At 51.9% G+C, this 115,343-nt stretch carries 112 protein-coding genes, 1 tRNA gene, 3 pseudogenes and 1 riboswitch; of the genes and pseudogenes, 22 read left to right on the top strand and 94 right to left on the bottom strand.

Features of this window, described 5'->3' with window-relative positions:
- Positions 1-8 precede the first annotated feature (8 nt).
- The 7 genes from mnmA to EKM91_RS04525 all read right to left on the bottom strand — a co-directional run bounded on the left by mnmA (position 9) and on the right by EKM91_RS04525 (position 5,970).
- A complete protein-coding gene (mnmA, locus tag EKM91_RS04555; protein WP_125750414.1) occupies positions 9-1,139 on the bottom strand; it encodes a tRNA 2-thiouridine(34) synthase MnmA in 1,131 nt (376 codons plus the stop codon).
- Between the two features lie 142 nt (positions 1,140-1,281).
- Positions 1,282-1,623: a DUF1831 domain-containing protein gene (locus tag EKM91_RS04550; protein WP_125750411.1), complete on the bottom strand. Its 342-nt coding sequence runs from the start codon at positions 1,621-1,623 to the stop codon at positions 1,282-1,284.
- A 43-nt stretch (positions 1,624-1,666) separates the two neighbouring features.
- On the bottom strand, positions 1,667-2,824 hold the full coding sequence (locus EKM91_RS04545) for a cysteine desulfurase family protein (protein ID WP_125750408.1): 1,158 nt from the start codon (positions 2,822-2,824) through the stop codon (positions 1,667-1,669).
- Positions 2,825-2,984: 160 nt separating this feature from the next.
- Positions 2,985-4,169 carry an RNA-guided endonuclease InsQ/TnpB family protein gene (locus EKM91_RS04540; protein WP_125750405.1) on the bottom strand — a complete coding sequence of 395 codons (1,185 nt, stop codon included), beginning with the start codon at positions 4,167-4,169 and terminating at the stop codon, positions 2,985-2,987.
- Positions 4,170-4,398: 229 nt separating this feature from the next.
- A complete protein-coding gene (locus EKM91_RS04535; protein ID WP_191987983.1) occupies positions 4,399-5,094 on the bottom strand; it encodes a 5'-methylthioadenosine/adenosylhomocysteine nucleosidase in 696 nt (231 codons plus the stop codon).
- Positions 5,095-5,171: 77 nt separating this feature from the next.
- Positions 5,172-5,435 carry a hypothetical protein gene (locus tag EKM91_RS04530; protein ID WP_125750398.1) on the bottom strand — a complete coding sequence of 88 codons (264 nt, stop codon included), beginning with the start codon at positions 5,433-5,435 and terminating at the stop codon, positions 5,172-5,174.
- Complete coding sequence (locus EKM91_RS04525) at positions 5,428-5,970, bottom strand: NUDIX domain-containing protein (protein ID WP_125750395.1); 543 nt, start codon at positions 5,968-5,970, stop codon at positions 5,428-5,430. Before EKM91_RS04525 ends, EKM91_RS04530 begins: the two co-directional genes overlap by 8 nt.
- Before the next feature lie 156 nt (positions 5,971-6,126).
- On the opposite strand from EKM91_RS04525, the gene EKM91_RS04520 reads away from it, so the two are divergent.
- Together EKM91_RS04520 and EKM91_RS04515 are read left to right on the top strand one after the other, a co-directional pair.
- Complete coding sequence (locus tag EKM91_RS04520; protein WP_225419447.1) at positions 6,127-6,837, top strand: 5-bromo-4-chloroindolyl phosphate hydrolysis family protein; 711 nt, start codon at positions 6,127-6,129, stop codon at positions 6,835-6,837.
- A complete protein-coding gene (locus EKM91_RS04515) occupies positions 6,834-8,021 on the top strand; it encodes a toxic anion resistance protein (RefSeq protein ID WP_125750392.1) in 1,188 nt (395 codons plus the stop codon). The genes EKM91_RS04520 and EKM91_RS04515 overlap by 4 nt, the downstream gene beginning before the upstream one ends.
- 41 nt (positions 8,022-8,062) lie before the next feature.
- Here the strand turns inward: EKM91_RS04515 and EKM91_RS04510 are convergent, their stop codons facing one another.
- A complete protein-coding gene (locus EKM91_RS04510; RefSeq protein ID WP_379895805.1) occupies positions 8,063-9,511 on the bottom strand; it encodes an MFS transporter in 1,449 nt (482 codons plus the stop codon).
- A 141-nt stretch (positions 9,512-9,652) separates the two neighbouring features.
- Here EKM91_RS04510 and EKM91_RS04505 point away from each other — a divergent pair, with 141 nt between their 5' ends.
- Positions 9,653-10,510 carry a substrate-binding domain-containing protein gene (locus EKM91_RS04505; RefSeq protein WP_164508451.1) on the top strand — a complete coding sequence of 286 codons (858 nt, stop codon included), beginning with the start codon at positions 9,653-9,655 and terminating at the stop codon, positions 10,508-10,510.
- Positions 10,511-10,548: 38 nt separating this feature from the next.
- Here EKM91_RS04505 and EKM91_RS04500 read toward each other — a convergent pair whose 3' ends face one another.
- The 19 genes and pseudogenes from EKM91_RS04500 to EKM91_RS04415 all read right to left on the bottom strand — a co-directional run bounded on the left by EKM91_RS04500 (position 10,549) and on the right by EKM91_RS04415 (position 29,235).
- Entirely contained in the window at positions 10,549-12,114 is a 1,566-nt protein-coding gene (locus EKM91_RS04500; protein ID WP_420795946.1) for a putative polysaccharide biosynthesis protein, read from the bottom strand.
- 191 nt (positions 12,115-12,305) lie between these two features.
- A complete protein-coding gene (locus tag EKM91_RS04495) occupies positions 12,306-12,506 on the bottom strand; it encodes a cold-shock protein (RefSeq protein ID WP_125750380.1) in 201 nt (66 codons plus the stop codon).
- Positions 12,507-12,508: 2 nt separating this feature from the next.
- On the bottom strand, positions 12,509-15,298 hold the full coding sequence (gene ileS, locus EKM91_RS04490; protein ID WP_125750376.1) for an isoleucine--tRNA ligase: 2,790 nt from the start codon (positions 15,296-15,298) through the stop codon (positions 12,509-12,511).
- Between the two features lie 267 nt (positions 15,299-15,565).
- Complete coding sequence (locus tag EKM91_RS04485) at positions 15,566-16,249, bottom strand: DivIVA domain-containing protein (RefSeq protein ID WP_125750372.1); 684 nt, start codon at positions 16,247-16,249, stop codon at positions 15,566-15,568.
- 38 nt (positions 16,250-16,287) lie between these two features.
- Positions 16,288-17,067 (bottom strand): YlmH family RNA-binding protein, encoded by a 780-nt coding sequence (locus EKM91_RS04480; RefSeq protein WP_125750369.1) that lies wholly within the window; start codon positions 17,065-17,067, stop codon positions 16,288-16,290.
- A gap of 9 nt (positions 17,068-17,076) precedes the next feature.
- Positions 17,077-17,352 (bottom strand): YggT family protein, encoded by a 276-nt coding sequence (locus EKM91_RS04475; RefSeq protein WP_125750446.1) that lies wholly within the window; start codon positions 17,350-17,352, stop codon positions 17,077-17,079.
- Between the two features lie 22 nt (positions 17,353-17,374).
- On the bottom strand, positions 17,375-17,818 hold the full coding sequence (locus tag EKM91_RS04470; protein ID WP_125750366.1) for a cell division protein SepF: 444 nt from the start codon (positions 17,816-17,818) through the stop codon (positions 17,375-17,377).
- 21 nt (positions 17,819-17,839) lie between these two features.
- Positions 17,840-18,034: pseudogene (locus EKM91_RS14250) on the bottom strand (cell division protein FtsZ); the annotation flags it as partial.
- 84 nt (positions 18,035-18,118) lie between these two features.
- A pseudogene (ftsZ, locus tag EKM91_RS04465) lies at positions 18,119-19,069 on the bottom strand (cell division protein FtsZ); the annotation flags it as partial.
- A 23-nt stretch (positions 19,070-19,092) separates the two neighbouring features.
- Positions 19,093-20,382 carry a cell division protein FtsA gene (gene ftsA / locus EKM91_RS04460; protein ID WP_125750360.1) on the bottom strand — a complete coding sequence of 430 codons (1,290 nt, stop codon included), beginning with the start codon at positions 20,380-20,382 and terminating at the stop codon, positions 19,093-19,095.
- Positions 20,383-20,507: 125 nt separating this feature from the next.
- Positions 20,508-21,314 carry a cell division protein FtsQ/DivIB gene (locus EKM91_RS04455; protein ID WP_125750357.1) on the bottom strand — a complete coding sequence of 269 codons (807 nt, stop codon included), beginning with the start codon at positions 21,312-21,314 and terminating at the stop codon, positions 20,508-20,510.
- Between the two features lie 32 nt (positions 21,315-21,346).
- Positions 21,347-22,435 (bottom strand): undecaprenyldiphospho-muramoylpentapeptide beta-N-acetylglucosaminyltransferase, encoded by a 1,089-nt coding sequence (gene murG / locus EKM91_RS04450; RefSeq protein WP_125750354.1) that lies wholly within the window; start codon positions 22,433-22,435, stop codon positions 21,347-21,349.
- Between the two features lies 1 nt (position 22,436).
- Positions 22,437-23,804 (bottom strand): UDP-N-acetylmuramoyl-L-alanine--D-glutamate ligase, encoded by a 1,368-nt coding sequence (murD, locus tag EKM91_RS04445; RefSeq protein ID WP_125750351.1) that lies wholly within the window; start codon positions 23,802-23,804, stop codon positions 22,437-22,439.
- Positions 23,805-23,819: 15 nt separating this feature from the next.
- Complete coding sequence (gene mraY, locus EKM91_RS04440; protein WP_125750348.1) at positions 23,820-24,785, bottom strand: phospho-N-acetylmuramoyl-pentapeptide-transferase; 966 nt, start codon at positions 24,783-24,785, stop codon at positions 23,820-23,822.
- Between the two features lie 17 nt (positions 24,786-24,802).
- Positions 24,803-26,965, bottom strand: coding sequence for a penicillin-binding protein (locus EKM91_RS04435; protein WP_125750345.1), 2,163 nt, complete (start codon positions 26,963-26,965; stop codon positions 24,803-24,805).
- Positions 26,965-27,348, bottom strand: a complete 384-nt coding sequence (gene ftsL2, locus EKM91_RS13805; protein ID WP_164508449.1) for a cell division protein FtsL — start codon at positions 27,346-27,348, stop codon at positions 26,965-26,967. The genes EKM91_RS04435 and ftsL2 overlap by 1 nt, the downstream gene beginning before the upstream one ends.
- Positions 27,341-28,300 (bottom strand): 16S rRNA (cytosine(1402)-N(4))-methyltransferase RsmH, encoded by a 960-nt coding sequence (gene rsmH, locus EKM91_RS04425; RefSeq protein WP_125750342.1) that lies wholly within the window; start codon positions 28,298-28,300, stop codon positions 27,341-27,343. Before rsmH ends, ftsL2 begins: the two co-directional genes overlap by 8 nt.
- Before the next feature lie 3 nt (positions 28,301-28,303).
- The gene (gene mraZ / locus EKM91_RS04420; RefSeq protein ID WP_125750339.1) at positions 28,304-28,735 is read right to left on the bottom strand and encodes a division/cell wall cluster transcriptional repressor MraZ; all 432 of its coding nucleotides are present in this window, start codon (positions 28,733-28,735) and stop codon (positions 28,304-28,306) included.
- Between the two features lie 170 nt (positions 28,736-28,905).
- The gene (locus tag EKM91_RS04415) at positions 28,906-29,235 is read right to left on the bottom strand and encodes a hypothetical protein (protein ID WP_125750336.1); all 330 of its coding nucleotides are present in this window, start codon (positions 29,233-29,235) and stop codon (positions 28,906-28,908) included.
- Between the two features lie 126 nt (positions 29,236-29,361).
- On the opposite strand from EKM91_RS04415, the gene EKM91_RS04410 reads away from it, so the two are divergent.
- Positions 29,362-29,472, top strand: a complete 111-nt coding sequence (locus EKM91_RS04410; RefSeq protein WP_125750332.1) for a DUF4044 domain-containing protein — start codon at positions 29,362-29,364, stop codon at positions 29,470-29,472.
- Between the two features lie 82 nt (positions 29,473-29,554).
- On the opposite strand, the gene thiT is transcribed toward EKM91_RS04410, so the two are convergent.
- The 17 genes from thiT to EKM91_RS04325 form a co-directional block, all read right to left on the bottom strand.
- On the bottom strand, positions 29,555-30,157 hold the full coding sequence (thiT, locus tag EKM91_RS04405; protein WP_125750329.1) for an energy-coupled thiamine transporter ThiT: 603 nt from the start codon (positions 30,155-30,157) through the stop codon (positions 29,555-29,557).
- 42 nt (positions 30,158-30,199) lie between these two features.
- Positions 30,200-30,296: riboswitch (TPP riboswitch) on the bottom strand.
- Positions 30,297-30,350: 54 nt separating this feature from the next.
- Complete coding sequence (gene cls / locus EKM91_RS04400; protein ID WP_125750326.1) at positions 30,351-31,781, bottom strand: cardiolipin synthase; 1,431 nt, start codon at positions 31,779-31,781, stop codon at positions 30,351-30,353.
- Between the two features lie 101 nt (positions 31,782-31,882).
- Complete coding sequence (locus EKM91_RS04395) at positions 31,883-32,698, bottom strand: amino acid ABC transporter substrate-binding protein (RefSeq protein WP_125750323.1); 816 nt, start codon at positions 32,696-32,698, stop codon at positions 31,883-31,885.
- Positions 32,695-33,336: an amino acid ABC transporter ATP-binding protein gene (locus EKM91_RS04390; RefSeq protein ID WP_125750320.1), complete on the bottom strand. Its 642-nt coding sequence runs from the start codon at positions 33,334-33,336 to the stop codon at positions 32,695-32,697. The genes EKM91_RS04395 and EKM91_RS04390 overlap by 4 nt, the downstream gene beginning before the upstream one ends.
- Positions 33,337-33,346: 10 nt before the next feature.
- Positions 33,347-34,003: an amino acid ABC transporter permease gene (locus tag EKM91_RS04385; protein ID WP_125750317.1), complete on the bottom strand. Its 657-nt coding sequence runs from the start codon at positions 34,001-34,003 to the stop codon at positions 33,347-33,349.
- A 451-nt stretch (positions 34,004-34,454) separates the two neighbouring features.
- The gene (minD, locus tag EKM91_RS04380; RefSeq protein ID WP_125750314.1) at positions 34,455-35,249 is read right to left on the bottom strand and encodes a septum site-determining protein MinD; all 795 of its coding nucleotides are present in this window, start codon (positions 35,247-35,249) and stop codon (positions 34,455-34,457) included.
- Between the two features lies 1 nt (position 35,250).
- Positions 35,251-35,907 (bottom strand): septum site-determining protein MinC, encoded by a 657-nt coding sequence (locus EKM91_RS04375; RefSeq protein WP_125750311.1) that lies wholly within the window; start codon positions 35,905-35,907, stop codon positions 35,251-35,253.
- A 75-nt stretch (positions 35,908-35,982) separates the two neighbouring features.
- Complete coding sequence (gene mreD, locus EKM91_RS04370) at positions 35,983-36,513, bottom strand: rod shape-determining protein MreD (RefSeq protein WP_125750308.1); 531 nt, start codon at positions 36,511-36,513, stop codon at positions 35,983-35,985.
- A gap of 84 nt (positions 36,514-36,597) precedes the next feature.
- A complete protein-coding gene (gene mreC / locus EKM91_RS04365; RefSeq protein ID WP_125750305.1) occupies positions 36,598-37,458 on the bottom strand; it encodes a rod shape-determining protein MreC in 861 nt (286 codons plus the stop codon).
- Positions 37,459-37,536: 78 nt separating this feature from the next.
- Positions 37,537-38,541 carry a rod shape-determining protein gene (locus EKM91_RS04360; protein WP_125750302.1) on the bottom strand — a complete coding sequence of 335 codons (1,005 nt, stop codon included), beginning with the start codon at positions 38,539-38,541 and terminating at the stop codon, positions 37,537-37,539.
- A gap of 106 nt (positions 38,542-38,647) precedes the next feature.
- A complete protein-coding gene (gene radC, locus EKM91_RS04355) occupies positions 38,648-39,313 on the bottom strand; it encodes a RadC family protein (protein ID WP_125750299.1) in 666 nt (221 codons plus the stop codon).
- Between the two features lie 30 nt (positions 39,314-39,343).
- Entirely contained in the window at positions 39,344-39,976 is a 633-nt protein-coding gene (locus tag EKM91_RS04350; RefSeq protein ID WP_125750297.1) for an HAD family hydrolase, read from the bottom strand.
- Positions 39,966-41,261, bottom strand: coding sequence for a bifunctional folylpolyglutamate synthase/dihydrofolate synthase (locus EKM91_RS04345; RefSeq protein WP_125750295.1), 1,296 nt, complete (start codon positions 41,259-41,261; stop codon positions 39,966-39,968). The genes EKM91_RS04350 and EKM91_RS04345 overlap by 11 nt, the downstream gene beginning before the upstream one ends.
- Before the next feature lie 178 nt (positions 41,262-41,439).
- Positions 41,440-42,804, bottom strand: coding sequence for a L,D-transpeptidase family protein (locus EKM91_RS04340; RefSeq protein WP_125750292.1), 1,365 nt, complete (start codon positions 42,802-42,804; stop codon positions 41,440-41,442).
- A 211-nt stretch (positions 42,805-43,015) separates the two neighbouring features.
- On the bottom strand, positions 43,016-44,266 hold the full coding sequence (locus EKM91_RS04335; protein ID WP_125750289.1) for a hypothetical protein: 1,251 nt from the start codon (positions 44,264-44,266) through the stop codon (positions 43,016-43,018).
- A 233-nt stretch (positions 44,267-44,499) separates the two neighbouring features.
- Positions 44,500-45,300, bottom strand: coding sequence for a type I methionyl aminopeptidase (gene map / locus EKM91_RS04330; RefSeq protein ID WP_125750286.1), 801 nt, complete (start codon positions 45,298-45,300; stop codon positions 44,500-44,502).
- Between the two features lie 90 nt (positions 45,301-45,390).
- A complete protein-coding gene (locus EKM91_RS04325) occupies positions 45,391-46,323 on the bottom strand; it encodes an NAD-dependent epimerase/dehydratase family protein (protein ID WP_125750282.1) in 933 nt (310 codons plus the stop codon).
- Between the two features lie 252 nt (positions 46,324-46,575).
- On the opposite strand from EKM91_RS04325, the gene EKM91_RS04320 reads away from it, so the two are divergent.
- Both EKM91_RS04320 and EKM91_RS04315 read left to right on the top strand, forming a co-directional pair.
- Positions 46,576-47,034 carry a flavodoxin gene (locus EKM91_RS04320; RefSeq protein ID WP_125750279.1) on the top strand — a complete coding sequence of 153 codons (459 nt, stop codon included), beginning with the start codon at positions 46,576-46,578 and terminating at the stop codon, positions 47,032-47,034.
- Between the two features lie 128 nt (positions 47,035-47,162).
- A complete protein-coding gene (locus EKM91_RS04315; protein ID WP_125750276.1) occupies positions 47,163-47,633 on the top strand; it encodes a glutathione peroxidase in 471 nt (156 codons plus the stop codon).
- Between the two features lie 151 nt (positions 47,634-47,784).
- On the opposite strand, the gene EKM91_RS04310 is transcribed toward EKM91_RS04315, so the two are convergent.
- The 6 genes and pseudogenes from EKM91_RS04310 to EKM91_RS04285 all read right to left on the bottom strand — a co-directional run.
- A complete protein-coding gene (locus EKM91_RS04310) occupies positions 47,785-48,948 on the bottom strand; it encodes a hydroxymethylglutaryl-CoA synthase (RefSeq protein ID WP_164508448.1) in 1,164 nt (387 codons plus the stop codon).
- 6 nt (positions 48,949-48,954) lie between these two features.
- Positions 48,955-50,196: a hydroxymethylglutaryl-CoA reductase, degradative gene (locus tag EKM91_RS04305; protein ID WP_125750270.1), complete on the bottom strand. Its 1,242-nt coding sequence runs from the start codon at positions 50,194-50,196 to the stop codon at positions 48,955-48,957.
- Positions 50,193-51,374: a thiolase family protein gene (locus tag EKM91_RS04300; RefSeq protein ID WP_125750267.1), complete on the bottom strand. Its 1,182-nt coding sequence runs from the start codon at positions 51,372-51,374 to the stop codon at positions 50,193-50,195. Before EKM91_RS04300 ends, EKM91_RS04305 begins: the two co-directional genes overlap by 4 nt.
- 170 nt (positions 51,375-51,544) lie before the next feature.
- On the bottom strand, positions 51,545-52,474 hold the full coding sequence (locus EKM91_RS04295; RefSeq protein ID WP_125750264.1) for an FAD:protein FMN transferase: 930 nt from the start codon (positions 52,472-52,474) through the stop codon (positions 51,545-51,547).
- Entirely contained in the window at positions 52,474-53,592 is a 1,119-nt protein-coding gene (locus EKM91_RS04290; protein WP_125750260.1) for an NAD(P)H-dependent oxidoreductase, read from the bottom strand. Before EKM91_RS04290 ends, EKM91_RS04295 begins: the two co-directional genes overlap by 1 nt.
- A gap of 38 nt (positions 53,593-53,630) precedes the next feature.
- Positions 53,631-54,152: pseudogene (locus EKM91_RS04285) on the bottom strand (NADPH-dependent FMN reductase); the annotation flags it as partial.
- 251 nt (positions 54,153-54,403) lie between these two features.
- On the opposite strand from EKM91_RS04285, the gene pyk reads away from it, so the two are divergent.
- Entirely contained in the window at positions 54,404-55,834 is a 1,431-nt protein-coding gene (pyk, locus tag EKM91_RS04280) for a pyruvate kinase (RefSeq protein WP_125750254.1), read from the top strand.
- Between the two features lie 37 nt (positions 55,835-55,871).
- Here the strand turns inward: pyk and EKM91_RS04275 are convergent, their stop codons facing one another.
- The 6 genes from EKM91_RS04275 to EKM91_RS04250 all read right to left on the bottom strand — a co-directional run bounded on the left by EKM91_RS04275 (position 55,872) and on the right by EKM91_RS04250 (position 64,239).
- Positions 55,872-56,885 carry a YihY/virulence factor BrkB family protein gene (locus EKM91_RS04275; protein ID WP_379895786.1) on the bottom strand — a complete coding sequence of 338 codons (1,014 nt, stop codon included), beginning with the start codon at positions 56,883-56,885 and terminating at the stop codon, positions 55,872-55,874.
- Between the two features lie 59 nt (positions 56,886-56,944).
- Positions 56,945-57,697: a hypothetical protein gene (locus EKM91_RS04270; RefSeq protein ID WP_125750251.1), complete on the bottom strand. Its 753-nt coding sequence runs from the start codon at positions 57,695-57,697 to the stop codon at positions 56,945-56,947.
- Between the two features lie 97 nt (positions 57,698-57,794).
- Positions 57,795-58,865, bottom strand: a complete 1,071-nt coding sequence (locus EKM91_RS04265; protein ID WP_125750249.1) for a phosphomevalonate kinase — start codon at positions 58,863-58,865, stop codon at positions 57,795-57,797.
- A 177-nt stretch (positions 58,866-59,042) separates the two neighbouring features.
- Entirely contained in the window at positions 59,043-59,936 is an 894-nt protein-coding gene (locus tag EKM91_RS04260) for an ROK family protein (RefSeq protein ID WP_164508447.1), read from the bottom strand.
- 134 nt (positions 59,937-60,070) lie between these two features.
- A complete protein-coding gene (locus tag EKM91_RS04255; RefSeq protein ID WP_125750243.1) occupies positions 60,071-60,670 on the bottom strand; it encodes a TetR/AcrR family transcriptional regulator in 600 nt (199 codons plus the stop codon).
- 1,238 nt (positions 60,671-61,908) lie between these two features.
- Positions 61,909-64,239 carry an ABC transporter ATP-binding protein/permease gene (locus EKM91_RS04250; RefSeq protein ID WP_125750240.1) on the bottom strand — a complete coding sequence of 777 codons (2,331 nt, stop codon included), beginning with the start codon at positions 64,237-64,239 and terminating at the stop codon, positions 61,909-61,911.
- Between the two features lie 113 nt (positions 64,240-64,352).
- Between EKM91_RS04250 and EKM91_RS04245 the strand changes: the two genes are divergently transcribed.
- Positions 64,353-64,820 carry a MarR family winged helix-turn-helix transcriptional regulator gene (locus tag EKM91_RS04245; RefSeq protein ID WP_125750237.1) on the top strand — a complete coding sequence of 156 codons (468 nt, stop codon included), beginning with the start codon at positions 64,353-64,355 and terminating at the stop codon, positions 64,818-64,820.
- A gap of 19 nt (positions 64,821-64,839) precedes the next feature.
- Here EKM91_RS04245 and rbsK read toward each other — a convergent pair whose 3' ends face one another.
- A complete protein-coding gene (gene rbsK / locus EKM91_RS04240) occupies positions 64,840-65,763 on the bottom strand; it encodes a ribokinase (protein ID WP_125750234.1) in 924 nt (307 codons plus the stop codon).
- Between the two features lie 88 nt (positions 65,764-65,851).
- Here rbsK and EKM91_RS04235 point away from each other — a divergent pair, with 88 nt between their 5' ends.
- Entirely contained in the window at positions 65,852-67,030 is a 1,179-nt protein-coding gene (locus tag EKM91_RS04235) for an MFS transporter (RefSeq protein WP_125750231.1), read from the top strand.
- A 50-nt stretch (positions 67,031-67,080) separates the two neighbouring features.
- On the opposite strand, the gene EKM91_RS04230 is transcribed toward EKM91_RS04235, so the two are convergent.
- Together EKM91_RS04230 and EKM91_RS04225 are read right to left on the bottom strand one after the other, a co-directional pair.
- Positions 67,081-67,338, bottom strand: a complete 258-nt coding sequence (locus tag EKM91_RS04230) for a GlsB/YeaQ/YmgE family stress response membrane protein (RefSeq protein ID WP_164508446.1) — start codon at positions 67,336-67,338, stop codon at positions 67,081-67,083.
- Between the two features lie 75 nt (positions 67,339-67,413).
- Positions 67,414-68,103, bottom strand: coding sequence for a hypothetical protein (locus EKM91_RS04225; RefSeq protein WP_125750228.1), 690 nt, complete (start codon positions 68,101-68,103; stop codon positions 67,414-67,416).
- A 119-nt stretch (positions 68,104-68,222) separates the two neighbouring features.
- Here EKM91_RS04225 and EKM91_RS04220 point away from each other — a divergent pair, with 119 nt between their 5' ends.
- Positions 68,223-68,552 (top strand): DsrE family protein, encoded by a 330-nt coding sequence (locus tag EKM91_RS04220; RefSeq protein ID WP_125750225.1) that lies wholly within the window; start codon positions 68,223-68,225, stop codon positions 68,550-68,552.
- 220 nt (positions 68,553-68,772) lie between these two features.
- Here the strand turns inward: EKM91_RS04220 and EKM91_RS04215 are convergent.
- The 4 genes from EKM91_RS04215 to EKM91_RS04200 all read right to left on the bottom strand — a co-directional run bounded on the left by EKM91_RS04215 (position 68,773) and on the right by EKM91_RS04200 (position 71,618).
- A tRNA-Arg gene (locus tag EKM91_RS04215) sits at positions 68,773-68,846 on the bottom strand.
- A gap of 43 nt (positions 68,847-68,889) precedes the next feature.
- Entirely contained in the window at positions 68,890-69,315 is a 426-nt protein-coding gene (locus tag EKM91_RS04210) for a DUF3284 domain-containing protein (protein WP_125750222.1), read from the bottom strand.
- A 21-nt stretch (positions 69,316-69,336) separates the two neighbouring features.
- Positions 69,337-70,623, bottom strand: a complete 1,287-nt coding sequence (locus tag EKM91_RS04205; protein WP_379895812.1) for a DEAD/DEAH box helicase — start codon at positions 70,621-70,623, stop codon at positions 69,337-69,339.
- 14 nt (positions 70,624-70,637) lie between these two features.
- Positions 70,638-71,618, bottom strand: a complete 981-nt coding sequence (locus EKM91_RS04200) for a Gfo/Idh/MocA family protein (protein ID WP_125750217.1) — start codon at positions 71,616-71,618, stop codon at positions 70,638-70,640.
- A 136-nt stretch (positions 71,619-71,754) separates the two neighbouring features.
- Here EKM91_RS04200 and EKM91_RS04195 point away from each other — a divergent pair, with 136 nt between their 5' ends.
- Entirely contained in the window at positions 71,755-72,135 is a 381-nt protein-coding gene (locus tag EKM91_RS04195) for a DUF4828 domain-containing protein (protein ID WP_125750214.1), read from the top strand.
- A 60-nt stretch (positions 72,136-72,195) separates the two neighbouring features.
- Here the strand turns inward: EKM91_RS04195 and EKM91_RS04190 are convergent, their stop codons facing one another.
- Both EKM91_RS04190 and EKM91_RS04185 read right to left on the bottom strand, forming a co-directional pair.
- A complete protein-coding gene (locus tag EKM91_RS04190; protein ID WP_125750211.1) occupies positions 72,196-72,561 on the bottom strand; it encodes a YxeA family protein in 366 nt (121 codons plus the stop codon).
- A gap of 22 nt (positions 72,562-72,583) precedes the next feature.
- Positions 72,584-73,309: a GH25 family lysozyme gene (locus tag EKM91_RS04185; protein WP_125750208.1), complete on the bottom strand. Its 726-nt coding sequence runs from the start codon at positions 73,307-73,309 to the stop codon at positions 72,584-72,586.
- 195 nt (positions 73,310-73,504) lie between these two features.
- Here EKM91_RS04185 and EKM91_RS04180 point away from each other — a divergent pair, with 195 nt between their 5' ends.
- The 3 genes from EKM91_RS04180 (at position 73,505) to EKM91_RS04170 (ending at position 76,100) form a co-directional block, all read left to right on the top strand.
- Positions 73,505-73,696, top strand: a complete 192-nt coding sequence (locus EKM91_RS04180) for a hypothetical protein (protein WP_125750205.1) — start codon at positions 73,505-73,507, stop codon at positions 73,694-73,696.
- A gap of 31 nt (positions 73,697-73,727) precedes the next feature.
- Entirely contained in the window at positions 73,728-74,663 is a 936-nt protein-coding gene (locus tag EKM91_RS04175) for an SPFH domain-containing protein (RefSeq protein ID WP_125750202.1), read from the top strand.
- A gap of 207 nt (positions 74,664-74,870) precedes the next feature.
- Positions 74,871-76,100, top strand: coding sequence for an MFS transporter (locus EKM91_RS04170; RefSeq protein WP_125750199.1), 1,230 nt, complete (start codon positions 74,871-74,873; stop codon positions 76,098-76,100).
- Between the two features lie 141 nt (positions 76,101-76,241).
- Here the strand turns inward: EKM91_RS04170 and EKM91_RS04165 are convergent, their stop codons facing one another.
- Positions 76,242-76,775 carry a phenolic acid decarboxylase gene (locus EKM91_RS04165; protein ID WP_125750433.1) on the bottom strand — a complete coding sequence of 178 codons (534 nt, stop codon included), beginning with the start codon at positions 76,773-76,775 and terminating at the stop codon, positions 76,242-76,244.
- A gap of 117 nt (positions 76,776-76,892) precedes the next feature.
- Between EKM91_RS04165 and EKM91_RS04160 the strand changes: the two genes are divergently transcribed.
- The gene (locus EKM91_RS04160) at positions 76,893-77,447 is read left to right on the top strand and encodes a PadR family transcriptional regulator (RefSeq protein WP_125750194.1); all 555 of its coding nucleotides are present in this window, start codon (positions 76,893-76,895) and stop codon (positions 77,445-77,447) included.
- A 23-nt stretch (positions 77,448-77,470) separates the two neighbouring features.
- Positions 77,471-78,064 carry a sugar O-acetyltransferase gene (locus tag EKM91_RS04155; RefSeq protein WP_125750431.1) on the top strand — a complete coding sequence of 198 codons (594 nt, stop codon included), beginning with the start codon at positions 77,471-77,473 and terminating at the stop codon, positions 78,062-78,064.
- 73 nt (positions 78,065-78,137) lie between these two features.
- Here EKM91_RS04155 and EKM91_RS04150 read toward each other — a convergent pair whose 3' ends face one another.
- Genes EKM91_RS04150 through EKM91_RS04135 form a run of 4 tightly spaced genes read right to left on the bottom strand, consistent with a single transcriptional unit; the run spans position 78,138 to position 80,879 of the window.
- Positions 78,138-78,482 (bottom strand): MoaF-related domain-containing protein, encoded by a 345-nt coding sequence (locus EKM91_RS04150; RefSeq protein WP_125750191.1) that lies wholly within the window; start codon positions 78,480-78,482, stop codon positions 78,138-78,140.
- Between the two features lie 17 nt (positions 78,483-78,499).
- Positions 78,500-79,021 (bottom strand): NAD(P)H-dependent oxidoreductase, encoded by a 522-nt coding sequence (locus EKM91_RS04145; protein ID WP_125750188.1) that lies wholly within the window; start codon positions 79,019-79,021, stop codon positions 78,500-78,502.
- Entirely contained in the window at positions 79,018-79,755 is a 738-nt protein-coding gene (pnuC, locus tag EKM91_RS04140) for a nicotinamide riboside transporter PnuC (RefSeq protein ID WP_125750185.1), read from the bottom strand. Before pnuC ends, EKM91_RS04145 begins: the two co-directional genes overlap by 4 nt.
- Entirely contained in the window at positions 79,749-80,879 is a 1,131-nt protein-coding gene (locus EKM91_RS04135) for an AAA family ATPase (RefSeq protein ID WP_125750182.1), read from the bottom strand. The genes pnuC and EKM91_RS04135 overlap by 7 nt, the downstream gene beginning before the upstream one ends.
- 187 nt (positions 80,880-81,066) lie before the next feature.
- Between EKM91_RS04135 and EKM91_RS04130 the strand changes: the two genes are divergently transcribed.
- The gene (locus tag EKM91_RS04130; protein ID WP_125750179.1) at positions 81,067-81,813 is read left to right on the top strand and encodes an NUDIX domain-containing protein; all 747 of its coding nucleotides are present in this window, start codon (positions 81,067-81,069) and stop codon (positions 81,811-81,813) included.
- An 836-nt stretch (positions 81,814-82,649) separates the two neighbouring features.
- Here the strand turns inward: EKM91_RS04130 and EKM91_RS04125 are convergent.
- The 14 genes from EKM91_RS04125 to EKM91_RS04060 form a co-directional block, all read right to left on the bottom strand.
- Positions 82,650-83,414 carry an ABC transporter ATP-binding protein gene (locus tag EKM91_RS04125; protein WP_125750176.1) on the bottom strand — a complete coding sequence of 255 codons (765 nt, stop codon included), beginning with the start codon at positions 83,412-83,414 and terminating at the stop codon, positions 82,650-82,652.
- Entirely contained in the window at positions 83,404-84,366 is a 963-nt protein-coding gene (locus EKM91_RS04120; RefSeq protein ID WP_125750173.1) for an iron ABC transporter permease, read from the bottom strand. The genes EKM91_RS04125 and EKM91_RS04120 overlap by 11 nt, the downstream gene beginning before the upstream one ends.
- Before the next feature lie 14 nt (positions 84,367-84,380).
- On the bottom strand, positions 84,381-85,259 hold the full coding sequence (gene isdE / locus EKM91_RS04115; RefSeq protein WP_125750170.1) for a heme ABC transporter substrate-binding protein IsdE: 879 nt from the start codon (positions 85,257-85,259) through the stop codon (positions 84,381-84,383).
- A 10-nt stretch (positions 85,260-85,269) separates the two neighbouring features.
- Positions 85,270-86,034: an NEAT domain-containing protein gene (locus EKM91_RS04110; RefSeq protein ID WP_125750167.1), complete on the bottom strand. Its 765-nt coding sequence runs from the start codon at positions 86,032-86,034 to the stop codon at positions 85,270-85,272.
- Positions 86,035-86,060: 26 nt separating this feature from the next.
- Positions 86,061-89,294 (bottom strand): NEAT domain-containing protein, encoded by a 3,234-nt coding sequence (locus tag EKM91_RS04105; protein ID WP_125750163.1) that lies wholly within the window; start codon positions 89,292-89,294, stop codon positions 86,061-86,063.
- A gap of 359 nt (positions 89,295-89,653) precedes the next feature.
- Positions 89,654-91,012, bottom strand: coding sequence for a 23S rRNA (uracil(1939)-C(5))-methyltransferase RlmD (gene rlmD, locus EKM91_RS04100; RefSeq protein WP_125750160.1), 1,359 nt, complete (start codon positions 91,010-91,012; stop codon positions 89,654-89,656).
- A 141-nt stretch (positions 91,013-91,153) separates the two neighbouring features.
- Positions 91,154-92,167: a diacylglycerol kinase gene (locus tag EKM91_RS04095; protein WP_125750428.1), complete on the bottom strand. Its 1,014-nt coding sequence runs from the start codon at positions 92,165-92,167 to the stop codon at positions 91,154-91,156.
- A gap of 83 nt (positions 92,168-92,250) precedes the next feature.
- On the bottom strand, positions 92,251-93,681 hold the full coding sequence (gene gatB, locus EKM91_RS04090; protein WP_125750157.1) for an Asp-tRNA(Asn)/Glu-tRNA(Gln) amidotransferase subunit GatB: 1,431 nt from the start codon (positions 93,679-93,681) through the stop codon (positions 92,251-92,253).
- Positions 93,681-95,135, bottom strand: coding sequence for an Asp-tRNA(Asn)/Glu-tRNA(Gln) amidotransferase subunit GatA (gene gatA, locus EKM91_RS04085; protein ID WP_125750154.1), 1,455 nt, complete (start codon positions 95,133-95,135; stop codon positions 93,681-93,683). The genes gatB and gatA overlap by 1 nt, the downstream gene beginning before the upstream one ends.
- A 1-nt stretch (position 95,136) precedes the next feature.
- On the bottom strand, positions 95,137-95,433 hold the full coding sequence (gatC, locus tag EKM91_RS04080; protein WP_125750151.1) for an Asp-tRNA(Asn)/Glu-tRNA(Gln) amidotransferase subunit GatC: 297 nt from the start codon (positions 95,431-95,433) through the stop codon (positions 95,137-95,139).
- Positions 95,434-95,477: 44 nt separating this feature from the next.
- Positions 95,478-96,632, bottom strand: a complete 1,155-nt coding sequence (locus EKM91_RS04075; RefSeq protein WP_125750148.1) for a CamS family sex pheromone protein — start codon at positions 96,630-96,632, stop codon at positions 95,478-95,480.
- Between the two features lies 1 nt (position 96,633).
- On the bottom strand, positions 96,634-98,664 hold the full coding sequence (ligA, locus tag EKM91_RS04070; RefSeq protein WP_125750145.1) for an NAD-dependent DNA ligase LigA: 2,031 nt from the start codon (positions 98,662-98,664) through the stop codon (positions 96,634-96,636).
- 22 nt (positions 98,665-98,686) lie between these two features.
- The gene (gene pcrA / locus EKM91_RS04065; protein ID WP_125750142.1) at positions 98,687-100,939 is read right to left on the bottom strand and encodes a DNA helicase PcrA; all 2,253 of its coding nucleotides are present in this window, start codon (positions 100,937-100,939) and stop codon (positions 98,687-98,689) included.
- Between the two features lie 240 nt (positions 100,940-101,179).
- On the bottom strand, positions 101,180-101,497 hold the full coding sequence (locus EKM91_RS04060; protein WP_125750139.1) for a hypothetical protein: 318 nt from the start codon (positions 101,495-101,497) through the stop codon (positions 101,180-101,182).
- Between the two features lie 167 nt (positions 101,498-101,664).
- Between EKM91_RS04060 and EKM91_RS04055 the strand changes: the two genes are divergently transcribed.
- Both EKM91_RS04055 and EKM91_RS04050 read left to right on the top strand, forming a co-directional pair.
- Positions 101,665-101,895: a DUF1858 domain-containing protein gene (locus EKM91_RS04055; protein WP_125750136.1), complete on the top strand. Its 231-nt coding sequence runs from the start codon at positions 101,665-101,667 to the stop codon at positions 101,893-101,895.
- Positions 101,888-103,414 carry a DUF438 domain-containing protein gene (locus EKM91_RS04050; protein ID WP_125750133.1) on the top strand — a complete coding sequence of 509 codons (1,527 nt, stop codon included), beginning with the start codon at positions 101,888-101,890 and terminating at the stop codon, positions 103,412-103,414. The genes EKM91_RS04055 and EKM91_RS04050 overlap by 8 nt, the downstream gene beginning before the upstream one ends.
- A 90-nt stretch (positions 103,415-103,504) precedes the next feature.
- On the opposite strand, the gene EKM91_RS04045 is transcribed toward EKM91_RS04050, so the two are convergent.
- The 7 genes from EKM91_RS04045 to EKM91_RS04015 form a co-directional block, all read right to left on the bottom strand.
- A complete protein-coding gene (locus EKM91_RS04045) occupies positions 103,505-104,806 on the bottom strand; it encodes a 3'-5' exonuclease (protein ID WP_164508445.1) in 1,302 nt (433 codons plus the stop codon).
- A gap of 95 nt (positions 104,807-104,901) precedes the next feature.
- Complete coding sequence (gene purB / locus EKM91_RS04040) at positions 104,902-106,194, bottom strand: adenylosuccinate lyase (protein ID WP_125750128.1); 1,293 nt, start codon at positions 106,192-106,194, stop codon at positions 104,902-104,904.
- A gap of 91 nt (positions 106,195-106,285) precedes the next feature.
- On the bottom strand, positions 106,286-107,392 hold the full coding sequence (locus EKM91_RS04035; protein ID WP_125750125.1) for an ATP-grasp domain-containing protein: 1,107 nt from the start codon (positions 107,390-107,392) through the stop codon (positions 106,286-106,288).
- 24 nt (positions 107,393-107,416) lie between these two features.
- A complete protein-coding gene (locus tag EKM91_RS04030; RefSeq protein WP_125750122.1) occupies positions 107,417-108,736 on the bottom strand; it encodes a nucleobase:cation symporter-2 family protein in 1,320 nt (439 codons plus the stop codon).
- Positions 108,736-109,314 (bottom strand): xanthine phosphoribosyltransferase, encoded by a 579-nt coding sequence (locus EKM91_RS04025; protein WP_125750119.1) that lies wholly within the window; start codon positions 109,312-109,314, stop codon positions 108,736-108,738. The genes EKM91_RS04030 and EKM91_RS04025 overlap by 1 nt, the downstream gene beginning before the upstream one ends.
- A gap of 343 nt (positions 109,315-109,657) precedes the next feature.
- Positions 109,658-110,266, bottom strand: a complete 609-nt coding sequence (locus EKM91_RS04020; protein ID WP_125750116.1) for a glycoside hydrolase family 73 protein — start codon at positions 110,264-110,266, stop codon at positions 109,658-109,660.
- 10 nt (positions 110,267-110,276) lie between these two features.
- Entirely contained in the window at positions 110,277-110,771 is a 495-nt protein-coding gene (locus tag EKM91_RS04015; protein ID WP_125750113.1) for a hypothetical protein, read from the bottom strand.
- A 96-nt stretch (positions 110,772-110,867) separates the two neighbouring features.
- Here EKM91_RS04015 and EKM91_RS04010 point away from each other — a divergent pair, with 96 nt between their 5' ends.
- Entirely contained in the window at positions 110,868-111,845 is a 978-nt protein-coding gene (locus tag EKM91_RS04010; protein WP_125750110.1) for a Gfo/Idh/MocA family protein, read from the top strand.
- A 76-nt stretch (positions 111,846-111,921) separates the two neighbouring features.
- The gene (locus tag EKM91_RS13800) at positions 111,922-112,077 is read left to right on the top strand and encodes a hypothetical protein (protein WP_164508444.1); all 156 of its coding nucleotides are present in this window, start codon (positions 111,922-111,924) and stop codon (positions 112,075-112,077) included.
- 2 nt (positions 112,078-112,079) lie between these two features.
- On the opposite strand, the gene EKM91_RS04005 is transcribed toward EKM91_RS13800, so the two are convergent.
- The gene (locus EKM91_RS04005) at positions 112,080-112,280 is read right to left on the bottom strand and encodes a cold-shock protein (protein WP_125750106.1); all 201 of its coding nucleotides are present in this window, start codon (positions 112,278-112,280) and stop codon (positions 112,080-112,082) included.
- Between the two features lie 268 nt (positions 112,281-112,548).
- Between EKM91_RS04005 and EKM91_RS04000 the strand changes: the two genes are divergently transcribed.
- Complete coding sequence (locus tag EKM91_RS04000) at positions 112,549-113,184, top strand: hypothetical protein (RefSeq protein WP_125750103.1); 636 nt, start codon at positions 112,549-112,551, stop codon at positions 113,182-113,184.
- 59 nt (positions 113,185-113,243) lie between these two features.
- Here the strand turns inward: EKM91_RS04000 and EKM91_RS03995 are convergent, their stop codons facing one another.
- On the bottom strand, positions 113,244-113,747 hold the full coding sequence (locus tag EKM91_RS03995; protein ID WP_125750100.1) for an alcohol dehydrogenase: 504 nt from the start codon (positions 113,745-113,747) through the stop codon (positions 113,244-113,246).
- 139 nt (positions 113,748-113,886) lie between these two features.
- Positions 113,887-115,248: a helix-turn-helix domain-containing protein gene (locus EKM91_RS03990; protein WP_164508443.1), complete on the bottom strand. Its 1,362-nt coding sequence runs from the start codon at positions 115,246-115,248 to the stop codon at positions 113,887-113,889.
- Positions 115,249-115,343 lie beyond the last annotated feature (95 nt).

Genomic DNA, 115,343 nt, shown 5'->3' with positions numbered 1-115,343 from the left:
GCTCTTGATTAAACGTATTGCAGCACTTTGGCGTCGTTATACGCCGCTTCGATCGTGCCGCCACCGTAACACTCATTCCCATTGTATAACACAACAGCTTGGCCTGGGGTGATTGCACGCACTGGCTCATCAAAAACGATTTTGGCGGCATCGCCATTCATCTTGACGGTCACGCCAACATCTTTTTGGCGATAACGGAACTTCGCGGTGCAGTGAAATTCAGCTGCAGGCGCTTGGCCAGTAAAGAAATTCATCCCCGAAGCATCCAAACTAGTCGCCATCAAATGCGGATTATTGAAGCCTTGCCCAACATACAATACATTCTTCGCCAGGTCTTTGCCGACAACAAACCATGGCTCGGAGTTCTCCGAGTTGCCGCCGATCCCTAAACCAGAGCGCTGGCCAATGGTGTAGTACATCAAGCCGTCATGATGGCCCATCACTGTCCCATCAGTCGTCATCATCTGCCCTGGTTGTGCTGGTAAGTAGGTGGACAAGAACTGCTTGAAGTTGCGCTCGCCGATGAAGCAGATCCCAGTCGAATCCTTCTTGGCAGCCGTTGCTAAGCCATACTCTGCGGCGATCGCGCGCACTTGCGGCTTTTGCAAATGCCCGATCGGAAACATGGCCTTCTTCAATTGGTCTTGTGACAACTGGCTCAAGAAATAAGTCTGATCCTTGTTGCCATCCGCTCCCCGCAACATGTGGACGATCCCATTTTCATCGGTCGTGGTTTGGGCATAATGCCCCATGGCGATATAATCAGCATCCAGTTCTTCGGCATAATCTAAAAATGCCTTGAACTTCACTTCTTTGTTGCACATCACATCAGGATTTGGGGTGCGCCCGGCTTTGTACTCTTTAAGGAAGTATTGGAAAACGCGATCCCAGTACTCTTTTTCAAAATTGATCGAGTAATACGGGATCCCGATCTCGCTGGCGACTTTGGCGACATCTTCATAATCTTCTGTCGCGGTACAGACCCCATATTCATCGGTGTCGTCCCAATTCTTCATAAAGACGCCCACGACATCATAGCCTTGTTGCTTCAGCAACAAGGCAGTGACGCTCGAATCGACGCCTCCTGACATCCCGACGACAACTCGTGTGTTGCTGTTGTCCATTTGTTTCACCATCATTTCATCAGATTCTGGAGTTCTCTGATTTGAAGGTCATGAATTCCAGTAACTTTCATTATACCAATCTCCGTTGCCGTTGCAACACTCGCAAAAAGTAAGCGGACGCAACTAAATTCGCTGCGTCCGCTTACTTGAAACCGTTCTAAACTGCGGCTAAAACTTGCCGCTCGATCAACTCTGCAATGATGTAGTTGTATTGCACGACATTATCCGCATTTTGCGGGTTTTTGAAGATGTTGAGCGCCTTTAAGCCATTACCAGTGGTGACATCCATTTGGAATGCCGATAGATCGGCTTTGAAGGTCACCTTGAGCTTGTTAGCGGCAGTGAATGGTGAATTTGGATCTAATGACCGTTCCAATTGGAAATTGCCATTTTTGGTTTTGATGAAGCCTAGATCCATCAAAGTATACCGCTTGACTTGCGGGCTGACTTGATACGTTTTTGGATCGCCTAGTGCCGACCCGGTTTTTGCGAGTGCCATATGATCCCCTCCACAGTGATTTAACCCTATTTTACCATGAAAATCACTTACTATGGGCATGTAAGCGCTGGGCGATCTTCACCAATGCTTGCGCAAACGCCGCGACATCATCGGCAGTGGTAAACGCACCAAAACTGATGCGGATGGACTCGCTAATGCGCGGGCTGGCTTGACCAAACATCGCGATCAGCACATGCGATGGTTCCAGCGACCCGGCGGTACAAGCAGAGCCGCCGGACACGGCAAACCCATCCAGATCAAGGTTGGTTTGCAGTGCATACGTCGATAACCCAGCCAGCCACAAATTGAAAACGTGATTCAAATTATCGGCTTGCACGCTGCCATTGACGGCATAATCAACGCCTGCGTCAGCCAACGCGGTCATAATCTGGTGTTTGAAGCCAAGATAGTCGCTTTGGTGCTGGGCCTTGACGGCTGGGGTCAACAATGAAACGGCCTTGGCAAAACCCACGATCCCGGCAATATTTTCGGTGCCGGCGCGGCGCTTTTTTTCTTGTTCGCCGCCGCGCAAAAATGGCTTGAGCATCAGCTGGTTGCGCCGGTACAAAAACCCCACGCCTTTGGGACCGTTGATTTTATGTGCAGAAGTCGACAAGAGATCCACATGCAATGCCTGCACATCAATATCCAATAACCCATATGCTTGCGTGGCGTCGGTATGAAAAATCGCCTGATGCTGGCTTAGCCGCTCACCAATGGCTTGGATCGGCATCCGGCTGCCAACTTCATTGTTGCCCATCATGATCGACACTAAAATAGTCTCGTCATCTAAAGCCGCATCAAAATCGGCGAGACTGATCTCGCCTTTTTCATCAACTGGCAGATAAGTGACGTCAAAACCTTCTTTTTCCAGCTGCTTAAGCGGCTGTAACACACTGGGGTGTTCGATCGCGGTGGTAATAATGTGCTTGCCTCGCGCCGCAAATTCATGGGCAACTTGGTTGATCGCCGTGTTGTTGCTTTCAGTCGCGCCGCTGGTAAAGATGATCTCGTCAGGCTGGGCGTTGATCGATTGGGCGATCACTTGCCGGCTCGCGTCTAATTGCATATGCGCTTGCCGCCCAAACCAATGCGTCGAGCTGGCATTGCCAAAATCTGCCTGCATCTGCTGCGTCATCGCCGCGATCACTGCTGGGGCCATCGGGGTGGTAGCGGCATTATCTAAATATACGTGTTGCATGCTATGCTGCTATATAAAATGTGGAAGAATGTCTAATGACACTAGTAAAGGATTATATTTTTCCTTTCATAGTTGTACATTCATTATTTTATTTGGTCCCGTTAACACCAGTATGCTTACGTCGGTAGTCACCTTGCAACATTGACTGGCTCTTGAACCTTTAGGGCATAGCCTGCCCTTGAGCGTATTGAATCAAATTCTGTACGGCATTCTCGTCACGCTCAAGTTGAGCACCACAGCCGTAACAATGAAACTCGTGATGTTCCGTGCCGTGAAGGACATTACCGGCTAAGGTCAGTTTATCGTCACCGGTTTTCACTAACCCACAACGACTGCATCGCTGTGTGCTAGGGTAGAACCGATCAACTATAATCAGCTGGCGGCCATACCATTGCGCCTTGTCCTTCATCAGCACTTTGAAACGTCCAAACAACGAGCGATGTAAATTCTTCGCCAGTCGCTGGTTCATCTTCATGTGCTTAACGTCCAAGTCCTCGATGGCAAGCATGCCGTTGGTTTTCACCAACATCGTCGTAAATTTCTGCAAGAGGTCGTTTTGAATCCGTGTCACTTTCTGATAGGTCCGCTGCAACTTGGTTTTCGTTGCGCAGTAGTTGTTAGAACGAAAGTGCTTAGGATTCGCTAGACGTTTGCGAGCGAGCCGCCGCTGGTACAAGGACACGCGGTGATACAAACTGACTAATTGCTCGGTCAATACGCGGACTGAAGCCATTGCCTCACCATCGTTATAGACGAATTTGCCAATGTTGGCATCAACGCCACATATTTGCTGGCTTGCCGGTAACGGCTCAGGCTGACTGACATCGATGCTTAGGCAAACATAATAGCCATCAGCTTCTTTGACGATAGCAGCGAGTTTAATAGTCCCTTGCCAACGCGGCGTTTCGGCCAATCGGATATCATACCAACGGTCAAGATAGCCCTGCGGTTTATCCAACCGCAACTTACCATTAACGATGGTTGCTCTGTCAGTCTTGAAGCTGCAGCGACTACGCTTTTTCGACTTGAACCGCGGCTTGCGATGTTCTGGCATTTCCGGGTTAAAGAAATTTGCCCAAGCCTGGGCTAAATCATGCACTGCTAATTGCAAGATCCGCGCTGAACGACTGTATTGCCAGTCTGCTTTGTTGTTTACTAACTCATTGCGGACTTGACGTTCGTTCGGTCGCACCGTCTTATCTGCCAAAACGACTGACGCGTCATACAGCTCATTCCACGTGGCAAGGGCTTGATTGTAACAATAGCGGCGATAATCGCATGCTTGAGCCAATACGCGGCGCATCGTCGCGTTCGGGTAGCACCGGATCTTGTGCGTTCTCAACATGTTTTCACCTCCAACTTGCTTATGGATATCATAACAAATTAAGATAAGGAGGCCCTGTCAAGACATGATGAAAACCGTCATCATCTGTCCATGCATCAGTCAGCGATTTTTCACGAGTTTATCATTTCGCAGCACTTGGTCATTCTGCCTTCCACTTGATTACCGCAGAACGACTAATTACTACAAATTAACACAGTATTCTACGTTATTGATTACTGTTAATAACCTCCTATTTCAAACCGTGAATGTACGCCAATAACATCTGGGCACTGCGTTTACCGGCATCGATGATAAATTCATCAAACGATTGGCCGGCGTTTTCGTCACCGACATCACTCATCGCCCGGATCACGACAAATGGCGTCTTAAATTGCGTGGCCACTTGACCGATCGCGGCACCTTCCATTTCTGCAGCTAAAGCCTTGGGGTAAATCGACAGGATCCGTTCAGTAGCGGCTTGGCTGGCGATAAATTGATCACCGCTGACGATCAAGCCTACTTGCGTTTGTAAATTGACCGCTTGCGCCGCTGCCGCAATTTGTTCAACAAGCGTTGGATCCGCCACAAATTCTTGCGGCTGCTGCGGTAATTGCCCTAATGCATACCCAAAAGCCGTCGCATCCGCATCGTGATACGCCACGGCACTGGATAACACGACATCGCCGATATGCAAGCCTTGCCCGATCCCACCAGCAGAACCAGTATTGATCACCACGTCTGGTTGAAATTTCTCCAACAAGATCGCTGCTGTCATGCCCATTTGGACTTTGCCGATCCCAGATTCGACTAAGATCACTGCGGTGCCGTCAATGGTGCCTTGATAATAAGTTTGGTTGGCCACCACGGTTTCATGTTGATTCTTAAGCTGCCCCACCAAAGTCCGCAACTCTTCTTCCATCGCACAGATCACGCCGATCGTCATCACATGTCACTCCTCAAAAAAAATTTCGTGCCTTAAGCACAGTCATTATCTAGTGTACCCTTACATATCGTAAGTCGCAATCATACCAAGAATAAAACTAATGCGACAATGATCAACAAGCCGATGACGATCCCAATGGCCCAGTTGAGCTTTTTCTTCAAGCTGTTGACCTTTTTATAGGTCACGTCATCAAACCGGCCGATCGGCGCTTTGGACTTTTTTTGCTTGCGGGCATACTCCCGCTCAACGGTTTGCCGCTTTTGATCGCGCGCTTTGTTTTGATCTTGTTGCTGGCGCCTTGCTTCGCGATACGCTTTGCGCGTCGTGGGTTGTTTATCAGCCATGCGCTGCCTCCATCAATTGCCAATGCAAGATGCCAATCATAGTTTTGGCATCACAAATCGTCCCTGCCGCTTGAGCGGCCAAAGCTTCCGGCAGCGTCAGCCACACTTTTGCCACCGCCTCGTCGGCATCTAAAGGCCGCTTGTGGTCTAACGGCGCCAAGTTGGTGGCAATAAATAATTGACAACGCGCATCGCTGAACCCTGCCGCCTGATAAAAACTGGTCAATGGCCGCCAGGTTTGCGCTGCCAAGCCGGCTTCTTCATTCAACTCGCGCTTGGCAGTGACCAATCCGGCTTCGCCAGGTTCGATCCGCCCAGCGATCAACTCTAAGGTCGCTTGTTGTAATGGGGCTCGCCATTGACGCACAAACAATGCCCGGTTTTTTTGGCGTGCCAACACCCCGGCGGAACCGCTGGTATGCACCACTTCTCTTTGCGCGGTTTGGCCAGTTGGCAACGCCACCGTTTGCTTGGCCAAGGTCACGACCCGGCCAGCAAAAAGGGTCTCTTCTGCTAGTAATCGCTCTTCACACACGCCGCTCACGTCCTTTCATGCCTCCCCATCATACCAACCTCACCGAGCCATGCAAAGGACTTAAGGATTTCTTTGAGAATCTCCACCCCAAGGCGGATATTGGGGTGCCACTTATATGGTAAACTGATGGCATACACCAAATAGGAAGTGAATTAGGTGAAAAAAACTCCAAAACGTATCCGTTGGTGGCGCATCGGCGTTTGGGCGTTAGCCGGGTTGGCGCTTGGCATGGCCACGCATCAGCTGGGCATCGCGATTTTCGTCGGGATCGTGTTCGCGTTTGCGCGCTTTATCGGCGAGCTGTCACGCCCTAAGCCTGCCCAAGACACCACGACGCCGCCATTAACGTCTAAAATGGCCATGCACTATCAAGCATCTGGCTTGGATGACAGTGAAATTTCATTGTTTCGCGAAACGATGGATGAAGTCGCTGATCAGATCCAGTCTTTTGAAGACATTACCAACCGGGTCCCGCAATTGAAGCGCATCGCCTTGAACACCGACATTGTCGACGTTTTGCACGCTTATTTTAAAGCGATCGTCGAAAATCCAAAGCAAATGGGAGCCGCCGGACATTTCATCTATGAACAACTCCCTAACTTAGTCCGCATCGCCAACAAGTATGAAGCCATTAGCCATCACGAAGTCAAAACTGCAGATACCTATGCGGTGTTGACCACTGCGGCTAACACGACCGCCGATTTAGCTAATGCGATCCGCGATGACTATGCCCATTTTGTGGAAACTGATATCGATGATCTTGAAGCGGATATCAACTTAGCTAAAAAACAACTCCCAGAATCGACCGTTGCCCCTGGGCAGCACGTGGATCTATCTGGGTTGAAGGAAAAGGAGCACGTCCAATGAGTGAACAACCTACCGAGCAAAACACCCCTGATCAGGCTTTGGTCAACGATCTTCTCGCCAACCCTTTTGATGCCAGTACCGCTTCCGTACCAAAAGCGGCAGATAGCGTCCAGGCAGCGCCGGCATCCGGCTTGACCCCGGAACAAACCGCGCAAGCCCAGCAACTCGCCGATCAAATCGACGTGAAAAGCCAAGATGCCGTCATGAGCTATGGTGCCAATGCCCAAAAGCAGTTGGGGCAATTTTCCCAAACCATGCTCAACAAAGTCCAAAGCCAAGATACTGGCGCAGTCGGCGATGCTTTGACCAGCTTAATGGCCCGCTTGAATGAAGCCAACCCCGACGAATTGCGGGCTGAAGACAGTAACATTTTCAAGAAACTCTTTGGTAAAGTCCGCCGCTCGATTTTTGAGATCACTGCCAAATATCAAAAAATCGGCGCCCAAATCGATGGCATCGCGGCGCGCTTGGAAAAAGAACAGCAAGGCTTGTTGACTGACAATAAGATGCTGGAAGAACTTTACGGTCAAAACAAGGCTTATTTTGACGCGTTGAATATCTATATCGCCGCGGCAAAGTTGAAGCTGCAAGAACTGGACACCACCATGATCCCTGAAGCAATGGCTAAAGCCCAAGCATCCGGTGATCAAATGCAGGTCCAAGAAGTCAACGACTTGAAACAATTCCAAGCCCGCTTAGAAAAGCGCGCTTATGACCTGCAATTAGCGCGCCAGATCACCTTGCAACAAGCCCCACAGATCCGCTTGATCCAAAACACCAACCAAGCCTTAGCCGAAAAGATCCAAGCGTCTGTTAATACTGCGATCCCGTTGTGGAAAAATCAAGTGGCGATCGCCTTGACCTTGTTGCGGCAAAAAGAAGCGGTCACCGCGCAGCGACAAGTGTCTGAAACCACCAACGATCTCTTGAAGAAGAATTCTGAGATGCTCAAGATCTCTGCGGTGGAAACCGCCAAGGAAAACGAGCGCGGCGTAGTCGATATCGAAACGCTGACCCAAACGCAAAACGATCTCGTCGAAACCTTGCAGCAAACCTTACAGATCCAACAAGAAGGCCGCACCAAGCGCCAAGCCGCCGAACAAGAGCTTTCCAATATGGAAAACGAATTGAAAAATCATTTGTTGGACTACACCAAAGGCAACATGGGCAAAGGCCAAGTCTAACCCCTGCTTTATAAGTGCCAAAGTGACGCTGTTTGCGCAGCTCACTTTGGCACTTTTTGTGTCCCGGAGCGGTTTTGTCCCACCAGCCGATAGCCGCTTATCCCTAATGCCACTAGGCACAATCCGCTGGCCACCACAAAAGCGCCATGCATCCCGACAATAAACCAGCCATTATGCCCCAGCGGATAAGTAGTCATCGGTTGGTGGGCCAGCTGGCTCATCGTCGCAAATAAAGTCGTCGTCGCCGCACTGATGCCCACGACCATCCCGAAGTTGCGCGCCAAGGCGTTTAACCCCCCGGCGATTCCTAAGTCGCTGGCGGCCACAGCGGACATGATCATCGTATTGTTCGGCGACTGAAAAATGCCATTGCCCAACCCGTTGATGGCGATCACCAAAGCCAGTCCCCACATCGGCGTGGCTTGTTGCCAAAGCACATACCCGATTTGGGCGATCAAAATCAGACTCAACCCGACCACTGTCAGTAAATACGGCCCGATCTTATCTGCTAATGCCCCAGCCATCGGGGCGATCACCACTTGCACAACAGGAAATACCATCAGCAAGTTTCCGGCCACTGTCGGTGCAAACCCACGCGCATTTTCCAAATAAAACGGGGTGATCACCACCGAAAAGAAATTGACGACAAAGATCAAAAAGCCGCTCAACAAGCTAAGCGTAAATTCACCATTGGCAAACAGCCGCAAAGGCACCAATGGCTGGAGGCGGTGGCGTTCAATCGTGCCAAACCCCCAAAAGCCCACTATCCCGACACCAAACAGTGCTAAGATCTGCGGTTGCAAAAAGCCTTGCTCTTGGCCAAAAGCCACGCCTAAAAATAAGGGCACGATCATCAGCACATAACTGCCAAAACCAGCCCAATCAATGTCCTGCTTAGGTGCCACCAGCTCTTTGGGCAATACCGCATGCCCGACGATCATGGTCGCGATCCCAATCGGCACATTGATCCAAAAAATATACCCCCAAGGCAGCACCCCTAAGATCAAGCCGCCGATCCCAGGGCCGGCGATCGAGCCGACCGCCACAAAAGAACCGATCAGCCCTAACGCCTGCCCGCGTTCTTGGGGCGGAAAAATCGCGGTGATGATCCCATTATTATTGGCCATCGTCATGGCTGCGCCAATCGCTTGAATGAATCGCGCACACAACAATAACGCCAAGCTGTGATTAAACCCGGCCAAAAATGACCCTAACACGAATAACCCTGTACCAAAGCGAAACACGCGGATCTTGCCGACAAGATCGCCTAGCCGCCCCATCAGCAGCAACAGCGCGCAAATCACGATCAAATACAGCAACACGACCCATTCCGCTTGATTCATGGGGATGTGTAAGGCCTTGGCCATCACTGGCAAGGCAATGTTGACGATCGAGCCGTCTAATGTGGACATGATCGTAAACATCCCCACCGCCAAAAGGATCCACCAGCGATGCTTTTGAACCGTTGGATCGCTACTATAATCGCTCACAACCAGGTCCTCACTTTCTGACATATGGCATCACGTTACCAAAAAATCACCAAAATTACGGCTTGCTTACTGGACCGTTACACAAAATCCCCAGAGACTTTACACTTGCTTGGTATGCTAAAGGCGTTAAGGAGGCGCGATATGTCGAAAAAAAAGTTATGGACCACAGGATTGATCGCCGGGTTTGTGGGGTTGGGGTTGGCGCTGAGTCGCTTGACTTTCGCTGCCCCGCCGCCGCGCATCACGATTGCCGGCTCAACGGCGATGCAGCCTTTGCTCAAAGCAGCCGCCAAAGCCGACCCCCACTTGGCAGTCTCTTTACATGGCCAAAGCAGTACCTCAGGCTTGCGGCAAGTCGCCGCTCAAAAAGTCACGCTGGCAGCCAGTGATGTTTTCGCTCAGCAAGTCAATGGCGTGCCGGCCAACAAGCTGGTCGATCACCCCATCGCCGTGGTCGGGATCGCGGTGATCACCAGCGGCGACACCGGCGTCACGAACGTGACTACCGCGCAATTGCAAGGACTTTTTAGCGGCCAGTTGACCAATTGGCGCCAAGTCGGCGGGCATGATCTGCCCGTAACGCTGATCAATCGCACGCGTGCTTCTGGGACCCGTACCGCGTTTGACCAGCTGGTGTTAGGGCCTAAAGCCCCACTGGCAGGCATTACGGTGTCTTCTGCGGCAGCACTCCGCCAACAAGTGCGCCAAACCCCTGGTGCGATCGGCTATGTCGCGTTTTCTGCCCGACAAAAAAGCGATCGACAGCTGACGCTTAACGGCCAAGCCCCGACTGCCAAAAATGTGACCAGCAATCAATGGCCGCTATGGACCTACGAACACCTGTATAGTTTAGGCGCGCCCAACGCCGCAACGGTTGCCTTGATCCAATCATTGCAATCTGCCAACCAACAAGCGGCGCTTTCATCATTGGGTTATGTGCCGCTGGCGCAAATGCAAGTGGCGCGCACCGCTGATGGGCAAATCGAAGATACACATTGAGTATAAAAAAAGTTGGCGCAAGCGCCAACTTTTTTGCTTTAACGGATCCGCAATCGTTTTCTGATCCCCGCGATGCGGCTACCTAACAGATCATCCGCCAAGCGCCAATGCAAGACCAAATAGCTGTATACGCCGGCCCCGATACCCGCGCCGATCAGCAATACCGGCACTGCCGTCAGCTTGCGCATCCCGCCTAACCATGCGGCTAAGCCCGCAACCACCAAAGCGGTGACAGCATACATCACCAAACTGGCCAAGAGCAATTGGGTCACTTCTTTGCCTATGCGCGACCAATCCAGATCATATTGCCGATCCAACGCGCCTAACATCAATCCGACAGTCACCGCCATGCCAATCATCGTAGCGATCAAGGGGCCAAACCCCACGGTCCAATACACCAACGGAAACTGCAAGCAGATCTTCACCCCAAAGCCGATCAAAAAGTACTTGATCGCTTGGCGGTTTTGATACAACCCTTGCATGACGGCGGCTAACACCGTGAACAACCCCATTAAAATCGCCACATAAGCGTTAAACCTCAACATGGACTCGCCTAAGGGATCATCCACATAAAACAGCGTATATAACGGCCGTGCCACCGCCGCCATTCCTAACGCACTGGGCCACATCACCAAGAAGAATAACCGCAAGATGTTTTCGATTTGCGCCGCGACCCCTTGGCGATCATGGCGCGTGTAGGCGGCTGCCAACAAGGGTATGGCTGTGACGGCCATGGCCGAAGCCAAAGACACCACGATCATCACCAACTTATTCGTGTTAAACGCAAACAGACCATATAAGTATTCTTGTTGCGGTTGAGACACGATAAAGAAGTGCTGCAAAAATTCCGGAAAGCTGTATTGATCAAAAAACTGGTACAAGACGGTCCCGGCATCCAAAATAATAAACGGCAATGATTGCTGCAACACTTCTTTGAGCAGGGTTTTGGTGGGCGCAGCTGGCGCCGTGGCCAACTCGACAAACTCGTCATGCCGGTGCCAATACACCACAATGAGATAAATCAACGCCATCACGGCGCCAACAAAGGCCCCAAACGTGGAATGCGCCACAGCTTGCACATAATCGCCGCTGCCGACGCGCATGATCAAATAAGTTGACCCGAGCATATAAACCACTCGGGCTAACTGTTCCAGCAGCTGCGAGATCGCACTCGGGGCCATTTCCGCAAACCCTTGGAAATACCCGCGAAAGATGCTCATCGGCGGGATCAATAACAATGGCCAAACCAACGCGTGCAGCACCGGGATCATGCGGCCATCGACATGGCCGTTTTGCATCGCCAATAATGGCGTCAACCCCCATAAAGCCGCGGCACTGATCACGCCTAAGCCGATCATCAACGCTAAGCTGCGCCGGAACAACTTTTTAGCAGACGCATAGTCATCTCCAGCCAGATAATGGGCGACTTGCTTGGACACCGCACTCGGGATGCCGGCAGTCGAAATGATCAAAAATAAACTATAAATGTTATACCCACGGGCAAACAACGCATTCCCAGCGGCGGCAGCATGCCCCATCCACAAATACCATGGGATCACGTAAATCGCCCCAAGGACGCGAGAAAAGATGCTCCCAGCCGTCATCCAAGCCGAACCAGTCACGAGCGCCTTTTGCGCTTGGTTATCTGCGATTACCACCACCCCCAATCATAGCTATCATTATACGACCTCAAGCACCTGCATGGACACAGACACTTAAACTTAGCGCTTTTTTAATGCCCCAGCGCCAAACAAGCCCAACGCGACGGTATCGCGTTGGGCTTGTTTGGCGTCATTTAGTCGAGCACTGTCACATTGGCCGCTTGTGGCCCCCGAGGGCCTTCAACGATCACAAACTTAACGGTTTGCCCAGGCGTGAGGCTTTTGTAGCCGCCGCCTTGGATCGCCGAGAAGTGGACGAAGACATCCGGCTGGTCTGGCGTTTCGATGAAACCAAAGCCTTTTTCTCCGTTAAATGTTTTAACTTTTCCTTCCATGATCAACCCTCGAATTCAAAGTCAGCCGCAGCAGTTTCTGGGAAGTTGGCCGCGACGATCGCCGCACAGCGGGCACAAAAATGCGGGTAGCGGCTGTCGGCACCGACGTCAGTGGTCGTCATCCGGCAACGGTCACAAACGTCCCCTTCAGCGCGGGCCACGACGAGCTTCACGCCATCGATGACTTGGGCATCCGCCGGCGCATCGGCTAACTTCGCAACGGTAAACCCAGAGGTGATCAACAACTGCATCACATTGGCATCCAAGCCGGTCAACAACTGTTCCAGCTGGTCATCGGCATAAACCGTAACATGCGCTTCTAAGGATTTCCCGATGACTTTCGCATCCCGAGCGACTTCTAAGGCTTTTTGGACCTTTTCTCTAAACGCCATGAAGGCCGGCCATTCTGCCAGCAGCTCATCTTGGTTGGTAAACCCAGTGGCTTCAGGAAAATCAGCCAAAGCCGCAAACTCGCGCTTTTGATGCAATAACGGCCAGATCTCTTCTGCCGTAAACGACAAGATCGGCGTCAACAATTCCACCACTGCCACTAAGGTTTTGTACATCACGGTTTGCATTTGCCGCCGTGCGAGACTCTTTTCGCCTTCGATATAAACCACATCTTTGGCAAAATCCAGGTAAAAGGCCGACATTTCTGTGGTCAAAAAGGCGGTGATCGTCTTGATGACAGTGGCAAAATCATAAGCGTCATAAGCAGCCCGTACCGTTTTGATCACTTGGCTCAAGCGCACGAGCATGTATTGATCGACCGAACCAAGCTGGGCATAAGAAACCGCTTGGGTGGCTTCGTCATAATCACTGGTGTTGGCCAACATGAAGCGCAGGGTATTGCGGATCTTACGGTAAGTTTCAGAGGTATGCGCAAAGTTGTCCATGGAGACTTTCATATCCGAGCTGGAATCGACGGATGCGACCCACAAGCGGATGATCTCGGCCCCAAACTGCTTTTCAACCGTATCAGGCACGATGGTGTTGCCCAACGACTTGGACATCTTGCGGCCTTCGCCATCTAACGTAAAGCCTTGTGACAAGATCTGCTTATAAGGCGCGACCCCGTTAGCCGCTACCGAGGTGATCAAACTGGAGTTGAACCAGCCGCGGTATTGATCAGACCCTTCCATGTACATATCAGTCGGATAAGTGAGATCTTCGCGCGCTTGGGCACACCCTGCCCAGCTGGAGCCGGAATCAAACCACACATCCATGATGTCGGTTTCTTTGGTGAACTTGCCATGTGGGGAATGTTCGTTGGTGTAACCGGCTGGCAAGAGGTCTTTGGCTTCTCGATCAAACCATACTGACGAGCCAAATTCACCGAATAGATCAGCCACATGGTCAATCGTGGCTTTTTCGATGATCGGGGTGCCATCTTCGGCATAGAAAATCGGCAGCGGCACGCCCCATGCCCGCTGACGGGAGATCACCCAATCGCCGCGGTCACGGATCATGTTGTGCAGCCGGGTCTTGCCCCAATCCGGGTAGAATTTGACTTGATCGATCGCATCTAAGATCTCTTGGCGGAATGACTGCACAGAAGCAAACCACTGCGTCGTTGCGCGATAGATCACTGGCTTTTTAGTCCGCCAATCATGCGGATAACTATGGGTGAAGAAATCCAGCTTCAACAAGGCCTTTTTTTCCGTTAAGGCTTTGGTGACCAGCTTATTGGCGTCATCGTAAAAGACCCCTTCAAAACCGGGTGCGTCTTTGGTCATGAAGCCTTTTTCATCTACGACTGAATAAACCGGCAAGCCATATTTCACGCCGACTTTGTAATCATCTTCCCCATGTCCAGGCGCGGTATGCACTAAACCAGTCCCGGCATCTAAGGTGACGTGATCGGCATTCATCAACAAGCTGGTGCGATCATACAGCGGATGTTGGGCGGTCATTTTGTCCAACGCCGTCCCTGGGAAGGTCTTCAGCACAGTATAATCTGCCCAGTCCAATTCCTTAGCCACTGTTGGCAGCATCTCCGCTGCCACCACATACTTCTTGTCGCCAACGGCCACTTGCGCGTATTCAAACCGCGGGTTCACTGCGATCCCAAGGTTAGCTGGGATCGTCCAAGGCGTCGTGGTCCAAATGATGAAGTAAGTGTCATCATCAAGCAAGTCTTTGCCATCAACGACTTTAAACGCCACATAAATCGATGGCGATTTAACGTCATGATACTCGACTTCAGCTTCTGCCAAGGTCGATTCAGAGCTCCATGACCAGTAAACCGGCTTCAAGCCATGATAGATGTAGCCTTTTTCGGCCATCTTGCCAAAAACACGGATCTCTTGGGCTTCAAATTCCGGCAGTAAGGTGATGTATGGATGGTCCCAATCGCCAAGCACCCCAAGCCGTTTGAAATCGGTGCGTTGTTTGTCGATTTCTTTCATGGCAAACTGCCGGCACATTTCGCGGTAGTCGACCATGGACATTTCCTTGCGCTTAACGCCTTTTTTGGCCAATTGTTGTTCGATCGGCAACCCATGGGTATCCCAGCCAGGGACATAAGGCGCCCGAAAGCCGCTCATGGACTTGGAGCGTACGATGATGTCTTTGGTCACTTTGTTCAACGCGTGGCCCATGTGAATGTTCCCATTGGCAAACGGAGGGCCATCGTGTAAAACGAAGGTCGGCTTGCCGGCGTTGAGCTTTTGACGGGCTTCGTAAACATGGTTTTCATACCAAGCTGCTTGCAGCTTGGGTTCTTTGTTTGGGAGCCCGGCGCGCATTTTGAATGGCGTCTTCCCTAAATTCAATGTTTCTTTGACTTTCATAGTTCCCCTTCTTCCACGTTGAACACGCTGGTGCGTTAGTTTCTGCGGCACAAAAAAATCCCGCCCTGTTAGGACGAGATCATCGTGGTACCACCTAAGTTCGAGTGTCTAAAACACTCCTCAAGAACTCATAACGGGGATCACCCGGCTGAAACTACTTCTCGCTTCAGCAACTAACGGACTGATATCAAAACCCGAACCGTCCCAGACTTGCACCACTTTCTGGGTCGCTTAAACGGCTGACGCATTTCGACGCGTGTCCATACGTTATTCTTCAGTATCATCACTAGATGCCGCCGGCGCCGCTTCATCATCTTCTTGTGGGAAGATGATCTCGGTATAACCGCTTTGGTCATCAGCAACTGCTGTTTGCTCTGATTCTACTGGCTGAACCGGCTGCTTGTCAAGGTCAGTTTGCATATTTGCCGGGTCCAAAACATCTGGCGCCGCATCGGAGCTGGACAGGAGCTCTTTCCATTCAGGGCTCTTGACCACTTCCAGTTGCGATTCCAGCATCACTTGCAAACGCTGGCGGAAGACGCGGGTCTGACGCTTGAGGTCTTCGGTTTCCACCGTGATCTTTTTGGCTTTTTCGCTTGCATCGCCAACGATCCGATTGGCTTTTTCAGTCGAAGAAGTCAACAAGTCTTGGGCATTTTTTTCCGCTTGCTGCTGGATCAAATCCGCCTCTTGTTCAGCGTTGGTCTTCACCTTGTCCGCCGCTTCTTGGGCCACGATGATGCTTTGGTTGAGGGCATCTTTGAGATCGTTAAAGTATTTGACCTTTTCTTGCGCATCGGCCAATTGTTTTTGCATCTCTTCATTGCTCTTCAATAACGCGCTGTAGTCTTTGATGATCTGGCTGAGAAAATCATTGACTTGATCTTGATCATATCCGCGCATGCGGACGTTGAATTCTTTATTATGAATATCCAGTGGGCTCAATGCCATTATGTCTGCCTCCTAAATTACCGTGTCTCGTGCCACCGCTATTTATGTATGACGTCAACGGTGACTTTGAGTTTGTCCTTTTTGGTCTTGCCCAAAAGCGATTGCAGCCGCAAACGGCCAAACCCGCGTACCGAGACGATGTCATGCGCCGCGACTTCCACATCTGGACGAGTGGTCGCGGCAAAATTCAGCCGTACTTTACCGCCTTCAACCAAGCCCTTGGCGCGCTGGCGCGACATGGTAAAGACATGCGCCACAACTGCATCCAACCGCAGAGACGGCAAGGTCGTGGCCAAAGGCTCCCAGTCATTTTGCGGGCTTAAAATGTCATCCAAAGCAACGGGCACCAGCCGCACGCCGATCTTGCCTAAGCGCGTCACGTTGGCTTGCACCCATTGACTCATACTGGCAGCGACGACCACCTGCCACGCATGCCCGTTGGTGATGATATCGCCAAAGAGATCACGCTGGATGCCGGCGTTGGCTAAAGTCCCTAAAATACTGCTGTGATGCAGCGTCGCAAATTTTTCCGGATAGTTGATTGCCAACACGCTCAGCTCATAATCTTGCGGCTGCGGCGTAAAATAATCTGGCGCTAAAATGACGCGGCAACGTTCGGCATGGGGATAACCGCCGAATGCAAAGACCTTGACGCCGTCGACACTGCCGGCTAAAACGCGCGTGATATATTGCTGACGCGGATCCAAAAAGTCGGTCAAAAGCGGGCGGTATTCCGCCGCGGCTTGCGCGATCAAGGATTGCGCCTGGTCGATAAATGCTGCTTCATCTTTACGGAAGTGTTGATAGACGTTATCCATGAGCCACGCCTAGAGCAGCTGTGCTAATAGGTTGTAGACGATCCCAGCGAATTTCTCAAACAACTCTAACACCAAAAATGCGGCGATCGGTGAGAAATCCAACCCAAACAGCGGCGGGATAAACTGCTGGAACCACCCTAAAAAAGGCTGGACCAAGCGTGCCAAAAGCCGCCCGAGTTTGCTGTCTTGTGCTCCTGGAAACCAGGATAACAAGACATATACCACTAACATTGCGCTATATAGCGACAATGCCCAAGTGACAATGCGCCAAAGCCAAAATAACATCAACTGCACTAACGGCCTCCCCCTATTCTGTCATTTGAATATCCGCATCGACGCCGAGGCTTTGGGCCAGCGACCCATCGATTTGGAAATTTGCTGGTGTCACCAAGAAGATCTGTTCGCCGATGCGTTTGATCTCGCCATGGATGGCAAAAACCAACCCGGTCAAAAAGTCGACGATCCGCGTTGCTGCATCGCCATCGATGCGGTCAAAATTGACCACGACTGCTTTGTTGTTCAACAAGTGGCTGCCGATCTCTTTGGCATCTGAATAGATCCGCGGTTCATAAACCACGATCTTCGCAGTTTTTTCAGTCGGTTGACTCATGGCGACCACCTTATTTCCTCGAAAAGCTGCCGGTTTTGGCGCTTGCGGCGCAGTTGTGCTTTCAACTGGCGCGTCTGGCTCCTCATCTGCATCCATGGCGAAAAATGAATTAAACTTGCTGCCGAGTTTTTCGAATGCCATCACGCATCCCTCCTTCAGTCATTACTGCCGGCGGCGCTTGAAAAATGGTGGCTGATCATCACCAGCGCCATCTTGATCTGCGTTGGGCTGACTCTCAAAAATATCAAACTCGGTTTTCTTCACGTTGTCAAAATTCGCCTTTTGCTCAGGCGCATGTTCGGATTGACTCGGCTCGCGGCGCAGATCCCAATCCACAAACGGATCATCATTGGCCGCTGGGGCTTTTTGACTGGTGCTTGGGTTGATCGTTGTCGCTTGCGGCTGGGTGCGGCTGGCACCGCGCTTTTGGGCTTCAGTCGCGTCAATACCAGTGGCCACCACCGTCACGACCACGGTATCGCCAAGATCTTCGTTGATCGACGTCCCAAAGATGATGTTGACATCGTTAGAAGCCGCTTGCGCCACGATCTCACTGGCATCTTGGGCTTCAAATAAACTCAAATCAGGACCGCCGGTGATGTTCAACAGCACCTGCTTGGCCCCGGCGATCGAAACTTCCAGCAATGGCGAGGAAATCGCCTTTTTGGTGGCTTCGATGGTCCGATTTTCCCCATTGGCACTGCCGATACCCATTAATGCGGAACCTTGATTGGCCATCACGGTCTTAACATCCGCGAAGTCCAAGTTCACAAATCCAGGGCTGGTGATCAAATCAGAGATCCCTTGGACCCCTTGGCGCAACACGTTATCGGCAGCATGGAAGGCTTCCATCATCGGCGTCTTCTTGTCAACGATTTCCAACAAACGGTTATTCGCGATGATCACCAAGGTATCCACATGCTCTTTAAGATTAGCGATGCCTTCAGCGGCGTTTTTTGCCCGTCTTGGGCCTTCAAAGGTAAATGGCCGGGTAACGACCCCAACGGTCAACGCCCCCATATCTTTGGCGATCTTAGCGACTACTGGCGCCGCACCAGTACCAGTGCCGCCGCCCATGCCGCAGGTGACAAAGATCATGTCCGCGCCTTTTAAGGCGGCTTGGATCTGCTCTTCGCTTTCTTCTGCGGCTTTTTGGCCGATTTCAGGCGTGGCCCCGGCGCCTAAGCCGCGGGTCAATTTGGTACCTAATTGGATCTTAGTTTCAGCGTTTGAATTAGATAAAGCTTGCACATCCGTGTTGGCCGCGATGAATTCGACGCCTTTGACGTCTTCTGCGATCATCCGGTTGACGGCATTGCCGCCAGCGCCGCCTACACCGATCACTTTGATCGCTGCGCCGGTATCATTTTGTGCATCAAGTGAGAATTCCATTGTCGTTCCTCCTAGAGAGTGATTTATTCGAAGAAGTTGCCGAAGAAGCGACGCAGTGCTGACGGCTTCTTAGGTTCTGGTTCACTTTCGGGCGCGGTGGGATCAGGTTCCGGCTCATGAGCCGCCGCTGCGGGTTTAGGCGCAATCGTCGGCGTCGTGGTGACGCTGCCGACTAACAGATCGATGTCTGTCAAGTTCGCAGCGTATTGGATCAGCCCCAACGCTTGCGTAAACGCCGGATGCCGCAGGCCCATTTCATCTGGGATGAAACGTTTGACATCGCGGCCAAAAATATCCTGCGCCAGCTCAACGATCCCAGGAATCGCCGTCGTACCGCCAGTGATCACGATCCCACCAGGCAGCTGCAGCGCATTTGCTTGCTGCAATGCCCCGTTCAAGCGCTTGAAGATCTGGCCTAAGCGCGCCTCGATGATCTCAGACAAATACTTTTCCGATACCATCACCGGCTCTGTTTTGCCGACCACGGTGACTGGGAAAGTCTCATCTTCACGAGTGGCTAAGCTGTCAGCATTGCCATAGTCGCGTTTGAGTTTTTCAGCATCTTTGAACCCGGTGTTTAACACCACTGAGATATCTTTGGTGACAAATTCGCCGCCTTCTTGATCGACAGACGTGAATTTGAGCTTGTGGTCATGGATCACAGCAGCGGTGCTTTGCCCGCCGCCAATATCGATCAACACCGTTCCAAAGTCTTGTTCACCATCGCTTAAGGCCACTTGCGCGGTCGCTAACGGTGACACCACGACGGCACGAATCGCTAAACCGGCTTTGGTCAAGGCTTTTTTTGTGTTGTGCAATACGGTCTTGGGAACGGTGAACAAGATGCCGTGCATCTCTAAGCGCACCCCGATCATGCCACGCGGATCTTTGATATCATCAAAGCCATCGACGATAAATTCGGTCGGCGTCAGCGTCAAACTTTCGCGCTCTGGCGGCAGATTGCGCACCAAAGCGGCACTGGCGACTGCTTGCACATCCGCATCTGTGATCTCTTTGCTGGCATCCCCCACCGCGATCATCCCGGTGACTTGTTCGATCTGCAACATATTCGCCGGAATTCCCACGACGACATTATCAATTTTGATACTTGCTTTTTCTTCTGCTTGACTGACGGCTTGGCGTATTGCCGAAACTGCCTTGTCGATATCGACGATCACACCACGACTGAGTCCGGCCGATCGCTGACTCCCCACACCAATAATGTTCATTTGACCTTGAATAAACTCGGCAACAATGACTTTTATTGAGGTGGTCCCGATATCAAGTCCAACATAGATGTCTTGATTACCCATGACGACGGAACCTCCTGGACTGGAATTGATCACTTATGAAAACGTAATACTGGTTTGATTTTACCACATATCTATGATGCGACTCACCTAAACAAACCAAAGATTACCGATTTTGCTGTTTTTACTCAATATGGCGTAAAAAAGGCCCCAACTTCTAGGTCGATCGTGCCTTTTTTAGTCACTTTTGCCAACAGTTTCGGGTAATACTTGATCTTTTTGGCCACCGTGCGCGAATCAGCCACTACCAAATTGCCATCGGTCATGCTGATGGTGATCTGATAAGGGTTGGCATCACCGCGGGTGGCTTTGACTTCAGAGACGGCATGCCGCACCGCCGTCGGAAAGCGCTGCACCGCTTGGGCCAGCTTGAAGACTTCAGCGCGCTTAAAACCGGTGAAGATCGGATACGTGCTTTTAGGCGTCGTGGTGGCTTGCGGCACCACTTTGCCGCTGGCTAACAAGACATGATACCCATCAGCTTGTTGCCAATAGCCTAAAGGCGCGTATTCTTTGACGTTTAAGGTCACTTGATTGAACCCATGGACCTGCACTTGCAGCGTGTGCACTTGCGGCAGGCGCTTTTTGACGCGGGTGGCGACTCTTTGCTGATGCCACAACAAGTCTAAGATCACTTGTGAACGCGTCAGTTTGCTGGCATCGATCACACTTTGGGCGGCCACCGTTTTTTCCCCAGCCACGCTGATCGTATCTACTTTGGCCAATGGGGACAACATATAACCAAAAAAAAGCGCCAAGATCACGAGCGGCGTTAAGATCAACGCTAAATTGCGCCTGCGCCGGGTTTGGCGCGTCGAGCTGAGGTGAGGTAAAGGCAAAGGTTTGCGCTTGGTGCCAGCCGCCTTTTGTTTGGCTTGGTAAGCCTCCCATGGCGTCAGTGGATCTTGTGTTTTTGACTTTTTGAACCAAGCCATCTTGTCACCTCTAATCTATCATCATGATCGCCTTAATGGGCGTTAATCGCCGCTTGCATCAATGCGATCAAGCGGTCGCTGGCGTCTGGGACCCCGAGGCTTTTGGCCGCGCGGGTCATTTCGATCAAGCGCGCGTCGTCTTGCATCAAAGCGATCACGGTATCGGCAAATGAGGCATCCAAGTCTGGTTCTGGGATCACCAAGGCAGCGCCGGCTTTGCCCAAACTTTGCGCATTGATCATTTGATGGTTATGGGTCACATTCGGGCTGGGGATCAAGATACTTGGGATCCCCAAAGCCGTCAGCTCAGCGATACTGGTCGCGCCGCTGCGTCCGATCACCAACGCAATATCCGGTAAGATCGCCGGCATGTCATCAATATAAGGGACGACTTTAACCGTCGCCGGTAAAGTCGGCAATTGCGCTTTTATGGTTTCAAAATGCCGGCGGCCGGTGACAAATAAGGTTTGAAACCCAGCTTGGCTAAATGCCGGCAAGGCGTCAACGGCGGCTTGATTGATCTTCGGCGCCCCGCGAGAGCCGCCAAAGATCAATAATGTCCGCTGTTTTGGCGCTAAGCCAAAATCTGCCAACCGGTCATTGGGCTTGAGCTGGGCCACTTGTTGCGCCCGAGGATTGCCCACCGTCGCGATTTTTTTGGCGGGAAACGCTGCGGCCACTTCAGGAAACACGATCCCGATCTTGTCCACAAACCGCGATAAGAACTTATTGGTCACGCCGGCCACTGAATTTTGTTCATGGATCACCGTGGGAATATGCATCCGGGCCGCTTCAAACAAAATCGCGCCAGAAACATATCCGCCAGTGCCTACCACGACATCCGGCTGGAATTCTTTCAAGATCTTTTTGGCTTTGCTTAAGCCGGCTAAAAAGACGGTGACCGTTTTCACATTATCCAAGCTTAATTTGCGTTTGAAGCCTTGCAGCTCAATGGTCTCAAAAGGGATCCCCGCTTTTGGCACGATACGGCTTTCTAACCCGCGCTTGGTGCCAATATATAAGACCTCATCCAAGAGCTGTCGCGCTTTAAGTTGTTCTAACAGCGCCAAAGCAGGATAAATGTGGCCGCCTGTGCCGCCGCCGCTGACGATCACGCGCATGTCACGCTTCCTCGCTTTCTGCTAAGGCTTTGACCGCATCGATGAAGACATCGCCGCGGACTTCAAAGTTCGGAAATTGATCCCAACTGGCCGCTGCTGGCGATAACAAAATCACATCGCCAGGCTTGCTGGCAGCGTATGCCAGCGGTACGGCAGTTTTGACATTGGCGGTTTGTTGATACGGGATCCCCGCTTTTTGGGCCACAGCATTCATAAGCGGCGCCGTTTCGCCAAAGGTGATCATGGCCCGCACATGCGCTTGGACCAGCGGGATCAAGTCATCCATGGATAAATGCCGATCCAATCCTCCTGCTAACAGCACTAATGGCTGTTTAAAGGCCTGGATCGCCACGCTGGCGGCTTCGACATTGGTGGCTTTGGAATCGTTATAAAACTTGCGATCATTCAGGGTTTGCACATATTGGATGCGATGCTTGACGCCGCTAAAACGGCTCAAAACTGCTTGGATCGCGGCTTTGTCGACGCCAGCCAATTTGGCTGCGGCAATCGCCGCTAAGGCATTTTCAATGTTGTGCGTGCCTGGGATCTGCAAGTCAGCGGCTAAAAAGAGCTTTTCGTCATCAAAGCACAACCACCCATCTTGCAACTGCGCACGCGCCCCTGCTGCGCCTTGACGCGAAAACGGAACGATTTGGGCGCGGCTTTGCTTGGCCAACGTGTGCATTTCCGGCAAGTCCCAGTTCATGACGAAATAATCGTCTGGCGTTTGATTCATGGTGATGCGCATCTTAGCAGCCACATAATGGCTGCGATCGCCATGCCAATCGAGGTGGGCTTCATAAATATTGGTCAACACCGCGATGTGCGGATGCAAGGTTTGGATCCCGCAAAGTTGAAAGCTGGATAATTCCGCCACGATCGTTTCGTTGGCTTTGGCCTTTTGGGCCACTTGGCTCGCTGGGATCCCGATGTTGCCGGCATCATAAGCCGTGTGGCCGGCTTCATTGAGCATCAAGCCGATCAAGGTCGTGGTCGTGGTTTTCCCATTAGAACCCGTCACGGCGATCCAGTCGCTTTCACTGACTTGATAAGCCAATTCTGGTTCTGTGATGATCGGGATCTGCAATTCTTGTGCCCGTTTGACCATGGGGTTGGAATAAGGGATCCCGGGATTTTTCACCATCAATTCAAAATGTTCATCGAGCAATTCGATGGGATGGCTGCCGGTGATCACTTTGATGCCATCGGCTAACAGCGCCTGTGCGGCTTTATTATCATCAAATTTTTGTTTATCATTGACCGTCACCAACGCGCCCAACTGATTTAACAGCCGCGCTGCGTTGACCCCGCTCATGCCTAACCCTAAAACCAAGACTTTTTTGTTTTGATACGTTTTGATATCCAACATAACCCTAACTTCTTTCTACAGAAAAATCAGCAAATAGACGACGCTGGCCAGCAAGCCTACCAGCCAAAAGGTGATGTCAACGCGCCATTCAGACCACCCTAACATCTCGAAATGATGATGGATCGGACTCATCTTAAACACCCGATGCCCAGTCGTCTTAAACACGGCCACTTGGATCATCACACTGGCGGTTTCGCCAACAAACACCAAGCCGATTAACAAAAGCGACCATTCGCGGTTCAACAAGATCGACACCGTTGCCAACATGCCGCCTAAAGCTAACGACCCAACATCGCCCATGAAGATCTGCGCAGGCTTGTGGTTGAACAGCAAAAAGCCGAGCATCGCCCCGATCGTGACCAAGCAAATCACCAACACATCGATGCGGCCATCATGCGCGGCGATCACCGCATATGTGCCAAAAGCGATCGTGCTTAACCCGCCGACCAGCCCGTCTAGACCATCAGATAAGTTCACCGCATTGGAAAACCCGACCAGCCACACAATGGCAAAAACCACAAAAAACCACACCGCGGTCACGGTGCCGATGAATGGGACAAACAACCCATGGCTGAACCCATCGTGTAAATAAGCAACGACGACCACGATTGCCCCAATGATCTGGCCGAGTAATTTTTGCCACGCTTTCAGCCCTTGGTTTTGATGATGGAACAGCTTCACGAAGTCATCGATGAATCCTAATACGCCATACAATAATAAAATGAATAAAGCGACATAAACGCTCGTATCCAAGCGGTGCTGCCAAAGCGCACTGCCGATACCGGCGATGACAATGGCGGCGATGAACACCACCCCGCCCATGGTTGGGGTCCCGCTTTTTTTCGCGTGCCATTTTGGTCCCTCTTCACGGATCATTTGACCTTCTTTTTTGAATCGCATGTAGCCGATAAATAACGGCAAGGCCATCACCGTGATCGCGAATGCCGCGACCATCGGGATCAACATTTGTGCTAACTGCATGATATGCCCCTTTATTTCTATTTTTGTTGAAACTGGATCACGACTGGGTCATCGCCAAGCAGCGCGCCTGCTTTAAGGCTTTGTTGCGTGGCGTAGCCGGATCCTTTGAGACTGAATTTTTTGCCAGTCAATTGTGCCAATTTTAACACATCACTCTTAGACCAACCAGACACGTCAGGCATGGTCATGGCGCCATTAGTCAAGATCAACACCCGTGAGCCTTTCAAAGCACTGCCGCCACTAGTTGGCAATTGCTGCACGATTTGGCTGCCGGTGCCGATCGTGGCCACGCTAAAGCCGGCGGTTTGCAATTTCTGCTGACCGGTCGCCATCGCCGTGTTCATCACGTTAGGGACACTGGCAACTTCCGCTTGATCACTAGTCGTATCACCATTGCCTTCAAGTGCCAACGCCCGGGCCATCATCGGCTTGAAGATCTCCGCCATGATCGATTCAGCCGGCGCGGTCATTTTCTGCGGCTGCTTCATGGAGATGTAAAGCACATATTTAGGGTTGCTGGCTGGTGCCATCCCCATCACACTGAAAATATAATTGCTGTCACCGGTCAAATAACCGCCGCTGCTGCCGGCAATTTGCGCCGTCCCGGTTTTGACCGCTAAATCAACGCCGTTCATCTTATAAGCCGCCCCCGTGCCATAACTCGCCGATACGACGGCGCGCATGGCATCAGTAACTTGGGTGGCGGTGCTTTTGCTGATCGGCTTGGCCACCACTTGGCGTCCGTAAGTGGTGGTTTTGCCTTTTTTATCGGTGATCTTTTCGACGAGCCGGGGTTTGACCATCGGGCCTTTATTGGCCACTGCCGAAACGGCTTGCATCAGCTGCATCGTATTCACATCGATACTTTGGCCAAAGCTGGCCATGGCCGAATCCAAGTAAGCGCCAAAATCAAACTTGCCGCTGGTTTCGCCAGGCAAAGCGATCCCGGTTTGCTGACCAAAACCAAACTTTCTTAAATATTCGCTAAATACGGTGGCTCCCATCGTTTGTTCGATCTTGACCATCCCAACGTTGCTTGAACGCGGGAAGGCTTGATTCAACGGGATCGTGCCCCAGCCGGTAGTATTCCAATCTTTGATCGTGGTATCGGCCACTTTGACCGTCCCTGAGCGATAATAGGAATTTGGATAGTATTTGCCGCTTTGGATCGCTGCGGCCAAGGTGAAGATCTTCATCACCGAACCAGGTTCATAGTTGTCTTCAACTAAAATGTCGCGCCACATATCCCCTAGCCCGTCGCCGGTGCTGGGGTCAAAAGTCGGGCGTTGGGAAGCGGCCAAGATCTCGCCGGTTTTGGGATCTTCAAGCACCGCCGACAGCGACTTCGGCTGGTATTTTGTCGCGACGCTGGTCATCAAAGTTTCCAAATAGCTTTGCAAACTCGAGTCGATCGTGGTGGTCACAGAGCCGCCATTGACTGCGGCTTGCGTTTTCACTTGCGAATCAGGCAACTGATAGCCGTAAGCATCGGTTTGCGAAGTCCGATAGCCGTTGGTGCCTTTCAAAGTCTGGTTAAATTGCTTTTCTAAGCCCATGACGCCGACAAGCTGATCTGTGCTTTTGGCATGGTCTTTCGGTTGCGCCAAGCCCACCACATGACTGGCAAAAACGCCATTGGGATACAGCCGCGAAGGCGAATCTGAAAATTTGATCCCCGAAAGATGCTCGGCTTGGATCTCTTGTTTCGTTGCCAAACTCAAACCAGTACCTGCCGTGCCAAATTCCACCTGAAAGGTATTTTTGGCTTTTGGGTGCAAGATCGCATTGATCTTGGCTTCGCTTAAAGGCAAATATTTGGCTAGCACTTTGGCGGTTTTGGCTTTATCAGTCACATACAGCTTCTTTTTGCCATCAACATAGTTTTGATCCAATACGGCGTAGATGGTATAGGTATTCGAATCTTCTGCGATCACATTGCCGCTGCGATCATAGATCGTGCCTCGCTTGGCTTTTAAAACGCTGTTGCGGGCGACGACTTTTTGGCGGTACTGGCTCAAATTAGCCGAATCGACTTTGCCGCCTAAGGCCACATAGGCAAAACGACAGGCGAACGCGACCAACCCCACCGCTGCTATGAACATCAAGATGATGCCGAAGCCTTTGCGGTTACGGGTTGGATGGGTCGCGTTCGCCTGTCTTTGTGGGGATTTTCTCTTCATTACTTCGTCACACGCTTAATATTGCCTTCGATCACCGTTAGGCCATGGGCCTTGGCGTAGTTACTGAGTCGATTGGAATTGGAAAGCTCACCAATGGTTTGCTTCAAATCGGTCACGCTTTGATTTTGCGTGGCGATTTGGGCTTGCACATCTTGGTAGGTCCGATTCGTATTTGCCAGCTGCGTCTGCCCACTGAGATACAATAAGCACACGCCGACTGCGGCGATGCCGCACACCGCGCTCAACACCCGTTCAAACGGACTGAATGCCTTAGGATTAACGGCGGGTTTTGCAGGGGCTTGCGGCTTTTTTTGCAGCTCTGGTGCCGACTGCGGCGCAGCGGGCATGGGATCTTGTAATTGTCGTGCAGTGTTATCAAGCATCTGCCGTTCCTCCTTTATCAAGTCGTTCTAATACGCGCAGTTTGGCACTATGCGCACGGTGATTTTGGGCCAGTTCTGCTGCCGTTGGTAAAATCGGCTTGCGGCCAACCAAGCGAAAATCCGGTTGGGCTTCTGGCGGCAATACCGGCAGATCCCGCGGCACATCTTTGATCGACGTCAACTCGCGAAACATGGTTTTGACCAGCCGGTCTTCTAATGATTGAAAGGTGATCACACTAATGCGCCCGCCAGGATTCAACAACTTGACGGCTTGCGTCAGGGAGTCTTCTAACGCCCCTAGTTCATCATTCACGGCGATGCGCACCGCTTGAAAGACCCGCTTAGCCGGATGGCCGCCAGTTCGTCGCGCTTTTGCCGGGATCCCGGCTTTGATCAAGTCAACTAACTCAAAGGTGGTCACGATTTCATGGTCGGCACGGGCGCGTTCGATTTGGCGGGCAATTTGCTTGGCAAAGCGCTCTTCGCCATAACGGCTGAAGATCCGCACCAAGTCATTGAATGACCACTCGTTGATCACGATCTTGGCCGTTAAGGTTTGGCTTTGATCCATGCGCATATCCAAAGGCGCATCAAAGCGATAGCTGAACCCGCGCTGAGAATCGTCAAACTGCGGGGAACTGACGCCAAGATCATAAAGCACACCATCAACACCAAACACGCCAGCTTCAGCCAGCGCCGTTTGCAAATGGCGAAAATTCGTATGTATGAGGTGCAAATTAGCCGGCAAAGGCGCCAGCGCCTTTTTAACTGCGGTGATCGCGGCTTGATCTTGATCAAAAGCGTATAACTGCCCGCTGGTCAGCTGGTGCAAAATGCGCTTGGTATGCCCGGCGCGGCCAAGCGTGGCATCGACATAAATGCCGGTAGGCGCGATGGCTAAGTTGTCAGCCGCTTCGGCTAACAATACGGTTTCGTGTTTAAATTCAGTCATAATTTACAGTCCAAAGTCGATTAGATTTTCGGAAATATCGTCAAAATCATCCTCTGCTTGTTCAGAATATGCCAACCAACGGTCGGCACTCCAAATCTCGATGCGGCTGGAAACGCCGATCAAGACACATGCTTTGTCCAACGCAGCATGTGCGATCAGATTCTTAGGGAGATTGATCCGGCCTTGCTTATCAAGTTCGCATTCCGCCGCCCCAGATAACAGCAGCCGCGAAAAAGTCCGCGCACTTTTTTTGGCTAAAGGCAAACTGGCTAACTTTTCTTGCAGTTTTTGCCATTCCGCTTGCGGATAGCCAAATAGGCAACCGTCCATGCCCCGGGTCAATACAAAGGCAGGCGCAAGCGTCTCGCGAAATTTCGCTGGCACGATCAGCCGTCCTTTGGTATCAATGCTGTGATGAAACTCGCCCATAAGCATGGGATCACCTCCCAACGTTGATTTTAGTCTACCACAATCCCCCACGTCCCACCACAACAACCCCCTAATTCCGCTTGACAAAATTCAAAACTTAACAATTGTAACAAAAAAGCCCTTGTAACCGCGTGGTTACAAGGGCTGACTAGGTGGCAAAAGGTGGGGCCTGGGCCCTAACGAGTGAGGAAAATGGCGGCTAACCACCACCAAGTGGTTGCCAACACCAACACGCGGGCCAGCCAGTGCCAATAATGCGCCATGATCAAGTCGTGCTCATTGCTGATCAATAAGCCGGCCACCAATGCCGCCACGATGACGGCACAAAAAAGCACTTCCCATAAGAAGTTGGTCGCTTGGCTTTGCGTCAACTGCCAGATCCCCAACAAGAGGCTGGCGCTGACCAAGAAGAAGTATAAATTTTTCCGATAATGACGCTTCGCGACTAAAACCAGCAAGGCCAGCCACAACAAGCATGGCAACCCGATCGCAAGTATTCGGCTCATCGTGACACCTCCATATCCATCATACCGGTTTTGAATTTTATGTGAAACCCCTGCGAAAAACGATTTGCCGCACACTACAGAAACGGGTAAACTATACAAAGATAAACGCACGAAAGGGGTGATCGAATGAAAAAAGAGCGGACTAAATTTTGGTGGATCACACATATCGCTGCTTGGGCCATGCTCGTAGTCACCATCTTGGGTGCGATCTTAGGCGCCGTTGCAGCCTTTTCATAAACCAAACGAATACGCACAAAAGGGTCAGCCGAAAACTTTCGGCTGACCCTTTTTTCAATCCAGTCTCAGGTGTCCCAAGCGCTCAATCATGCGCCAATCTGGCAGTGGTTTTGGCGAGGAATAAATGCTTGGCGATCGAGACTAATGCCGTCACCACCACAAGCGCCAACACCCCGGTAAACACCGCCGACAAGCCGTTGATCACTAGCGAATAAAGCCATGCGGGCATGCCTTTAGGGGCATACGCGCCCCAAAAGATCCAACCGGCGTAAAAGTGGCACAAATACTTGGCCAACACGCCTAAGAGCACTGCCCCCCAAGCATACGCCCAGCTGGTCAGCCGCTGATCTTTTTGTAATGCCTTTTGGAATGGTTTGAAAAAGACGCCGCCTAAGCCAGCAACCGTAAACGCCACTGGATATTCGATAAAACCTTGGGTGACATTCAAAACACTGCCTTCACCGATCCCGATCAGCAACAGATCTAAGATCCCCCAAGTAAACCCGGCAGCCATGGCTGGCCCGGCACCGCGCCTCAGCGCCAAGACACTGATCGGGATCACCCCATAACTCATTTCGACAGAACTGATCCCGGTTTTATGCGGGACATATTCCAAGGCCATGGCAAACGCGGCAATGATCGCGACTTCCAGCAAGACTTGTAACTTTTGGTGACTTTGTTGCATCAAAAAGACCTCCTCTGGTCCACCCTGACACAAAGAAGGTCGCAAAACGACGTTCACAATCCCTACGCTCGTGTTAACGAACAGGTTCTAAGGGTCTGGGTCTCCCCACTCTCAGCCAATGGCTCCCCTTTGTGACGGGCTCTTTAGTTTAAATAACAGCGATATCATACCATAAGCCAAAGGCCTTGCCAAGTTAGAGGATCGGCGCCAATAACCGCGACCACTCTTCTGCCACGCGCTTACGCCGAGGCTTTTGGGCGGCCATTTGCGCTGTATAGCGCGTGGCATGACACCGGTCTTGACGAAACTGGTCGGCGGCTTGTTGCGCCAATTGGGGATCATATAAAAACGCCGCCAATTCAAAATTCAACCGAAAACTGCGAATATCAAAGTTCGCCGTGCCAGTCGCGACGATCCGCTCATCGACGATAACCGCCTTGGCATGCAAAAACCCTTGATCATATAAATACACATGCCCGCCGCCAGCGACGATCCGGTCTAAGTAAAACATGGTCGCTTTGGCCATCAACGGCTGATTGGTCGCTTTCGGGACCATGATGCGCACGTCGATGCCGGCGTTGGCAGCGATGAGCAGCGCATCTAACAAACTATCATCAGGGACAAAATACGGCGTTTGGATCCAAATGCTGTGTTTGGCCATGGTGATCAGCCGAAAATACCCTAGTTTCAGCGTTTCTTGCGCTTGTTCAGGACCGCTGGAAACGATTTGCATGGTGGTGTGCCCAATATCTGGGGCATCTGGGAAATAGGCGCTTTGAAAATGCACCTTCTTGATCTTCGCCATCGTGTTCCAATCCATGAAAAACCGCGCCTGCAACACCGCCACGGCTTGCCCGCACAGGCGCAGTTGGGTATCGCGGTGAATGGTCAAATGCTTAGGGGAATCGCCAATATCAAAGCCGCCCATATAGCCGATCTGCCCATCGATCACCGTTAATTTGCGGTGATCGCGGAAGTTGATCCGCGGATTGGCCCGCGCCATTTTCGTCGCAAAAAACGGCTCGACTTGCCCGCCTGCTTGCCTCAGAGGCCGCCACCAGCGGGCACTTAAGCGATGCGACCCAAAGGCATCATACAACACGCGCACCCGCACCCCAGCGGCGGCTTTGGCCACTAACAGCCGGCGCAATTGCCGGCCGGTCGCATCCGGTTGGATCGTGTAGGCTTCGATGTGGATATGCTCGCTGGCTGCGGCAATGTCAGCAAACAAGGCATTGGTATAGTCATCTCGCTGGGAGATCAATTTGACGGCATTCATCGTCGTCACTAAGGCCCCGTCGCTTTGCAACAGGGTCCGTACCAGCTCAGGCACACCGGCGCCTTGCTGGTTGCCGATCAAGTCATGCCCCACGCTGATCGCTTCGCGCTGGGCAGCCACCATTTGATCGATGCCCAGCCGCTGCTGCGTCGCCAACGCGGTTAATTTGTCACTGGATAATTTGCGCCCGAAGATCCAAAACAACACCGCACCTAAGACGGGTAAGACTAATAGGACCAATAGCCACGCCCAAGTCGACGCAATATCGCGTGATTGATAAAACACCGTGATCATCGCCAATATGGCGTTGATCACAATGATCAAAGCAATCAAGCCGATCACCATCAAACCCGCCTCCTTTCTTTGCTGCGCATTGATCCGGCTTTGACACAAATAAGCGAGCGGGGCTATTGCCTCACTCGCTTTTAGTTTAGCATAATGTCGGCTTATTCTGCGCCGGTGCCAAACCACTTGTGCTTCAATTTGGCCATCGTGCCGTTTTGCTCGAGGGTTTTAAACCCTTGATTGATCTTCGCTTGTAATTGCGTATCCGACTTGCGCATCCCCACGGCAAAGGCTTCAGATTCAAAGCCTTTAGACGTCAGGATCTGATAGCTTTGCGGATCTTTTTGATGGGCGACATAATATCTGGCATACACTTCATCCATAAAGATGCCTTGGATCCGACCGGCATTCAAGTCCAAAAAGGCGTTGGTGAATGTGTCATACAAAACCGGGTCTTGGCCTTTGATATATTGCTTCAACAACTTGGGTTCGCTATCCAAAGCCGCCGCCCCGCTAGAACCGGTTTGGACCCCTAAGGTTTTGCCGCGCATATCTGCGTAAGTGTGGATGTTGTCTTTGGTCTTAGTCACCAACAGCTGATGGTTGACCAGATAATCATCGGAAAACGCCACTTGCTTTTCGCGTTCCGGGGTTTTCGAATAACCGTTCCAGATCAGATCGATCGTTTGATTTTTCAGCTCGGTTTCTTTCATCGACCATTCGATCGATTGAAAATCCGGCTTGACGCCATATAATTTGAACACCGCCTTGGCTAAGTCGATATCAAAGCCTTTCAGGTTCCCATTTTTTTCCCGAAAACCCATCGGGACAAATGAATCATCTAAGCCGATAACGACTTTTTGGGTTTGCTTGATCCGCGGCCAGGAATTTTTTTCAGCCCGGCGCGCACAGCCGCTGGCACTCACGGCGACTAAGGCAAGCAAGGCGATCAACGCCCAGCGCAACCATTTCTTCATTGCGCGTCACCACCCAGCTTGGAAACGGTGAAGGTGGTATCGGCCACTTCTTGGGCAAAGTCCATGTCATGGGTGACCACGACTTGGGTCATCCCGTCGGCTTTGAAGCGGTTGACCAGCTTGGCTACTGAGTGCCGCAAATTCGGATCCAGCGCTGACGTTGGTTCATCGTATAACAAGATCTGCGGATTCAACGCCAATGCCCTAGCAATGGCGATGCGCTGTTTTTGCCCGCCTGACAAGGAAAACGGATAAGCCTCTGCTTGATCCGGCAAGTCTAATTGGACCAGCAGATCCTGCGCGCGCTTTTGCGCTTCAGCTTCGGGCACCCCTTGCAAAGTCGGTGCTAACGTGATGTTTTTCAATACGGTCATATTCGGGAATAATTCAAACCCTTGAAACACGACGCCGATGACGCCGTCTTTGCGTAATCGCTGCGGAGTCGTCGGCTGGCCTTGCCAAATGAATTCACCACCGTCTGCAGGCGTCAGCCCGGCAATGATCCGCAACAAGGTCGTCTTCCCTGCCCCAGAAGGCCCAACGATCGCCAAAGTCTGGTGATCGGCGATGGTCACATTGATATCTTGTAAAACCGGTTGGTGATTGAATGCTTTACTAATGTTTTTCAGTTCTAACATAGCGGTCCTCCTAACGGTAATAAGAGAAGGACTTTTCGACCTTCTTTTGCGCCCAAGTCAATACGGCAGTCATCAACAAGTAAATAACCCCAACCAACACCAATGGGATCAGCGTCACGTCGCGAGAAGTGGCCACGTTGCCGGCCCGCAGCAGATCGCCTAAGCCGATGACATAAACCAAACTGGAGTCTTTGACCAAATTGATCACTTCATTGCCCATTGATGGCAAAACGATCTTCAATACCTGTGGGATCACCACATAGCGCAAGGTTTGCCAACGCGTCAAGTTCAACACCGTCGCTGCTTCAAATTGACCGACTTCAACCGCCCCAAACCCGCCGCGGAAGATCTCGGCAAAATAAGCCGCATAATTCAAGATGAATGCGAAAATCGCGGCATTGAAACGATCAAATACGATCCCGATCAATGGCAAGCCATAGAAGACAAAAATCAGCTGCAACAGCAGCGGCGTGCCGCGGAATAACCACACATAAGCGGTCAACAGCCAATTGCCTAACTTGCCCAGCCAAGACTTGGCTTGATGCATCAACCCGACTGATAACAACATGCCTAACGGAATCGAGCCGATCAAGGTCAAAAAGAAGACACTCAAGGTCATTTTCAACCCTGCCAATAATGCCGGTAAAATCTGTAATACATAATTCATGAATACTGCCTCCTTTTAGGCTGCGCTGCAATCAAAAAAGCGTCCACTCATACCTTAATGGTACGAGAGGACGCTTTTGCGTGGTGCCACCTCACTTCGCCGATGCATCACCACATCGGCCTCAGGTGGTTGAAAAACCTTAGGCCATAAAAAAAGCCTCAAACAGCTGTGCTGTTTGAGGACGGCGACTTGCCGCGGTACCACCTCATGTTCGCCATCGTGTCACCACGACAGCCTCATTGTGTTTTTCAACCACGGCGATAACGAGCCAACCGACACGACCTACTGGATTCAGTCGTGCACTCGTGGATGTGAGGGATAAAGGGGACCATCTGGCTTGCACCATTCCAGACTCGCTTCACGCCTTGCCTTTAACCAGTTCCACTCAACGCATTGCTTTATTAGTGCCTACTTTAATCAGTTTTTAATGAATTGTCAAGCGCTTTTTATTTTAGCCGCGGTGAAACAGCCGCGCCCAAAAACCCGGCTGCTTTTGTTCCAGCTTGATCAGCGGCACGGATTCACCCAGCAAGCGCCGGGCAATATTGCGATAGCCGCGGCTGGCCAAATTATCTGGATCCATCACGATCGTCTCCCCTTTGTTGGAGGTGGCGATGACATCATCATCATCAATGATGATCCCTAACAAGTCGATCCCTAAATGTTGGGTGATCTCATCGACATCCATCGACCGGCCGTCATCCATCATATGTTGACGAATGCGATTGATCACCAAACGCGGCGGATAAACCATATCCCGCTGTTCCAACAAGCCCACGACGCGATCGGCATCAGAAACCGCACTGATTTCAGGCGTGGTGACAACGATCGCCCCGTCGGCTCCGGCCACCGCATTGCGAAAACCTTGTTCGATCCCGGCAGGCGAATCTAAGATCACAAAATCAAATTCATCCCGCAGCGTGGTGACGATCGTTTGCACTTGTTCCGGCTCTAAGGCATCTTTTTCGGCGTTTTGCGCAGCCGGCAGCACATACAACAAATCATCAAAGCGCTTATCTTTGATCAAGGCTTGATGCAGCTTTGCCCGGCCAGTGGCGACATCGACAATATCATAAATGATGCGGTTGGATAAGCCTAACACCACATCCAGGTTCCGCAGGCCAATATCCAAGTCTAATAACACGACCCGCTTGCCTTGCAATGCCAATGCGGTGCCGATATTTGCACTGGTGGTCGTCTTACCGACCCCACCTTTACCTGAGGTGACAACTAATGCTGTTCCCAAATTAAAAGTCCTCCAGTTTCCGGAAAAGTTTTGGTCGCAATTGTGCCAATGCCGCCACTTGCCCATGCTCTAAAATATGTAGGTCATTGATATAAGTGAGGGTCTGCGCCGAATAGTCATTGGCTTCGATGATCTCGACGGTGTCAGCGATGCGGATCTGCCCGGCATGGCTGATATCGCCGCCAATAACGGCTTGTTGATCCCCATTCGCCCCGGCGATCAATAACCCTTCAACGCTGCCCATTACAAAAATACTGCCAGTCGCTTGCAAGGTGCCGCTGCGATGCAAGGTCCCCAAAAATAAGACATCGCCGGTGTAGGTTTGCACTTGCCCCGAGCGAATGATCCCGCCGACCAAATGCACCGAACGCGCCAAACATTGGGCCTTCAATGTCGCCGTATCCGCGACTAAGGCTTGGATCGTTTTGACCTCAAAGCGGGCAAACCGATCAAATATCCGCTGGATCTGGGTCTGTTGATCCATTGACAATAACCGATTGCCGGTCGTCAAGGTAAACTCAACATCGCCTTCAGGGGTATCTGAAGCCAACTTGTGCAACAAGGTCTCCAACCCTGCAAAGATCGCTTCCCAACTGGCGTCATCCGCCAATTGGAGTTCAAACCCGTCCTTGCGCCCTTTTAAAATCACTGCATCCACAATCTCACCTCGTATGGCACCGCGGTACCAGCCTTCATTAGCTCAAAAACACCACCGGCAAGCCGGTGGCGCTCACTAACTTCTCTTTAAGTTTATCAATATTCGACTCAAAGGCAAATAGACAATCGCAAAGCCGATCACATTCACTAATAATGCCGGGCCCAGATGCACCGAGATCAACGTCACCAAACTGCCGGTCCCATAGCCGATCAAACGATTCATCATGTCATCAAACACCGTGAACATCGTCACGGCGATCACCACTAAGGCCCCAACAAAAAGCGGCGAACGCGGGACAAACCCGCGCAATTGCACCGCAATATACACGATCAAAGGCCACAAAAGCGCTGTGATCCCAAGAATCCCGGTATACACCACATCGAATAATAACCCAAACCCAACGGCAAACAAGACCACATAAGGCTCTTCAGGCAAAAAGAGCACGATCATCAACAAGGTGATCAATGTCAGCTGCGGCACGCCGCTAAATTGCGGCGTCAACAGCCATTGGCCTAGCACCAGACTCAAAACGCCGTCTAATAACAATGCCACAAATAATATCAATGCGATCCAGCCATGCTTGGTGAAACGATGTTTGGTCTCCATGCTTGCCACCTTCTTTCACAATAATTCGCTCATTGTCCTGGGACTGACCACAAAAAAGGACGCCAATGCGTCCCTTAACTGCGCTTAGTGGCTGGCAATGGTCCGGGCAATGACCGTGACGACGCTGAGATCATCCAAGTTAGCCGCTGGTTTCAAATACACCGTATTGGCCAAACCATAATCGTCTTTATTGACCGATTCGACCGTGCCTAACAATAACCCTTTAGGGGTCGCCCCGCCTAAACCAGAGGTCACGACTTTTTGACCTTTTTTAATGTTTTTATCGGTATTGAGCTGACCTAAGATCAACTCGCCGCGTTTTTGACTGTAGCCGGTGATCACACCATTGATCGTGTCACCATTGGCCGTCGTGATCTGCGCGGCAAAATGATCCGCCGCCTTGTTATCGGTGGAAAGCATTTCGACTTTGGCATTGGTTTTATTGACCTCGACAATGCGGCCAACCACGCCAGAGCCGGACATGACCGGCATGTTTTTGGAGACGCCGGCGCCAGAGCCTTTGTTGATCACGACGATGTTGCGCCAATCATCAGGGCTGCGCAACATCACACTGGCATTGATCTGACTATAATCAGTCAAGGTGCCGTCGAGTTTCAATTGCTTTTTAAGGGCTTGGTTTTCACGCTTGAGCGTTTGCGCCTGCACCTTTGATTGCGCCAGGTCTTCGATCTGCGCTTTCAGCTGTTTGTTTTCACTGTAAGTATTGATCAGATCATCCAGGTCGTCCAAGCTACCTTTGAGCCATTGTGCCGGTGCCGTGACGATCCGTGCGCCGATGCCGACCACGTCGTTGCCGATCTGTTGGATCGCCGGTGGCGTATTGCGGTTATCGCGCACAGCCACAGAATACGACACCAAGCCCAAACTCAGCAGCAAGGCGATCATGACCACGATCAACTTTTTGTTAGAAAAGAACTTGTTCATGTCATACTCGCTCTCATTATTTTACTGATCCGTCGCTCTTGAAAAAAGCCGGCGCCTCAGTGGCCACCGGCTCACGACTTAGTGTTTCTTCAAGACGTCGATGTTCTTCAGGGACTCACCCGTCCCGATGGCAACACAATCCAGCGGATCTTGAGCGATGAAGACTGGGACTTGCGCCGCATCTGAAATGACTTCAGACAAGTGCTTTAACAACGCCCCGCCACCGGTCAAAACGATCCCATGATCGATCACATCAGCCGCGATTTCAGGCGATGTTTCTTCCAAGGTCTCTTTGACCGCATCGATGATCGCCACAACCACTTCATTGATCGCCGTGGCAATATCCACAGCAGTGATCTCAATGGTCTTAGGCAGCCCGGTCAACAGATCGCGGCCGCGAATGGTCATCCCATCGATTTCTTTGGCGCGCTCAACTGACGCGGAACCGCACTGCATCTTCACATCTTCAGCAGTCCGTTCCCCGATCAATAAATTATAGTTTTGGCGGATGTAGGTGATGACCGATTCGTCCATCTTATCGCCTGCCATGCGAATGGAGCGACTCGACACGATCCCGCCTAAGGAAATCGTCGCGACATCAGTCGTCCCGCCACCGATATCAACGACCATGCTCCCAGTCGGATCCATCACCGGCAAGCCGGCACCGATCGCAGCGGCATAAGGTTCTTCGATCACAAAGGCTTCTTTAGCCCCTGCGACCTTAGCGGCGTCGATCACGGCGCGCTTTTCGACTTCAGTCACGCCACTAGGCACGCAGATCATCACTTGCGGATGCGTCCCAGTGCCGCCTAAGGCCTTTTCCATGAAATATTTCAACATTGCGGCAGTCGTATCATAATCGGCGATCACGCCGTCTTTCATCGGCCGGATCGCGGTAACGTTAGCCGGGGTGCGGCCGATCATTGCTCGCGCCTCTTCGCCAACCGCGATGATCTCGCCGGTTTGAGTATTCTTGGCGACGACAGACGGTTCATGCAACACGATGCCCTTACCATCGACGTACACCAAGGTATTGGCGGTGCCGAGATCGATCCCGATATTCTTTGAGCCTAATCCAAACAAGATGTTCTCTCCTTCAACGCGTTTCTGTAATGTGGTCTCTCGCATTATAGCACAAAAGCCCACAGCGACTACAGATTCAAGCGGTGCAAATGCCTAATGCCAGCGATTATTTGAAAAAATTTAAGTCTTCCAGGTGATCGGCAAACGAATAATACTGATTATTGCCGATCACCAAATGATCATACACGCTGATCCCAAGCAATTGTCCTGCTTGGATGAAGCGTTTGGTCACGGCTTTATCAGCTTGACTCGGCGTGGGATCGCCGCTGGGATGATTATGCGCCAAAATCAAACAACTCGCATTTTGACGCAAGGCTTCGGCAAAAACCACGCGCGGATCAGCCGTCGCCGCATCCAGCCCGCCTAAAGCCGTGGTCGCTTCTTGGATCACCTGCAGCTTCGTATCCAAATACAGCGTCAACATCACTTCACGCGTTTGCCCGCGCAAGCGCTGCATCAAATGCGCCGCTAAAGCTTGGACAGAAACCACCGTCCCATAGCGCAAGGTGGTTTGCGTCCAAACGCGCTGGCCAAACTCGACGCCAGCCACTAACCCCACCGCCTTGCTCAACCCGATCCCAGAAAGCGCCAATAGATCAGGTACCGTGGCTTGTGCCAAGCCATTGAGCGCCGGCCATTGGGTTAAAATCGCAGCCACCGTGGCTTGGATCGGCACTTGCCCATTGCCGCTGCGCAACAACACCTGGATCAATTCAGCATCGCTTAACCCGCTGGCACCGTGTGCGGCCACGCGTTCATATAATCTCGCCATCACGTTACCTCCTGTGAGGCAAAGATTACGCTAATGGGTCATGATCCACTCACCAGCGGCCGCCAAATCATCCAAATGCGCCGTAGCCGCTTGACTGACTGGCGCGAGATCTGGCACTTGCAAGCACTGCAAGCCAGCCGCTAACGCCGATTGCACGCCGACTGGGGTATCTTCAACGGCAATCGTCGCATTCGGGGTTAATGCCGCGGTTTTTAATGCGTGCTGATATAAATCAGGCGCCGGCTTAGGCCGGCCATGGGTCAAATTGACCTGCCAATCAAACGCTTGCTGCCATCCGGTATTGGCCAGCACTTGCGCCAAATGATGCTGGCTGGAGCTGGTCACCACGCCGATCATGCGCCCGGCTTGGCGCAATCGCGCCAATAAGGCGTCAGCACCAGGCAAAGCGATCGAGCGGCCATGATCGAGCCGCTCATCGACATACTGGATCGTCGCTTGGGTAAACGCCGCAACATTGGCTGAACCGACGATTTGAGCGATCAGCGCGGTTTCCGCCTCCCCAGCCGCACCCACTAACGGCAAGAAATCTTGTTGCGTCCGCGCCAACCCCAGACTTTTGGCTGCGGCGACATTGCCAGCCAAAAACACCCGCTCTGTATCGACTAAGGTGCCATCCAAGTCAAACAAGATATTAGCGATCATGATCTTCCTCCTGGCCGCATAACGCCTGGCGTACCGCGGCGACTAAATATAGCGAGCCGGTGATCACCAGCGGTTCATCGGCATGATTTTGCAAATGTGTGGCCAAAGCTTGCTGCCATTGGTCAAAATGCCGAATGCCCGCTGGATAATCTTGCACCGCCGTGGCCCGCGGTGTATCCGGCACCGGCACCAGCCACAAGCGATGACGGCCGCGGCCTAAGGCATCCACCATGGTGGTGACATCTTTATCTTTTAACACCCCGGCGATCACGGTGACCGTTTGCGCGCCAAACAACTGGGTCATGGTGGTGATCAGCGCCTGGATACCTTGAGGATTATGCGCCCCATCTAAGATGATCAAAGGATCAGCACTGATTTTTTCCATGCGCCCAGGCCAAACACTTTTTGCCAAGCCTTTGCGGATCTCCCGCGGCGTCAAAGGCCAATCACTCAGCGTCGCATAGGCTTTGGCGGCGCGAATCGCGACCGCCATGTTACCCGGTTGAAAGGTGCCGACTAATGGCACTTCCACCGCAGGCATTTTACCATCGGCATCTTGATAATCAAAACGCTGTCCCCAATCAAACACATGCCCGGCACCGGCAGAAAAATCGCGCCCGCTTTGCCACCAAGTACTGCCAGTCGCTTGGACCCTGGCTGCCACCACCGCTTGCGCCGCTTCAGGCAGCACTCCGGTCACCACCGGCACCTGCGGTTTGATGATCCCGGCTTTATGCGTGGCGATGCTGGTCAGCGTGTTGCCTAATAACGCTTGATGGTCCATGCCGACGCTGGTGATCACCGCGACTTTAGGCATGATCACATTGGTTGAATCTTCCTTGCCGCCGATCCCGACTTCGATCACGGCAACATCGACGGCTGCTTGGCGAAACGCCCATAATGCCATGGCGGTAATGAACTCAAATTCAGTCACCACAAAATCAGCGTTTTGTGCCTGCAAATTTTCCAAAGCGTTGCGGGTGATCGTGGCCGCTTGCGCCAAGCGCGCATCTAAAAGCGGTTGATGGTCGATCATGATGCGTTCATTGAAGCGCATGATAAACGGTGAGGTGAACAAGCCCACAGACAAACCGCTGGCTTCTAAGATATGCGCGATGCCATTGGCCACCGAGCCTTTGCCATTGGTGCCAGTGACATGCACATAACGCTGACCATGTTCAGGGTGGTCAAGTGCTGCCAGCAGCGCATCGATGCGCTCCAGGCTGCCATCTTTAGCCAATCGCGGTTGCGAATGAATATAAGTCACACTTGTTTGATAATCCAACCTCACACCTCCTGTTTGGCAAGCGGCTCAAAATACCCGCTGCTTGCTATTAATCGTCATGATACCACGTTGATCACTGCGCTTGCCAATCGCATCTTGGCACAAAAAAAACAGCCCCAAAAGCAATCCACTGGCGAATTGCTTTTGGGGCTGTTTTATGCAACACCATCAAGGCTCACTAGAAAATGATCACTGGCGTTCCTAATGGCACTGCGGCAAATAACTTAGCCATAAAGCTTGGCGGATTGTTGACACAGCCGTGTGAGCCGTGTTCTTTGAACCAATCGCCGCCGTATTTCTTTTGCCAAGAGCTGTCATGCAGCCCCACGCCGGTATAATCCACCGGCATCCAGTAATCGACTGGGCTGGCGTAAGCACTGCCGTCATCATTTGACCCGCGCAAGGTCTTGTTGCGTTCTTGGCTCCAGACAAAATCGACCCCATGCGGCGTATCTTGTCCTGGTTTGCCGGTCACCACTGGCGAATCTAAGACGAGCTTGCCATCTTGGTAGAAGTACTCATGCTGATTGGTGACATCCACTTCCACATAAGTGGTGCCGATATCGATCCCATTGGCGTTATAGCCGGAACCGGTATGCGCGACTTCTTTGGTAAAATCTTGCCCTTGTTTGATCGCCGCAATCAATTGCTTAGCCGTCGTTTGCTGCGCGATCGACCAGCCATAAGTGCCGCCTGGCACCGTGACGGTCCCGCGTTTAGTCGACTTGAAGCTGCGAGCGGTGCCATACGTATTGTATTGCGCAGCCAGCTTGGCCACATACGCCCCTACCTTTTGTTCGCTGACTTGCACGCCGCCATCATAACTCAGCCAGCTTTGCAAATCGCTTTGCGGGATCGTGACCACATGATTTTCGATCTTGACTTGCGCCTTGATCCCAGCGATCTTCGATAAAGTCGTCGCGGCTTTTTGCAAGGTCGCAGAAGTGGCGGTGACGGTTGGCTGGTTGTAAGTCGCGGCCACGTCAACGCTTGGCTTGTCCGCGCTGACCGCTTTGGTCACTGCGGCAGCTAACTTATTGGCATTGATCTGGTTGCCGTTTTTTTCCTTTTGTACCACAAACTTGCCAGATTGCGCGACCACTTTGGCATTGACCGGCGCTTGGCGCGTTTGGTTCAACTGTTTGGCGGTAGTTTGCGTGTAACTGGTCAGTTGGGCATTGCCTTTAGTCAGCGCCGCTTTATCGTTGCTGCTGGCCAAAACCGTCGCTGAAAGCGCCCAAGGGTTTTGCTGTTGCAGCAATTTCTTCAGTTGGGCGGTGAAATCTTGTTTGAGCCCTAACTGTGTCCCAGTCGCTGTCGCCACGGTTTTGCCTTGGTCCGTCAACTTCAGCTTGCTGGTGGTAAAATGCGTGCGCAGAATTTGGTTGGCTTTGGTCACCGTTTGCCCGCTGACGTCAACGCCTAATACGCTGGTCTTAGGCAAAAAGCGTTCTTGATAATGGTGACTGCGCATGGCGTAGCCGCCAAGGGCGATCACGGCGACGGCCACTAAACCGCCGAGCCAAACCCGTTTGTTCTTCATTGACATGTCTTCTCCTTGATTGCGAAAGTGCCATACTGTCTTTCGCCGTTATTGTATCACAGGGTGATTCGAAAATCAGTGGGGACACACACGCAAAAAAAGCCCGTGTCAACCCCATCAGCAAAAAGCAAGCGCACAACTTAAAGGCATGACCCCTGCCTTTGTATCCCTATAATACAATTATTTCAATTTGATGACAATTATTTCACAACTAAAATTTTTCATCCCGCTGCCGCTGCGCTTTAACTTGCCGCAAGTCGATCACTTGCGCCCCGCGCGGCACTGTTGCCCCATCACTTACCGGCTGCCAATCGCGTTGGGCCCATTCATGCTGCAGCCGCGTCAAATTCGTCAACATCTGCTCTTTGCGCAGCGGCATGAACGCATACCATTGCGCCACTAAGTTGACCAAACTGCGCACACAGCCCATAAAATCATGGCGCGCAGATGCTGGCAATTGCGGCAAGATCACGGCACACGCATCACTGACTGCTGGGGCGCGCCAGTTTGACGGCAACAAATGGGCACAAATGGCGATGGTCGCCAATAAGTCTTTGGTCCAATAATGGCACGTTGCTTGCGTGATCCCTTCAGGCAAGGCATAATCTTGCCGCTGCTGCCACAAAGCCGCACTAAACGTCGCCGCTAAATTCGCCACCGCATGCGCCCCGCTGACTGAAGGCGTGGCGGCCACCAAGATCCCGGCAAAACGGCGTTCGACTTGCTGCAGCGCGGCTTTAAGCTGCCAAACCGCTGCCGGGGCAAACGTCGGCTGGGTGACGAGCCAATCCCCAATGATCCGCGCAAGCTTTTGGGGTTGCGTTTCGCCTACGATCACCATCAAGCTGAACAATTCGTCAGTGAGTGCAGCTGGCAGCCAACTGACTAAAGATTGCTGATGTTCCGCCCACATCAGCGCATGCAAAGTCGTCAGCCAAGCGGCTAAGTGAGCATCACTTAACGCATCGGCGAAGGCTTTGGGGACGATCGCGTGGGCAAATGTCGGCTGCTTAGCGTCAGTTTTGGGGAGCAAGCGGTCGCGCACCCAAGCTAAGCGGGCAGTAAGCGGCTGTTTTTCTAATGACTTCAACGCCAAGCTTAAATGGCGGTCTTGGGCCATGAGCGCACGCACGTCAGCCAGCGACAACTGCAGCTGACCGCTGGCGGCTAACATTTGCAAATAGATCCGGCCCACGGCACACGTCGCTTCCAAATGCGTCGCCAATTGCGGGAGTTGGCGGGCACAAAGCTGCCGCAACCCGACCAGCGTCAACCGCAGCGCTAAGGCATCCCATTCCATCACCGGTTTTGAGCGCAATGCACTTAATAATGTCATAAAATCTGCTAACGCGTCATCGACTTCAGATTCCGGCATCCGCTCTAAAACGCGCGGATAATCCACATACTGGCGAAATGCCAGGCGATTTTTGGCCAACAATCCAGCCAAGGCTGCTTCGGTCATCAAATCCCACCCTTCCGTTGTCGCGCGATCGACATCTTTAGAAGTCTAGTGTACCGATTTCCAAGAAAAAAACAAATCAAGTTTCACATAAATTTATTAAAAAAATTGAACTCAGCTTACTGATCAAAACTGGGCCGCAACAAAAAAACGGCCTTGCCTCAGACCTAATGCACAAAGGTCAAAGGCAAAGCCGCTTAATCGCCAGGAAACGACACGCGCTGAGCGCGTCAAGGTTACTTGGCTAATAAATATTTCGCATCAAATTCAGGATCATAACTGGTCAAGATCTTTGGCCCATCATCGGTGATCACAATGGTGTGTTCGAACTGGGCACAATCAGAACCGTCTGCGGTGACGTAATATTCCCAATCTTCATGCGGCACTTGTTTAGCTGCGATCTTCCAGGTCCCAGTGGTGATCATCGGCTCGATGGTGATCGTCATGCCGGCTTTTAACCGCAAGCCATGCCCAGCTTCGCCATAATGCGGGACATTCGGGCTTTCATGCATGGTGGGCTGGATGCCGTGGCCGATCAATTCGCGGACATCGCCAAAGCCATTTTCGTCTTCGGTAAAATGCTGGATCGCATAGCCGATATCGCCTAGCCGCTTGCCGACTTGAGCTTGGTCGATACCAAGATAAAGCGCCTGCTTGGTAACGTCCATCAGCTTTTGCCGCTGATCAGAAATATGGCCAACTGCATACGTGCGGCACGCATCTGACATATAACCTTGCCAGTTCACCACGGTATCCACCGCCACGATGTCGCCTTCTTGTAAAATCAAGCCTTTGCGAGGGATCGCATGGGCGACTTCATCGTTGATCGAAACACAAGTGGCGTAATTATAGCCTTCGACTCCTTTTTCTTCAGCAACCGCGCCGTGGGATTCGATCCATTCGTTGGCAAATTTTTCGATTTCCCAACTCGAGATCCCTGGCCGGATGATGGTTTCAAGTTTTTTCAGCATGCCGGCCAAAATCGCACCGGATTTTGCCATGCCTTCGATTTCACGTTCTGATTTCAGAGTGATCAAGTCATTGCATCTCCTATTGTTTAATCTGTATCATCCAGTGTAACACACTGGCAACAAACAAGAAAAGCCGCGGCAACCGCGGCTTTTCGGCTATAAGACTGACTGTACATACGCCTGCAAACCTGCTTTTAACGGCGTGTGGGTCATAAAACCTAACGCATTGATCTTATCCACATTGGCATAAGAATCGCGAATGTCTCCCGCCCGCGCCGCTTGATAAGTGACGTTAAGCGTCTTATGCGTGATCGCTTGTAAGGTATCGGCGACAGCTTGCAAGCTGGTTTGTTGGCCATTGGCAATGTTATACACATCGCCTTTGGCTTCAGGCGTGTGCAACAAGCCGACGATCGCCGACACCACATCGCTGACATAGGTGAAATCACGGGTTTGCCCACCATCACCAAAAAACGTAAACGGCAGATCATGCGCCAAGGCATTCAACAAGATCGACAACACGCCGCTATATGGCGAAGCGGGATTTTGCTTGGGCCCAAAAACATTGAAAAAGCGCACCGTCACAAAAGGCAGATCATATAAGCGGGCATAATTGATGATCGCGCGTTCCGTTGCATACTTATCCACCGCATATTGAGTCAACGGCTTGACTGCCATGTCTTCTTTCTTCGGCAGCGCCGGGTCATCGCCATAAACCGCCGCGGAACTGGCGAAAAACAGCTTCTTTAGCGGCAAGTGCGCTTGCCGAATGGTTTCAATAATATTCAGGTTTGCTTCTTGGTTCACGAGATGCGTCGCATATGGCCGCTCCACTGAATCCGCGACACTGGCGATCGCCGCGAGCAACACGATGTAATCGAAACGCTCGGTTTTCAACAACTCTTGCATGAACGGATGATCGGTAATGGAATGCTCGATGAACCGCACGTGATCTGATTGCGGCAAGTTGGCTACCAGCCCCATGGACAAATCGTCGACCACCACAATCTCATTATCAGCTAAAACCAATTGATCCACCAAATTCGACCCGATGAATCCAGCGCCACCGGTCACTAAGTATTTTGCCAAAAGTAATCCTCCTTGCGCAAAATGCGCCTCAGCTTTTCGTATAATCGTACCATAATCTGGTTTTGAAAGCGCAACTTCTCACGATTAGCGGCGGCAGTTTAACCTTACTGGGACATTTTCAAGCCCATCAGGGAAAGAATTGCCGCCTTTTACAATTGCGGGTACAATGATGGTGTTGGCAAAAAATTGACCCAGCCACCGTAATCCGGCCCAAGCTAAGCGCAAAGGCCTTATCCAGGAAGGAAGAGCGCCATGACCAAAGCAGCAATCGTATACGCCAGTATGACTGGCAACAACGAAGAGATCGCAGGGATCGTTGAAGAAGAATTTGAAAAATATGGCGTCAGCGTCGAAACCACCGAAGTTTCCCAAGCGGATGCAGAAGATTTTGAAGACGTCGATATTTGTGTCGTTGCCACCTACACTTACTCAGATGTTGGCGACGGGGTTTTGCCTGATGAAGCGGTCGACTTTTATGAAGACCTTGAAGAACTTGACTTGAAAGGCAAAGTTTACGGCTGTTGCGGTTCTGGGGATCGCTTCTACGACGATTTTTGCACCAGCGTAGATGACTTCGCCAAAGCCTTTGACAAAACCGGCGCGACTAAAGGCGCTGAAAATGTCAAGATCGACTTAGCCCCAGAAGATGATGATATCAAAGCGCTTGAAGCGTTCACCAAAGCCTTGGTGGATAAACAAGCCAGCTTGTAAAACCAACCCGCTCGCCGCTGCGGCTATGACCGCAGCGGCGAGTTTTTTTGCGCGATTCAGCAATATTTTGATCAATACATTGTGCACGATCGAATCATTCGCGGTATACTGACCTTAAAGGTGGTGTTTTGATGCTATATGATTACACAGCAACGCTGGAAAACGGTGAAACTTATGCCTTGTCGCGATATCGCGGCCAACCGCTGGTGATCGTCAACACGGCGACCAAGTGCGGCTTTGCGCCCCAATTTGAGCAGCTTGAAGCATTGTACCAACAGTATCATGACCAAGGCCTGATGATCTTAGGCTTCCCGTCTAATCAATTCAAACAAGAATTAGCCTCTGGCAGTGCCGCCGCAGAAGCATGCCGCGTCACTTATGGGGTGACCTTCCCGATGCACACCATGGTCAAAGTCAACGGCAGCACAGCCGATCCGCTGTTTAAATACTTGAAACATGAGGCCCCAGGCGCATTGGGTGAAGCGATCAAATGGAACTTCTGCAAATTCCTCGTCGATCGCCAAGGCCAAGTGGTGGAACGCTTTGCGCCTAAGACCAATCCAGAAAAAATGATCCCGGCCATCGAAAAATTACTTTAAGCGCAAAAATTCATTGCTGCGCCACAAAGCAGGTTTTGGCCCATGATAAAAGCGCCTTGAAGCCGCGATTCGATTTCAAATCGCGGCTTCAAGGCGCTTTTGTGTCGCCAGCCGGTGCCGACTGGCTGCTTTAGGCCCTTTTTTTGGCGGCTTACAAGCGGCGATACTGCCGCTGTTGGCCGATCACATCTGTGAGCACGAATGACCCGGCGAAATAGGCCGGATCGGCATGATAATCAGCTGCGGCATAAGGCACTTTGTCTGCAAACACTGCTTCATATTCTGCCACACTCAAGCGCCGCCGCGACGTTAAGCGTTGCTGATGAGCGGCCGGATGCAGCTGCTCGTTAAATTCCGGCTGCACTTCAGCACTGAAAAACTCACCAACTGCCCCAGAACCGTATGAAAACAATCCGATCAAAGCGCCGGCTTGCAAGTGTGGATTTGATTCTAACAGCGATAACAACCCTAAATATAACGACCCGGTATAAATATTGCCAATGCGCCGACTGTATCGGCAACTCGCTTCAAAATTCGCCATCAAGGCGGCTTGCTTAGGCTCATCGACTTCCGGCAGCACCGTCTTCAAGGCTTTGAGCCCCATTTTGGTGTAAGGCAAGTGAAAGCACAGCGCCTCAAAATCTCCCACGCCATGCCCAGTTTCGGCACTATAACGCTGCCATGTGGCTTGGAAAAAAGCGAGATACTGTTCCGTTGAATATTTGCCTTTGGCGATCGCCAAGTCGGTATACACCGGCCGCCAAAAGTCCATGATCGAGCCGCTTTTAACCACAGCATCATCATGGATGGCTAATAGCCGCGGCTGTGCGGTGATCAACATGGCAATGGCGCCAGCACCTTGCGTCACTTCCCCACCGCTGTTCAAGCCGTAACGGGCAATATCAGCAGCGATCACCAAGGCTTTTTTCGTCGGGTGCGCCGCCACATAATCACGTGCCATCATCAACGCGGCCGTCCCGCCGTAACAAGCTTCTTTGATTTCGATCGCCCGACACCACGGATTCAACCCCAACAGCGCATGAATGTATAACGCACTGGCTTTAGAGGCGTCAACGCCGGTTTCGGTGCCGACCACGATCAACCCAAGTTCGTCGCGATCTGCTTGACTTAAAAAATCTGCCGCACTGGCCCCTAAAGTGACCACATCTTGGCTGCTTGGCGCTACGGCTTGTTCATCTTGACCAATGCCGATGGTGTACTTATCTGGATCATCCCCACGCGCTTTTGCCAACTCGACTAAGTCAAGATAAAAAGCTGGCGTGGCCAAACCGATTTGATCTATTCCAATTTTCACGTGCATTCACCCTTTTTTTCTAATCTCTGCCAATATGGCTTGCGCCGTGGCCAGATCCTTGCGCCTCGTTTGCAAAGCGGTTGCGACAGCGGCGATTTCAGCGCCTTTTGCCCCAGCAGCCATCGCTAAGGCATTGGCTTGCAGCGCCATGTGCCCCGCTTGGATCCCAGGGCCCGCCAAGGCCCTCAGCGCCGCCAGGTTTTGCACCAAGCCTAAACTTGCCAAAACCGTTTGCAATACCGCCACTGAGGTATAGTGGCCTAATTGCTTCACCGCTTGAGCGCGCGGCAAAGCGGAAATCGCCCCGCCGACCACCCCAACAGTCAGCGGCAGCGTCAACTCGCCAACTAACTGCCCTTGGACCATTTTCCAAGTGCTTAACGGCTGATACTGCCCGCTTTGGGCCGCATATGCGCCAATGCTGGCCGCCACGGCGCGGGTATCATTGCCGCTGGCTAACACCGCCGCAACGATTCCGTTTAAGATCCCCTTATTATGCGTAACGGCCCGATCACCATCGACTTGGGCCAACTCGCTTAACAACACGATCCGCGCCGCGATTTGTTCGCCGCTGATCGTTTTGGTGGCCAAGCTGGCCGGGGTCAAATGCACCGTCGCCGTGGTCAATTGCTTGCTGGCATTGCTTAAGATCGCCACTAATGCCGGCTGTTGCAGCCAGGTTTGCAACACCGCGGCTAAATGCTCACAAATCGTGTTGACGATGTTGGCCCCCATGGCGGCTTGGGTATCGATCACCACCGCGATTTTCAAAAACCGCCCGATGATCGTCGTGGTGATGGCTTTGACCCCGCCGCCGCGCTGGACGATCGAAGGATGCGCCGCTTGGGCTTGGGTCAACAATTCCCCTTGGCGCTTAGCGATCAATGCTTGGGCTTGAGCTGGTGCGGCCAAATCGGCAAAAACGATTTCGCCAGTTACCAAATGCGCTTCAGTGGTCGCTTTGACCCCGCCATTGAGCCCAGCCAAGCGCGCTCCATTAGACGCCGCGGCTACCACTGACGGTTCTTCAGTAGCCATCGGCACTTGATACAATTTGCCGTTGACCACGAGATCGCGGGCAATGCCTAAGGGCAAGGCGAATTCGCCGATGATATTTTCGCTTAAGGCTTCAGCGACACTGCTGGGTAAAGCGGGTTGTGCCCAAGCAGCCGCTTCTTCAGGCGTTAAATACCCTTCTGCTGTTAGGCGCTTGCGGCGGGTTGCAGCATCAAGTTGATAAAATTTCATCCCCTAGCCTCCACTTGCATTGCCACGCTCATGCCGCCGCCAATGCATAACGCCGCGACACCGATACGTTGTTGATGGTGTTTGAGTTGATGCACTAAGGTGACCAACAAGCGCGCCCCAGAAGCGCCCAGGGGATGCCCTAGCGCGATCGCCCCGCCTAAAGGATTGACTTTGGCTGAATCCAGGTGCAAATCGCGGATCACGGCGACACTTTGCGCCGCAAAGGCTTCATTGAGTTCAAAAATATCGATCGCCGCTAGCGGCGTCTGCGTTTTTTGCAGCAATCGTTCGACCACCGCCTTGGGGGCATACCCCATGATCCGCGGGGCGATGCCGCCTTCTGCAAACCCGGCGATCTTGGCCAGCCAATCAACACCAAGCGCTTGTGCTTTGCTGCGCGACATTAAGATCATAGCCGCCGCCCCATCGTTGATCCCACTGGCATTGCCTGCGGTCACCGTGCCATTAGCTTGAAAAGACGGCCGCAAATGGGCGAGCTTTTCCGCACTGGTATCTGCCCGCGGGCCTTCGTCATGGCGCACCACCACTTGACCGCGGCGCGATTGCACCGTCAATGGCGCGATTTCAGCGTCAAAATCCCCGCGCTGCATCGCCGCAACTGCTTTTTGATGCGAGGCCAAGGCAAAGGCATCTTGGTCTTGGCGCGACACTTGATATTCAGTCGCAACATTTTCGGCGGTAATGCCCATCGGTTCGTTGGTAAACGCATCCGCTAAGCCGTCGCGCATCATGCCATCCACAAACGCCACATCGCCTAATTTTTTGCCAAAGCGCATGTTAGGGGCATAAAACGGCGCCTGGCTCATGTTTTCCGTGCCGCCGACTAAGACGATGTCAGCATCCCCCATGGCGATGGCGCTTTGGCCCAGCCGCACGGCTTTCAAGCCGCTGCCGCAGACCTCATTGATCGTCATGGCGGTGCTTTCCGGCCGCATGCCGACGCCTAAGGCAATTTGCCGCGCCACATTTTGCCCGGAATTGGCTTGCAGCACATTGCCAAAAATGGCTTGATCGATTTGTTCTGGGGCAATGCCGGCGGCTTGAATCGCCGCTTGAGCCGCATGCTGCCCTAAAGCCACGGCATTGACGCTGCTCAAAGCGCCGCCAAATTTTCCCATTGGTGTTCGTTGGGCGCTGACGATCACGATCTCTTCCATATTAACCCCCAGATTATCTATTGTATTAGTCACAGCTGCAGATAAATTGTCTGCAATCATTATACGCTATCCTTGAGATACTGGGAAATCCTATAACCAATTCTTAACCTGCGCCTATTAAAATAGCTTTGCCGGCGCATGAGTCAGCGACTGCGGCAAAGCCATGATCCTTATTGTTGTAAGTTGACGCCGTCGGCTTGGACATGGCCGTCTTGATACACGAACACCGCCCCAAAGATCCCAGGCGTTTTGGTCCAGCCAGCGATGGGTTGTCCAGCAAAAAACAGCCGCTTGGCCTCAGTTTCAGCCACCACTGATTGCTCAGCAAAAACCGTTACCCCAGAAAGCTTCGTCTGCAGCGGCTTGCCGGTGCGCGAATCTAACAGGTGATGGTATTGCTGTCCATCCACGATCAAAAAGCGTTCATAGATCCCGCTGGTCACCGCCGTACAAGCCGGCAAAATGACCCGCCCGACTTCTTCATGGCGCGGGCGTTGCGGGTCTTGCACCCCAATCACCCATTGGCCGTCTAAACGATGCGGCGAGGTGCCGACAAACACTAAATTGCCGCCAAGATCAATGATCCCGCTGGCCACCCCATAAGCTCGCCACAAATCAGCCACGCGATCGGCGATTTCGCCTTTGGCGATGCCGCCTAAGTCTAATTCCATGCCTGGCTGCAATAAAAATACCGTTTGCGCCGCTGCATCCAATTGCACTTGCATGGGGTCGATCAGTTTTTGGCGCGCCGCGATGGCTTGATCTGCTGGGACATGCGCATCGGCAAAACCAATCGCCCAAAGTTTAACTAAAGGCCCGATCAAGGCGTTGAAGCCAAAATTTTCCCGGCTGGCTAAAACCGCGCGCTGCACCAATTGGAACGTGGCGTGCGACACCGCCACCGGGTGTTGACCAGCGGCATGGTTGATCGCCATCACCTCAGACACCTGGCGATTGACGGTCAAGCGGTCTTCATATTCTGCGATCAACGCAAAGGCCGCATCTAATGCTGCAGCCGTCATTTCGCCATATGCGGTCAAGGTGATCGTTGTGCCTAAGCCGTGGCCAACTTTTGTTTGCTTCATGGTTTGCCTCATCATTAATGTTGTGACGCACCGCTGGTGGCATCACTATCCGTATCCGTAGCGGCTTTAGGCGTCGCATCTGCTGGTGCCTCTGCGGCTGGCGCATCATGAGCAGATGCGCCGCTGGTGCTGTCTGTTTGCGACGCGCCGCTGGCAGCATCTGACCAAGCACCTTGTTCGTAGAAGTTCAAAATATGCTCCACGCTGCCGGTAAATTCGATCGTGCCTAAATAGGCCCCATCGACATCCCGCAAGGCAAAATATTGGATCAAGACCCGGTGCCCATGCATGATCAGCGGCCGGCTGACTGAATCTTGGCTGCCGTCTTTGAAAGAATCGATGATCTTCATCACGATCGGCAAAGCCTTTGGCGGGTGACATTCCGCCACCGTTTCACCGATTTCGCGCACCGAGCGGACATGCTCGCGATCAGGTTTGTTAGAAAACCACGAGAATTTGTCATTATGATCAATCAAGTCGATTTCAAATGGAATGGTACTAAAGATCTGTTGCACTTCCCGAAAGCTCAAGCGCCCAGTTGGAAATGTGATATACGCGTCATCTAAATATGGTTGGTGCATCGACATGCCGTCTTCCCCCTCTGCAATTGAATCCACAAATTTTACAAAATTGCCAAAATACGCTTCTAGTTCCGTTTGGACCTGCCGATCAGTGACATTGCCATCGACAAAAACTTTCGCGGCATTGCCGATCAAGATCTCATTGCCTGAAAGCGTATAAGCGTCACAATCTGGTGAAGCCAAGATCTGCCGCAAGTGTTCTTGCGCCCGTGAAGACGCTTGCGGCCCATAACTGGTGCCCACGACCATGGCCGGCTTGTGCTTTAAGACATCTGAGCGGTAAGACAACCATTCGATCGCGCTTTTAAGCGCTGCTGGGATCGAGTGATCATATTCTGGGGTGGAAAAAATCACCCCATCTGATAACTGGATCGCTTTTTTGAACCGCCACACCGCCATATCTGCCGGCGTGTCTTCACTAAACGCCGGTAATTGTGAGATTTCTAAGATGCGAATTGCGGCCAGTCCCTTAAAGTGCTTTTGCATATATTGAAGTAATAAGCGGTTGTATGAAAAGTCGGCATTCGTGCCGACGATCGCAGTGAGTAACATTAGGCGTCCCCCTTCGAAAATTGCTGGTGCATCAACACGAAGTCCAAGAAGCCGGTAAAGCATTGGGTCAAAAAGTCGATCGTCCCTTGGTCTTGCAGCCGGCCGGCTTGATCAAACGCCTGATTGGCCTGGCCCAGTAAGAATTCATTGCCGGGAAAAACTTGGGCATTCACGCCAGGCGAATCTAAGATCTGCCGCAAGTGCAGCTGCGCTCGTGATGACCCTTGCGGATAAATGGAAGCCCCAACGATCATCACCGGCTTTTCTGCCAAGGGATGCACGCGATAAGACAGCCATTCGATCACGCTTTTTAATGGGGAAGGCACGCTGTGATTGTACTCTGGGCAGCCAATGATCACGCCGTCAGCCGCCGTGATCGCGTCGGCTAATTGCCCCACCGGTTCAGGGTCAGTTTCGGGATGATTTTCGTTAAACATCGGAATATTTTGGATATCGACCACCTCGATTTGCGCTTGGTCAAACCGCGCTTGCATCTCGTGTAAAAGCATTCGATTATACGAATGCTTGGCATTAGTGCCTACGATTGCGATAAATTTCACATTAATCACTCCTATCGGTCAGGCTCGGCCATTTAAGCTACTACTGAAATTGTAACTGATTTAACAAAGAATGCAATTGCTTCACCCCTGCCTTGCCTTTGCCAATCAATCTCATTCATTGGTCAATTCTGCGCTTTTGCCGGTGCAACTGACACACAATTGTAATGGTTTAATCCATTAATATTCTCTAGAATAAAATGGTGAGATTTTTATCACGTTTACATCAACTATTTTGGAGGGAAACATCTAACATGCGTAAAACTAAAATCGTGTCGACGCTGGGCCCAGCGTCCAACGACTTGCAAACTATCAAGGCGTTGATCAACGCGGGTGCCAATATCTTCCGGTTCAACTTCTCCCATGGCGATCATGCGGAACAACTCGGCCGGATGAACTTGGTCAAGCAAGCGATGCAAGAAACCGGCGTCAAAGTCGGCTTGATGCTCGACACCAAAGGCGCTGAGATTCGCACCACAGCCACCACCGATGGCGGCAAGGTCGAATATGCCACTGGCGATAAGATCACCTTGTCGATGAACACCGGCAAACTCAGCGAAAAAGGCGCCATTGACATCACTTATGGCGGCTTGTATGACGATGTGGAAATCGGCCATCATGTGTTGTTTGATGACGGCTTGTTGGACACTGAGATCATCGCCAAAAACCCTGCCACCCGCGAATTGACCCTGGAAGTCCAAAACCCAGCAGAATTAGGGTCGAAAAAAGGTGTCAACTCCCCTGGTGTTTCTCTCCAACTCAAAGGGATCACAGATAAAGACAAAGATGACATTCGCTTCGGGGTCAGCCAAGGCATCAGCTTCATTGCGGCGTCTTTTGTCCGCAAAGTCTCTGATGTCCAAGAAATCAAAGACGTGCTGGCAGAAGTTGGCGGCGAAGATGTCTTGATCATTCCCAAGATCGAATCTCAAGAAGGCATCAACAACAGCGATGCCATCTTAGCCGCTGCCGACGGCTTAATGGTCGCTCGCGGCGACATGGGCATCGAGATCCCTTATGAAGAAGTCCCTGCCGTTGAAAAAGAATTGATCCACAAATGCCTGCTGGCTGGCAAGCCGGTGATCACCGCCACGCAAATGCTTGATTCCATGCAAGAAAACCCGCGGCCGACCCGCGCGGAAGTTACCGATGTGGCGTTTGCCGTCTTGCAAGGCACCGACGCTACCATGTTATCCGGCGAATCAGCCAATGGGGATTACCCGGTCCAATCTGTCCACACCATGGCCGTGATCGACGAACGCACCGACAAGATGCTGCCAAAGCATTCCCCAGTGCTTGAAGAACTCAAGAGTTCCGGTTCGATCACCACCACCACTGCGATCGCCGCGGTGACCGCCGCCGATCGGGTCAACGCCAAAGCCATCATCACGTTGACTTCCAGCGGCTATACCGCCCGCCAGATCTCGCGGCTCAAGCCGCAAGCGCCGATCGTAGCCGTCACTTATGACCAACGCACCGCTTCCAGCCTGTTGCTTTCTTGGGGCGTGACGCCGTTAGTCTTTGAAAAAGGCAACGATTTTGAATCTTTAGTCGCCGAAGCCGAAGCCAAACTGGTGGCTGCCGGTGAGATCAAAGGCGGCGATGTCGTCGTGATCGTGGCCGGTTTGCCGCTTTACGAACCAGGCTCCACCAACAACGTGATGCTTCGCCGCGTTGCCGATTAACAAAAAATAGGATCAGCCAAAATTTGGCTGATCCTATTTATTTGTCTTGGCTGATGCGCACATTTTTAACGAAATCATGCACTTTCCCGCGCGAGTGATGCAGCCTGCCGGTGTAGTATTCTGCCACTAAGGCATTGATCACGGCACCGATCAGCATCAATAAGGCACTAAAATTCAGCCACAACAGCAAGACCATAAAGGTGCCAATGGTCCCATATGTGCTGAAACGCGAGCCAAAATAGCGCATGTAGATCGAAAAGAACTGGGCTAACGCCAACCAGCCAATGATCGTAAAAATACCGCCGGGCAAAATCGTCCAAAAGCGGATCCGGACATTAGGCAAGAAATAATCAATGGCAAAGATCACCACGACTAATGCGGCTACCGTCACCGGCCAGCGCAGCGTGTTAAACGTCTTGAGCCAATTATCCGATAAGCCCAGCAACGGCACCAGCCACTCCAAGAATTGCCGGCCAAAGGTAAAGGCGATCATCACCAGGCCTAACGCAAAGATCAGCGTGAAGATCATCACCATTGAAATCAACCGCTGCACGAGAAAGTTCGCCGGGCTGGCCACCCCATACGCCTTGTTAAAGCCGGTTTTCAAGCCGCTAACCGCTAAGCTGGCAGCCCACAAAGTCGCCACCGCCCCGATCGACAGTGCCGAGCCTGAAGTCGAATTCAACAAGTTGTGGATCACCGGGTTGATCCAAGTCATGATCGACATCGGGATCACTTGGCTGAGGTAATCTGTGACCGAGTCATATTTAAACCCAAACAAAGGCAGCAAATTCCCTAATAAAATCAACATGGGAAACATGGACAGCAGCGAATAAAAGGCCAAAGACGCTGAAGTCGCACCTAATTCAGCTTCCCCGATGCGCCGCATGGCGAGTTTGATGAATTCCCGTAATTTGACCCGCTTGGGCAGCGCCATGTCAGCCAACGGAATGCGTCCGTCTTTGATGGCTTGGCGCTGCGCCGGCGTCAGCGCCACTGGCTGCACGCGTGGTGGCCGCTTCAAGACCATTTTACGGCGATTGCCGCGCATACGTTTTTCCCCCTATCAATAAAATTGGGCGTGCAGCATTGGCCACACCCCCAATCACGTTAATATGCTTTCGCTGTTTGCCCATTGGCATAAACAAAATACATGTGGATCGCCACACTGGACCCGTCCCCTTGGGTTTGATACAACCCCACATGATAAGCCGGGATCCCATTATAATCGGTGCTATATTCGATCACCCCAACGTTGTCGACGCGATCTGCCGCCGCAGCCGGGTGCTGAACAAGATATTGCTGGACCGCGGCCACTGCCTTGGCTTTTGGCGACGGTTGGTTCGCTTGAGCTTGACTGGCGGCTTTGGCGCTGGCTTGGCTGGCTGCGGTTTGGCTGGCTTGGCTTTTAGCCGCCGCTTGTGCGCTGGCTTGTTTGGCTGAAGCGCTGGCTGCCGCTTGGGCACTGGCTTGTTTGGCGCTGGCGGCTTTAGCGCTGGCGGCTTGTGTTAGCCGGCTTTTGGCTTGCTGACTCGCCGCTTTTGACTGCACCGCCTTTTTGGCAGCGGGCTGATGGCTGCTGGAAGCCACTTTAACCGACTGTGTCGCCGCTTGTGAGGCGCCTAAACCCCAATGCGGCAAGACCCGATCATAGACCAATACCGCTACTAACAAAAGCAGCACGACCACAAGCTGCCGCCGTGCCGAGCGGACGACCATCGCCATGCGCCGCTCACGCGTGCGTTCATACCGGCGATGCGACGCCTTGGCGTAGCGAATATAAAAACTGACCAAGACAATGATCAATAATAAGCCCACTGCCAGCTCCCGCACGAGCAAATTATTGCGAATAAATGCGCCCATAATTAATCCTCCACTGTGACATATGCTAATTATAACAGTGTCACAGGCAACCGGCCAATCGCATTAAAAAAGACAACCTGAGGCTGCCTTACTTTGATCATTGGATCGCATGTACCTTGAATGGCAGCGGTTCGATCGCGGCGTTTTGCCAGCGCGCCAACAAGGTGTGAGCATCGACCGTGGCATCCACCAAGGCGATCCCGCAATCACCGCCGCCGGCACCGCTGCTTTTAGCGGCCCCGCCAGCCCCTTCAGCCAAATCACACATTTGTTTGAGGACCGGCGTTTCGATTTCGACACCAGACAAGCTGGCCAATTGATTCAATAACTGCCGATTGGCCCGGATCCCGGCTTGGATCGCCGCCAGCGAATGTTGGCGAAAACCTTCGATCAAACCTTCCAGCGTATTGCGGCTGGCATCCAAAAAATGCTGATATGCGGCATGCTTTTTGGCTTGTGCAATGGCGATTTTATCGACCAATCGCGACGTGGAAGCCGGTGAGCCGGTCCAGCCGATCAATAATTGCAGCTCAGCCGGCGCTTGTAACAACTCAATGGACAACTGCGGCCATGGCATCGTCAATAAGTCGCTTAAACTGTGCATGCGCCGCTGCGCCGCCAACCAGTCTTTATCAAACGAGCGATACGCGATCCATCCGCCGTAAACAGAAGCCGCAATATCGCCTAAACTGCCGTTGCCTTGAATGTCCAAATGCGCGATCGCCGCCAGTTTGAAGATCTGATCATTGGACATCTCTAATTGATAAAACTGATTCAACGCCTTCACTGTGGCCACCGTCACGGCCGCCGAACTGCCAAGACCATATTTTTTGCCATCCGTTGAGTCGAGATCCGAATCAATATCCATTGTGTATAGCGACAATGGCTTGCCTTGCTCGCGGGCATAGATCTCGGTACAGCGGATCGCACTGAGGATATAATGAAACGGATTATCCCGATTATCGAACACCATCTCATCGCCATTACGCTGCCAGGTCAACGAATTCTCCTGATATTGCTTTGAGTTGATGCACCCATACGTTTGTGCAACTTCGACAGTTACAGTCACGAATTGATTCAAAGCCACGATCACCGCGGGGTACCCAGTTTCCACCACCGCGTATTCACCAGCAATATAAAGCTTGCCTGGCGCCTGCGCTGTTACCAATCCATCAGAACCCTTCACCAAAAATTTGTGCCAAAATGGCCGAGTGTTTATCGTCATGATTATACGTTACGTTGACAGCTCGCGCACAATTAGCGCACAACCGTAACCTTTTCTGAAGAAACGCACCTAGACTATTTTAGGCATTGTGGCGGTTAAACACAACCACGAAATTCTGGTTCAATAAGTCAAAGGGTAAACCGCCCCGATCAAGCGAGCGTCATGGGCAAACCGCGTGCTGACGATTTCTGGCGTGGTTAAAATTTGCGGAGCTTGAGTCGCTTCCACGCGCAACTGGGTGAATTCCGTTCCTAACTGGGCGGCTAATAACGGCTGGGTGCTCAACGGGCCGCCAACGACGATCCGCTGCAGATCCAAGACGCTTTGCAAATTGTACAACACGACCGCGATGGCTTTGGTGAACGCCCGAAACGCATGTACGGCAGCCGGCTCTTGGGCCATCAAGGCATGAAAAACTTGCGCCGCCAGCTGACCGGTAGGCAATTGCAGCTTGGTGGCAACAGAAGCCAAAAAACCATCTGCAGACAAGCCCAATGCACTTTGCCCGCTGGCATCAGGATTGGTCGCATCGATCACCATTAAATTTGCCAAGCCGCCTAATGCATGCGCGCCGCGATACAAATGGTCATCGATAAACACCGCCACTTCTACTTGACTGCCGATCACCACCAAAGCGCCATCGGCGATGTTGGTCAAGCGGCCTTGCCATTTTTCTGCTAACGCCGCGGCATGGACGCGGCTTGCCAGCGCTACTGGCACCGCGACACTCAAATTGCGCTGCAAAGCGGCAACCAGTGGTTGGCCTTCTAAAAAAGGCAGTGCTGAGCATTGTAAGACCATGCCTTTTTCAGGATCCACGACTCCTGGCAGCGCCAAGCCCACGCCTGCAATATCGGCAGCATGGCGATCGATCAACTCGATTAAATTAGTCATAAATACCGCCCAATCGGCGCGTTGCGTCAATTGATTGCCTTTGACTACGATTGCGCCGCTGGCGGTGACCAGCGCGTAGGTCATCAAGCGCTCACCAATATCGATCGCCAAATAGTTCATAGCCATCACCCCTTTTTCTGTCTAGTCACAGGCTACATTAAAGTTTGATGAATGACAACGTTTTTTGTGAGAAAAGTTCTCATCGTATTATAATGGCAAAAAAAAAGAGCCGCGCTGCGACTCTGATCCAAACATTACCCCACTAAGGCTTGCGTCAAGCTGATCATCTTAGCATCGGCTGAAAAGCGCTTATTGACGATGAAGTCATGCACCACTGCCTGCAAAATATCGATCATTTGCTCACGCGTGATATCAATGAACCCAGCAGCCATCAAGTTGCAGATCCCAGTTGCCACGATCCATAACCCGCTTAAGGTATTGCGTTGTTGTTCGCTGGATAACTTGGCTGCCGGCGCATAATCATTGAAGCGGACTAATGCCGTGTTCACCGCGTATTCCCGCATTTCTTCTACACCAAAATGATCTTCAACAAACACCGCCCGGTATAAGGTGCGATTTTCTAAGGCAAAATTAATGTAGGCCAACCCTAGATCCACGATCGGGTCTTGCGTGAATCGGCGAGACATTTTTTGGTGCAGCGTTTCTTTGATCATTTTCATGACCTCGGCTTTCAACTCCCCCATTGAGTTGAATTCCAAGTAGATCGGCTGGGTCGAACAACTCAAATGGCGCGCAATGTTGCGTGCGGTAAAGCTGTGAAAACCTTCCTCGACCACCAACTCATAAGCCGTTTCCAGTATCTGTTGTTTTGAGATCATCTTTCTGCGTGCCAAAGTGTTCCCCCGCTTTCGTTCACTACCCAAATTATAAATATAGCTATTGTTATTTTACCAAAACTTATGGAAAACGCAATCATTTCTCCGCATAAAACCGAAAAGTCTGTATTTGCGGCAATTTCGTCCTGCTGATCGTTCAGCCGAAAGCGATTGCTTTGACCAAATCAAGTCTGGGTAAATCCGGATTGGTGTTTTTCTTTGTGAATTTGTTTTTGCAAGGGAGCGACGGTGCAGCGGGTTGAGTCGAGTCGAGCTGCACAATGCAACGGGGCTATTGGTAAGCGGTCTCGGTCACGCCGCGTACCGCGACGCACCCAAGCCCCCTTACCAACACCCCTAAATGCGCATTGCTGCGCTCTGTGGGTTTTAGTCGAGCTGCACAATGCAACGGGGTCGCGGTTAAGTCATCTCGTCCGTGGCGGCGCGTTGCGCCACCGCGTCCAAGCTGCCTTAACCACACCCCTAAATGCGCATTGCTGCGCTCTGTGGTTTTAGTCGAGCTGCACAATGCAACGGGGCTATTGGTAAGCGGTCTCGGTCACGCCGCGTACCGCGACGCACCCAAGCCCCCTTACCAACACCCCTAAATGCGCATTGCTGCGCTCTGTTTTTAGTCGAGCTGCGTGGCGCAACGCGCTAGGGCTTGGGGCACTGCCGTCTATCTGGCTTTGCCAGATCGCCGCCAGTACACCCAAGCCTACGCGCTAAAACCGCGCCACTCCGCTCTGTTTATTTTTTGACACGCCAAAGACACGAGCGGTTGCCTGCTCGTGTCCCTGGTGGCTTGCTGATGGCTGTTTGGCAGTTGCCTGCCGTACAAGAACGCCAGTTCGCGGTTTTTAGTGGTGCGTCATGCTTTGGTGCATCCCGTTTTTGGCCCCCCAAAAGCGGGTGGTGCTGTACAGTTGCCTGTACATTGGAGCGTCCGCCAATCATTTTGTTGCATCCACGCCCGTAGTACGCAGATGCTTCATCGCTAAAGCCACCTAACACGGTGGGGCCATGTCAGGGCTGTGCGCCGCTTTTGATTGCTGGGGTGACGCCGAAGCGACCAGATATCCCCAGGGAGCAGTGAGGGTCACATCCCATGCGGCCGCATGGGATCCTACTACTTACACGATACCGTGACGCTAAGATACCACCCGGCAATACCCCCGTCAACAATTTTGTATGCGTTTACAAAAGTTTTACAAAAAAACCGGCTCACCTTACTGGTAAGTCGGTTAAAGCACTGATTATTCTGCGCGCAATGCGATCGCGGCGTCTTTTTTCGCTGCCATGCGGGCAGGGACGTGGCCCCCTAAGATCGTCAAGATCGTGGAGATGATCACTAAGACGATCGCATGCACCGGATTCAGCTGAGCCACCCCGCTCAAGCCGGTCACGCCGGCTAAGACGCTATTGATCGGGAAGGTCAACGCCCAAGCCACAATGATTCCAAAGAGCCCAGCGCCAAATCCTAAGATAAAGGTTTCTGCGTCAAACACCCGGGTAATATCTTTCTTCCGCGCCCCTAGTGCCTTGAGCACCCCGATTTCTTTAGTCCGCTCAAGGACTGAAGTGTAAGTGATGATCGCGATCATGATCATCGAAGTGACCAATGAGATCGCGGCAAATGCGACTAAGACATAGGTGATCGCATCCATCAAACCGCCAGTCATATCACTGACGGTACCGGCAAGGTCGGTATAGATCACTTGATCTGCTTTGGCTTTGCCTTGGTTATACCGGTCAAGATAAGCTAAGACCTTGTCTTTGAGCTTAAAGCTCGTCGGATAGATCTGGATGCTGGTTGGCGTGCTGACGCCGCCTAGAGAGGTTAACACACTGTTTTTCGTCGTCACATTCATCGCTTGGCCAGTGATCACATTGGCCGCACTGGCCTTTTGGGCAGACACGATCGCAGAATCGCGGTTAGCGGCTAATACGGATTTAGTCAATGCGGCGCTATATGCCACCCCAGAAGCCAACAGCCCGTCGGAATTCTTCGACTTCACCCGCAAGATCCCTGTGATCGTCAAGGTTTTGGTCTTAGGCGCCGTCGCTAAGGCATCCAGTTGTTGCTTTGGCATAAACGTCCCAGTCGGTAATTTCGCGTAATAGTCATCGTTGGCAACTAATTGAACCTTGGTCCCAACGAGATCATTAAACTTCAACTGCTGGCCTTCCTTGGTGGTAAAGCCCAGATTCTTCAACGCATTGATATCTAAGCTGTTGTCTTTGTTGACCACCAGCACCACATCTGTCGTGGTTTTAGGGTAAGCACCAGCGATCACTTTGTAGTAAGTTTTCAAAAAGCTTTGCCCGCCGTTGCGATCGATCGGATACACAGAACCGCCGACCCCAGTGGAAGCCGACATCATCGCGCTGTAATTCATGGTGCTGCTGTCAGGATCAGCCGTTGAAAAGCTGACGGTCTTGTAGCTGGCGCCGACTTTGCGGATCAAGTTCATCCCGGTGCCGTATGTGACGGCAATATTTTTGGCGTCTTTTTTCGGCATTTGATCGATATAATCCAAATAGCTTGCCGACAGCTTGTTGGTGTGTTGGGCTTTTTCGGCATCAGACTTTTCTGCGGTGATGTGTTGTGCTTTGGAGAAAGTCTTGGTTTTGGTGCCGGTCATCATGGAACTGGTGTCAGTGCCGGTTTGAGAAATCGTCACCGGCATTGACGCCATGGCTTCCGATTGCGTTTTATCGATTTGCTTTTGGAAGCCATTAGACAAGGCCAACACCACCGCGATCGAAATGATCCCGATACTTGAAGCAAAAACCGTTAAGAAGGTGCGGCCTTTTTTGGTCCGGATATTGTTATAACTGAGCTTCAACGCGGTCCAATAGCTCATTTTGGTGTGGTTGAGCTTAAATTGATCGGCTTGTGGTGCTTCTGCATACGGGTCAGAATCGCGTTGGATCTGCCCATCGGCAAACTCGATCACCCGATCGGCATATTTCTTGGCGAGATCCGGATTATGGGTGACCATGATGACCAAGCGTTCTTTGGCCAGATCACGGATCAGCTTCATGATCTCTTCAGACGTTTCGGAATCCAGTGCCCCAGTAGGTTCATCTGCCAACAAGATCTCCGGGTCATTGGCGATCGCCCGCGCGATGGCCACCCGCTGCATTTGCCCGCCAGACAATTGTTGCGGGCTTTTGTGCATGTGTTCTTTCAAGCCAACGCGGATCAGTGCATCTTCAGCGCGCCGTTTCTTTTCTGCCGCAGAAACGCCTGATAACGTCATCCCCATCTCGACATTATCCATGATCGAAAGATGGGAGATCAGGTTATAAGATTGGAAGATGAAGCCCACACTATTGTTGCGGTAAGCATCCCAATCAGCGTCTTTAAAATCTTTCGTCGATTTGCCTTTGATCAGCAAGTCCCCGGAATCATACCGGTCCAAGCCGCCGATGATGTTTAGCATCGTGGTTTTCCCAGAGCCGGACGGCCCGAGGATCGCGACGAATTCTTGTTCCCGAAAGGCCACGGAAACATCGTCTTGGGCCTTAGTGGTCGTGGCGCCGACGGTATAGTATTTCTTGATATGTTTAAGCTCGAGCACTGGCATAACCTCATTTTCAATCGAATTCGTGATGCTTGACAATCGTTAAGTATGGCGACATACTTAACGATTGTCAACTGTTGGCCACCAAATTAGGACTTAAGGAGTATGGCATGGGATTGATTTCAAAAGAGCCGAATAACACCGCTTTGTTCAGTGAACTATTTGCCGTGCTCGCCCAGGCGGTCATGCAAAACCTCACCATCGAAGCTTTGGAGTTGACCCCATTACAGCTGCTCACCGTGATCGTGGTTTACAACCATCCTAAGCAATCCATGTCGGCACTGGCCGCAGAGCTGGGCACCACCGGGCCGCAATTATCACGCACGATCAAAGCCTTGGAACAAAAAGCCTTAGTGCATCGGCAGCCCAACCCCAATAACCGCCGCCAGATCAATGTGATGCCGACTGCAGAAGGCCGGTTAGTGGCCGAAAAACACAGCCAATCTGTGCAAGCAAAAATCACCAAGCGCTTGACGGCATTATCGCCAGCCGACCGCACCCAACTTGATCGCGACTTGGCAGATGCCATCAAGTTGTTTGCCAAAGCCGGCATCGTACCGCCGACCCCAATGCCTTAACTTCCTCATTTCCAACCACTTAACCTTCGTTGGCTAAAGCCTGTTGCACTTGTGCTTGCGTTGGGATCGACGGCTGTGCGCCTAATCGCTGCACGGCCAAAGCAGACGCCATGCTGGCATAGCGCACCGCCGATTTTAGCTGCCCGCCATCAGGTGTTAATGCGGCGACTAACGCGCCAATGAAGGTATCTCCGGCTGCAGTGGTATCCACGGCAGGCACGGCAAACGCCGGCACTAAAAATGCCGTTTGCGCCGTTGCCACATACGCCCCATGAGCGCCTAGCGTGATGATCACTGTGGCCGCTTGGCGCTGGAGAAACCATTGGGCATTAGCCGCTAAGCTGGCTTGATCCACGATTTTGATCCCACTAAGCGCGGCGCTTTCAGTTTCGTTAGGCACCACCACATCGACCAACTGCAGCAGTTCAGCCGTTAGCGGTGCGGCTGGCGCTGGATTCAATAGCGTCTGCTTGCCTGCGGCCTTGGCGATTTGAAAGGCTTGAACGATCGCTGGTTGGGCGATCTCGCATTGCGCCACGACAAAATCGGCCCCTTGCAAGCTGGCTGCATTGGCAGCAACAGCAGCCGGGGTGAGCAATGCATTGGCACCAGGATGCACTAAGATCGAATTTTCACCATTAGCTTGTAATAAGATGAAGGCTTGGCCGGTTGATGTTGACCTGGTGGCCAAGCCTTTGGTTTGCACCCCGGCGGCAGTCAATTGCTCACGCATCCAGGTGCCGTTAGCATCATTGCCGACCGCCCCGACAAAAGCGACCGCAGCCCCACTGCGGGCGGCGGCTACCGCTTGGTTGGCACCTTTGCCGCCTGCAGCTTGGGAAAAGCCTTGCATCTTCAGGCTTTCTCCGGCTTGCGGCAAGCGCGGGATCTGCAGGATCTGATCGACATTGGCACTGCCGACGACAACAACTTGGTTTGGCATTCTTATCGCTCCTTAATCAACTTATCGTTAGGATACCACAATGGCTGTGTTACAATATTTTTTATGCCATTTTGAAGGGAGCCAAATCATGTCCGCCAAGGTAAAACGCACGATCGCGATCTTGATCTTCAGCGAATTTCTGATCTGTTTAGGAATGAGCTTGATCTTTCCAGTAATGCCCTTTATCAAAAATAGTTTGCACTTGTCTGCCACTGACTTGGGGATCATGTCCTCGCTTTATGCTTTGACGCAATTTGTGGCCTCCCCGATCATCGGGCGCTTATCCGATCGCTTAGGCCGCAAGCCGATCTTACTAGGCGGACTGGCGTTATTTGCCGTTGGCGAAGTTTTGTTTGCCTTGACCAATCATTTGTATATGTTTGATCTGTCGCGGGTCATTGGCGGCTTGGCTGCCGGGATGTTTGTCCCGACGGCGCAAGCTTTGGCAGCCGATGTCACAGACTATCATCAGCGGGCAAAGGTGATTGGCTGGTTATCGGCGGCTTTTTCCGGCGGGTTGATCTTAGGCCCAGGCCTTGGGGGGATGTTGGCCAATTACGGCTACAAAGTGCCGTTTTGGGTCGCCGCAGTGTTTGGGGTATTGGGCTTGATCGCCACTTGGTTATGGCTGCCGGATGATCGGCAATTTACGGCCAATCCCCATCCCGCCCATCTTGCCACCCCGGACACCCGCCAAGCAGACTGGCGCGGCGTCTTAGGCGGGCCAATGTTGATGCTGTTTGTGATGATCTTGGTATCAAGTTTTGGTTTACAGGGATTTGAAAGTATCTACAGCATTTTCGTCAATGAAGTCTTTAAGTTCACCTTAGGCGATATTGCCCTTGTGCTGACGCTTAACGGGATTATTTCGCTGATCATTCAAGTGCTTTTCTTTGACCGGTTGATCCGCTGGCTCACTGAGATCCGCTTGACGCGCTTGGCCTTTTTATTTAGTGCCTTAGCGGTAGTTTGGATCATGTTGACGCACAACAAGCTAAGCGTGATGATCGCGACTTTGATCGCGTTTACGGCCTTTGACCTGCTGCGCCCGGCGATCACGACGTTATTGACTAAGCAAAGTTCCTCTAATCAAGGGGTGATCAATGGCTTGAACATGTCTTTGACGTCGATCGGCAACATCGCGGGTCCCTTGATCTCAAGCGCATTGCTCGATTGGAACTACCATATTCCTTATGCGGTAGTCGTCGTCTTTTTAGCGGCTTCTTTTGCCTTGACCTTTACGGTGCATCTCAAACATCACGCCTGATCACGCACAAAAAGCGGGTAAGCCGGACTAGGCTTACCCGCTTTTTGTTATCATGCCCGTCGACGACTAGCGCCGATCAACAGCGATACGAGGAACACGACGATCATCGCACCAATAATCGCTGGTAAAATCGCCATCCCGGCGACTTGTGGTCCCCAGCCTCCGAGTAAGTTGCCACCTACCCAAGCGCCGACTAAACCACCGACGATGTTGCCGATCCAGCCGCCTGGTAAGTCGCGACCGACGATCAAAGAGCCGATCGCACCGATCACGGCCCCCACGATCAATACCCAGATCAGATGCAGCATCGTAAACACCTCCTGATTTTAGATTAGGCTTTCGCCTTATCTTAATCATAACGAAATGCTTACCTGAAATGCAATTCAAAGCCTGGTCAAGCTGCTGACGATCAAAAAAACGCCTCCAGCGATCCCAGCCATCACCAACAACACCAGCGCTAACAAGGTGTTAAGTTTGGTCCAGCTGATCAGCCACAGCGGCGCCAGCCACCACAGCAAACCAAAAGCACCGCTCAATAGCAGCGCCAGCAGGGGCAAGCCGACCCAAAAATTCCGCCGGTCTTGCCGCGACAAACTCGCGCCAAAAGTCAACAAAACCGTCATCAGCAGCCACCCCAACACCCATGGCCAATCTGGCTGCAAGGCTGCCGGTGCCAGCGCCGTCCAACTCACCTGCGCAAACCATGCCCGCTTGCCGATGATCAACTCGATGGCTCCGATCCCCCAAAGCGGTGCTCCAGCAGCAAACAACACCCCCAAGCGCTGCCGCCAAGATCGCCGATCATAGGCAAACCCCACATGGGCCGCTGACTGTTGGCGCACATCCGGACGCAAGGAAAAGCTGGTCACCTTCAGGCCAAATAACCACCCCACCAGCGCATGCAGCCCTTCATGAACAAAAATTCCCGGTTTCATCAACCACAAGTCGCTATTGGCCTTGCCGGTGCGCGCCACCACCCTGCGCACCGTGGCGTCATTCAACCAAGATAACCCGCTGCTGCCAAGCAGCAGAATGGTTAACGTGGCCCCGACCGTCGTTAAAAATACTGTCATGTCAGGCTCCTTTTTTGAATCAAAATTGCAACGATTTTTCTTTTTTTATTGAATTAATTGGTTTAATTGCACCAAGTTTATGCTATAACAGAGGTAAATCAAGCAGGGGGAAACTAGACATGAATGTGATCTTCCATATCGACGCGTCAGCCAGCTGGCCGACATTACTGAGCAACGTGCAACACTTCAACGACTGGCTCCAAGCCCAAAGCGACAACAGCACTTTGGAAGTCTTGATCAACGGCGCGGCCGTGAAAGATGCGACTGTCGACTCCGAAATCGACTTGTCGCTGCTTGCCCGTACGGTCAATATTGCCGTTTGTGCCAACTCCATGCGCCAACACCAGATCGAAAAAAGCCAACTACAAGACGGCATCACCATCGTTCCTTCTGGCGTCGTGGAACTTGCGCAACGCCAACACCACGGTTTCGCCTACATCAAACCGTGAGCGTCTGATTTCACCTCACCGCAAAGCCTTGACATCGTAACCTGATGGCAAGGCTTTTTTGACGCGATCACCCGCCAAAAGGCATGCCCTAATGCCAGTATAACCAGCGCCGCTTGCCGGCAGCAGGGTTTGTTGCAAAATTAAATAAGCCTTCACTTTTGGCTAAACGCAAACACCCGCAACTGCTTGCTCAGCATTGCGGGTGTTGATTAGGGCTTGATGCAACGGGAGAGACTCGAACTCTCTACCTATGGTTTAGGAAACCATTGCTCTATCCAGGTGAGCTACCATTGCAGACCCATTTATTATACGTAATCTTCAAGCCGGACGCAACGCTTCAAGTAGTGGTATAGCCTTTTTCGATCGCATCTAACATGCCGATCAGCTGCCGCTTGCGGCCATGCCCCAATAACAGCATCATGAGCTTTTGATTCCATTCTCGCAAAGTCGAGTTGAAGTGACTGTCTTCGGTATAGGTCACCACGACCCCGCCATCTTGCGTCTCTTGCAGCTCATAGTTGATGCGGTAAGTACCGCCGCTTGATTCAGTTTGGAAGCCATATTGGCGATTGATCACATTCGCCGTGATCTTCACCCGCGCGCGCAATTTCCCGTTCGCCATTGGTTTTTGGTACTCATACCCTAATAACTGGCCGGGCTTGAGCTGCTCGCCGGTATTTTGTTTGATATCATACAATGCTGAATCGACGACTTTAGTGTATAAATACGCCGCCGGTACGTGCAGTGTGTGTGTGACCTTCATCGTTGTTCCCCCTTTGCGCGATTACCCCCGCGGTTTGCGCTTGCCTTTGTTCTTTTGGTCGCGCAGCCGCTTTTTCTTATGCTTTGGTTTATCAGGTGCCACGGCGGTGGCCGCTTTGGCCTTTGGTTTTGGCCTTGCCGAAGTCGTTGGCGTTTTCGCCGGTGCCGGTGCCGCAGACGCTGCTGGTACAGCTGGCGCAGCTTCGGCCTTTGGCGCGACTGTGGTGAGCTGCCCGTCAACCAAATAACCGCGCTGGATGGCGTATTGCGGCACCAGCTTCTTCAAATCGCGCCGATCGTGGTCATCGCCTAGCGTAATCACATAGCCGCTTGCGCCCATGCGCCCTGTCCGCCCTGCGCGGTGAATGTAGGCTTCCGCGCGCTTAGGCGCCGCATAATTGATCACCGCCGGCAGTTTTTTGAGGTCCAGTCCCCGCCCGGCCAGATCAGTCACCAATAACAAGGTGACCTTGTGCTTGCGAAAAGCCGCCAACGCATTGGCGCGCGTCGTCGAGCGGTCATTGCGGGATAACACCGCAAATTTGACGGCTTGATGATGTAAGATCCCTGCCACTTTTTCCAGCGTGCCATTATTGTTGAAAAATACCAGCGCTTGAAAATGATCTAAATGCGCCAAACTCCGCAGCCACTCCACGCGATGGGCGTTGTCGGTTTGCACAAACAAATGCTGCACGGCCCCTTGCGTGTGGTCTAATGCGCGCACATCAATGCGCGTCGCGTCGATACCAAACCATTGATCCAATTGATCAAACATGGGACTGGCAGTCGCAGAAAAAAAGCCCATTTGCACATCAGCCGGCGCTGCCATCGTCAACGCCCGCACTTGATCTAAACCAGGATCGCGCAACAATTCATCCGCTTCATCCACGATGATCGTTTGCAGCGTGTGCAGCTTCAACGTCCCGGCATTGGCCAATTCCACCAAACGCCCAGCGGTGCCGACGATCACTTCTGGATGTTGTTTCAGCTGTTCTTTTTGCCGTTTGACATTGGCATTGCCCGTCACCCCGGTCACCCGCATATTCACGGCTTTAGCATACGGCTGCAGCACATTGCGGGTTTGGATCGCCAATTCTTGGGAAGGGGATAAGATCAATAACTGGATCCCATCTCCTGGCACCAGCTTTTCCAACAGCGGCAGCCCAAATGCCAAGGTCTTGCCGGAGCCTGTTGGCGCCAAGCCGATCACGTTTTGGTCAGTTTTCAGTGGTTGGTACACCGCTTCTTGGATCAAAGTCTGCGCGGTAAACCCCGCAGCGGTCCATAAAGCTTGAAAAGGTTCTGCAATCAAATTTTAATCTCCTATTCTGGATCATCGTCAAAATGAATCCCAGCGCTTTGGCGCAATTCACCCATGAGCGCATGCACGTTTTGTGCCAGCGCCCATTGCTGGCTGAAAGCCGCCCGATTGTTGTGGCGCAAAGCCTGGGCAAAATACGCGGCTTCTTCTGCCATCGGGTTGGCCGCATGGTACTGCCATAAATCAGTGGATTGCTTGGGCGTTTGCAAGCGCAGCGCGGTAAATTCGCCTGGGGAGTCAAATGCGATGGTGTCTGGGCCAAAATACACTTCAGATTGCGCCGTTGAATTACTGGTTTTACCCATGCGCAACACCACGTCAAACGCGCCATAATCAAGCTGGGCCACGCCATCGCCATCGACGCCGCTGGCTAACATTTGAGGCAAATACACCGCTTTTTGCGGCATCCCAAACCAAGCCACCGCCGCATAAACCAAGTAGATCCCCAGATCCATCAACGCCCCGCCAGCAAACTGCGGCGAAAAAATATTCGGCTGCTTGCCTGCCAAATAAGCATCATAGCGTGAGGAATACTTCATATACCCTAAGCTCGCCCCAGTCACTTGATGCGTTTTTAAGTAGTCGGCAACGACTTGAAAATTGGGATCATACAAATGCCGTGCCGCTTCAAAAACCATCACCTGCGGATGTTTTGCCAATGCATCGTTGAGCACCTGCAATTGTTGGGGATGGGTCACCAACGGTTTTTCAACGAGCACATGCTTGTCTGCTTGGATCGCCGCTGCGGCTTGTTGGGCATGCAAGCTGTTGGGGCTGGCGATATAAACGACCTCACAATCACTCGCCAAAAATGCGGCCATGCTGGTATACGCAGCAGCCGGCTGGGTCTTGGCAATAAACGCTTGGGCGGTGGCTTCACGGCGCGAATAAACTGCTGTCAGTTGATATTGGCCGCTTGCTGCTGCCGCTTCAACGAATTGTCGCGAGATCCAATTGGTGCCAATGATACCAAGTTTCAACATAATGTCGCATCCTCCTCACATTCGTCATCGCTTTGTCTCAATCATAACAATTATGTTAGCAAAAAGCAGTAGGCAACTGGTTCACCCCTTTGGCCGTTCGTGCTATGATTGGCATAAAGCATGAGGAGGCAAGCAGATGGCGACACGTTTTCACGATTTCATGCGGGTGCTGACACAAATGGTCGAACATCATCCCCGTCAACCCCAACACGACCCGGTCCTTGACTTGGCCCAAACTTACACGGGTCAATACGGGTTTCTTGACGAACAAACCAATAAAAGCCATCAGCTCAGTATCAGCCCCGAGTTGACGATCAAGATCGATGGGCGCACGCTGCCTGGACAAGTCACTGGGATCACGACTGAGAAACTGACTTTCCTCGACCACTATGGCTATCAGCTGATCGTCACTTGCGGTCCTAATGGGCCTGAGTCTGTTTACGATGAAGCTGAAGATGCGATTTATCGGATCTTAACGCCTGAAACTGACCAACCCCTTTCCACCAGCGACGAGTAGCCTGGCTTGCTTGAGCGGCCAACCCCTCTAGGCGCAAAAACGCGCAGCGGGGTTGGCCGTTTAAGGCTGGGCCGCTAGTTTCGTCAGTGCTTTTTTAGGGACATCTGTGGCGCTTACCGCTTCCCAGCTGGTAACGCCTTTTTTGTCGTTATACGTTAATTTGAGATACGCCTGTTGCCGCAAGGGACGCGCCTTGTTGGCATTAAAAGTCAATGATTGGGCCCGGCCATTTTCATCATAGCCCGTTTGTTCATAACGGTAATCGAGATGCACGTTGCCATTGGCATCATGCGGGGCGATTTTAGTCCCGGTAGTGGTGATCTTAGTGTAGTAAGTGGTGCCGCCATAATTGGTGATGGCATATAATTTCAAACCGCCAAAGATCAACACTAATAAGACGACCAAGCCGATCAAGAATCGTTTCACTATTATTCACCTCATCTTCTGGTCACGGCAGCCGGGCAAAAGCCTGGCGAGAACCGAGAAATACGGCACTGGCAAATTGCTGCTGGCGGCGGCCAGCAGGCAGCGGCGCGGTTGCATATTGCCAAAATGCCCCGTGCTTGGGCCGTTTTGGCGAGATCACCCAGCGGGGGCTTTGCGGCGCGACGGGTTTGACCGTGGCCAATGCTTGCGGAGTCCCCATTAACACCACCCCTTGATGATACTTGGCGTTAAAGGCGGTGATCAATTGGCGCAGGCGCGCTTGCACGATTTGCGCTTGCGGCGGGTGTTTGGCATATTGATCGTAATACACCAGCTCAATGCCGATCGGCAGCGACCCGCTATTGTCGCCGACAGTGGTGTTGAAATTCGCCGCTTGTTGCGCCGGGGTGGAATCAAAGCTGAAATAATGATAGACGCCGACTTTCAAGCCTTCTGTGCGCTGATAGTTGGTGGCAAAATGGTCATCACTAAAGCTGGCCCCTTGGGTCGCTTTGAGATAGACAAACTTGGCCCCGCCGCTTTGTAATTGCGTTGCGTCTAAGTAATCACTGGATTGGTCCAAGCGCACCCCCATCACCGGATAGCGCCGAGGACTGGGCCGCGGATTGCGCTGCCAAAAATACCACCCGCCGCCTAAAGCAGCCAATAGTACCACCAGCGCGGCGATGACCAAAGCGCGCTGGCGGCGCGCATATGTTTCTGCATAGATCGGCCGTTTTTTCCGCATGTCCTCACCTCCACTGCTTATCTATTCTATCAAATCTTGCTAGGCTTGCGGCGCAGGTGTCAAAATTGTCACTTCCCCCGCGGCGATGGTTCCGGTTACAATCAAGGCGGTGATGATTGTTTCAAGGCGCGCGAACGTATAGAATGAGCATGAAGCTGTTATTGATATCACATGCTTTTGTCAGGAGGTGCCTGTTTGTTAGATGATCGGTTGATCGGCACATGCTTCACGCTGACGACGGTTCCTACCGGCATGATCACGCTGTATGGGATCCATTATCACTATCGCGTTTTAGATCACAGTCAACCTGGCGCCGTCGTCTGCATCGTCGCAGCGGATGCCTTAGGGCTGAAGGTGCAAGCACCAAAAGCGCCCTTGCAGTATTAAGCGTGCGTTTGGGCTTGAAGGAGGAAAAATCATGTTTGGGATCATTATCGGCATCATCGTTGTCTTGGTGATTTTGGCACTATTGGTCATGTTGTTGACCAGTGTCGCGATCATCCATACTGGGGAAGTGGGGATCGTGGAACGGTTGGGGAAATATGTTCAAACTCTAGAACCCGGCTTTCACGTGGTGCCGCCCCTGATTTATCGCATCACCGAAATCGTCAACATGAAACAGATCCCGTTAAAAGTAGATGAACAAGAAGTGATCACCAAAGACAACGTGGTCGTGCGTATTTCAGAAACGCTGAAGTATCATATCACCAATGTGAATGCCTATGTTTATCAAAATAAAGATTCCGTGCTGTCGATGGTGCAAGACACCCGGGCCAACTTACGGGGGATCATTGGCAACATGGATCTCAATGACGTGTTGAACGGCACCGAAACCATTAATCAAACGCTGTTTACCCAAATCGCCGAAACCACCGCGGGGTATGGGCTGAATGTGGACCGCGTCAACATCGACTCTATCCAAGTCGATACCACGATCCAAGATTCGATGAACAAGCTATTACGCGCCAGCCGGGAAAAAGAAGCCAATATCATGGAGGCTGAAGGCCACAAACAAGCGGCCATCGCCAAAGCTGAAGGGGAAAAACAAGCCGCCATTTTGGAAGCTGAAGCCAACAAACAAACGCAGATCCTCCAAGCCCAAGGGCGGGCCGAATCGCAACGGCTGTTTGCCGATGCGGTCAAAGACCAGATCAACTCGATCAATGCCGGCTTGCAAAACAATGGCGACTTATACCTGCAATATAAGAACATTGAAGCTTTAGAAGAGCTGGCCAAAGGCGACAGCAACACGGTGGTCTTGCCAAGTACTGCCGTGGATTCACTGGGCCAACTACCAGCCGTCGGCCAAGTATTGGCCCACACGCAAGCGACCAAACCAGCGCCGCATGCTTGACTTTTGATCACGATTCGCCGAATGCGGCTGTTTCGGCTAGTGTCACCACCCGTGGGCGACGATTTTTCCCTGAAATCGCCGCCCACGGGTGTTTTGTTGTGCGCTTAGCCTCCGACGTTTTTGCGCCTACACCGATAAATTTCATAATTTCTTCATAATTTGGGCGCATATTGAAAGCGTGTGCGGTCACGAGAAAGGATGATGACAGTGGACGAAAACCAGCGCAACGCGAGCCCTTGGCGGCGTAATCTCCATGTCCTATGGGGATGTACCTTCATTGCCGGGGTCGCTTTTTCTGAGATCATGCCCTTCATGTCGTTATATGTTGGCGAGCTGGGCGATTTTACCAAAGCCCAGGTTTCGTTTTATAGCGGCATCGTTTATGCAGCCACCTTCTTGGTCACCGCGATCGTCTCCCCGCTATGGGGCGCACTCGCCGACCGCAAGGGCCGTAAGATCATGTTGATCCGGGCGGCTTTTGGGATGGCGTTTGCCATGTTTTTAATGGGCTTGGCGACCAATGTTTGGGAACTGATCGGCTTGCGCATGCTGCAAGGCTTGTTTTCCGGCTACATTTCTAATGCCCAAGCGCTGATCGCATCACAAACCCCGCGCAAATACAGCGGCCAAGCACTGGGCACATTAGTCACCGGCTCGACTTCTGGGATGTTGATGGGGCCGATTTTAGGCGGGATCTTAGCGGAAGTGTTCACCATCCGCGTCACCTTTTTCATCACTGCCAGCCTTTTGGCGCTAGCAGGGATCGCTTCAGCCGTTTTGGTCAAAGAAGACTTCGTGCCAATCCCCAAGCAGCCGCGCGCCGAACATGGCGGGATGCTGGGAGGATTGCTCAGCCAATTCAAAGACCCCCGGCTGATCATCGTGTTGCTGTTTTCGACCTTATTTGTCCAATTAGGCAACACTTCCATCGCCCCGATCATCAGCTTATATGTGAAGGAACTGATGCACAACCACGGCGCAGTGGCCTTAGTGGCAGGCATCATTGCCGCTTTGCCAGGGATCTCCAACATCATTGCCGCCCCGCGGTTAGGCGCTTACGGGGATCATCACGGTTCCGGCAAGGTGTTGATCGGCGGTTACTTATTCGCAGTGCTGGTCTACTTCCCGCAAGGCTTTATCACCAGCGTCTGGGCGCTAGGGGCCTTGCGCTTGTTGGTGGGGATCTCAGACGGGGCATTATTCCCCACGATCCAAACCTTATTGACCAAAAACTCCCCTGCGACTGCCACCAGCTTGATTTTTTCTTGGAACCAAAGTTTTCAAGCCCTAGGCAACATGTTCGGGTCGCTGCTAGGCGGCACGCTAGCCGGCTTGTTTGACTATAACGTGGTATTCATTTCAACCGCTTGTCTGCTGTTGATCAACTTCTTGATGTTGTGGATCGCCAAACCAGACTTGCGCACCAGCAGCGATTGATCCATTAAGCCTGGGGCAAAAAGCATTGCCGTCACCGCAATGTTTTTTGCCCCAGGCTATTTTTCGCCACAGCCAACGTTGACCGCAAAAGATCCGCTCAGCTGCACAGCTGAGCGGATCTCGTCTAATTCGTGGTTAACTTTATTTTGGGCGCTGATAATCAGCCGTAAAGAATTTTCCGGCGCGGATATCATCAGGCATGCCAGCATATGGCGCTTCGTTGATCACCGCTTCATTGTTTTGCCCTGCATCGCCAATATACGTGATGGTGGCAAATTCTGGGACGACCAGTTTCGGATAAGTGGCATATTTTTCCCGCGCGGCGATCATCTCATCCAGGTGCTCATTTTGGTAGCACACCGTGATTTCTGGATGTTCTTGGACCCACTTGGGAAAGAAAATCGTGCCGTTGAGCTTATGCTCATTGGGCACAAAGTCCAAAGCCACATCAGTCCCGGTCGGTTCGGTCCAAGCGATCTTATAGATCCCTGGAGTCAACATCGTGATGTGCGCGGCTTGATCGGTCACCCAACGGCCAGCCACCATCCCGCCATGGATCCGATAATCGACGGTATGGTCGTTTTTCGCATACCATTCATATTCCCAGCCATTATCGTAGGTATAAATAAAATGCGTGCCTAAAAAATCGGCTAAAGTGTCAAAATGCTTGTCCATATGATTCAATTCTGCCATGTATGTCGCCTCCGTATTTTTATACATGTTATTAATTACATGTTTTAATCAACTTGATCAGTGTATACTGAAGTGAGCAACTCGTCAAGGAGGAACATTATGGCGCAACGCAATATTTTACAATTTATCATCCTCGGCTTAGTCACCGATCAGCCGCGCACCGGCTATGAGCTGACCAAAGCGTTCGATAATGATATCGGCGAATTTTGGTCAGCGCAACACAGCCAGATCTACCCGCAGCTCAAGACGCTAGAAGCCAAGGGCTGGTTGACCCATACCGAAGAAATCACGGGCGAAAAGCTCAACCGCAAGCGCTATGCGGCGACAAAAAGCGGCAAAGCCGCTTTGAACGACTGGTTGACCGCCGCCAGCGAACCAGTGTCAGGGGCCAAAGATGAATTCGTCTTAAAACTGTATTTCATCCATGACCAAACCGATGCCCGCCTTAAGCCCATGTTAACGACCCAACTGATTTGGCACGAACAACGGCGCGATCATTTGCGCAAACAGCTCGCCACCAAGTTTCCCAATGGGGCCGATGCGTTGGATTTTGGCCATTTTTTGATCCTTGAACACGCCTTGCACCGCGAAGAAGAATACTGCCAATGGCTGCAAGCCGCCTTGGCACAGTTACCAGGAGGAATGACAAATTGACACCAGATCCAGAATATGCCCGCATGCTCGCCGGCAAACTCTATGTCACTGACCGCATTCGCGCCGCCAACCGCGAGCTGCCAGGCCAATTGATCGTGCAACAAATCAATCAATTGCCCCTTGATCAAGTCGATCAAATCATCGCCCTAGAACGACAGCTCTTCCGCGGGCAGCCAGAAACCTTCTTCGTCCAGCCGCCGTTTGCAGTGGATTACGGGCGCCACATTACCATCGGTGAAAACTTCTACTGCAATGTCGACGCCGTCTTTCTTGACACCAGCTGGATCACCATCGGCAATAATGTGAAGATCGGCCCGCGCGTCAACTTACTGACCGCCGGCCACCCCATCGACGCGCCGACGCGCACCCGTTTGCTGGAATTTGCACAGCCGATCACCATCGGCGACAACGTGTGGCTCGGCGGTAATGTGACGGTCTTGCCTGGCGTCACCATCGGCGCCAATTCAGTCGTTGGCGCCGGTGCAGTCGTCACCAAAGACATCCCGGAAAATGTCGTTGCAGTCGGCAATCCGGCGCGTGTCTTGCGCCCGATCACCGCCAAAGACCATGACGATTGGCAAGCCCAAGCTGACGCTTACGACCGTGAGCGCAAATAAAGACCCTGCGGCAACGCCACCATCAGTGGGCGTTAACGCAAGGTCTTTTTGGTGCAAGCGGCAGCCACCCCGCTTATGCTTGATCCAATAATTCGGCGCGGCCGCGGCTGGGGATCCAATAAGTCGACTTAGACACGGTCCCTTGCATCTCACCGGTGGCAAAATTCACCACCACGGAGACGGTGCTGCCGTTGTCTTCAAACCAACTAAAGTAAAAGACATCGTCTGCCACCTTGCGGATCGTACTTTGCGCGGCCGGGGTGATCAATTCCTTGCCCCCTTCTTCGCCATCAAGCCCTTTCCACCAAACTGATCCGTCTGCATTGACGCGGTTATCATAGGTACTGTTGGCAAAGCGGCCTTCCAGCCAAGTCCAGCGGATCGTTTTGCCAATTAAGTCATTCGCCGTTTTGATCATAAATAGTGACTCCTTTTTTATAGTAGCGGGGTCAGCGTTGCGCCCCATTGCGACAAGTCAGGTTGCGTGCGGTAGACATCATAGATGATATGGGCGGCCACTTGCGGCGCTGGGGTCACCCCGCAAAACGCCAAGCTGGCATTCAACGGACTTAACAGCTGCGCGATTCCTGGCCCCCATGCCAAGTCTTGTTGCGTGGCCGCCAAGGTGGTGACATAAGTAAAGTGCTTGTGGGTCATCAAAGGCGTCGATCGCCCCAGCGCATCGGTGGCATAAAACCGATCACGCGCTAAGACGTCATCAAGATAGCGTTTCAACCCCCAAGGCAAGGCGTACCAATAAACCGGAAAGTGCAAGATGATCAGCTCTGCCCACTGCCATTTTTCGGTTTCTTGGGCCACGTCATAGCCGGTCATGGTAGTGGTTTTCAACTGATGGCGCGCACCTAACACCTGCTGGCTGGTGGCGACTAAAGCGTGGGTCAATTGGCCTTTGGCTTCCGGATGCGGCGTGTAGCCATCGATCAACAAGATCTTCATGCGGCCACCGCCTTTTGGGCATGCCCCTTAGCCAGCTGCCGCCAATTCAAATAGCCATACACGGCATTGACCAGCCGGCAGCTCCACAATGCGATTTGACCAGGATCACCGGCGCGGACCCATAAGATCACTTCAAGCACATCGACAATGATCCAAAAGAGCCATTGCTCAGACATCCGGCAAACAAACAACAAGTTGGCACTCAACGAAAACGTTGTCGTTAAGCTGTCCATGAAAGGCTGATGACTGCCCACTAATTGCAAGGCCCCGCCTAAACTCAACCAAATCACCAGCACTGCCACCGGCACTATCGCCCATTGCCACCAGCGCAATCGCCGCGCAAACACCAACGGCGTGCTGGCATCAGCATCCATGTGGCGCTGCCAAGCGACGAACCCGATCCCTTGCGTCGTCAAGAAAAAGCCATTGAGCAACACCTCGCCATACAGCACATGATGGATGCTCAAAGACAAGTAACTCACGACTTGCAGCGTCCCCCAAAAATAACTGCTTAATTTGCCTTTGGCCACTTCCACGGCGCAGATCACGCCGCATACCCCACCGGTACTGCTCAACCAGACCCAGCCATCGCTGAGCTGTGTTGGATCAGCCATGAACTGACCGGCCAGCACGATGAGCTGCACCGCAAGCAGCCCGGCCAAAAAAATCGCTTCATTGCGCGTCCACCCTGACCACAATTCGTCGAAGATCCGCTTACCCATGATTTTTAACATGTCTTCCCTCCCGTGGCCATTGCGGCATCGATATACCGAACCGCTTGATTGAACCGGGCATAATACCCATCAAGATCATGATGAGCCGCGTTGGGCAATGCATCTAACGTGACGATTTGCGCCGGCGCATAATACTGATGCAGCAGCGCTTGCAGCGTGTCATAATACGTCTGGCGCCAATTTGCCTCCCCCATCGCCGCACCGCGATACCCATCTTCAACAAATGGTGCTTGCGGCGGCAACACCAACAACAATGTCCATTGACTGCGTGCCACTAAGTCTGCGATCAGCGGCTTGAGGCGCGTATATTCAGCCGCCAGCATCAGTTTCAAATAAGTCGCCGACGTGATCGTTTCGGTATCGGCGATAAATAATCCCGGTGCGTAAGGGTCTTCGATCACGGCACGATTGCGATCATATTGGCCTTCCAAAATCGCGCGGAAATCCCGCCCATCTAATTCTGTGTCCATCACGTTGCGCGCCGGTTGATAAGCTCTTGCATACTCGTCGCTGACCGGTACGGCGTAATAATTGCTTAAGTCTTGGGCCAGTTGCGTCTTGCCGGTGCTCGCCCCACCCACTAGCGCAACATTCACTTTATAATGCCGGCGAAACTGCGGGGCGATCTGGGCCCAATTGGCCAACGGTTGGGCCTCGATTTGCTGCCGCACCTGATCATGGGCCATGATCACTGAACGATCAAGTTGGCAATTCGTTGACCCAAAGCGCTTTTGGGCCTGTGCTAACAAGGTTTTAGCAGCGGCATCCAAGTCCGTGTCGGCCGGCCAAGGTCCTGGCGTGAAGCTCAGGCTGGTCGGGGCTTGGGTAAAATATTGGCCCAGCTGCGCCAATACGCCTTCACGAATCTGCGCAACAGTCGCGGCGGCGCCTTGCATTGGGACTCCCAGCACGCCGGACTGGTCGCCAAAGGTCGAACGAAACAGTTTCACTTGCGTCGCTGGCGTCAAGCGCCCCCCTGCCAGCGGCAGCAAAAAAACCAACACCGCTGAATAGGTGCGTTTTAACCGAATGATGGTATCGATATCGCGATGACACAACGGGCTGGCCCGGCACCAGGTGACGGCGGTGATCCCAGCGCCTGATAATAAAGGCGTCATTTGCATGAATAAGCCTCCGCAAAATTATTTATTTTATAATCAAAAGATAGTTCAAGGTTATTTAAGTACTGGTTATCACTCTTTTTGATTACTTTTTAAGACTTTACGCTGAGAACAGCAGATAGTCAAGACACGGTCAAAACTTTTCGCCGCAACGCAATTTGGCATGGTACACTGACTTGAGGAGGCTATTATGACTGTTAATCGACTTGAACATCCTATGATCACGATCACTAATTTGATCTGGAGCTTCGATCACGCTGCCCAACAAGTCAACTTGCTCTTGGTGCGCCGCGCAGACGCCCCTTATCAAGGGTTTTGGGCCTTACCAGAAACCGCGATGCGCGTCCAAGAAAGTGCGCATGCCGCAGCCTTGCGCTTGGTCCGGGAAAAAATCGGTTTAGCCTTAGCCAGTTCGCACTCCGAACAGCTGGCCACCTTCACTGAACCCGACCGTGCTCCTGGCGAGCGGGCATTGTCTTTGGCCTACATGATATTTTTGCCGCGGCGCCCGGAATTACATGCCGGACCGGGCACCACCGACGCCAAGTGGTTTGCGCTGACCAGTGAAAATGATTGGCAATTTGCCCTCACCGGTTTTGGGGCCAAATTTCAAACGTTAGCGGCCAGTGAATACCTGGTCCAACGCGATCCGGCCACGACGTTAGCCTATGATCATAACTGGATCGTGACCGTGGCTTGCAGCCGTATCGCCAATAAACTCGACTATCAACCCAGCATTTTATTGACCTTAGGCCGGGATTTCACCTTGCGGCAAGCCCGCACGATTTTCGCGCTGTTTCGCCATGTCACCTTGGCTCAAATCGATAACTCCAACTTCTTGCGGGAACACCACCGCTTGTTGATCGCCACCGGCGAAGAAACCCGCAAGCATCCCGGCCGCCCAGGCAAAGTCTACCGGCTGGCTGACTTGAATTAGCCTATAAACGCGTTGCCGGTAAGCATGCACTGCCCCGGTTAATGGCTTGGTCCCGTTTTTTGAACACGCCAAAGACTCCCAACGCCTGCACGTTGCGAGTCTTTTGGCGCTTGAACTGTGTAGACCTTGGCGCCAAATCGCCAAGGGTGAAACCCACAGGCACAGGGACGACGGCCAGATGCCGGGCCTAGTTGCGGAGGCGGGCAGACCAGTAGCGCAAGACCCAGATTGGCGGCATGCGCACAGAAGCTAATTTTGCTTGTGCGTTGACGCTAGCGGGAATTTAGCTAGTGATGTGGCTGCCGCCACAAACTAGACGCGGCGGTGATGCAAGTGGGCCGCCACGATTTTGGCGCGCGGCCTCAGCGGGAGTGCCTGTGGCGATGCGGCAGACAACGACCTGATCAACTGAGGCGATAAAATAAGCTTGCAGCTTATCGGCACAATCATCAGGTGAACCGTGCGGGCCCACACGGCGGCGAGTGTACGTGCCCCGCGCTGGCTTTTGTGGGGCAAAAACCAGCGACTCACGCAGTCGCCAACAGGCAGTGATCAATTGCCTGTCTATATACAAATAAGGCAATTTTGCCCGATTTTTGCTAGACAGATACGCACAATAAATTAGGCTAATCGTGCGGAACTGGGCATTGGTGTAAGGCTTTCATGTAAGAAAATTTATTTTTTTGTATTAAAATTTGCTGAGACCCCTCTACTTTTTCGGCCTAAATTGCCTCTTTGTATATAGAGGGACTGCACCGTTTCCCCTTGCAGGCAAAAAAAGCAAGTTCAGGGTCGATCACCGCAAACTTGCCTGATATGTCGCTGTCATGCCCCAGTTAATCTGGCAGCTGCACGATTTGCTGACCGCTGCTGGTCGCCACTAATTCAGAATTGATTGCAAAATACGTTTTGAGGTTAGCCGGCGTCACCACCGCTTGCGGTGCGCCTTGTGCCGCCAGCTTGCCATTTGCGAGCAGCAAGGTGTGATCGCTGAACGCCAAGGCTTGATTCAAGTCATGTAAAATGATCAAGATCGTGAGGTGTTTTTGCTGGTTGAGTTGTTTCAACAGTTGCAAAAAGCGGAATTGAAAATGCAGATCCAAATACGTCGTCGGCTCGTCCAACAACAGATACTCTGGCTGCTGCGCCAAAGCCAAAGCCAGCCACACGCGCTGCTGCTGGCCGCCAGATAAGGCTTGCATGGACCGCTTTTTTAACCCCGTTAATTGCAAAAACGCCATGATCTCGTCGATAACCGCTTCGTCTGCAGCTTCACTCAAGGGAAAATGATAAGCGCTTTGGCCAAAACGGATCAACTCTTGGACGGAAAGATCATCATACAAGGGATTGTGCTGCTGCACCGCGGCGACTTTTTGCGCATAAGCGCGCGCAGAAAAGTCAGCGATGGCTTGCCCATCAATACTAACGGTGCCTGCGGTCGGCACTAATTGTCGCGTCAACACATTGAACAGCGTGGACTTACCCGAGCCATTAGGGCCGATCAAACTGGTCAATTGCCCAGGCTTCAAGGTAAACGAGACATCGTCTAATTGTGGCGTGGTGGTTTTTGGATAGGCAAAGCTGAGATGCTCAATTTCCATTATAGATCCCCTTCTTGGCCAAAATCAGGATCAAAGCCGGCCCGCCGATCACCGCCAAAAGCGTCGCCGCAGCGATTTCATTGGGCATGATCAGCGTGCGGCCAAGCGTATCGATCACCAACAGCAACAACGCCCCTAACAGCGTCGCAAATGGCACCAGCTCACGATAATCATGGCCGACCCACCAGCGGCTCAAATGCGGCACGATGATCCCGATAAACGGGATCACCCCGGCATAGGCGGTCACGGTACTGGTCAAATAAACCGCTACTAATAACAAACTGCCTTGCAGCTGGCGCACCGGCAAGCCGATGGTCGCCAACTGGCGGTCACCGATCTTCAAGTAATTCGCCCAAGGTGCAATCACCAGCGCGGCCACTAACCCTAACACCCCGCTGACCAACAACACCAGCGTTTGTGCCCAAGTGATCGTGGCAAAACTTTGCCCCGCCACCACCGTTGCCGGCTTGATGAACAGCGTCTTCAGCCCAACAAACATTGTATTTAACGCCACGCCGATCAAAATCAGCTTGTAAGGATTGCTTTGCCCGCGAAACCCCATGAGCAACCCTAAGCTGATCACCCCGCCAACCACCGCCGCCAGCAGATTGGTCAATACCATTTTCGGCAACAAAAACCCGCCGATCAAAATGGCCAAATCGGCGCCAGCAGAGATCCCCAAGATGCTGGGATCGGCGATCGAGTTGCGCAATGCGGCTTGAAAAAACGTCCCGGCAACCGATAACGCTGCGCCACTGACCAAAGCCGCCACGATCCGCGGCAGGCGGATCGTCATCAAGGTTTGATAATACACACTGTGGTGATCATGAAGCACGGTTTGCCAAGTGCCCAATAAGCTGTGTTGATCGACCCCAGCACTAAAGGCCCAGCCGATTGCGATGATCAAGCCTAAGATGACCACAAAATAGGCGCGACTTTCAGTTTGTTTCATCTTCGCCATCCTCACTACTCATACAGCCAGTGGCTGACGCGCTTGAGCGCCACTGCCGCTTGGATCGTCGCGGTGGCGTTAAAATCAGGCTGTTGCAAATCGTAAACGCGCTGATTTTTGACCGCCGGCATTTGTGCCCACAACGGATTAGTCTTGAACTCTTGATCAAATTGCGGCTTGACCATGTTTGGCAGCGCATGTTCCAAGCGCAAGATCACATCCGGGCGCTTAGTCGCCAACGACTCATTGCTGGGCGACAAATATTCGCCGGCAGCACTGGCATAAACATTTTCACCACCGGCTTTTTTGACCAGATCCCCTACGTAAGAATGATCCGTGGCGATCATATACCCGGCACCTGGCATCCCCATCAAGATCAACACTTTAGTCTTAGGCCCATGAATGCGTTTTTTGGCTTGGGCTTGCGCCGCATCGATCAAGGCGATTTGGTGTTGGGCTTGCTTTTGCCGGTCAAACTTTTGACCCAAGGTCGTCAGGGTGTGCTTGAGGTCAGCAATCGTGTTGAGTGATAAAAACTTTGGGTGGAATTTTTGCGCTTTGAAAGCGTCACTATACTGATCTTTTAACACACTCACCGCATAGACATCCGTTGGCTTAAGCGCAGCGATTTTTTCAATGTTTGGGGCCATTGGGCTGCCGATCTTGGCCACATGTCGATATCTTTTCGGGAGCTGGTTGGCGGTTTTGGGCACGCCGACTAACTTCAGATCCAACTTGGCGGCGATCGCCACCAAAGCATCGGTAGTGGCCACGATGCGCGGCTGTTTTTGGACTTGGCGCTGGCCTTGCCATTTCGTCACCCCGACTACTGCCAAAACCGCGATCAAAAAGAATACCAAACTGCCAACTAATATCCGTCGTGAACGATTCATTTTGTGCCTCCTACTTGCGTTTCACAAAGAAAAACGCAGCGGCACCCAAGATGATCACGGCAACGATCCCGCCAAAAATAATGGCTTGTTGCGTTTGCTGGTTTTTCCGATTAAGGGCTTTGATCTGGGCAGCTTGTTGTTGCGTTTTGCGACTAGCTTGTCTGGCCGCTTGTTTGGCCTTTTGCGCCTGCTTTTGGCTGCTGGCTTTGGCGGCGCTAGCGGCTGCGGCTGCGGATTGGCTGCTGGCGCTGGCCGCTTGACTTGGCGCTTGCGCCTTGGAAGCACTGTTTGCCGCTGGTGCTTTTGCCGTCGCAGCTGGTGCTGCTGAGGCTGTTGGCAATGCGGGCAAGTGGCTGGTATCAAACTTGAAGCTGATATCGTGTTTGGCCACATACACATGCGGCACATTGATATCAATGGCACTATTGATCGTTTGGCTCAGGTCTTTTGTTTCAAAAGCATAACTATAATCATAGCCGCTGGCGCTTTGAGTCTTGGTCACATTGGCCGGACCGCTGCCATTGATACTCAAAACCGTGACTGGCCACTGGCCCAGATCAACCCCGGTGTGGATCGTCATGGTGACCAAATACTGATCCCCATTGACCGTGATCGTGGCCGGTTTGACATAATAGCCAGACGCCAGCGATTCACTATTGGTCCCATACTTTAGCGCTTGATAATTGATCGTATCTGCATGGACCACATTCGGCGCCAGACTCAACAAGAATGCGAACACAGGAAATAAGCAGATGAATAAGTGTCGTTTTACCATGGTGGTCGTCCTTTTCTTAACGGAATTTAGTGTTGCCGCTTATAAATCGCCAACCCGATGATGACCAAGCTGACTGCCGCAAACCCGCCGATCTCAGCTAAAAATGGATAGCTTTTGACTTTCGGTAAGGCTTTTTGGTCGGCGGCTTGAGTGGCAAAGCGATGCGTGGCGGGTAATTTTGTCACCGTTGCTTGCGGCTTAGCCGCCGGCTGATGCGGCAAAGTCGCGCCGGCTTGACTGGCCGGCCCGATAACAGACGCTGCTGGGGACAAGTTGTTGCCGGCGGCTACCAGCGGGATCGTCGTGGCAGGTAAAGCCGCACTGCCAGCGGCTGCTTGTTCGTAATTGGCCCCGCCGACTTGGGTATGATTGAATTCCAACCAAATCGAAAACGTCATCCCGTTGATCCCAGCAATCGGGACACTCATCAAGATCGTGGCCGGGAGCATGTGCGTCAAAGTTGCCGCTTGCGCAATGTGAAAGGCATAAGTCCAAATATCTTGCCCATTGGCTTGCACCTTTTGGTAGCCGAAGATCCCCGCGTGATTCACAGTCAGCGGTTTAAAGGCGACCATGCCGGCGGTTTCTTGGACTGTCAAATACACATCATAACCGTTGGCAACTTTAACCACCTTAGCCGTATGGGTGAAATAATTGTTCGCCGTGGATAAGGTCTTTTGCGACTGGTCCCAAACGGTATAAGGCACATACTGAACGGTTTTGGCCGCGTCCAGCACCGGTTGGGCCTGATGATGGGTCACCGCCGTCACGGTTTGCTTGGGCGTTGCGGCAGGAGCAGCTGGATAAGGACGCGCATTCGCGATCCCCAGATCGATCAACACAAAGGCCGCTTGCGTCATTTGCACCCCACCAGGGATCGTTAACTGGAAAGTCGCTGGTAACGCATACTGCAAGGCGCTAGTCGGAATGGTGAAGATCAGATCAGCTTCATTGCCATTTCGGTTGCGTTCTTGGCCAACCTGCCCGCATAAGCGCATTTGATCAATAAATTCCGCTCCAGTCGTGTGAATCGTCACCTGGGTCGTGGCGCCGTTGGTTTGCAGCTGCCCAAGATCTGCAAGAAAGGCTTGGGCCGCTGATGGTTGCGGTGACAGCTGGCCGGCAATGGCTTGATAGACTTTGATGGTGGCCTGTTGGCCTTGCGCCGGCACTGGGGTTGACGTTTGGTGGTCAGCGGTTTTCGTCGCGGTATCATCAGGCTGTGCCGGCTTTTGGTCAGGCTTTGCGGTGGTGTCATCCGTGGCCGGTGCAGGTTGTCCTTGATCCGGCTGATCGCTTGGCGTCGTGTCAGTTGCTGGAAGGCTTGTGTATAAGGCTTGCGAAAACACGATGTCCGCTTTTTGGGTCATATTCAAAACGTTCATGGACGCAGAGACTTTTGGTTGGGCAAAACTCGCATCAATGGTGAACGTGAGATCCGCCGTATTGGCCGTCGCATTTGTGATCTTGGCCGCTTGGGTCCCGATGCTAAACGACTTGACCATCGAGGCAAACTTTTGCAAGTGCAGCGTCACGGTTTGGGCGCGGCCAGTACCAGTGACAGTGGCACTGCCGGTAAAGAAGCTATTGGATAACGATAATTGGTCACTGCCGGCTTTTTTGATCGTATAAGCCACTTCATGACTCGCTGCCGGTGGCGTTTGGACGGTCTGATTGGGATCAGTGGTTGGCGGCGTTTGAGCAGCCTGGTTTGCATCCGGGGTGGCAGGCGTTTTAGTGCTGTCCGTGGTGGCAGACGTTTTGGTGCTGTCCGTGGTTACCGGCGTTTTGGTGCTATCCGTGGTCACTGCAGGCTGCTTGCTGATGTCCGTGGTGCCGGTTGGCTTGCTCGTGTCTTTGGTCGTGGCTTGATCCGTACCCGTAGTGGCTTGCGCGATCAAATACGGTTGGGCGTGAGCGATCGGCAAACCGATCAAGACAAAGGCCGATTGGGTCATTTTCATCCCGCCTAAGATCGTTAAGTCAAATGTGGCAGGCAACGCATACTTCAGCGCACTGGTAGGCAGCTCAAACACGATATCTGCCTCATTGCCATTGTGGTTGACCACTCGGCCGACTTGATCTAACAGCTTCATCTGATCGATATACTGGGCGCCGGTCGTGTGCAAGGTCACTTGTGTGGTTTGGCCATTTGCGGCTAACACCGTCGTGGCTGACTTGGCAAGAAATGCTTGGGCGGCTGATGTTTGGGTGGTCAACTGCCCGTCATCGGCTTGATACACCGCTGCAGTTTGGGTTTGCGCTGCTGCGGGCGTTTGGGTCGTGGTTGGTTTGGTCACCGTGGTTGGCTCAGCACCAGTTGCTGGCGTTGTTGGCGTCGTCGAAGGGTCAAGCTGGTCACTTGGTGTGGTGGTTGGGGCTTGATAAAGCGCATGGGCAAACACGATGTCGGCTTTTTGATTCATGTTCAACACATTCATCGCCGCAGTGACCGTCGCTTGAGCAAAGTCAGCATTCAACGTAAAGGTCAGATCTGCCGTTGCGTTAGTCGCATTGGTCACTTTAGCAGTTTGGTTGCCGATCTTGAAGGACTTGATCATGCTCGCATATTTTTGAATATGTAACGTGACCGTGTTTTGTTTCGGATCGACTGTCGCTTGGCCGGTAAAGAAGCTATTCGACAAAGACGGCGTCGTGGTGCCGACTTTATTGACCTTGTAAGCCACGGTTTGCGTGTCCGCTGCGGCATTGGCAGCAGGAGCCGGCGTGGTGGCTGGAGTGGTCGGCGCAGCCGGTTGAGCTGGTGTGGCTGGGGTCTCATTGGCGGCATACAAGGCGGTGGCAAACACGATATCGGCATTTTGATTCATATTCAACACATTCATCGTCGCCGTCACTGTGGGTTGGGCAAAATGTTCATCCACTGCAAAGGTGAGATCTGCAGTGGCATCTGTCGCGTTGGTCACCTTGGCTTCTTGATCCCCGATCTTAAAGGACTTGATCATGTTGGCATACTTTTGCAGATGCAACGTCACCGTGGTTTTTTGCCCGGCGTCTTTAACGACCACCGTGGCTTTGCCAGTGAAAAACTGATTCGACAATGATGGCTGGGTGGTGCCAGATTTATTGACTTGGTAGGCGACCGTATACGTCCCATCACGGTGATCACTGGCGACATAGCCGGTTTGCTCACTGGCTTGCGTCAATTGACTGGGAGTGATGACGGCTAACCCTGGGGCAGCAACGCCTAAGGTTAAAATCAGCGCCGCCCCGAATTTAATCATTTTATTCACCATCATAACGTTTTCCTCCAAGAATATTATTCAATCGTTATTGAAAAATTATTGCAAATAAATGTTGTAATCCCTTAAATTCTAGCACACCCGGTTGCTGTGGCAACACTTCCAAACTGCCTATATTCTTGTGCATTAATGCATAAGTAGGTCCGTTTCGAAGTTCTTTCACCCACCAGCATGCGCCTGATCAGCATTCATCAAAATGCAACCCTTGATCAACCCCCAACGATCTAAATTCAGTTTATCACGCACATGATCAGCATATTTTTCATATTTCTTAAAAATCCTGCCTAATTACGCTTATGGCAACAAAAAAGCGCCTCAACCAGGCCCAAAATCACTGGTTGAAGCGTTTTTCCATGCTATCGTTGCAGTACGGTCACTGACTCGATACTGGTCGTTTGCGGGAACATATCCACCGGCTGCGTTTGCACGGCGTGATAGCCAAATTCCTGCAAGGCGCTGATATCGCGGGCCAAAGTGGCTGGATTACAAGACACATAAACCACTTTCGGCGGCAGCATCTTGCCCACTGCAGCCACGAATTCTGGCGCCAAGCCTTTACGCGGCGGGTCGACCATCACCACGTCAGCTTGGCGGCCTTGTGCCGCCCATTGTTCCATGACGGTTTCGGCTTGACCCACGACAAAATCGGCATTTTTGATGCCATTGAGGCGCGCGTTTTCTTGGGCATCATGGACGGCTTCAGGGACGATTTCCACGCCATGCACTTCCTTGGCATGTTTGGCCATGGTCAGCGAAATCGTGCCGATCCCAGAATAAGCATCGATCACCACTTCTTTACCGGTCAATTCAGCGCGCTCAATGGCTTGTTGATACAAGACTTCAGTTTGTTGCGGGTTGACTTGATAAAAACTCAACGGACTGATCCGGAAAGTGCTGCCAAGCAGCTGATCTTCCAAATAATCATGGCCAAACAAGTTGCGCGTCTTTTTGCCCAAGATCACGTTGGTCTTGCGATTATTCAAATTCAACATGATACTGGCAGTTTCCGGCAAGGCCTTGGAAATTCCGGTCACGATCTCGTCTAAATGCGGGATCGCCCAAGTCGTGCTGACCAATACGATCATCATTTGCTGAGAATAATAGCCGCGGCGCACCATGATATGCCGGATCACACCGGTATTGGTGCGTTCATCATAAGCACTCACCCCATACTGCCGCAACAAATCGCGGACGACAAGAATGGCCTGGTCGATCTTGGGGTCTTGGATATAAAAATCTTCCAGCGGCAGCAAGTCATGACTGCGGCGTTTATAAAAACCCGTGGTCAATTGCCCGTCAACCATGCGCACCGGCACTTGGGCTTTATTCCGATACCCATAAGGTTGGGCCATCCCCAAAGTCGGCAAAACCGTAATGTCTAAGTGGGCTTTTTTATAGAGTTGGACGATTTGATTTTGCTTAAACCGCAACTGGGCAGGATAAGCCAAGTGCTGCAGCGGCGCGATCCCTGTTTGCGCGTATGCTTTTGCCTTGGGGGCGACGCGATCTGGTGACGTGGTGACCAACTTGGCCAAACGCGCAAAGGCAAACTTCTTTTCCGCTTTCACCACATGGGCGACCACTTCTTCTCCTGGCAAGGCGCCTTCAATAAACAGCGGATAGCCATCCACTTTGGCGACCCCCATCCCTTCATACGTCAGATCCGAAACGGTGACGGTCAATTCTTGATTCTTAGCTACCGGTGTTTTAGCCACGATATTCCTCCTGTTGAGTGATTCCTAACGCTTAACCTTACCAGATGCCTCGCTGAAACACAAGCCGGCGCTTAAGCCATAAAAACGCCCTTGGACCGTGTGTGATCCAAGAGCGTCTTCATCTTAGGCTGAAGCTGGCGCTCAGCCGATTTTGCCGTCACCATCGATATCTCGCTTGGAAATGGTTTCGACTTCTGCCATGTACCCATCTTCGGCATGACTGTCGGTCCCGAGATTTTCTCCTGGGATCTCAGCCACATTGGCGAACATTTCAATATGCTGCTTCAGGTTCAAGAATGTCATCGGGGCAGAACCGCCATAATCCCCATCCAAATTGACCTTCAACTCTTCACCATCAGCTCGCGTAGCAACTAGTTTTTGCGTCTTGGTGTAGATAATATTCGGATCGTCCACATGCCGGCCGCCGTTTAAGACCTTGCCCATCAACACCAAATATTCTGGCAGTTTGGCGGTTTTCACCACGATCAACGAGAACTTGCCATCGCCTAACGCCGAATCAGGCACGATTTGTTCAAAGCCGCCGATACTATTCGTCATCGCCAGCAAAAACATGCTGGCCGGGCCATCATAGACGCCATCATCATATTCCAAATGGATCGGGAACTGTTTGATAGCTGGCAGCATTTCTGCGCCTTTCATCACATAGGCAAAATAGCCGAAGATCGATTTAAATTCAGATGGGACGGCATATGTCAGCTCAGTCAATAAACCGCCTGCCGCAATGTTCATGAAGTAATGATTATTGGCCTTGCCAATATCCATGCGCAAGGTTTGTCCGTTCAAGATCACCTTAGCCGCAGCCACTGGGTCTTCTCGGGGGATCCGCAATGCCCGCGCATAGTCATTGGTCGTGCCGGCTGGGATGATGCCCATCTTCGGGCGATGATGATGCGGGGCGATCCCATTAACGACCTCGTTGATCGTCCCATCCCCACCAGCGGCAACGATCAGGTCAAAACCATCAAGCGTTGCCCGCGACGCTTCTTTTTTAGCAGAAAAAGGCGTTGCAGTGGTTTGATACGCACTGGCTTCATAGCCGGCTTGCTCCAAAACGTCTAAAATATCCGCGACGTAACGCTTCATGCCTTCGTTTCCTGACGTGGGATTATAGATCAATCGTGCGCGTTGGGTCATCATGCACATCCTTTCTTTTGATGCTGATTTTCGCACAGAACAAGCCTAAGCCGCAAAGCTCAGGCTGGTCAAAAACATGACGCTCAGCGTTTCTTGATCTCGGTCATCAAGATCTGGTTGACCACCTTCGGATTCGCCTTGCCGCGCGTTTGCTTCATGATGTTGCCGACTAAAAAGCCGATCGCGCGATCCTTGCCGGCTTTGAAATCATCGATACTTTGTTGGTTATTGTCCAAGATCTCAGTGATGATCGGCGTCAGCTTAGCCGGATCAGACAATTGGACCAACCCTTTTTGTTCGACCCAGGCTTTGGGATCGGTATCATTTTTGATGATTTCTTGGAAGACTTTCTTAGCGATCTTGCTGGAGATCGTTCCGTCTTGGATCAAGTTGATCATAGCGGCCAAATGCGCCGGGGTCAATGCGACATCTTTGAGTTCCAAGTGTTCGGCATTCAAATACCCAGACACTTCCCCCATTAGCCAGTTAGACGCCTGCTTGGCATCTGCGCCAGCGGCAACGGCTGCTTCAAAGAAATTCGCCATTTCCAAGGTTTGCGTCAAGACCCCGGCATCATATTCCGGGATCCCCCATTCGTTGACATAACGCGCCCGACGTTGTGCCGGTGCTTCTGGAAGACTGGCTTGCACATCTTTGATCCATTCTTGGGTGACATGGACCGGCGGCAAGTCTGGTTCTGGAAAGTAGCGATAATCATCCGCGCCTTCTTTGACCCGCATCAAAATGGTCTCTTTCTTATCCACATCCCAACGGCGGGTTTCTTGACGGATCAACCCGCCAGCACGCAACACCGCTTGTTGGCGCTTTTGCTCATAGGCCAAGCCATCGCGCACATGATTGAAGGAGTTGAGGTTCTTGATTTCCGTCTTGGTGCCCCACTTGTCGCTGCCGATCGGCGAAACCGACAAATTAGTATCGACTCGCATCGACCCTTCTTCCATCTTCACATCAGAAGCCCCGGTGAACTGCACGATCTGGCGCAACTGTTCCAGGTATTGATAAGCTTCTTCAGGACTGGCAATATCCGGCTTGGAGACGATTTCGACTAGCGGTGTGCCTTGCCGGTTCAAATCGACATAAGAGTAGCCATCCGCTTCATGCTGGTTTTTGCCGGCATCTTCTTCGACGTGCAGCTCGGCGATGCCGATTTTTTTCTTTTTGCCGTCAACTTCGATTTCGACCCAGCCATCTGTTGCTAAAGGCTGTTCCGCTTGAGTGATCTGATAAGCTTTGGGGTTATCCGGATAGAAGTAATTTTTCCGATCAAAATGCGTGAACTCAGCAATCTTGGCATGTAAGGCCAAAGCGACCATGATGCCATAGCTATAAGCGCCTTTATTGATGCTTGGCAAGACCCCTGGGAACCCCCAATCGATCACATTCGTCATCGTATTCGGCGCAGCCCCATAAGACACTGGTGATGGGGAAAACATCTTGGATTGCGTTTTTAATTCAACGTGGACTTCCAGCCCGATCGTGGTTTCAAAATTCATTAATGCGCACCTCCCGGGATCTGGTCCAAATAATCATTTTGCGCTTCGAAGGCATCTGCGGCTTGATAGATCGTCGCTTCATCGAAGTGCTTACCGATCAATTGCAAGCCCACCGGCATCCCGTCAACAAAGCCTGCAGGGATCGATGCGGCAGGCAAGCCTGCCAAGTTCACTGGGATCGTCAAAATATCGTTCATATACATCGTCAACGGATCGGTCACTTTTTCGCCGATCTTAAAGGCGACTGTTGGCGTGGTTGGCCCCATGATCAAGTCATAATCGGCAAAGATCTGATTAAAGTCATCGGTGATCAAAGTCCGCACTTGCGCGGCTTTTTTGAAGTAAGCATCATAAAAGCCCGCACTGAGACTGAAGGTCCCTAACATGATCCGCCGCTTCACTTCTGGACCAAAGCCTTCAGAACGCGAGCGCACATACACATCAGATAAGTTCTTCACGTCTTTGGCGCGGAAGCCATAACGGATCCCGTCAAAGCGTTGTAAATTGGAGCTGGCTTCGGAACTGGCGATAATATAATACGCCGGAACCGCATATTTGGTATGCGGGAGGCTAACGGTTGCGACCGTCGCGCCAAGGGCTTTGAATTGTTCAGCCGCTGCTTTGATTTGATCAGCGACTTGCGGATCGACCCCGTCGCCAAGATATTCTTTTGGCAAGGCGATCTTCATCCCTTGCAAGCTTTGGCCGATCTTAGCGGTAAAATCAGGCACCGGAGTGTCTGCGGTCGTGGCGTCTTTTTCATCATGGCCGGCGATCACGTTCATGACATACGCAGAATCTTTGACCGAACGGCTCAAAGTCCCAATGGCATCCAAACTGGAGCCAAAGGCGATCAAGCCCCAGCGCGATACCCGACCATAAGTCGGTTTAAAGCCAACGATCCCGTTGAATGCGGCCGGCTGGCGGATGGAGCCGCCAGTATCAGTCCCTAATGCGACCAACACTTGGCCAGTCGCCACTGCTGCCGCCGAGCCGCCTGAAGAACCGCCTGGCACCCGGGTGTGGTCCCAAGCGTTTTTGGTGACTTTAAACGCCGAGTTTTCCGTCGAAGAGCCCATGGCAAATTCATCCATGTTCACTTTGCCGACGTTGATCGCACCGGCTTGAGCCAATTTTTCGACCACCGTCGCGTCATAAATCGGCACGAAGTTTTCCAGCATCTTAGATGCCGCTGTCGTGGTCAAGTCTTTGGTCACAATGTTGTCTTTGATGGCCACTGGGATCCCCGCCAGCGGCTTTGCGCGATCGACCCCAGCAGCATCGACGGCTTTGGCTTGCGCTTGGGCGTTAGGATTCAAAGTCAAAAAGGCGTCGATTTGCGGATCGATCGCGCGGATCCCCTCTAAGGTTTGGGCAGTGAGGTCCGCAGCCGTCAATTCCCCGTTGACCAGCGCTTGATGCAGTTGGTCGATATCTAATTTAAAATAATCCACGCTAGTCCTCCTCTTTGTCAATGATCGCAGGTACTTGGATCAAGGTCCCTTTGTAAGTCGGCACATTCTTGAACAAGTCTTCTGTCTTCGTTTCGTTGACCGCTTCATCGGCGCGCATCACGTTTTGCAGGTGAATGCTTTGGGTCGTTGGCGCCACGTTCGTCGTGTCAACGGCTTCCAGCTGCTCGAACATGTTCAAGATGTCGTCCATTTGTGCGGTATATTGTTGCAGCTCCGCTTCAGAAAAAGATAACCGCGCCAATTCTGCGACATGCGCGACGCTTTCTTTTGAAATCATCGTATCCCTGCTTTCTGTGTTTAAACTATTTTTTAGTTTACCATTCAATAACTGCCAAATACATGGGTGTAGAACGATTTCTCGCCGCTTTCTCGGGCAACGAATGCTTGGATTCCGCTGGTCGATTGGATCGTGATCTCGATCTTGCTGCCGCTGGGCAGATACTTTTGCGCCGAACTGGCCACATATTGGGTAAAGCTTTCGATCTCGGTTTGGCCATAAAATTGGGTATTGACCGTGATGTTCATCCCGGTCAGCTGGCCGCTTTCATAATGCGTTTGGGCCGTCACCCCGGCTAAAGTTGGGAAGAAGTTTTCGATTTGATCAGAGAAATTGGAAAAATCATTAGCCACTGTAGTGTTCAAAGCCTTTTCGTTTTCCACCACTGGCAAGACCTGATTTTGCTCGTTGATGGTCTTCCAATCCCCAAGCTGGGTCCCAGACTTAGAGGTGACTGAAGAAAAGAAGGTGCCGCCGACTAACGCATCTTGATCGGCGTTTTTATACAATGCCACCACGATCGGCGTGTCATTGCTGACGCCTTTCATTTTTCGCAAGCGGGCGACGACTTTGGCCGCCATGGCGCGCCCGGCTTTATTCAGCGTCGGCGTATCGATGTGCGTCGAATAAGTCGCGCCATAAGCCTTTTTTTGGTAGTAATAATATTCATTCATGCCTAAAGCGATCGAAATGCCGCCTAGTTTCAAAGAATTCCCATTAGCCACCATGTAATCTTGTTCCAACAAGGTCGCTAAGTATTCCGGCCGCTTCGTTTGATAATCTGCCCCCGACCCTTTGGCCGGATTCAAACCATCAGGGTTGCTGCTGGATTGCCGCGCCAGCCAATTTTCGGCGGTGGCCGTGGAGATCAGCTGGCCTTCTTCCAAATCGTATTTGCTGGTGGAAAAATGCGTCATGGAAATCGACTTTAAGCCGCTTTCCATTGATTTGATGTTGTAAGTGTTGCTGCCTTGCGTGTTGGTCGTAATGGTCAGCCCGCGCGCAGAACTGGTTTGATAGCGGCCGTTTTTGATCACACCTTGGTACATGCTGCTATCTACGGTCCCGGTGGTTTGATACTTGCTGGTTGCAGTGCCGGAACTCGAGTCGGTGGCATCAGAGCTGAAACTCAGCTTCCCACACCCTGCTAAAGTCACGACCAACGCCAGCATCACGCCGGCTGCCAATAGTTTCTTCATCCTATTTTTCCTCACTTTGTATCGTTTCGAGGAGTTGCGCCTCGTTCATCACTGGGATCGCCAGCGCCTGGGCTTTCGCCAACTTGCTGCCGGCTGCTTCACCAGCAGCAAGCAGATCCGTTTTTTTCGACACCGAGCCGGTGACTTTCGCCCCTAAAGCTTCGAGTTGCCGCGCCAATTCCGGCCGCGAAAAAGCCGTGAACTTACCGGTGATCACCACGGTTTTGCCGGCAAATGCGCCGCTGGTAGCCGTTGGCTGCGCACTGGTATACGCCAGATTGACCCCCGCTTGCGTCAATTCCGCCAGCAGCTGCTTGGCGCCAGGCGTGGCAAACCAAGCGACTGCAGAATCGGCAATGATCGGCCCGATCCCAGGCACAGCGGCGATCGCTTCGGCACTGGCTTGACTCAAAGTCGGCACATCACCAAAATGCGCCAATAGCAGCTTGGCGGCTTTGCCGCCGACATGCCGGATCCCTAACCCAAATAGTAGGCGTTCTGCAGAGTTTTGCCGACTCTTATCAATGGCATTTAACAGATTATTAATCGACTTTTCTTTGAACTTATCCAACTCTGCCAGTTGGGCTGCCGTCAGCTGATAAAGATCAGCCACGTCTTGGACCAAGTCTTTGGCCAATAATTGGGCGATGATCTTGGGACCTAACCCATCGATATTCATGGCATTGCGCGAGGCAAAATGCGTCAACTGTGACGCCACTTGCGCCGGGCAGCGCGGGTTGATACAGCGCAAGGCCACTTCCTCATCCAAATGCACCAAAGCTTCCCCACATGACGGACAGTTGGTCGGGATCGTCACCGGCAATGAATCTGCCGGCCGTTTTGCTAACACTACCCGGGAGACTTCTGGGATGATATCGCCTGCTTTGTGCAACATCACGGTATCTCCAATGCGGATGTCTTTGGCCTTGATTTGGTCTTCATTGTGCAATGTGGCCCGAGCCACCGTCGTACCGGCTAAAGACACCGGGGTCATCACCGCAGTGGGCGTCACGACGCCGGTGCGGCCAACCGTCCATTCGATGGCTTGGATCACGGTTTGCGCTTCTTCCGGCGGAAATTTATACGCGATCTCCCACCGCGGCACTTTCACCGTGTTGCCCAGTTGCGCTTGTAAGGCCAAGTCATTGACTTTCACCACGATGCCATCGATCCCATAAGCTAAGGCATCCCGATCTGCCGTTTGGGCGGTAATGTAGGCGTCGATAGTGGCTAAATCTGCCGCGACTACACTGGTGGGATTCGTTGCAAATCCCAGCCGCTGCAAAAATGCTAACGCTTCATGCTGCGTGGTGATGCCATATTGATCCGGGGCGATCACGGTATACATGAATGTGGCTAGCTGCCGCTGTTTGGTGACTTGCGCATCTAGTTGGCGCAAGCTGCCAGCCGCAGCATTGCGCGGGTTGGCGAAAATGCTTTGACCTTGCGCTTCTCGTTGAGCATTTAATTTGGCAAACGCCGCTTTGGGCATGTAGCATTCCCCGCGCACCTCAAGGTCTAATGGTTCCGGTAAGGTTTGCGGGATGTCTGGGATCGTGCGGACGTTTTTGGTCACATCCTCGCCAATATTGCCATCCCCACGCGTCGAGCCTTGCACCAAACGGCCTTTTTCATACACCAGTGCCAAGGATAACCCGTCGATCTTTAATTCAACATTGTAAGCCACCGCTTGTTCCACGCCGGCTTCAAGCCGGCTCGCCCAGTCTTGCAACTCAGCCAGCGAAAACACATCCCCCATCGACAGCATCGGAATCGGATGTGGGACTTTCGGCAAGTCTTCAGCTAAGGCCCCACCGACTTGCTGCGTGGGTGAGTCGCTGGCAACTAGCGCAGGAAATGCCGCTTCAAACTCTTGGAGGCGGCGGTAGTTGGCATCATACACATGATCTTCAACACTGGGGGCATCATTGGTGTAGTATTCTTGCCGCCAAGTATTCAGCTGGTTCACCAAAGCGGCCACCGCCGCGGCGGCTTCTGCTTGAGAACATTGGGCAACTGGCTTATCTGCCATGGGCTTCCTCCTTGAAATCGAATTAATCTTGTTGCTTAACGATCGGGGCAAAAGCCGCTAATAAGCGTTTGACCCCTTGTGATGGAAAGGCAATGTCTAATTCTTGGTCATCGCCTTTGCCATTGACCTTCACCACCGTGCCCACGCCCCACTTGCGGTGCTGGACTTTATCACCGGCTTGCCAAATGGTGCGCCCGGCTTTAGTTGTCGGTGCGCTGGTATGGTTGGCCACCACTTTGGCTTTAGTGCCCATTGGGTGTTTAGCGTAAGTCGGCGTAACGGCACGATTGGTGCGATTGATGAAGGGAATATCTGATTTAGGCTGCGTGGCGCCAGCAGTCTCTAACAGTTCCGGATCGATTTCTTCAATAAAGCGACTGGCCGGATTATTTTGCCGCTGCCCATAAAGCATGCGTCCATAAGCATTAGACAAATAGAGCTGTTTTTGGGCCCGGGTGATGCCGACATACGCCAAGCGCCGTTCTTCTTCTAACTGCGTTTCATCCATCGCCGCGCGGCTCAGCGGGAAGAGGCCTTCTTCCATCCCGACCAAAAAGACCACCGGAAATTCCAACCCTTTAGCCGCATGCAAGGTCATCAACGTGACTTCTTGCGCTTCTTCATCCACATCATCTTGATCCGACAACAAAGCCAGATCGGCTAAGAAGTCGACAAAAATATCACTATTTTCATCTTCTGGTTCATACCGGGCATCAAATTGTTGGGTCACTGACAGCAATTCATTCAAGTTGTCGATGCGCGTTTCCGCTTCGACGGAATCAGAGGCTTTCAATGCCGGCAAATAGCCTGTGTCGTCTAAGAGGTGTTCCATTAGTTGCGTGATCGACCAATCTTTGCGCTGCACGGCCAACTTTTGCATGGTCATGCCAAATTCAGCCAGGCTTTTGCGGGCTTTGCCAGATACCGGTGATAATTCAGCATTGGCTGCCGCTTCTAACAATGACCAGCCGTTTTGGGCGGCAAAGGCCACTAACTTCTCCACTGACGTCGCGCCAATGCCGCGTTTGGGTTCATTGACGATGCGGTTGAAGCTCATATCGTCATCTGGATTGACGACCAGGCGGAAATACGCCAAGGCGTCTCTGATTTCTTTGCGGTCATAAAACTTATGCCCACCGATCATCTTATAAGGAATGTTGGACTTCACGAAGGCTTCTTCGATCGCCCGTGATTGGGCATTGGTCCGATATAAGATCGCAAAATCACCATATTGATGCGCATGCTTGGCGATTTGCGCTTCGATGGTCCTGATCACAAAATACGCTTCATCCGTTTCGCTTTGCGCGCGATAATACACGATTTTGTCGCCGGTTTGATTTTCCGTCCACAGCGTCTTGACCTGGCGGGTCTTGTTGTTTTTGATCACGGCATTGGCTGCCGCTAGGATATTTTTAGTCGAACGGTAATTTTGCTCCAATAAGATCACTTGCGCGTCTGGGTAATCATCTTTAAAATCCAAGATGTTTTGCATATTCGCGCCGCGCCAGCCGTAAATACTTTGATCCGCATCCCCGACGACACACAAGTTGCGATACCCTTGCGCCAATAAGCTGACCAATTGGTATTGGGCTTCATTGGTATCCTGGTATTCATCAACATGGATATATTGAAACTTGCGCTGATAAAATGCCAAGGTTTCCTGGTCTTGTTGGAATAGTTGGATGGTCAACATGATCAAGTCATCAAAATCCAGCGCTTGATCACCGCGCAGGCGTTTTTGATACTCGCCGTACACTTCGACCACGATTTTTTCAAAAGGACTGTTGGCTTGCGCCGCATAGTCTTTAGGCGTCAAAAGCTCGTTTTTGGCATTCGAGATCGTACTTAAAATGGCCTTGGGATCATAGCGTTTAGGGTCTAAATTCAAATCCGCCACAATATGCTTGACCAAAGTCAACTGCTCTGCCGGATCGGCAATGGTGAACGCACGGTGATAGCCAAGCTTTTCGATATCACGCCGCAAGATCCGCACACACAAGGCGTGAAACGTTGAGACCCAAACATCCCGCGCCACTTCGGCATCCAACAGCTTGCCGACCCGTTCTTTCATTTCCTTAGCCGCTTTGTTCGTGAACGTGATCGCTAAGATCCGCCATGGATTGATATTTTTTTCTTCGATCAAATAGGCAATCCGATGCGTTAACACCCGCGTTTTACCTGAGCCGGCCCCGGCCATGATCAATACCGGGCCTTCTGTCGCTAATACCGCTTCAGTTTGTTTGTCGTTCATGCCAGTCAATAAGGCAGTCGCCATAAGGTTATTCGTCCTTTCATGAGGTACAGTCAGTCGATAACATTGTAACAAAAATGCGAAGTGGTTTACAGCCGCCAGCGCATCGAGTTTCAGTAAATCTCCCTTTGTGTTTTGAAAGCGGACAAGCCGGCAGCCGCCACAAAATAAAGGCGCTTGACCCACAACTATCGATTCAGTCGTGCGCCAAGCGCCGTTTAAGCCACCAAACAGGTGGTGTTTTCATCTTGCCTTGACCAGCAGCTAGTGAAGCTTGCCGGCATCGATCAGCGCCCGCAACTTGGTTTGAATGGCCAACATTGTCGCATGTGGGGCCTCTTTAAACCGCACGGTCCATGCCGACGTGATGCCAGGTTCAACCAACAGCGGCTGTCCATTGATATCTGCAATGTGCAGGCCATCCGCCTGCAGCTTGGCGGTCAAGTAGCCGCCTTCAAACCCTTCATCCAGTAATTGTTGCGCCCAATTTTGTAAGCCTTGGGTGATCACTTGATCAACTGGCCACTGCAGCTTAACCGCCAGCGCTTCTGCTTGCGCTAATGTTTCAGGGATCTCATGCATGCAAAACACCTCTTTTGCACTCAATGTACCGCGAAGCTGGCCGAAAGTCACGCAAAAGCCGTATCGTCGATTTGCGGTAGGGAAAAGACTAATACGCACAATTTTTCTAACGAATCGCTGCATTGCCGATGGTATAATACAGATAATTTAAGAAGGAAGGGCTTACGATGACAACAATCGCTTTAAATACGCCAGTGCGTGACTTAGTCGCAAAACATCCTGATCTCATCAAGATCATGGTCGCCATGGGCTTGGACGGTGTCACCAATCCCAATTTGCTCAATACTGTCGGCCGCTTTATGACCCTGGAAAAAGGCGCCAAAATGAAACACATTGCCCAAGCGGACTTGCTTGCCAAGCTCCAGCAAGCCGGATATGAGGTGGCTGACCATGACTGAATCACACGCGATCGATCGCCAGAAAAAAATCGTGCAGATCTTATCGATGCTCCATGAAGGGGGCAATTTTGAAACCGCCAAGCAGATCTTTGATGAGACGTTTGACGGCGTTGATGTCTCTGAAATCACCAACGCCGAGCGTGAATTGATCGCCACCGGGCTCAACCCAATGGAGATCCAGACGCTTTGTAACGTTCATGCTGCGGTGTTTCGCGGCAAGATCAACAACAATACCAAAACGCCCACAGAAGCGATCCCCGGGCACCCGGTCCAGGTATTGAAATTGGAAAACACGGTGTTGATGAGTCTGTTGAATGATGAGCTCTTGCCCACTTTGAAAAAATGGCAACAATCAGGCAGCGACCCGACCTTGTTGACCCGGATGCAAAACGCCTTAGCCGACTTAGCGAAGATCGATCATCACTATCTGCGCAAAGAAAACTTGATCTTTCCACTGATGACCAAGTATGGCATCACTGCACCGCCAAAAGTGATGTGGGGCGTGGATGATGAGATCCGCGGCTGGATCAAAGCGGCCCAACAATTAGTCAACGCCGATCCGCTGCCGGATAAATACGCCATCGAAAAAGCGATCGAAAAAGCGGCTAAAGAAGTCGATGAGATGGTCTTCAAAGAAGAAGAGATCATGCTGCCAATGAACCTAGAAGTCTTCACCCCTAGTGATTGGGCCATGATCCAACGCGAATCCGATCCCATCGGATACACTTTGATCGCCCAACCGCTGCCTTGGCAGCCGACTGCAGAAGAACTGGCAACCAAGCCGAAACCATCCAAACTCGCCAAAGAACTCAACGCAATGGCTGAACAATTGGCGCAAAGCCAAGAATTAGCCTCTCAGCGGCCGCAAGCCCCTACTGATCGCGATGTCCTCGCCGAGATCCACAATGGCACGCCCATGCCGGTGGCGCCGGCTGCGACAGTCGCCAAACTCCAAAAGGCCCAAACCGCAGACGGTGACAACGAAAAACATGTCCCCAGCATTTCTGTCCAAAAACCCAAGCAATCCCACAACACCCATCGCGGTCCAGCGGTATTTGGTGCCGCCACCAGCGAATCTGATTCCGGCCGCATCGAAATCGATGGGATCCATCCCGCCCGAGTCTTGTTGCCAACCGGTTCAATGGATCTGGGTGAGCTGACCAATGTCTTGCGGCTGCTGCCGTTAGACTTGACCTTTGTGGATGCCACCGACACCGTGCGCTGGTTTTCCGATTCTGGTGAGCGGGTCTTTCCGCGTACCACAGCCGTGATCGGGCGCTTAGTCAAAGACTGCCATCCGCCTAAGTCAGTCGACAAAGTGGAGAAGATCTTACACGATTTCCATGCTGGCAAACAAGACCATGCGGATTTTTGGATCAACCTGCACCATGAAAAAATGGTCTACATTCGCTATTTTGCCATCCGCAACCCGGCAGGCGCTTATCTCGGCTGTTTGGAAGTAACACAAGACATCTCCAAGATCCAGCAACTCGAAGGTGAAAAACGCCTCGGCGACTAACGAAGCACCGACGCTCACCAAAAAACCCCATGACGCCACGATTTTGTCCAAATCGTCGCCATGGGGTTTTTGGTATGCGCAATTGCCTGCTTATTTAAAGCTGGTTGCGGCAAACACTTGATTGAATTTGGTCATCAATTCTTCTGGCAGCAGCGGTTGACCTTGCAAATACGCATATAAAGCATAAGTCGTCACAGCATCGTAAATGGCCCCATGGGCTAAAATATCCAGTCCTAAATACCGCCGATATTTGGCCAAACCAACATCGGGCAGCCCTGGCATCGGCCCGCTGGCCTTCGCTAAATCGGCAACATCTAAGATCCGCCCAGGGGTCGCATACAACCCAAACTGGCGTTGCATGACTAATAAATCGCCGCCTTTCACCGCAAATCCCAGCAAGGGGTCTTGACCGATGAAGTTTTGAAATTCCGTGAGCGCCGTCGCTGGCGGCCGCCCATACCGCATCAACAAACCGGTATGGATCCCAGTCAAGGCTTGTGAGCGGCGATTCAGCCGCTTGCCATGCGGGATCTGCACGAAGGCATCAAAAACGTCAACGATTTCACCGGCGCGCACTTTCACCGCACCGATTTCCGTTGCAAATTGGCCTTCTTGTTGATTGCCGCTGGAAAATTCCAGATCAAACACCGTATACGCAGCCGGGCGGCCGCTAAGTTGCCGCAGTTGTGGCGGCTGCACCGAAAACGCCGGCGCTGCCGTTTGGTGCCAGTGGCGTTTTTTCAATCCGCGCGCCCGCACAAGCACATCATTTTGTAAGCCGGCTTCGGCATGCCCCATGCGCGGTTTGGCGGCAGCAATTTCCAAGTCTTCCATATGCGTTTGGGCACTAAACGCCCGCTGCCACGGCGGGGTCATGGTTTGCGGATGCCAGACCACTGGCGTTTGGGCCAATAAGGCCTTGGTCTCGGCGGCTACCGGTCCAAACAAGGTCAACGTCACAGGCGCCTGCTCGGCATCAAGGTGTTGTTGATGATTGATCGCCGCGTACGCTTGCAAATGGTTATATAACGCCCGCACCGCCGCCCATTGCGGGAAAATGGCTTGCGGCAGCTGTTCCGGGTCGCGCAACGCCGTCGTATACTGACGCAGCAGCTTGCGCACCAGCCAATCTACCGGCTTGGCAACAGGCGGCTGGCTGGCAAGCGTCGCCGTGGCCGTGATGCGCGGCCACAATGTCTCACTGACAAGCACTTGGTCTGCTATGGTGAGGGTTTGCGGCCATAACCCGCGCAGATCCAGCGTCAATCCTGTCAGCCCGATCGCAGCTGGATCGCCACCGCCTACGCGCGCCAACGTTTTTAAGGCCGTGAGCAGCTGCGGCTGCCACTCCGGTGTAAAAAGCGTTTGCAGCGCCTCTTTCAAGTCGTCCATCATACTCCCCCTGTGCGTTTTTCCTAATCCATCTTACCACATCCGTGACACTAAAAAAGACCGGTCACCCGGCCTTGCTTGAGACTGTACTGGCGTTAAAGCCCGATGCGTGCGAAGATCTCATCGACATGTTTGAGATGATAATGATAGTCAAACGCATCATCGATCGCGGCTTGATCCAACCGCTTTGTCACTGCTGGATCTGCTTCTAGCAGTTGCCGGAAATCGCGGTGTTCATCCCAGGCTTGCGCCGTTTTGGGCTGGACCAGATCATAAGCGGCTTCACGTGACAACCCCGATTCGATCAGCTTAAGCATCACCCGTTGGCTAAAGATCAAGCCATGCGTCTTGTTCATGTTTTCGATCATGGTTTCTGGGAAAACATCCAAATTGGTGATGATCGCGGTGAAGCGGTGCAAGATGTAATCCAACAACCCAGTCGCATCCGGCAGCATCATCCGTTCCGCTGAAGAATGCGAAATGTCGCGTTCATGCCATAAGTTCACATCTTCTAAGGCCGGAACACTATAACCGCGAATGATCCGGGCTAATCCGGAGACATTTTCAGAACCGATCGGGTTGCGCTTATGCGGCATGGCGCTAGAGCCTTTTTGTCCAGGGTTGAAGTGTTCTTCGACTTCATGGACTTCAGTGCGCTGCATATGCCGCACTTGCGTCGCAAACCGTTCAACGGACGTGGCGATCAAGCCCAGCGTTTGGATATAACGAGCATGCAAATCGCGCGGTAAGACTTGCGTGGATATCTCTTGGGCGCGAATGCCTAAGTGGTCGCAAACATAAGCTTCCACTGCTGGCGGCGTATTGGCAAACGTCCCCACTGCCCCAGAGATCTTGCCAGCTTCAACTTCTGCAGCCGCTTCGTCAAAACGCGCCAAGTTGCGTTTCATCTCTGAATACCAAGTGGCAACGACTAACCCAAAAGTCGTCGGTTCGGCATGGACACCATGGGTGCGGCCCATCATCACGGTATGCTGATAGGTTTTTGCCAGCTTCGCCAATGCATCCGTCAACGCTTGCAGATCTGCGCGTAAAATCGCGTTGGCTTGTTTTAAGACATAGCCTTGGGCAGTATCCACAACATCAGTAGACGTTAAGCCAAAATGGACCCATTTTTTCTCTGCCCCCAGCGACTCTGACACCGTACGGGTAAAGGCGACCACGTCATGGCGCGTCACCGCTTCGATCTCATGGATCCGCGCCACGCTAAAGCGTGCATTTTGGCGCATCGCTTTGACGTCTTCAGCCGGGATCTCGCCTAAACTCGACCACGCCTCTGCGGCCAGGATCTCCACTTCAAGCCAAGCCTTGTAACGATTCTCTTCGGTCCAAACTGCCGCCATCTGTGGACGGCTGTAACGGTCGATCATGAAAGCAATTCCTCCTTGAGTGATGGGACTAGGTTTTTAAAGTTGGCACACAAAAGTTAAAATGAAAACGATTTGCCCAAAACGCCTTGGCTTAAAGCTGAAAATAATCGGTGGCGTTGATCGTGTTTTTGATCGCATCGCGATCACCTAATACTGCGATTTGGCCGATCAAGGGATCCCCTTCTGGATAAAAATCAAACTGCCATGCGGGTTTGATCTGGATCTGCGTCATCGCCGCAGCCCGATCAGCTTTGCGCAACGGCAATAACGCGCCACCGCGCAACAGTGTCACGTCTGGCAGCGGCCAGCCTAACAATGCCCGCAAATGCATGGTATATTCTGAAATGCCGGTGGTGGCGGCCAGAATATGGCCATTCATCTGCGGACCCGGAAAGATCCGCTTCACATACAAGGTCAATGAAGCCGTCATGAACAGCTCAATGCCAAAAACCCCGTTGTAATCGATCTTTTCTGCTAATACCCGCGCGATCCGCTGGATCTCTTGCATCACCGCTGCACCCCCGGCAGCAGGTACCACCGATGAGCGTAATTCATGGTTGCTGAACTGATTTTCCACCACTGGCATGACTTTGATCGTCTCACCAGATTTGGCCACCAGCACCGAATATTCGGTTGGCTCATCCAACCATGCTTCTAAGACATATGGACGCTGTTGCAATAGTTGTTCTGCGCGCTTGACATCTTCTGGTTCCAGCAAGCGCAGCTGTTGATCGACGCCGATCCCTTTTTGGATCGGCTTGAGGATCGCAGGAAACCCGACAGTTTCCACCGCCGCGGCAATATCATTAGGCGTTACCACTTGGGCATAAGGCAAAATATTCATGTTCAAATCGTCTAAGAAGACTTTTTCCAAATACCGGTCTTGCGTAACGCTAAAAATATCGATTCCAGACGGCAGCTGTTCTGGCCGTGCAACGGCAGCCAACGCAGTCCCATCGACGTTTTCATCGACAAAGGTGATCACCTGCGCCAATGCCACCAACCGCTGCAGCGCCGCCGTATCTGTGGGTCCGCCAAGCAAACGCATATCGGCCACTTCAAAAGCAATATCACCATCTGCCGGTGCCATCACGATCGCATGCATTCCCAGTTTGCGCGCCGCTAATACCAGGTGGTATGCGCGCACACCACCGCCAATAATGCCGATGACAGCACCTGGCTTAATAAAGTGAGGCATAATCAAGTCCTCTTTCAGTTGACACTATTCTTTTTCGTTCAGGCCATCTTCTGTCGCGAGTTCCGGTTGCGGCGTCGATGCATTAAACAGCCAATTCAATAAGACAGCAGACACCGAAGCCATTAAGATCCCGGAACCAAATAATAATTGGGCGGTTTTTGGCAAACCTTGAACGATCTGCGGCTGGACAGTCACGCCTAAGCCTAAGCCGATCGAAATCGCTGCGACCAAGAGGTTTTTGTCATTATGGAAGTCCACTTGCTGCAACATCCGCACACCTTGTACCGCGACCATCCCAAACATCACCAGCATTGCGCCGCCTAACACCGGCGACGGAATGATCGTGGCCAATGCCCCGATTTTCGGCAACAGGCCTAATAAAACTAAAAATAAAGCCGAAAACATCACCGGCTTGCGCGTCTTGATTCCAGACAATTGCACTAAACCGACGTTTTGCGAAAACGTGGTGTATGGAAAGGTGTTGAAGATCCCGCCTAAAAACACAGCGATCCCTTCCGCCCGATAACCGCGCTTGAGGTCATCTTCTTCGATCTTGCGCCCAACGACATCGCCTAAAGCAAAGAAGACCCCGGTGGATTCGACCATTGACACTAACGAAATCAAGATCATGGTCACGATCGAGCTCCATTCAAAATGCGGCACCCCAAAGTAAAATGGCGTCGGCACATGAAACCAGCTGGCTTCAGCGACTGGGGCAAAGGAAACCATCCCCAAAAAGCCTGCCAAAACCGTTCCGCCGATCAAGCCGATCAAAATCGCGATCGAGCGCACGAACCCGCGCCCCCACACATTAAAAGCCAAGATCAGCAACACGGTAAACGTGCCCACGGCAAGATTGGTCATGCTCCCGAAGTCTTTAGCACTCGTCGAGCCGCCGCCTAAGTTTTGAAAGGCGACAGGGATCAAGGATAACCCGATCACGGTGATCAGCGTCCCAGTGACCAAAGGCGGAAACAGCCGCCGCAATTTGGCAAAAACGCCGCCGATCACAAACACAAACAACCCGGCCGCAATGATCGCCCCATACATGGTTTGAAAATCATATTTTTGACCGATCATGATCAACGGGCTGACCGCTTGCACCGCACACCCTAACACGACCGGCAAGCCGATCCCAAAGACTTTGTTGGCAAAGATCTGTAACGCCGTTGCGACCCCACACATAAAGATGTCGATCGAAACCAGGTAGGTCATCTGCTCACTGCTAAAATGCAACGATGCCCCGATCAAAATCGGCACTAACACTGAACCAGAATACATCGCTAATAAATGCTGGATCCCTAAAACAGCAGCTTTAGGCGCAGAAATATCCTTGCTTGCCATTAGTCCTCCTCTTCAAACTCGATTTGACCATCAACAAACGCCTTGATCCGCGCCAGCGAAACCGTTTTGATCTGCCGCTCATCAAGCAGCTTGCGTCCTTTTTGGAAACTCTTTTCGATCACGATTCCCACACCAGCCAGTGTCGCATTGGCTTGCCCAATGATATCGATCAGCCCTTCGACGGCTTGACCATTGGCCAAAAAGTCATCGATGATCAGCACCGTATCATCAGCTTGCAAAAACTTCTGGGCGATCGCGATTTGGTTAGACGTTTTCTTGGTGAAAGAATACACCTCGGCTGTATATAAGTCGTCTTTTAGCGTTAATGACTTATGTTTGCGCGCAAACACGACTGGTACATGAAAAGCCATGCCAGTGGCCAATGCCGGTGCGATCCCGGAACTTTCGACCGTTAAGATCTTGGTGATCTTGGCGTCAGCGAATTGCTGATAAAACTCCTGCCCCAAAGCTGTCATCAAATCAGGATCGATCTGGTGGTTCAAAAAATTATCCACCTTCAATACCTCTGCGCCAAGTACTTGACCATCTTTTTTGATCCGGTCTTCCAGTAATTTCACCAGTATGCACATCCTTTACCAATTCGTTAAATTTTACAAAGTTTACCACAAATTGCGCGGCTAAACAACCGAACATCCGGATTTCGTGTTCCTTTTAATGCTCCATATATATCCTTGACCATCTGACCAAAAGGCTTATATGATAGGTTATCTCTAGGCTTATCCGAAACCGGAATAAGGTAAAATAAAAAACCCGATTATTCGGGTTTTACTATGATCAGCTTAATTTTCATCTGCGCCATATCCAACTGATCATGCATCTTACCGCCGCGGCTCGGCTTAACCAGCAGTTCTGCCAAAACGCCTAAAAATCGCGCCTGGGAAATTCCCGAACGATTCGTCATCAGTCATATTGGTCTAGCTGCCACTGCTTGATCAAATTGATCAGCTTGTTGGGGTAATCAGGATCTGTCGCATAGCCGTCAGTTTTCAGGGCCTGAGCCGCCGCTTGATATGTCGTGGCTTTTAGCACCGTTTGATACTGGGCCGGATTCCAGTTGGTGCCATTGACGAACAACAACGCATGTGCTTTCATCGACGCTTGGTCAGACGGATACACCGCAAAGCGGGCTTTGATCGTCACCCATTGATCATTCACATATTCTTGAGTTGTAAGCACTTGGCTATTGGCCGGATCATTGCTTTTGATCCCAAAAAGATTGTGATAATCCTTGGCCAGCGTACTTTGCCCCCAATCTGACTCTAAAATGGCCTGCGCCAAAGTAATGCTGGCATACACCCCATAGGTTTGGTGGAGTTGTTGGGCATACGGTGCCAGCCGTTTGATAAATGCCGCTTTAGTCTCTTCACCATTGGTTTGAGTCGTGATGTCTTCGGCGGTTTGCCGATTTTGCCACGCTTGACAACCAACGACGCTCACGCCTATCCCTAACATGACGATCATCGTCACGATCAAAGGCGGTAATTTTTGCTTACGCCGGCGACGCGCCATTGGCTTCCCCTCACTTCACCGAATCTTCTAGATGCGCATCTGCCCAAGTCAGCAGATCTAATTGCTTGGTTTGCAACTGCTTGGCCACTTGCGTCGGGACCACGAAGTCTAAGATATCGACTAATCCGTGGACGCCATAATCTTGACGTAATTGCAGATGCACACTCACACGCCCCGTGCTGCGCGGCTCTTTGACATAACTTGTCGTCAAGCTCGGTGAGCGCAGCCAAGCTTTTGCAATCACCGTCTTCGCCAGCTGATAGCGTTGTGCTAAGGTGCCTGCAGCCGGTGCCGTACTTTGCAGCACCGCTAATTTTTGCGCTAACATCCATTCATAATCGCTGAACAAAAAGCGCAACTGTTCCCGCTGTTGCGGCAACAGCGCTGCTTCATTGGCTTGGATCGCAGCCACCGGAATATGCAAGGCGGTCTCTAATGCCGTGGCATTGCCGTCGCGTTGTTGCAAGGTCAACGCCGCCAACTCAATCAAATCTTGATCATTCACAGTTATCACCTCAATATCAGTGTAACATGTTTCAGCCTCGGTGCCGGAATGTGATATATTAAGGTCGCGTTAAATTCAATCCAGAGGTGAGCACTTATGCCAAACTACAAATGGGGCATCATTGGCCTTGGGCGGATCGCCCGCAGCTTTGCCACGTATTTTGCCCCCAGTCAAACCCTTTACGGCGTGGCCGCACATGATCGCCAGCGCGCTGAAGCATTCGCCCAAGAATTCAATGTGCCCCATGCGTATGACAGCTATGCCGATTTATTCGCCGATCCGGCGATCGACATCGTTTATGTGGCCACCACGCATAATTTTCACTATGAAAACATCTTGCAAGCCTTGAATGCAGGCAAGCATGTGCTTGCGGAAAAAGCGATCACGTTAAGTGCGACTCAGCTAGAAGCGCTTGTCGCCGTCGCCGCATCCAAGCACTTGATCTTGATGGAAGCCCAAACCATCTATCATATGCCGTTATATCCTGCCATCGAAGCCGCCGTCAAAGAGCAAGCTTTAGGCCGGCTCAAAACCATTCAGGTGACTTTTGGCTCGCATGTGCCCTACGCCCCTAAAGATCGGCTATTGAACCCGGCACTGGCCGGCGGGGCTTTATTAGATATTGGTATTTACGCATTGAGTTTTGCGCGCCGCTTTATGACCGCCCCGCCAAAACTGGTCGCGACTCAAATGGTCAAAACGGACACCGGCGTTGATGGCCAAAGCAGTTTCTTATTGACCAATGCCAATAATGAACAAGTCACTGTTGCGTTGAACCTCCAAGCCAAGATGCCGAAAATGGGCATGGTTGCTTATGAAGAAGGTTATTTCACCGTCGACCAATATCCCCGCAGCCAAGAAGCCAGCCTCACTCATCCGGATGGGTTGACTGAACATCTCACGGCTGGAGACGAATCCAAAGCGATGGCCTATGAAATCGACGACATGGCCCAAGCCGTGGCAACGGGTGAAAATCCCACTTTGCAGTGGACGCGCGAAGTCATGACCATCATGAGCCAAGCGCGTGAGGCTTGGGGCTTTTACTACCCAGGAGAACAAGGTCCGCTCGTCTAAAACCGACTCATAAATCGTCGGCAATACTATGATTGCAGGACAAAAATCAGGCTGAAGCACAAAACGGTTTTAGCCCATGACAAAAGCGCCTTGGGGCCACGATTCGGTGAATCGCGGTTCCAAGGCGCTTTTGTCATGGGCGTTGCTTAGTAAAACGCGACTAGACGATGAGGTCTTGGTCACATTTGCTGCCGCTGGTGCTGCGGCACCATTACAATTGCTGACGAATTAGGTTTATTCTTTGGTGACGTTGACCGCTTGTGGGCCGCGGTCGCTTTGTTCAACATCAAAGGTCACTTTTTGCTCTTCTTCAAGTGTCTTGTAGCCGTCGCCTTGAATCGCAGAAAAATGTACAAAGACGTCAGAGCCGTCTTCGCGAGTGATAAAGCCGTAACCTTTTTCAGCGTTAAACCATTTTACAGTACCATGTTCCATGAGAACATTCCTCCTTGCGCATATTGCGCGAATAATAAGATTGCATTTTCTGTTTGGTGCGGATGGAGGATATTCTTGGAACCCCATAACCACGCCCATTCGGAAAGTACATTTTTAGTGTAGCACGTGGTTTAGACCCGTTCAAGTTTGACGACTCAACATAAAATAATAAATAATATTGCCTTTTCCAATTATCTGTGCAATTACCGTTTCCACTAGTATTTAGGCGCCTTTTACGCTACGATTAAGGTTAAAAAGGGGCGGTTATATGAAAAAGCGATGGATCCTCGCGATCGGCTTGCTCGCTTTGCTGGCAGGGTGCACTGGGCCGGCATTTGACCAAAAAGCACAGCTCAAACAAGACAGCCGCACGGTGACGACCAGTGTCGCCAAACAAACCCAAGCGATCACCCGCGTCAACGATGCCGTCGGTGATTTTCCCGCGACATTCCAATCTGCGTATGCCGCCGATCCAAATGCTGATTTTCAAAACGCTGGCCCGATCAATAAGCTGCTGGCCAAGCGCAAGGCCGCTTACCAAGCACTTGAAAGTGCGCAAACGCAAATCGACACCTTGACCACCCGCTTGACAAAACTGCACAATCAAAATAGCCCAACGCTGCCGCAAGACGAACTGCGCGACTTGCTGACTGACTTGCGCCTGGCCAAACTCGATCACCGGACTTTTGATTCTTACTATAAAGAACTGCAAACAGCCGAAAAGGACTTCTTCGACACGGTTGCCGCCGATCCAACTGACAAAGCCGCGATCGACACGGCGTTATCACAGCTCAATCAATACGACAGTGCCTTGGGCCAACAAGCAGACATCGCCACTGCCAATTTGCAAAGTGTCACCACTGCCGCTAAAGCCTTACAAGCGGCGACCAAAAAAATGCAATAACCCCTCACTAAAAAAGTCCCGCCTTCCTTGAGATCAAAGAAGGTGGGACTTTTTGTTAGCTAGCATTCATTTTTTTGTTTACCTGCCTCGACCCGTTCAAGGATCGGTTCGAGGTATTCTTTTTCAGCTTCATGTCGGGCCTTGACAGCATCTTCAAAATTCACGAACTGCTTGTTTAACACCAGTTTGCCTTTGAGATACAAGCGAGAATTCCACTTGGCTGACTGCTTGTCAAACGAGACTCCGATCACGCCAGAACGGTTACTCGAGCGCAACTTTGTCACAGCAGCCAAGTTGACCCCTTCGCTGTTGACAAATTGACTCTTTTGGCCCATTTGCGCCACCGTCTTAGGGTTTTCCATGATCGCTTTACGCATGTATTCACGCCGATAACAGCCGCAGCTGATCGTCGTCCCTTTGCGCAAGCGGTAGCCATCGACAACAGTTTCGTTGCCGCAATCACATTTACACAACCAACGCGCGTTACCATTTTTGGCCGCGCCAACATAGCGGACCACTGTTAAGCGGCCAAACTTCTGCCCGGTTAAGTCCTTACGTCTCATAAGCTTACACTTCCTAATTCATATTTTCCCCACTTATATAATGCATAGCAGGATCGGAAATGTCAAGCCCAGAAAAGCCTTTAAAGCACCCCAAAAAAGCCGCCGCCATCCCAAACTGCCAAGACGGCAACGGCTTGCTTTAATCACGCAAAGTCGTTAAGACCTCTAATAACTTGCCACGATAGGTTTTTGTGCTCAAGGCATCTTCGAACCACTGGAATTCCTTTGGTCCAGTATCTGCGTGACGCACCGGTCGGTATCGCTCGCTAACGATACGCAGATCCGGCTGGTTGGGACTGATTTCGATCCATGGCAACGCACTTAAAAACGCCTTTAACTGCCGATAGCCGAATTCTTCTGGTGCCACTTGCAACTCGATTTTAATATCGTGCTTGCCTTGATCGACCATCGCCGTCTCCCCCAGCACGGCAATGACCAACACCGAAAGCTCCTGGCAATGTTTTCGAAAAGCGGCATATATTCCCCCTTCTGGCAGCGTCAACAACGCTGCGGCAATTGCCGCGGCCACATCCGGATGAATCGGCTTTGCCAGCTGGAGCAGGTGATCATAAGGCAAGCAATCACCGAAAATCGCTACCCCAGAAGCCAAGCGCAACAAGTTGTGGCGCTGTTGCCTGTTGATTTGTGGATACCATTGTTGGATCGCCACTTGAATCACGCGGCTGACACATTGCGTGACCGGATTGGTCAACACCGCCAAATCCACAGTCATTGCAGCGTCTGTCGTTGTCATTTCGGGGGCAAAACTGATTTGTGCCGCCCGGTAACTTTCCATAAAAGCAGCCTCTGTGAGGCTTACCGCATTCGTATTGCCTGACCATGGAAGTTGGGCTTTTTCCAATATATCCGTGATCAACTCCAAATAGGCACTTTCATCCAAGCGATTGCGCAAGCCCACGCGCACACTGCAGATCCCAATAAATAAACAATCTTTCAATCGTGCAATTGGATTAGGATCACGTTTTTTCAAACCGTACATTTGGACTAACTTTTCCGGAATAACTGCTTCAAATGGCCAAAAAGTCCCATGATGCGCTTGCCAATACATCGCTTGTAACATCAAGCGAATGTGCATTTCATCCCCTTGCAGACTTAACGGCCGCAAGCGCAGTTTAACGTGATAATGATCCAAAAAGTCCTCGATCCGCTTGGCGCGCCGAGAAACTGTCGAAGCACTGATAAAATTCACGGCGCAAAAATGTGTGATGTTTGGCCGCGGCGCAGACACCGCATAATCGATCAACGTGTAGCCGATTGCGCGTTTCAATAGGTAGGAACGGTATTCATCAACTGAAATCGGTAATGGTGCTTTCCCTCGCAAGGCCTTACGCACTGTCACTCGCGGCGCATCGGTGAGCTTACGCAACTCTTCCAGCAATTCTTGAAAAACATTATATGCCGCTTGATATTCGACATGCAAAATACTGCTCAGATCTTTGATCGTCAAATCGCGATGCAACCGCGAAATTTGGTTGAACATCTGAAACTTTAAAAGATCCCCGCGTTTTACAATCAAGTTAGCCACTATCATTAGCACTCAGACAAAATAAAAAACACCAAGTCGATACGACCTGT

Origin of the sequence: Lacticaseibacillus baoqingensis, assembly GCF_003946165.1 — a bacterium.
Classification (GTDB): domain Bacteria; phylum Bacillota; class Bacilli; order Lactobacillales; family Lactobacillaceae; genus Lacticaseibacillus; species Lacticaseibacillus baoqingensis.
Note: the sequence above shows the minus strand (reverse complement) of the source record. Positions and strands in the feature narration are given on the sequence as shown.

What these genes read in the sequence shown, in the direction of transcription:
- mnmA (WP_125750414.1), bottom strand. Translation starts at nt 1,139, where the DNA reads ATGATGGTGAAACAAATGGACAACAGCAACACACGAGTTGTCGTCGGG.
- EKM91_RS04550 (WP_125750411.1), bottom strand. Translation starts at nt 1,623, where the DNA reads ATGGCACTCGCAAAAACCGGGTCGGCACTAGGCGATCCAAAAACGTAT.
- EKM91_RS04545 (WP_125750408.1), bottom strand. Translation starts at nt 2,824, where the DNA reads ATGCAACACGTATATTTAGATAATGCCGCTACCACCCCGATGGCCCCA.
- EKM91_RS04540 (WP_125750405.1), bottom strand. Translation starts at nt 4,169, where the DNA reads ATGTTGAGAACGCACAAGATCCGGTGCTACCCGAACGCGACGATGCGC.
- EKM91_RS04530 (WP_125750398.1), bottom strand. Translation starts at nt 5,435, where the DNA reads ATGGCTGATAAACAACCCACGACGCGCAAAGCGTATCGCGAAGCAAGG.
- EKM91_RS04515 (WP_125750392.1), top strand. Translation starts at nt 6,834, where the DNA reads ATGAGTGAACAACCTACCGAGCAAAACACCCCTGATCAGGCTTTGGTC.
- EKM91_RS04505 (WP_164508451.1), top strand. Translation starts at nt 9,653, where the DNA reads ATGTCGAAAAAAAAGTTATGGACCACAGGATTGATCGCCGGGTTTGTG.
- EKM91_RS04500 (WP_420795946.1), bottom strand. Translation starts at nt 12,114, where the DNA reads ATGACGGCTGGGAGCATCTTTTCTCGCGTCCTTGGGGCGATTTACGTG.
- EKM91_RS04495 (WP_125750380.1), bottom strand. Translation starts at nt 12,506, where the DNA reads ATGGAAGGAAAAGTTAAAACATTTAACGGAGAAAAAGGCTTTGGTTTC.
- ileS (WP_125750376.1), bottom strand. Translation starts at nt 15,298, where the DNA reads ATGAAAGTCAAAGAAACATTGAATTTAGGGAAGACGCCATTCAAAATG.
- EKM91_RS04485 (WP_125750372.1), bottom strand. Translation starts at nt 16,249, where the DNA reads ATGGCATTGAGCCCACTGGATATTCATAATAAAGAATTCAACGTCCGC.
- EKM91_RS04480 (WP_125750369.1), bottom strand. Translation starts at nt 17,067, where the DNA reads ATGGATAACGTCTATCAACACTTCCGTAAAGATGAAGCAGCATTTATC.
- EKM91_RS04475 (WP_125750446.1), bottom strand. Translation starts at nt 17,352, where the DNA reads ATGTTATTTTGGCTTTGGCGCATTGTCACTTGGGCATTGTCGCTATAT.
- EKM91_RS04470 (WP_125750366.1), bottom strand. Translation starts at nt 17,818, where the DNA reads ATGGCATTCGAAAAACTCGGCAGCAAGTTTAATTCATTTTTCGCCATG.
- ftsA (WP_125750360.1), bottom strand. Translation starts at nt 20,382, where the DNA reads ATGGGTAATCAAGACATCTATGTTGGACTTGATATCGGGACCACCTCA.
- EKM91_RS04455 (WP_125750357.1), bottom strand. Translation starts at nt 21,314, where the DNA reads ATGGCTTGGTTCAAAAAGTCAAAAACACAAGATCCACTGACGCCATGG.
- murG (WP_125750354.1), bottom strand. Translation starts at nt 22,435, where the DNA reads ATGCGCGTGATCGTCAGCGGCGGCGGCACAGGCGGCCACATTTATCCT.
- murD (WP_125750351.1), bottom strand. Translation starts at nt 23,804, where the DNA reads ATGTTGGATATCAAAACGTATCAAAACAAAAAAGTCTTGGTTTTAGGG.
- mraY (WP_125750348.1), bottom strand. Translation starts at nt 24,785, where the DNA reads ATGCAGTTAGCACAAATGTTGATCCCGATGGTCGCGGCATTCGCGATC.
- EKM91_RS04435 (WP_125750345.1), bottom strand. Translation starts at nt 26,965, where the DNA reads ATGAAGAGAAAATCCCCACAAAGACAGGCGAACGCGACCCATCCAACC.
- ftsL2 (WP_164508449.1), bottom strand. Translation starts at nt 27,348, where the DNA reads ATGCTTGATAACACTGCACGACAATTACAAGATCCCATGCCCGCTGCG.
- rsmH (WP_125750342.1), bottom strand. Translation starts at nt 28,300, where the DNA reads ATGACTGAATTTAAACACGAAACCGTATTGTTAGCCGAAGCGGCTGAC.
- mraZ (WP_125750339.1), bottom strand. Translation starts at nt 28,735, where the DNA reads ATGCTTATGGGCGAGTTTCATCACAGCATTGATACCAAAGGACGGCTG.
- EKM91_RS04415 (WP_125750336.1), bottom strand. Translation starts at nt 29,235, where the DNA reads ATGAGCCGAATACTTGCGATCGGGTTGCCATGCTTGTTGTGGCTGGCC.
- EKM91_RS04410 (WP_125750332.1), top strand. Translation starts at nt 29,362, where the DNA reads ATGAAAAAAGAGCGGACTAAATTTTGGTGGATCACACATATCGCTGCT.
- thiT (WP_125750329.1), bottom strand. Translation starts at nt 30,157, where the DNA reads ATGCAACAAAGTCACCAAAAGTTACAAGTCTTGCTGGAAGTCGCGATC.
- cls (WP_125750326.1), bottom strand. Translation starts at nt 31,781, where the DNA reads ATGGTGATCGGCTTGATTGCTTTGATCATTGTGATCAACGCCATATTG.
- EKM91_RS04395 (WP_125750323.1), bottom strand. Translation starts at nt 32,698, where the DNA reads ATGAAGAAATGGTTGCGCTGGGCGTTGATCGCCTTGCTTGCCTTAGTC.
- EKM91_RS04390 (WP_125750320.1), bottom strand. Translation starts at nt 33,336, where the DNA reads ATGTTAGAACTGAAAAACATTAGTAAAGCATTCAATCACCAACCGGTT.
- EKM91_RS04385 (WP_125750317.1), bottom strand. Translation starts at nt 34,003, where the DNA reads ATGAATTATGTATTACAGATTTTACCGGCATTATTGGCAGGGTTGAAA.
- mreD (WP_125750308.1), bottom strand. Translation starts at nt 36,513, where the DNA reads ATGGAGACCAAACATCGTTTCACCAAGCATGGCTGGATCGCATTGATA.
- mreC (WP_125750305.1), bottom strand. Translation starts at nt 37,458, where the DNA reads ATGAACAAGTTCTTTTCTAACAAAAAGTTGATCGTGGTCATGATCGCC.
- radC (WP_125750299.1), bottom strand. Translation starts at nt 39,313, where the DNA reads ATGGCGAGATTATATGAACGCGTGGCCGCACACGGTGCCAGCGGGTTA.
- EKM91_RS04350 (WP_125750297.1), bottom strand. Translation starts at nt 39,976, where the DNA reads ATGATCGCTAATATCTTGTTTGACTTGGATGGCACCTTAGTCGATACA.
- EKM91_RS04340 (WP_125750292.1), bottom strand. Translation starts at nt 42,804, where the DNA reads ATGAAGAACAAACGGGTTTGGCTCGGCGGTTTAGTGGCCGTCGCCGTG.
- EKM91_RS04335 (WP_125750289.1), bottom strand. Translation starts at nt 44,266, where the DNA reads ATGACCGAAGCAGCCTTGGCTGGATTGTTGGCCAAAAATCGCCTGGCA.
- EKM91_RS04320 (WP_125750279.1), top strand. Translation starts at nt 46,576, where the DNA reads ATGACCAAAGCAGCAATCGTATACGCCAGTATGACTGGCAACAACGAA.
- EKM91_RS04305 (WP_125750270.1), bottom strand. Translation starts at nt 50,196, where the DNA reads ATGAAATTTTATCAACTTGATGCTGCAACCCGCCGCAAGCGCCTAACA.
- EKM91_RS04300 (WP_125750267.1), bottom strand. Translation starts at nt 51,374, where the DNA reads ATGGAAGAGATCGTGATCGTCAGCGCCCAACGAACACCAATGGGAAAA.
- EKM91_RS04295 (WP_125750264.1), bottom strand. Translation starts at nt 52,474, where the DNA reads ATGATGAGGCAAACCATGAAGCAAACAAAAGTTGGCCACGGCTTAGGC.
- EKM91_RS04290 (WP_125750260.1), bottom strand. Translation starts at nt 53,592, where the DNA reads ATGTTACTCACTGCGATCGTCGGCACGAATGCCGACTTTTCATACAAC.
- pyk (WP_125750254.1), top strand. Translation starts at nt 54,404, where the DNA reads ATGCGTAAAACTAAAATCGTGTCGACGCTGGGCCCAGCGTCCAACGAC.
- EKM91_RS04275 (WP_379895786.1), bottom strand. Translation starts at nt 56,885, where the DNA reads ATGCGCGGCAATCGCCGTAAAATGGTCTTGAAGCGGCCACCACGCGTG.
- EKM91_RS04270 (WP_125750251.1), bottom strand. Translation starts at nt 57,697, where the DNA reads ATGGGCGCATTTATTCGCAATAATTTGCTCGTGCGGGAGCTGGCAGTG.
- EKM91_RS04260 (WP_164508447.1), bottom strand. Translation starts at nt 59,936, where the DNA reads ATGAACTATTTGGCGATCGATATTGGTGAGCGCTTGATGACCTACGCG.
- EKM91_RS04245 (WP_125750237.1), top strand. Translation starts at nt 64,353, where the DNA reads ATGGGATTGATTTCAAAAGAGCCGAATAACACCGCTTTGTTCAGTGAA.
- rbsK (WP_125750234.1), bottom strand. Translation starts at nt 65,763, where the DNA reads ATGCCAAACCAAGTTGTTGTCGTCGGCAGTGCCAATGTCGATCAGATC.
- EKM91_RS04235 (WP_125750231.1), top strand. Translation starts at nt 65,852, where the DNA reads ATGTCCGCCAAGGTAAAACGCACGATCGCGATCTTGATCTTCAGCGAA.
- EKM91_RS04230 (WP_164508446.1), bottom strand. Translation starts at nt 67,338, where the DNA reads ATGCTGCATCTGATCTGGGTATTGATCGTGGGGGCCGTGATCGGTGCG.
- EKM91_RS04225 (WP_125750228.1), bottom strand. Translation starts at nt 68,103, where the DNA reads ATGACAGTATTTTTAACGACGGTCGGGGCCACGTTAACCATTCTGCTG.
- EKM91_RS04220 (WP_125750225.1), top strand. Translation starts at nt 68,223, where the DNA reads ATGAATGTGATCTTCCATATCGACGCGTCAGCCAGCTGGCCGACATTA.
- EKM91_RS04210 (WP_125750222.1), bottom strand. Translation starts at nt 69,315, where the DNA reads ATGAAGGTCACACACACACTGCACGTACCGGCGGCGTATTTATACACT.
- EKM91_RS04200 (WP_125750217.1), bottom strand. Translation starts at nt 71,618, where the DNA reads ATGTTGAAACTTGGTATCATTGGCACCAATTGGATCTCGCGACAATTC.
- EKM91_RS04195 (WP_125750214.1), top strand. Translation starts at nt 71,755, where the DNA reads ATGGCGACACGTTTTCACGATTTCATGCGGGTGCTGACACAAATGGTC.
- EKM91_RS04185 (WP_125750208.1), bottom strand. Translation starts at nt 73,309, where the DNA reads ATGCGGAAAAAACGGCCGATCTATGCAGAAACATATGCGCGCCGCCAG.
- EKM91_RS04175 (WP_125750202.1), top strand. Translation starts at nt 73,728, where the DNA reads ATGTTTGGGATCATTATCGGCATCATCGTTGTCTTGGTGATTTTGGCA.
- EKM91_RS04165 (WP_125750433.1), bottom strand. Translation starts at nt 76,775, where the DNA reads ATGGACAAGCATTTTGACACTTTAGCCGATTTTTTAGGCACGCATTTT.
- EKM91_RS04160 (WP_125750194.1), top strand. Translation starts at nt 76,893, where the DNA reads ATGGCGCAACGCAATATTTTACAATTTATCATCCTCGGCTTAGTCACC.
- EKM91_RS04155 (WP_125750431.1), top strand. Translation starts at nt 77,471, where the DNA reads ATGCTCGCCGGCAAACTCTATGTCACTGACCGCATTCGCGCCGCCAAC.
- EKM91_RS04150 (WP_125750191.1), bottom strand. Translation starts at nt 78,482, where the DNA reads ATGATCAAAACGGCGAATGACTTAATTGGCAAAACGATCCGCTGGACT.
- EKM91_RS04145 (WP_125750188.1), bottom strand. Translation starts at nt 79,021, where the DNA reads ATGAAGATCTTGTTGATCGATGGCTACACGCCGCATCCGGAAGCCAAA.
- pnuC (WP_125750185.1), bottom strand. Translation starts at nt 79,755, where the DNA reads ATGTTAAAAATCATGGGTAAGCGGATCTTCGACGAATTGTGGTCAGGG.
- EKM91_RS04135 (WP_125750182.1), bottom strand. Translation starts at nt 80,879, where the DNA reads ATGCAAATGACGCCTTTATTATCAGGCGCTGGGATCACCGCCGTCACC.
- EKM91_RS04130 (WP_125750179.1), top strand. Translation starts at nt 81,067, where the DNA reads ATGACTGTTAATCGACTTGAACATCCTATGATCACGATCACTAATTTG.
- EKM91_RS04125 (WP_125750176.1), bottom strand. Translation starts at nt 83,414, where the DNA reads ATGGAAATTGAGCATCTCAGCTTTGCCTATCCAAAAACCACCACGCCA.
- EKM91_RS04120 (WP_125750173.1), bottom strand. Translation starts at nt 84,366, where the DNA reads ATGAAACAAACTGAAAGTCGCGCCTATTTTGTGGTCATCTTAGGCTTG.
- isdE (WP_125750170.1), bottom strand. Translation starts at nt 85,259, where the DNA reads ATGAATCGTTCACGACGGATATTAGTTGGCAGTTTGGTATTCTTTTTG.
- EKM91_RS04110 (WP_125750167.1), bottom strand. Translation starts at nt 86,034, where the DNA reads ATGGTAAAACGACACTTATTCATCTGCTTATTTCCTGTGTTCGCATTC.
- EKM91_RS04105 (WP_125750163.1), bottom strand. Translation starts at nt 89,294, where the DNA reads ATGATGGTGAATAAAATGATTAAATTCGGGGCGGCGCTGATTTTAACC.
- EKM91_RS04095 (WP_125750428.1), bottom strand. Translation starts at nt 92,167, where the DNA reads ATGACCCAACGCGCACGATTGATCTATAATCCCACGTCAGGAAACGAA.
- gatB (WP_125750157.1), bottom strand. Translation starts at nt 93,681, where the DNA reads ATGAATTTTGAAACCACGATCGGGCTGGAAGTCCACGTTGAATTAAAA.
- gatC (WP_125750151.1), bottom strand. Translation starts at nt 95,433, where the DNA reads ATGATTTCAAAAGAAAGCGTCGCGCATGTCGCAGAATTGGCGCGGTTA.
- EKM91_RS04075 (WP_125750148.1), bottom strand. Translation starts at nt 96,632, where the DNA reads ATGAAGAAACTATTGGCAGCCGGCGTGATGCTGGCGTTGGTCGTGACT.
- ligA (WP_125750145.1), bottom strand. Translation starts at nt 98,664, where the DNA reads ATGGCAGATAAGCCAGTTGCCCAATGTTCTCAAGCAGAAGCCGCCGCG.
- pcrA (WP_125750142.1), bottom strand. Translation starts at nt 100,939, where the DNA reads ATGGCGACTGCCTTATTGACTGGCATGAACGACAAACAAACTGAAGCG.
- EKM91_RS04060 (WP_125750139.1), bottom strand. Translation starts at nt 101,497, where the DNA reads ATGCATGAGATCCCTGAAACATTAGCGCAAGCAGAAGCGCTGGCGGTT.
- EKM91_RS04055 (WP_125750136.1), top strand. Translation starts at nt 101,665, where the DNA reads ATGACAACAATCGCTTTAAATACGCCAGTGCGTGACTTAGTCGCAAAA.
- EKM91_RS04050 (WP_125750133.1), top strand. Translation starts at nt 101,888, where the DNA reads ATGACTGAATCACACGCGATCGATCGCCAGAAAAAAATCGTGCAGATC.
- EKM91_RS04045 (WP_164508445.1), bottom strand. Translation starts at nt 104,806, where the DNA reads ATGGACGACTTGAAAGAGGCGCTGCAAACGCTTTTTACACCGGAGTGG.
- purB (WP_125750128.1), bottom strand. Translation starts at nt 106,194, where the DNA reads ATGATCGACCGTTACAGCCGTCCACAGATGGCGGCAGTTTGGACCGAA.
- EKM91_RS04035 (WP_125750125.1), bottom strand. Translation starts at nt 107,392, where the DNA reads ATGCCTCACTTTATTAAGCCAGGTGCTGTCATCGGCATTATTGGCGGT.
- EKM91_RS04030 (WP_125750122.1), bottom strand. Translation starts at nt 108,736, where the DNA reads ATGGCAAGCAAGGATATTTCTGCGCCTAAAGCTGCTGTTTTAGGGATC.
- EKM91_RS04020 (WP_125750116.1), bottom strand. Translation starts at nt 110,266, where the DNA reads ATGGCGCGTCGCCGGCGTAAGCAAAAATTACCGCCTTTGATCGTGACG.
- EKM91_RS04010 (WP_125750110.1), top strand. Translation starts at nt 110,868, where the DNA reads ATGCCAAACTACAAATGGGGCATCATTGGCCTTGGGCGGATCGCCCGC.
- EKM91_RS13800 (WP_164508444.1), top strand. Translation starts at nt 111,922, where the DNA reads ATGACAAAAGCGCCTTGGGGCCACGATTCGGTGAATCGCGGTTCCAAG.
- EKM91_RS04005 (WP_125750106.1), bottom strand. Translation starts at nt 112,280, where the DNA reads ATGGAACATGGTACTGTAAAATGGTTTAACGCTGAAAAAGGTTACGGC.
- EKM91_RS04000 (WP_125750103.1), top strand. Translation starts at nt 112,549, where the DNA reads ATGAAAAAGCGATGGATCCTCGCGATCGGCTTGCTCGCTTTGCTGGCA.
- EKM91_RS03995 (WP_125750100.1), bottom strand. Translation starts at nt 113,747, where the DNA reads ATGAGACGTAAGGACTTAACCGGGCAGAAGTTTGGCCGCTTAACAGTG.
- EKM91_RS03990 (WP_164508443.1), bottom strand. Translation starts at nt 115,248, where the DNA reads ATGTTCAACCAAATTTCGCGGTTGCATCGCGATTTGACGATCAAAGAT.